This window comes from Gammaproteobacteria bacterium (ex Lamellibrachia satsuma), assembly GCA_019623805.1.
Taxonomy (GTDB): Bacteria; Pseudomonadota; Gammaproteobacteria; order Chromatiales; family Chromatiaceae; genus QGON01.
In genome coordinates this window covers 3,953,735-4,069,077 of the sequence record CP053680.1, presented here as the reverse complement: position 1 = coordinate 4,069,077, position 115,343 = coordinate 3,953,735, and the positions used below count along the sequence as shown (strand labels likewise).

The window sequence follows — 115,343 nt, the reverse complement described above, 5'->3', positions numbered from 1 at the left end:
TTTCACCCATCGCCTCCAAACCCCTCAGAAAAGCCGGATCCTTCCCGTATCCCCCATCTGCACCCACCCAGGCAAAACGCAGGCCAAGCGTCCTCTGATGACGCACCATCTCCAGCGCCAACTCTGACTTGCTTTGATGTTTCCGTTCAACTTCCGGGATACCCGCCTTGCGACAGCGAGCCGGGTTCGATACCCACTCTTTGGGTAGATAGAGACGTTCATCTATCAGCGTGGACAAGTGCCCTTTACCCAGTGCTGCGAATACACCAACCTGGCAGTTATCCACCTTGCCCTGGCGGCCATTCCATTGGCGTTTAACCCCCACTGAATGTTTACCCTTCTTGGCAAGGCCACTCTCATCGAGCAACAGACAGGTATCCGCGGTTCCACCCAGCCATTGATCGGCTTCCAGCGCCACTTGGTCTAACACCGCACGATGATCCCACGGGGACTCGGTGAGCATATGCTGGAGACGCTGATCATCTGCGCCTGCAACCACCTCTTCCATGCGTTCCATGTTCTTTCTCTGCGCTTGCATCAGGCCTTTGAGATAGTGTGTGACCGGTTGAAACACCGACCTCGTCTTGCTTCGAAAATGGGATTCAAAGCGGTACTGGAAACGTTGGAATCGCTCCGCTATGCGATCGATTCTACTTATGCGCGTATCAGGTAATTCAAATGACCTTGGTGCTTGTCATTTGATGCTCTTCCTTACGATGATTGCCAAGAAATTCACAGCATATATTTTATATTATTCAGTGAGTTACTTATAGATCTAATCTGACAAAGTAGAACTAGTCGGAACCCCGACTTTTTCCAAGCACTCATCTGTTGGCAGGCAGTCTGCAAAACCCAGTTGCCCATAGGTATGATAAGGCCTGAGTCTTCGGCAACTTGCAGGAACCGTCCCGGCGGAAGCAGGCCCAATTCAGGATGCTCCCAACGTATCAGAGCCTCTACGCCTGTAATCCGGCCATCGGCAAGTGAGATTTGTGGTTGGTAATAGAGCACCAGATCTTGTGCTTCCATTGCATTTCGCAAACCACCCTCCAGCATAACCCGATCATGTGCGGTCTCTGTCAACTCATGGGTGTAAAACTGGTAATTACGCCGCCCCTGTTCTTTTGCCCGGTACATTGCCGCATCGGCATTAGCGACCAGTTTTTCAGCAGAATCTCCGTCTTGTGGAAACAGGCTGATGCCGATACTTGTCCCGATAAATAGCGCCTGATTCTGGATCTCGAATTTCTCTTCGAGAGTAGACATCAGTTTTTGTGCCAGATGTTCGATCACATTCTGGTTTTCGACCTGTTCCATGACGATGACAAATTCATCGCCACCCAATCGGGAAACCGTATCATCTCCTCTTATACCGATGCGGAGTCGTTCGCCGACCATACGCAATAGCTCGTCCCCTACGGCATGGCCCAAGCTGTCATTTATATTTTTAAAGTTGTCCAGGTCCATGAACAACACAGCCACTTGAGATTCGTTTCTACGTGCTCTTTCGATAGCGTGTTCGAGCCTAGCATCCAACAACAAACGATTGGGAAGATTGGTTAGCGCATCATGATGCGCCAAGTGCGTGAGGTTATATTCAGCCCGTCTGCGCTCCTCAACCTCTTTTTCCAGTGATCTGTTGATCACTACCAACTGATTGGTACGTTCATCCACCTGCTTCTCGAGTTGCTCACCGTGTTCTTTCAGTGCCTGCTGCGCGCTCTTTCGATCCGTAATCTCCCTGTTAAGTTCTGAAATAAGGGCCTGGTTTTTATATTGAAGTATCAGGGATTCTCGCAGGTGTCGGTTGGTATTTATCGCCGTCTGTGCGATTAACGCGGCATAGACAGGCACTGCAACCCCAACGGCAATATTGAACGCTGAACCTTCCAATATAAATGCAACTGCCAGTCCGGCAGCCATCGGAGTGATGTAAGCGTAGAATGCGGGCAGTATGCTGGAGAGAACAGGGACGCTTGCTGCAATTGCACCAATAATCATCATGAAGACCAGGCTTCGCACTACCAGGTCATCAGAAAAATAGAGAAACAGGGATAGACTTGCCCAGAGCATGCTGACAACCAGAGTGCTCTGTACATATCGCCTCACCCAGATTTCCGGGGAAACGGCATTTTCATTATGATTGTAGCGCTTCCATACAAGCAGGCGGACGCCGCAAAAAGACATCATTGAACCCACCCACAGAACAAGCAGTAAGCGGTCAAGGCTATCTTTCATTATCACAGTAAACAGGAGCGCTGCCGCAATCACGGTAAGGTTTGCGACTACAGCATTTCCAAACAGTAGGTGGACCTGTTCCTTGAGAACCCACTCGGGGTGTTTGGTATTTATCTGTTTATATCCTCAATTGTCACCGTCAATGCTGCGCTGAAAAATGTTCACTATTGTAGGCAAATGGTTAATGGGCAATACAATTTATCTCATCCAATAACCTATCGGCGGTTCTCCAAAAAACATTAATTCATACAGATATTACTTCATAATATTAATACAACACATTGTTTTTTATATTATTTATTTCTATGCGCTCCTTTTGTGTAAATAAACAGCGCAACCCTAAACCCAATAAGACTGTCTATACTGGGAAGTACCACAGTAAATTAGGTGGTTATTAATATGAGTATTTTTGTGCAGTGGTTATCCAGAGCGATTTCCGAGTGGCTGGTCAAAGATGGCCCACCACCCAACTCACCATTGTGCGATTTCAAACGTTTAAGCTTTGAGTTACGCCCCGGCGATGTTCTATTGGTGGAAGGGCGCAGCAGGGTCAGTGAGGTGATAAAAATCATCACCCAAAGCTCCTGGACCCACTCGGCGATCTACATCGGCAGGTTGTACGACGTCAGAGATCCAGACCTGCAAGCGCTGGTTGCCGAACATTTTCAGGGAGATCCCAGCGAACAATTGATGGTCGAGTCTCTTCTGCATGAAGGAACCATCGTGGCGCCAGTATCCAAGTACCATATGGATCACCTGCGGATCTGCCGCCCATCAGGACTTGAGCCGGATGACGCTCATGAGGTGATAGGCTATGCAATACGAGGACTTGGAAGCAGCTACGATGTACGCCACCTGCTTGATCTGGCCCGCTTCTTATTCCCTTGGGCGATACTGCCGCGACGCTGGCGATCCAGCGTCTTTGAACATAATGCAGGCGGTCCTACAAGGACGGTTTGCTCCTGCCTGTTGGCTGAGGCGTTTAATCAGGTAAATTTTCCCATCCTGCCATTTATCGATCGCAGCGATGATGGCAGCATCCGGTTCTTTAAACGTAATCCAAGGCTCTTCACGCCCAAGGATTTCGACTATTCCCCCTATTTCAACATCATCAAGTATCCGTTTCTTGGATTGGACGACTTGGGTGTTTATCGGCGTCTGCCCTGGTGTGATGAAGCCATGATGTACAACGACAATGAGTCTGAATTCGCGGAACAGGCGCAGAATTATTGCGAACCCTGCGCCAAGGTGACACATCTGCATGAGGTGAAACCAAATACCGGAGATGAAACGTATCAGCCGTTAGAGAATAAAACCTAAGGAGCCTCTGATTAATTGTCATTTCGAACGTAGTGAGAAATCTCATACCTCGAAACCTGTTAAGCACTCTGTAGTTTGAGATCTCTCCCTACGGTCGAGATGACAATGACCCAGTTTATCAGAGCTTCCCTAATGTAAAGCTGCACAGCAGCGGGAGCGTGAAGATGGCGGCAATTGGCACTCTTCTGATTCTGATCGTCCTGTGGGCTTTGGCCTACAGTTCAGCCAAGGCTATCGTCTGGGTGTTATTACCCCCTGCCCTGCTCGTCTCCCTGCAGCTGGGAGGTCTGATCGGCATATTTGGGGCAACTGTTTCCTGGATTGCCTACGGTACAGGTATGTTTTTCTACCTGCTTCCGGACCTGCGTCTTCGCTTGATCAGCGGACCACTGTTAAGACAATTCCGGCGTGTCATGCCCGCCATGTCATCAACAGAGCGTGAAGCATTGCATGCCGGAAACGTGTGGTGGGATGGTGAACTCTTCAGTGGCCAACCCGTTTGGCAACGGCTGCTGGAACAACCCGAACCCCAATTGACGGAACAGGAGCAGGCTTTCATCGACGGGCCAGTCGAACGACTCTGTAAAATGCTGGACGACTGGCAGATCACTCATCACGACAAGGATCTGCCTGAAGCGGTCTGGTCATTTATCAAACAGTCGGGCCTCTTCGGTATGATCATCCCCCGCGCCTATGGTGGTCTTGAGTTCTCCGCCCTTGCCCACTCCACCATAGTGATGAAGATTTCCAGCCGCAGTATCGCTGCAGCCGTCACAGTGATGGTTCCCAATTCTCTGGGACCGGCAAAACTGCTGCTGCACTATGGGACTCAGACGCAAAAAGATCGCTATCTCAGAAGACTCGCAAAGGGTGAGGAGATCCCCTGTTTTGCTCTTACCGGTCCTGATGCCGGCAGTGATGCAGGTGCAATTCCTGATAGTGGGGTGGTCACCGAGGGCGAGTTTAATGGCCAGCGGATGCTCGGTATTCGTCTCAATTGGGAGAAACGCTATATCACGCTGGGTCCAGTGGCCACGCTCATTGGACTGGCCTTTAAACTTTACGATCCTGATCACCTGCTGGGTAGTGATACCTCACTGGGAATCACTGTTGCATTGATTCCCAGTGAAACGAAAGGCGTTGAAATCGGGCAACGTCACATGCCACTGAACATCCCGTTCCAGAACGGCCCCATCCGGGGCAAAGATGTCTTTATTCCCCTCGACTGGGTGATCGGCGAGCAGTCCGGTATCGGCCAGGGGTGGCAGATGTTGGTTGAAAGTCTCTCCGAAGGACGCGGTATCTCACTACCGGCACTGGCAACAGGGGCCGGCAAGGCCGCCAGCCGCTACACCGGCACCTACGCTGCGGTCCGCCGTCAGTTCGGACAACCCATCGGCAACTTTGAAGGTGTCGAGGAGGCACTTGCCAGAATCGCCGGTATCACCTACCAGATGGATGCCGCCCGATTGCTGACTGTTAGTGCGCTCGACAGTGGTGAAAAACCGTCGGTGATCTCCGCCATCGTGAAATACCACCTCACAGAACGCTATCGCCAGGTGGTCAACGATGCGATGGACATCCAGGGCGGCAGCGGTATCTGCCTGGGACCACGCAACCTCATCGGCCGGGTCTATCAGGCAATTCCGATCGCTATCACTGTGGAAGGAGCGAATATCCTGACCCGCAGCATGATCATCTTTGGTCAGGGTGCAATTCGCTGCCACCCTTATATCCTGCAGGAGTTTTCCGCCGCTCAAGAGAAGGAGTGGAAGCATGCGCTGAGTACCTTCGACAAAGCGATCTTCGGACACATTGGTTTCCTCGTCACCAATCTGGCGCGTACTTTTTGGCTCGGAATCACTCGTGGACATCTCTCCGAGCGTCCCGTAAAGGGTGTGGCCGGGCACTATTTTCAGCAGCTCAACTGGATGAGCGCTGCCTTCGCACTATCGGCGGATCTCGCCCTGATGACCCTGGGCGGTGCACTCAAACGCAAAGAGCGCCTCTCTGCGCGGCTGGGTGACTTGCTGAGCGAACTTTACATTGCCAGTGCCACCCTCAAGCACTTTATCGACGGGCATCAGCGCTTTACCGATATTCCACTGCTGCAGTGGGCAATGGAGGACTCTCTCTATCGCATGCAGGAAGCCTTCATCGGAATTTTTCGCAATCTGCCGTTTCGCCCGTTGGCATGGATAGTGAGACTGCTCACCTTCCCCACAGGACTGCCTTACCACAAACCATCAGACCGCCTAGACTACGCCGTAGCAGGCGCCATCCTGCAGCCGGGTGAGGCCAGAACACGGCTTACCGCCGGGATATTTCTCAACAGCGATCTCAACGAACCTGTGGCGCGACTCGACCAGGCGTTAGCGGCCGCAGTGGCATCAGCCCCAATCGAGAAGACACTGCGACAGGCAAGACGGGCAGGACAAATTCACCCCGGCACAAACGAAGTGATGGTCGCCGAAGCTGTGGAGATCGGCATCCTTACGGAGAGCGATGCCCAGCTCGTGCTGGAGACGCAGAAGTTAAGAGACCAAGTCATACAGGTTGACGCCTTCGATAGCCTGTTACCTATGAACAACGGGAAAAGAAAACAGGGTGGCTCATCGATCAGGCATCTTGGTGCCGCGTAGGCCCGATCAAGCTTGCGGATCCGGCCTACAAATTAAAACATCAGGAGCGGAGAGGAATAATGGAAGAGAAGAGACCCGTCTATATCGTGGATGGCAGCCGCACACCGTTCATAAAGATGAAGGGCCGTCCCGGCCCCTTCCGGGCATCTGATCTTGCAGTTGCCGCAGGACGGCCACTGCTGGCCCGGCACAATTTCAGTCCGTCTCAACTGGATGAAGTCATCCTCGGATGTGTCTCATCCGGTCCGGATGAGGTCAATATCGCACGGGTTTCCGCGCTGCGTATCGGCTGCGGCGACAAGGTGCCTGCCTGGACTGTACAGCGTAACTGCGCCTCGGGATTACAGGCGCTGGACAGTGCCGCACAAAACATCGCCACTGGGCGAAGTGATCTGGTTCTGGCCGGCGGTACCGAGGCGATGAGTCGCCACCCGGTACTGATCAACGACCGCATGCTCAACTGGCTCGGCCAATGGAACCGGGCCAAGAGTTTCACCGCCCGCAGCCGTCAGCTTGCCGCCCTGCGTCCCCACCATTTTCAGCTGATCATCGCTCTGCTGCGAGGTCTGACTGATCCGATCGTCGGCCTCTCCATGGGACAGACTGCGGAAAAACTTGCATGGCGATTCAACATCAGTCGTGAGGCGATGGATGCCTTTGCCCTCTTGAGTCATCAGCATCTCGCACAGGCCACCAACGAAAAACGTCTGGATGAGATCGAACCGATCTTCGACAACAAAGGTAATCTCTATGAGACGGATGAGGGACTACGCAAAGACAGCGACATGGAAAAGCTGGCCCGTCTACGACCGGTTTTCGACCGCCCGGTCGGCAAGGTTACTGCCGGCAACAGCGCCCAGGTGACTGATGGCGCCGCCCTTTTGTTACTCGCTTCCGAAAGTGCCGTCGAGCAACACCATCTGCCGTTACTTGGCCGCATAATCGATACCGAATGGAGTGCGCTCGATCCCAGTCAGATGGGACTGGGCCCGGTGCATGCCATGGCCAGGTTGTTGCAGCGCCGAAACATGGAGAGTGAAGCCATCGACTATTGGGAGATCAATGAAGCATTCGCAGCCCAGGTACTCGCCTGCCTCACTGCCTGGAAGGATGCCGATTACATGCAGAATACAGTGGGTATTGACGAAACTCTCGCACCTATCCCCAGAGATCGGTTGAATGTGGATGGCGGCGCCATCAGCATCGGCCATCCTGTCGGCGCAAGCGGCGCGCGGTTGGTACTGCATCTCGTAAAGACCCTGCATCAAAATAATGCGCAGACCGGTGTGGCGAGTCTCTGTATCGGTGGCGGCCAGGGCGGCGCAATGTTGGTGGAGGCGGTAAAATGAAGAAACACTGGAAATTGGAACGAACCCCTGACGGCATAAGTTGGCTCCATTTCGATCATGCCGACTCACCGGTCAACATTCTCTCTACAGATGCCTTTGAGCAGTTCGATGGCATACTGGCGGAGATCGAGGCCGATCCCCCCAAGGGATTGATCATCCTCTCCGACAAAAAGTCTGGATTCATCGCCGGCGCAGATGTCAAAAACTTCCGCAAGGCCCAGCAACCTGACCAGGTTGAGGCGCATATCCACCATGTTCACAGAATCTTCCAACGTCTGGAGGATCTGGCCTGTCCCACCCTGGCACTGATTCATGGCTTCTGCCTCGGCGGCGGTCTCGAACTTGCCCTTGCCTGCGACTATCGCATAACACAGGATGACGAGGGAACCCGCCTCTCCTTCCCCGAAGTCCGGCTCGGCATCTTTCCAGGCTATGGGGGAAGTGTGCGTAGTGTCCGCTTGCTGGGCCCAATTCCGGCAATGAAATTCATGCTGGGTGGACGCAGTATCAGTGGACGCAGCGCAAAACGGTTGGGGTTGGTGGATCAAACGGCACCGGAGCGCCAACTGAAACATACCGCATCGCAATTGATAACCTCGGCGCCGCCACCCCATCAACCGGTAGGCTGGCAAAAACTGCTGAACATCACCCCCGCGCGACAATTGCTCGCGCCGATACTGCACAGAGTCACGGCCAAAAAAGTGCGCAAAGCCCACTACCCCGCCCCTTTCGCATTGATCGATCACTGGCGTGATACCGGGGGAAACGAGCAGCTCATGTTTGCCAGTGAGGCGACAAATCTGGGCCAGCTGATCACCGGTCCAACGGCGCAAAATCTGATTCGGGTCTTCTTCCTGCAGGAGCGACTCAAATCGGTTGCGGCTGGTATCGACTTCAAATCCCGCCAGGTGCATGTCATCGGCGGCGGCATCATGGGGGGAGACATCGCTGCATGGTGCGCACTGAAAGGTCAGCGCGTCACACTGCAGGATCGGGAGGCGAAATTCCTCACCCAAGCGGTAAACCGCGCCCACAAACTGTTTCAACGCAAACTGAAGTCCAAACGGTTGGTTCAGGCTGCCATGGACCGATTGATGCCTGACCCCAGAGGCTATGGGGTAAAGCACTCGGATGTGGTCATCGAGGCGATATATGAGGATCTGGAGGCCAAACAGACCCTGTTCCGCGACCTTGAATCAAAAGTGGGGCCGGACACCCTGCTCGCCACCAATACCTCCAGCATTCCACTGGAGAGTATCAGTGAAGTGCTCGAAAACCCTGAACGCCTGATCGGACTGCACTTCTTCAACCCGGTGGCGAAGATGCAACTGATAGAAGTGGTTTCCGGCAGAGAGACCGATCCCCTGTTAATGCAAAAAGGCGCCGCCTTCTCCCGCAGCATCGATCGCCTTCCCCTGCCGGTCAGAAGCAGTCCCGGATTTCTGGTCAATCGCATCCTGATGCCCTATCTGCTGGAAGCGATAGAATTGCTGGAGGAAGGGGTTCCCGGCCCGCTGATCGACAATGCCGCCACCCGCTTTGGCATGCCGATGGGACCTGTGGAACTGGCAGACCGGGTGGGACTCGATATCTGTCTTGCCGTGGCGAACAAGCTGGCGCCTGTCTTCGATCTTGAGGTACCTGAACAACTGCATGTGATGGTCGATCAGAAACAGTTGGGGGTAAAAACCGGTGCGGGCTTCTATCGCTACGAGAAGGGCAAGGCCATCAAGGAGAACCTGGATAGCCAGTTTCACGCGCCAAATGATCTGGCTGACCGAATGATCTTTCGTCTGCTCAATGAAGCAGTGGCCTGCTTGCGTGAACATGTGGTCGATGATGAGGATCTGCTAGACGCCGGCATCATATTCGGCACCGGCTTTGCCCCTTTCCGCGGCGGCCCGATGCACTACATTCACAGCGGTGGATTAACACGTATGCGCCAACGCCTGAATGAGCTGGAACAGCTGCACGGCGACCAGTTTCATCCGGACTCCGGCTGGACTAACTTGAGTGGTGCCTGACATGCTATTCTTTGATACAACCCATGCAGAAACATCGGCTTCCAAACCGGTGCGAGATAACAGCAATCACAATCACGGAATAGATGAGATGAGGGAACAGAAGACCGACTATATTCTGCTCAAGGCTGCAGATACCTTGGGCGCGCTTTTTCAGGAACGGGTTCGCCGTACACCTGATACTGTCGCTTATACTCAATTCGATCCGGCATCGGAGCGCTGGCAGGATACGACCTGGCATGAGATGGGACGTGAAGTCGCCCGCTGGCAGGCTGCCTTCCAACGGGAGAAGCTGAAACCCGGCGAACGAGTTGCCCTGATACTGCGCAACTGCCGCGAGTGGGCCATGTTCGACCTTGCCGCCCAGGGACTCGGGCTGGTCACCGTCCCCATCTACACCAACGACCGGCCGGAGAATATCGGTTACATTCTGCAGGATGCAGGCGTACGTCTGTTACTGCTGGAAGGGGATGAGCAGTGGCAGAATCTGCAACAGATCCGTCACCAGCTGGCTGGACTCAACCGTATCCTGACCATTGAACCCGTCGATCCCATGGGACTGCAGCCGCGCCTGGTCTCCCTGGCCGACTGGCTGCCTGCAGAAGCGGGTGAATATGAGGCGGCGGATATTGCATCCGATGCCCTTGCCTCTCTCGTTTATACCTCAGGAACAACCGGGCGTTCGAAAGGCGTCATGCTCAGTCACCGCAATATCCTCTGGAACATCGAGGCTGGGTTGAAGCTGATTACCATCTATCCCACCGACCGTTTTCTCTCCTTCCTGCCACTCTCCCACACCCTGGAACGCACCGTCGGCTACTACATGCCGATCGCGGTGGGCGCCAATGTCGCCTACGCAAGATCCATCCCGCAATTGGGAGAGGATCTGCTGGAGATAAAACCGACGATTATGATCTCGGTGCCGCGTATCTTTGAACGTGTCTACGCCAAGATACAGGCAAAGCTGGCGGACGATTCCGCCGTTGCCCGCAAGCTTTTCAATGCGGCGGTCGAGACAGGCTGGCTGCGATTTGAACATGATCAGGGCCGGGCGCCATGGAGTGCAAAACTGGCACTCTGGCCGCTCTATAAAAAACTGGTGGCCAGTAAGATTCAGGCCAAACTCGGTGGACGGTTGCGTATCGCCGTTTCCGGTGGCGCGGCTTTGACCCCGGAGATCGCCAAGCTCTTCATCGGACTGGGTGTGCCGATCCTGCAGGGATATGGCCTGACAGAGACCAGCCCGATCATCACCGCAAATCCGCTGGAGGATAATGTGCCCGCCAGTGTCGGCAGAGTACTGCCGGGTATTGAGGTCAAGATCGGCGACAATGACGAACTGCTCTCCCGCAGTCCAAGCGTGATGCTGGGCTATTGGAATAATCAGGAGGCGACTTCAGACGTCATCGACAGTGAAGGCTGGCTGCATACCGGCGACAAGGTCAGAATCGAGAATGAGCATATTTTCATCACAGGACGCATCAAAGAGATCATCGTCCTTGCCAATGGTGAAAAAGTCCCGCCTGCCGATATGGAAATGTGCATTGACCTCGATGCAATCTTTGAACAGGCCATGGTCATCGGTGAGGCAAAACCCTTTCTCACCGCGCTCATCGTACTCAATAAGGAGGCCTGCGAAGCAGAGTCGATCGATCCATCCGATACCAGCGAACAGCAACTCGAACTGTTGACGGCGCGCGTCGCTAGTCATCTGGGCAGTTTTCCCGGCTACGCCAGGATTCATCGTATCGCACTCGTCCAGGAGCCTTGGACCCCTGAGAACGGGCTGATCACACCAACCTTGAAACTGCGTCGCAGCCGTATCCTTGAGCAGCATTCCGCCGAGGTCGAGACGCTCTATTCCGGGCATTGATAGCGTTACACAGGCGTGCCCGCAGGGCGATTTTATCCTCGTGGCAACCCCCGCCGCCCATTCACGGCGGGGTGCTCCTGTACAGTTCCACCACTACTGCACTTTGAACTGGGCAACCAAACCCTGAAGATCTGATGCAAGGCGTGTCAAATCACCGCTGGCAACCGCGGTCTGTTGTGCCCCTGCTGAAGTCTGTTCAGTCATACTGTTAATCTGGTCAATGTTCTTGTTGACCTCATCCGCCACGGCACTCTGCTCTTTTGCGGCCCCCGCAATATGTGCACTCATATCATTGATGCGGCCAATAGCTTCTGCGATGGTTGACAGGGCATCTCCGGTTTTCGATGCCTGTTCAGTTGCACTATGTGCTTTCTCCTGGCTCTGTCCCATGGCGGCTACCGCTTGGCGTGAGCCATTTTGGAGCTTATCGATCATCTGGTTGATCTCCTCGGTAGACTCCTGAGTCTTGCTGGCCAGATTGCGCACCTCATCGGCAACCACGGCAAAACCACGGCCCTGCTCGCCAGCTCTTGCCGCCTCAATAGCGGCATTCAGTGCCAGCAGGTTGGTCTGCTCCGCAATGCTTTTGATCACATCGATGACAGAGCCAATCTCCTCACTCTGCCGTTCCAGTTGTTGGATGACGCCAGCGGCACTCTCCACATTCCCGGCAAGCTGTTGAATCTGTGAGATGGTCTCTTGCATCGCCTGTAACCCGGCTGAAGCTTGTTCATTCACATCGGTGGCGGCATGGGCTGTATCGGTAACATTTGAAGCCACCTCGCGAACCGTTGCATTCATCTCTGTCATGGCAGTGGCTAAGTGGGTGGTTTCAGACAACTGATGCTCAATAGCATGGGTAGTCTGCCCTGTAATCACCGAGGTCTCCTCTGCCGTGGTCGCCAGCTGCGAGGTTGCACCAGAGACCTGATTCATACTCGATTGAAACTTGTTCAGCATGGCGTTAAAGGCGCTTGCGGTTCGACCAATCTCATCTTCAGATGAGAGTTCTATACGGCGTGTCAGGTCAGACTCAAATGGCACTTACTTAAGCTTCTTGGGATGTCCATTTATCCTGACTTCCTCCCTCGCTGCATGCCTGGGTTTGACAAGTAGAGGAAAGGATTTCGCTCGTCGCTTGAGTGCCCTCGGTTCAATGCGTCCTGGTCGCTTCCCGACTTGCTGTTGTGCAATTAGGATGAACAAGCGGCCAAGTTTTTCATCATCGTAATTTCCAGGATCGCCCCGCCTCCAGGAAAGCCACAACTGCAAGGTGTGCTTGAAGCTGAGTTGGCGGGGTATCAGGTCGGCCAACAGAGCTGCCTGAGCCATCAAAAGTCTGATTAGGTTATAGGCCAACAGATAGATCCAGATCTCTTTTTCCGCCATAGCCGGAGTGCGACAACTCAATATCTCCATACCCAGGGTGGTCTTGATGTTACGCAGATCCAACTCGATCTGCCAGCGATCATGATAGAGTGTTTTCAGGGCTGTTTTGCTTGTTTGCTTCGAACAAAGCAGCGTTGTCACTAAAGTTTTTCCGCCGATATGCAGCTCCCGCACGTTCAGTGTGTCTGGTGCCTGGTCGTACGCTTCCCGGCTCATCCAGTCGGGCTTTTTCTTTGGCTTATGCAGTTCTATCAAGTGGTCACGCTGCCCCAGTCGCTGACCACGGCGAAAATCCGTACTACGTCTCCGTGCACCATGTTGTTCGAAAACACCATCCATGCCTTTTTCCTGCAATGCACACAACAGGAAATAGGTTGCGAAAAAGGCATCCCCTAATAGGATGTCACCCGCTTCCAGGGTATCCAGCATTGATCTAAGCAATGACTGCTCATCGCTTCCCTTTCCCCGGCAAGGTCCCATGGCTGTATCAAGTACTGCACCACTGGCAAGGCAAATGATGCTGACAAAGCGGCAAAGAGGAAAACCCAAACCAGGTTTTTGACTACGTGGCTGAGGATAGGCTTCCTGATTGTCCGTTGTATCAGGCAATGCAACGGTTGCCCCATCCACTAACCTGACAGGCCGTCCTCGCCAGTGCCAAGTCTCCGGGGTGGACTCGGTCATCATGCGTCCAGTGTAACGAGCCAATGTAGAAACCATTTCCATTGGTAGCCGTTTCCGTGCCCTGCAGTATGCACCCGTATGGGTGCTACAGGCTGAGAGTCCCCCCATCAATCGTTTGATTGCTGCATCATCTACCACGCTCTGACAAGAGCGATCGGCACTCATTGCCTGTGCCAGAAACATCGATAGCGTCTCAGTTGGGGGAAACAGGCGTTCCCGGTGGTCAGGTAGTAATGATTCCACTTTATCCAGGAATTCCGGGGCGGTCAGCAGGTTGAAGAACTCATAGGAGTCGCTGTTTGCAGCGTGGGCACTGATACGTTTTTGTTGATGTATACGGACGCGTTGGCTAGGATGCATTAAGGCTGGTTCCTGAATTGATTGGTGTGGGTTTGGCGATTTGCATCTTATCACCTGAACCAGCCTTTTTTTATTGTTATATCAATATGTTAGTTCTTAAGTAAGTGCCATTCAGGTCAGACTCCGCTTCTATGGCATGAATAGTTGCGCGCAGGTGATCTATGGGCCCCAAAATACTGCGTATGAGCAGGAAAGCGGCAACACTGGCAAAAATTACCGCTACGGCCATCAGTAACATCAGCATCATTTGGGTATCGTTGGTGGTCTTCACCGCTTTATTAAAGAACCCCTCGCCCTTTACCGCCGCATAATCCACCAATGCATCCATCTTGGTACTAATCATGTCAACATGTTTGGCGCCTCTACCCTTAGTGATAGCTGCAGCTTCGCCGCGTTTGCCGCTTTCCATCAGGGTAATCACCTCATCACGAATGGGCTTCCAATCACGGAACACCTGAATGGTCTCAGCGATGAGTTGCTCACCCTCCTTGCCGAGAATGCGATCCTCCACAATGGTGTATTGGTCATAGACCTCCTTTTCGTATCCAGAGACCTTGGCCTTGGCACTCGCAATTCCTGCTTCGTCTTTGGCAAGGGCAACATCTTTCATACTGCGATGCATCTTGATGATGCCCACGTTGGCCCGCAAGGCCGCTCTTGTCACCGCCAGCGGGTGTTTGTACATCTTCACGGTCTGATCGCCGAGCACACCATCCTGAATAAACGAGTAACCTCCAACGATAAGAATCAAGCCGATGAGAATCGTATAGCCGATAATCAGCCGGTTTTTTACTGTAAATATGCTTATGGGATCCATGATTTTTCTCCGTGGCCGTCTTACGGGAACCGATTTTTGTGGGTCATGCTGACCTTAGCGTCTCCGGTTCAATATCCTTGAGGTTCATAATGTGGGTTTACCTACACATACAGCACGATTGAATAGACCCACCGCGTAGCATATATAAGCACCTTCTGATATACTGCGCGGCTTTTGTCCAAACGCCTCAGAGGTATCCGATGTTTCAACTGACCTGTCCAGGCAGTAAGTGCGTCAAGAATGACCTTCTTTCCGGCTTAACCGTCTCCCTGGCTTTGGTTCCGGAGGCCGTAGCTTTTGCCTTCGTTGCCGGCGTTGAACCTCTGGTTGGCCTCTATGCCGCCTTTATGATGGGTATCATCACCTCGGTTATCGGTGGCCGGCCCGGCATGATCTCCGGTGCTACCGGTGCAATGGCAGTAGTGATGGTCGCGCTGGTGGCCCAGCACGGCGTGGAATACCTGTTTGCCGCCGTTGTCCTTGCCGGTGTGATTCAGATCGCCGCCGGAGTATTGCACCTGGGTAAATTCATCCGCATGGTGCCGTACCCGGTCATGCTGGGTTTTGTGAATGGTCTGGCGATCGTGATCTTCCTGGCACAGTTGCAGCAGTTCCAGGTCCCCGGTGATGAGGGTGGCATGGCATGGATGACCGGCACACCACTTTGGACCATGCTCGGCCTCGTGGCACTGACCATGGCAATCATCCATTTTCTACCCAAATTAACATCTGCGGTTCCCGCCTCGCTGGCAGCCATCATCATCGTCACCCTGCTAGCTATCACACTGGGGCTCGACGCCCGTACCGTGCAGGGAGTACTGCAGGATATGAGCGGTGACCCCGCTGCCAGCATTGCTGGTGGCCTGCCGGCATTCCATATTCCCACTATTCCCCTGACGTTCGAGAGCCTGCGCATCATCCTGCCCTACGCCTTTATCCTGGCCGCCGTGGGTTTGATCGAATCCCTGCTCACCATGAGTCTGATCGATGAAATCACCGAGACGCGCGGCCGCGGTAACAAGGAGTGCATCGGCCAGGGCGTGGCCAATTCGGTGAACGGTTTCTTTGGCGGCATGGGCGGATGCGCCATGATCGGTCAGAGCATGATCAACATCAATTCCGGTGGCCGGGGCCGCCTGTCGGGAATTTCCGCCGCCCTCTTCCTGCTCGGTTTTATCCTGTTTGCCTCCGGCCTGATCGAGATAATCCCTGTGGCGGCACTGGTTGGCGTCATGTTCATGGTGGTGTTGGGTACATTCGAATGGGCCAGCTTCCGGCTGCTTGGGCGTATTCCCCTTGCGGATACCTTCGTCGGCATCCTGGTAGCCGTGGTCACCGTTTTGACCGACCTGGCGATCGCGGTCGTCGTGGGTGTTATCGTCTCCGCCCTGGTTTTTGCCTGGGAGCATGCCAAGCAGATGCGCGCCGAGACCCATACCGACAAGTACGGTATCAAGTATTACAGTTTGCACGGCCCGCTCTTTTTTGGTTCGATCCAGACCTTCGCCGACATCTTTGAGCCCAAAAACGATCCCCAGGAGGTCATCGTAGATTTTGCCAATACCCGGGTCTACGACCACTCCGGGCTGGAGGCGATCGACTCCCTCGCGGAGCGCTACATGCGGGCGGGTAAAACCCTGCATATCCGGCATCTGAATCAGGAGTGCCAGAACCTGCTGGTAAAGGCCGGCGATCTGGTTGAAGTCAATATGATGGAGGATCCGAACTACCACGTGGCTGATGACCGTATCGCTTGATACTCCTTCCAAGCGATCCGGTATAATGGCGACATTATTGAAGAATAGGTCTTGAAATATGAGACAGGAAACCCTTAACGTCGACCACGCCGAGATCAGCAAGTTCGAGGAACTTGCCTCCCGCTGGTGGGATCCACACAGTGAGTTCAAACCACTGCACGAGATCAATCCGCTGCGCCTCGGTTACATTGACGACATCGCCTCACTGTCAGGGAAACGTGTGCTCGACGTCGGTTGCGGCGGTGGAATCCTCTCTGAAAGCATGGCGGCCAAAGGGGCTGGCGTCACCGGTATCGATATGGGCGAAGCCCCGCTGCAGGTTGCCCGATTGCATCTGCTGGAATCGGGACTGGAGGTCAACTACGAACGTATTCCAGTAGAGCGCCTGGCAGCTGAACAGCCCGCATCCTTCGATGTGGTGACCTGCATGGAGATGCTGGAACACGTACCCGACCCTGCTTCCGTGATCAACGCCTGCGCCACGCTGGTAAAACCTGGCGGCCATGTCTTCTTCTCGACACTGAATCGAAATCCAAAATCCTATCTGTTCGCCATCGTCGGGGCAGAGTACCTGTTGCGTCTGCTGCCACGAGGCACTCACGACTTCAACAAATTTATCCGACCGTCCGAACTGGATCGCTGGATTCGCGATGCAGAGCTTGAGACAAAGGATATGACCGGGCTGGTATACAACCCGTTGAGCCGTAGTTACAAGCTCGGCCCGGACGTGGATGTCAACTACATGGTGCATACCCGGAAAGATGGATAGGGGGCTGGCCCCCAAGGTTGAATGTGTCCTGTTCGATCTGGATGGGACATTCGCAGATACAGCACCCGATCTTCACTTCGCCCTGGACCAGGTTCTTCTCAGCCGTGGCGAACTACCCATGCCCTTCGAACAGGTAAGACCGGCAGTCTCCCACGGCAGTCAGGCGATGATCAAAGTCGGATTTGACCTGCAGCCCGGCGACACCGATTTCGAGACTCTGCGCAAAGAATTTCTGCGCATCTATCGTGAAAATATTGCCAGGAAGACAAAACTCTTCGAGGGCATGGAGAGGCTGCTGGAAGAGCTGGAGCAGCGCAACATTCCCTGGGGCATAGTCACCAACAAACCCGCCTGGCTCACCGACCCCCTGATGGAAGCGCTCGGCTATCATAGGCGCGCCGCCTGCATTGTCAGCGGTGATACCGCAGAGCATCCGAAACCTCATCCTGCCCCAATGTTATATGCCTGTCGAATGGCAGGCGTGGAGCCGACGCACTGTCTCTATGTGGGCGATGCCAAACGAGACATCGAAGCCGGGCAAAACGCCGGCACCCGGACGCTGGTGGCCCTCTTTGGCTACCTGGCGGAAGATGACAAACCCGACGACTGGCATGCTTCAGGCACCGTTGAACATCCGCTGGAAATTCTGCAGTGGCTGGACTGAGCCGGGAGCACATTGAGAGAGCGGTCCCCCTCGGCTCCAGCAGCTACTATATAATCCGCTTCTCCCCCGCACCTTACCGCAGCGATCTGACACACCTTTTTGCCTGGCAGCACGAGCTCACCAATATCCCCCTGGAGTGCAGTGACCCAGGCGTGGCTAAAACCCGGCTGCAGTGGTGGCGTGAAGAGATAAAAAAATCCGTCAATGGGAACGCCCAACATCCTGTTGCAATCGCCTTGAGCGAAACCATCAATACACGCAAGTTACCAGAACCTTTGTTTCAGAAAATCGCGGACAATATCGAAAACGACATCGAAAAGGCGTCTATGTCCGAGTGGGAAGATCTCCATCTCTATTGTCTCAGCCATGGCGGTAACTTTGCTGAATTGCTTTCTCATACAACCGGCTGCAGCGAAATGTTTAAAACAACAATCAGACAGATAGGCGCTTATGTCACACTGATCAATCTACTGCGCAACCTGGGTGCAGACCTGCGTCGAGGACACTGTCTACTGCCCGATTCACTGTTACGACAACATCAGTTGAGACCGGAACAGCTGCTGCAATCACAGTCACGGGCGAGAACCCAGAAGATGCTGCAGACGCTATCCGATACCGCAACCCGGTGGCGAATCAAAGCACTGGAATCTCTGCCGACAACACAACCCCCAACAAGTTGGCGCCCGGTACTCAACCAGCTTGCTCTGGCTCAACGGCTCCATGCTGTGCTTGAGACAGACGGTTTCAATGTTATTGATGGGCGCACCCACCTGACGCCTTTGCAGAAACTCTGGACAGTATGGCGGGCAGTGACAGGTGACAGGTGACAGGTGACAGGTGACAGGTGACAGGTGACAGGTGACAGGTGACAGGTGACAGCAGGATTGTTGCCTGGCCGTGTTCGGTGTCAAGAAAAATCTCTTTACTTTCTGCCACTCACTCCCCCCCTCCCTATCGGGGAGGGAAGCCAAACAATCCTGCAACCTAAAACCTGTTACCTGTTACCTGTTGTATACTACGAGCAAGTTTCAATCCTCAGGATCTATCGATGCGCGACGACTACACCCCCTCCCCCGACCTGCTCAAGGATCGCGTCATTCTTGTCACTGGTGCCGGCAGTGGCATTGGACAAGCGGCGGCCAAGACATTTGCTGCTCATGGCGCCACTGTCGTCCTGCTGGGCCGCACCCTGAGTAAACTGGAAGAGACCTACGACGCCATCGAAAAGGAAGGACATCCCCAACCTGCAATTATTCCTCTCAACCTGGAGAGCGCTCCGCAACAGGACTATTTTGCTCTTGGCGAAACACTCCACCGTGAGTTCGGCAAACTGGATGGACTACTGCATAACGCGGCTCAACTTGCGCTCTTGAGCCGTATCGATGATTACGACCTGGAGAGCTGGAACAAAGTCATTCAGGTTAACCTGACCGCTCCTTTCATGCTGACTCAGGCCTGCCTGCCTCTATTGCGACTCTCCGGGGATGGCTCAATTCTTTTTACCTCTGATCGCATGGGACGTAAGGGAAAGGCCTACTGGGGCGCCTATGGCGTTTCAAAATTCGGCATCGAAGGGCTGATGCAGACCCTGGCGGATGAGACGGAAGAGAGCCAAATCAGGGTCAACAGTATCTGCCCCGTTCCTACCCGAACCAATATGCGGGCCTGGGCATATCCAGGAGAGGACCCGGCAACGCTGCCACTGCCGGAAGAGATCATGAGAACCTATCTCTATCTGATGGGACCGGATAGCAAAGGCGTTACCGGGCAGGCATTCGACGCCACTCCCACAGAATAAACAATCTGCATGAGGAGAATCAGGGAAATCGAAGGCTTGAGGGCCTTTCTGGCGCTCTGGGTGTTGATCAGCCATGTATTGGGCGCGGCCGGTTACACCTCCGAGATAGTGGAAGGTTTACCACAGTTACTGATTTTGGGTAATTACGCGGTGGATATCTTCATTATCATCAGCGGCTTCGTCATCTTTCTGCTTATCGATCAGGTTCGCGGAAATTATTCCGCTTACATCACGCAGAGATTTTTCCGTCTCTATCCCTTACTGTTCGTACTCTTTTTGAGCGCAGTGGTATTAGCCCCGTTAGCGATGCAAAACGTAACCCAGAGCGGTGCCTATCACACAGAAAAATACATCGAAAATCTTACCTATAAACTTGCTACCCACAATGATTGGCTTGGATTCAATATCCTTACTCATCTCACCATGCTGCACGGCATGGTTCCCGAGAAGTGGGTACCCTTTGTTCCCGGTGCCTTTCTTGACCCCGCCTGGAGCATCTCGCTCGAGTGGCAATTCTATCTTGTTGCACCATTGCTATTCAGCCTGGCGGCAACTCGTGGACGATTTGCCCGGTTGGGGGTGATTGTTGCCTGTCTGGCGACCTACATCATGGCCCGAAAAATACTGCCCCGTGTGGAATATGGCGCTTTTCTACCTTTTCATATCGAGTTTTTTTTCTTCGGCGCCTGTAGCTACTTCATTTACAGACACTTGCACAACAGTGTGATCAAACCCGATTTCCTATTTCCAACAGCGGTGGCGGCCGTTTTCATGATCTATTTCACCGCCGGACACGACTTCAGGCTTTTTCCCATTGCCTTATGGCTGGTTTTTTTTGCACTCATGCTGGAGCCGAAGGAATCGTTGAGTCACCGTTTGATTGCCCCGCTTTTTCTCAACCGGATCTCTCTTTGGATGGGCAAGGTCTCCTACAGTATCTATCTGCTCCACACCCTCGTCATCACGCTGATCTCAAGCGTTCTCCTGAGCTACTTTGATCTGGCGCGGGGAGACTACTTTTCTATTTTGTTCGTCAGCACCCTGATTTTGACGATGATATTTTCCTGGCTAACCTATCGATACATAGAGAAGCCCGGAATCATCCTGGGAAAAAAACTTTCATCCCGATTTGACAAAGAACGCTCAAAATGACTGCTTCAAATCAGCCCTGAAGCTTGTTATCCAGATCCGCAAAAATCCGGTTCCACTTTTTTGCAACTTCTCCAACTTCACACTGATCGGCCACAACCTTTGCTTTCGTCCCAAAAGTCGCCAATTTATCCGGATCATCCAACAGACCCGAAATTGCAGACGCATATGCGTCAATATCCTGGTTCTGTATCAGGTATCCATTTCGATCATTTTCAACCAACTCACTGAGATCCCCCACGTCCGAAACTACGGCAGGAAGCCCCATCATCATCGCTTGTATCATCGATTGGGAGAGTCCTTCGGAATCGGAGGTCAGAATAAATACACGCGCCTGCCGGTACCAGTCCCCCACCTCTGTCTGCCAACCAACAAAGTCAACATTCTCACTGATACCCAGGGAGGCAGCCATCTGCTCCATCTCTTCACGATCCGGACCATCACCGACTATCAACGCCTTAATTACAGGGTGCTCGGGTTTCAGTTTTGCAACGATCTGTAGAAGAATATCCACCCGTTTGATATTGGAGATTCTTCCGACAAAGATCAGGTCAGCACACTTCTCTTCTTCACCAGGGTAGTAACTTGCAGCATCAATCCCGCCGGACATGATATAGATATCATCACCCTTGACACCCCGCTCTTCGAAAAAGTGCTTGGCATCGGCTCCCCGTACCACGACACTGTCAAAATGGGAGACAGCGTTGATCAGCGCCCTTTCCACCACTGCATCGTGCTTGCCAAGTTGTTTGAATATCTTATTTTCGGTGAGGTAACCGCCGCCGAGCACCTCCAAGGGACCACCGCCACAAAGGTAGACCGAATGACAATCATATTTTTTCCCAAGCAGCACAACCAGCAGCCCGTTGAGCAACAGATGAAATCCGGCGATCACATCGGGACGTTTCTCTTTTGTAACCTTTGACATGGTTATCAGGCGGGCAATCGTTCCACCCACAATTTTTTGTAATCTGGCATTCGGATAGATCGGCGTGACCTTGTCAATCTCTGGCAACTCCGTCGTGGCTACCATATAGATCTGGCGGACCCGGTTAGACTCAGACATCGGCCGTAGATGGGAGATGATCCACTGGTCGGAATAGAAGGTTCCAGTAATCAGAATATCATATCGATCTTTCCTCTCCCTTGAAGTGGTATTGTTGCGCTCCGCAACCCTATTCAGCTTGTTTGTGTAGACCCACATGGCAAAACGCAGGATATACCCAATAGTCTTCTCCATAGCCTTCCTGTTAATGGTTTATTTATTAGGGAACCCCTGATTAATTGAGTCACTGTCTTCTCGACTGCAGGGAGAGAACGTAAGGTGCGCTGTGCGCACGGCGCACCCTACCGGAGGAATTAAACGTTGCCCCTTGTCTGATTAGATTGAAAACTATTCCATCAGGTCTACAGTGATTCCCTGTGCTTCCATCTCTGCCGCCCTGGATTGCACATATCGTTGGAAATTAGGTTGGCTAAGATAGGCGCCAGTGGAAACATAATCCATCGCTGCATGGGTGTGAAAGGTTTTCAAAAACGCCTCCGCACGAAACACCTCTTTTCCCGTCGGATCGAAAAAGAGCATGCTGGGCACATACTGGATGCCGAGTTCTTTCGTCCACTCACTCACCGTCCGTTGCACGCCTCCAGGTGTTATCAAAGTCTCTCCACTCCAGACATCGACAAGAGCAATGTCGAATGCATCCAGCGTTTTTCTGACTGCCGGTTTCCACATGATTTTACCGTGTAATTCATCGCAAGCGGAACAGGCTTTCTGCTCCATCAATACCAATAAGGGCTTATTGCGCGCTCTGGCCTTGGCACGCAAGTCCAACGGCAGTGGTAGAAAACCAACCTCCCGATGCAATTTCCCACTCACCGCCTGTGGCTGAACACTGGCCAGATAGTCACGATAGGGTTGCTTGCGCTCAAGATGTCCAGCCACATAGTCTAGCGCCGCCTCGAATTTATGCGGCGGGTAGTAGCCATTGATCCGCAAAGCCTGTCTTCCCCCCTCATCCAGAAAGACCAGGGTCGGGGTGTACATCACCTTGAAGGATTCAGAAAAGCGCTTCTCGGTGGTTTCTGTCCCCCGCAAATCGGTCACTTCCTGGTCACCCCAAATATTGATTGCGATGACTTCAAAGTTTTCTTGGGTCTTTTCAACAAGCGGCCTGAGAGACCAGTTTTCTTTCAGCAGTTTCGCACAGTAGGGACAGCCATCCTGATGAAAAAAAAGCAAAATACGTTTACCGGAATCCGCAGCCTCTTCGACATCCTCCCGCAGATCGAGAAAAGAGTGGCGGAACCAGTCAGGCTTTTCATGAAAACCAGGATTGATCAGCCCGGCGGTTAACGTCACATTCTCATTTTCTGCAGCAAATGTCAGGGTACTTACGAGCAAAAAGCAACCCAGTAATTTAATCATCAGAGAGAGATTCACGATCTGTACCTTCATTTATTGTCGTAGGCCAGGCTGCCTGCTGCGATAGATTATGCGCACAAGATCAAAAAGCCGGACCCAATTGTAAACCGCATCCATGACGGGTCAATTGGTTTGATAGCGCGTCATGTATCACCTATAAAAGTAATTATAGTCCCAATACGAGCACCCTATTCGCGGCACTTTTTTGACATTGGCAAGAGACATATATCATATACTATTGTTTTTATTAGAAATAATTTTTTTGGCATGCTAATCGCTACAGACAATACAAATCACAAAAACGCAGGTCAGAAAAATGACGGGTTACATCCAAAGCTTAGAAAGCAACTCTCCTTCAGGTGCTTCTCTTCTACCCGAGGGCATTGCACGGAATAGCGAGGATGGACAGCAGATTGCTCAGGTGGTGGAACTCACGACCAGACTACAGACCACGCTTGAACTGGAGAACCTGATTGAGCTTTTCTTTGACGTCATCAAATCCCATTTCAAATATGACGGCGCAACATTCCAACTACCGGATGAAGCATTAGCCATCACCACGGGAGAACAATGTCGTCATAACGTTAACTATAGTCTTAAGGTCCTGGATCAGCCACTCGGAGATATTGGTTTCAGCCGCAGCAGGCGATTTAAAGACACGGAAACCAAGATGCTGGAGAATTTTCTGACTACCCTGCTCTATCCACTACGCAACGCCCTGCTCTATCGAGAAGCGATTCAATCCGCCTTTGTTGATTCATTGACTGGCGTAAAAAACCGGACAGCCTTCGACAGCAATTTCCACCGGGAGGTAGAACTGGGCCATCGCAACGGATCTGAACTCTCCCTCATCGTTCTTGATATCGATTTTTTCAAAAAGGTCAACGACCAGTATGGTCACTCCATTGGAGACTATGTGCTGAAGTGCGTGGCCCAGGCAGTCGAAGCCACTATTCGCAGCAGCGACGCACTCTACCGCTATGGCGGCGAGGAGTTTACGGTTGTATTGAGTGGAACTGACCAGGCGGGCGCGCTTCTTCTTGCCGAACGCATAAGACAGAATATCGAAGCATTGGTCTTTGCCAGTTCAAAGGGGCTGAGCATCACAATGAGTCTTGGCGTCGCCACACTCAATTCCAACGAAGAGAGTAAGCATCTTTTCATCAGGGCCGACGAAGCACTCTACCAAGCCAAGGAGAAGGGCCGTAATCAGGTTGCAGTCGCAGAATGAACCCAATAGTTCGTAGGCCTTATCAGGCACAGCGGATCAGGCAATAAATCTACAACCCTTGTTTGCCGGTTCCACTACGCTTGAACCGGCCTACCAATCTTTCCACCCACAAGAACGACGTAAGCAACAGATCTCACATAACGGCTTGGTCCGGCAGGCCTCTTTCGCATGACGGACGATCAATGCGTGGTATTCATTATACAGCTCGACATCCGGACCCAGCGTTTGCTCGAACTCTGATCGCAGTACCTCATAACTTTCATCACCCGATACCAGCCCAAATCGAAAAAAGAGTCTGCGGGTGTAGGCATCGATCACAAAAAACGGACGTTCAAAAGCATAGAGCAGGATATCGTCAGCGGTCTCCGGGCCGATGCCATTGATATCGAGCAACCACTTCCGGAGCACCTCATCGGACATCGAATCCAGTGCTTCTGCTGTGATCAAAGCATTGCAGAGATTCTGCAACCGTTTTACTTTGATATTGAAATACCCGGACGGGCGAATCAGCTGTGCCAGGAGAGGCGGATCGGCTTTCGCCATTTTTTGGCCGTCGAGAAACCCGGCCTCCTTGAGATTGCAGATTGCCCGTTCCACATTCGACCAGGCGGTGTTCTGGGTCAACACCGCCCCTACCATCACCTCAAAGGGTGTCTCTCCAGGCCACCAGTGCTGCTGCCCGTATGCCGACAACAGGGCATCGAAGATTTGGGTGAGTGATTGTTTTGACAGTCTCAACGCTAGCGTTTTTTACGTCCCCAGGGATCAGAGGTTCCCTCACGACGTTTGGTAGGTGCGGATTTCTTTCCAGGTTTACGTTTCCATGGGCCGCTTTCGCCATCGCTTCGCCGTGGCGACTTGGATTTTTCACTGTCACGACCTTCCCAGGGGCGTTTCGGACCATCCTCGCGACGCTGGCGCGCCCCGTCTTTGGATGTTCTCCCACTATACCGGTCATCGCCACCCGAGCGCGGTGTACGCTGGCGCTTTTCCGGCTCCAGCCCCATTGCTTCCAGTAGTTCATTTAATTCCGGTGTGTTCAGATAGCGCCAACGTCCCACTTTCAGTGCACTGTCTAGCATCACACTACCGTAACGTACGCGCTTCAGGCGATTGACCTGCGCCCCAACCGCTTCCCACATGCGGCGCACTTCCCGTTGGCGCCCCTCCATGATTACGACGTGATACCAGCGGTTGATCCCATCACCACCCGATTCCACGATCTCTTCGAATCGCGCGGGTCCGTCTTCAAGCTCGACTCCATGCGTCAACTGTTTTAGCTGATCCTCGGTGACCTGCCCCATGACGCGCACAGCATACTCCCGCTCCACCTGGCGGCTTGGATGCATCAGCCGGTTGGCCAGTTCGCCATCGGTGGTCAGCAACAACAGACCGGAGGAGTTGAGATCGAGGCGACCCACCGGAATCCAGCGGCCATGTTTGAGTCGCGGCAGATGTTCAAAAACCGTGCGGCGTCCCTCCGGATCCTTGCGGGTAACCAGCTCCCCTTCTGGTTTGTTGTAGACCATCACTTCACGTTCGGGAGCAGCCATGCGTTTGCTGGAGACCGGACGTCCATCCACTTTGATACGGTCACTTGGTTGCACCCGCTGCCCAAGCTGTGCTGTCTCACCATTGACCTCGATCCGGCCTGCACTGATCCAGCCTTCGATCTCTCGTCGGGATCCCATGCCGGCATTGGCCAGCACTTTTTGCAGGCGCTCACCTGAATTTATCTTTTTATCACTCATCTAAACGACCGGTCTCAGCCTGATCAATCTGATCAGCCTCTAATTCATCTTTTTCGGCATCGACACTGGTATCTTGTGTCTCCGATACCGTTGCATGCTCGCTCTTTTGGCCAGACTCATCTTCCGGGATTTCATTCCCGTCCAATTGATCTGTTTCCACCACCGGTTGGGCATCCATGACTTCGTCTGGCGTCTGCTCAGACTCGGTCGGTTCCTCATCCAGTTTATCAGGGTCTTTCAATTCCAGTTCGCGATTGATGGAATCGAGGTCTCGAATCTCCGCCAGCGTCGGCAATTCACTCAGCCCTTTCAGGTTGAAGTAATCGAGAAACTCTTTGGTGGTGGCGTATAGCGCCGGTTTACCCGGCACATCGCGATGGCCCACCACTCGCACCCACTCCCGCTCCGTAAGGGTCTTGACGATGTTGGTGCTGACACTGACGCCACGAATATCCTCGATCTCTCCACGGGTGATCGGTTGACGGTAGGCGATCAGCGCCAGGGTCTCAAGCAGTGCGCGAGAGTACTTTGGCGGCCGCTCATCCCAGAGTTTGGAGACCCAGGGAGAGAATTCGCTGCGCACCTGGATGCGGTAACCATTGCCGACCTCTCTGATTTCGATCCCGCGCCCCAGGTAGTCTTCCGTCAGTTCAACGAGTATCTCCCGCAGGCACTTCTTTTCCGGCTCATCTTCTTTCTCGAACAGGGCCTGCAACTGATCCAGGCTCAAGGGTCTGCCTGCCGCCAGCAGCGCAGCTTCAATGATCTGCTTCAGTGTTTCATTAGACGACATGATGGTTCATTTCCTCAGGATGTCGCCGCTTTTATGTGAATTGGAGCAAAGGACTCCGACTGCACCAATTCAACCAGCGAATCCTTGATCAACTCAAGAACTGCCAGAAAAGTGACCACTACGCCTAGCCTGCCCTCGGTTAAATCAAACAGATCGGTAAATTCAGTAAAACTTTCGCCGTTGATCCCTTCCAGCACCAGAGACATCTTCTCCCTGACAGAGAGCGCCTCTTTTTCAACCCGGTGGCTGGTAAACATGTCCGCCCGGTGCAACACATCACGAAAGGCCAACAGTACCTCTTTCAGATCCACATCAGGATCCCTCGCCTCAACATGGCGATCGACCAGTTCGGCATGCCCCTGAAAATTATCGCGGGTCATATGCTCCAGGCCGTCAAGATCCTCGGCGGCCTGCTTGTAGCGTTCGTACTCCTGCAGGCGGCGCACCAGTTCCGCCCGAGGGTCTTCACCTTCGTCGTCCTCACTGACCGGACGCGGCAGCAGCATACGGGATTTGATCTCTGCCAGCATCGCTGCCATCACCAGATATTCTGCGGCCAGTTCAAGCCGCAGATCCTCCATCATCTCGATGTACTGGACATACTGCAGGGTAATATCGGCGATAGGAATATCGAGGATATCCAGGTTCTGCCGTTTGATCAGATAGAGCAGCAGATCCAATGGTCCCTCGAAGGCATCGAGAAACACTTCCAGCGCATCCGGCGGGATATAGAGATCCGTCGGCGGTGTTGCCAAAGGCTCACCCTGAACCACGGCGAAGGGCATCTCCTCCTGCTCAGGATGGTGGTGAGGATGTGTTGCTGTGGGCTCCATTTTTGAATGCCGGTTCAGAAGCGATCCAGAGACATTACCTGGCGTACCTCTGCCATGGTCTCTTTCGCCACTTCCCGTGCCCTTTCACAACCTGCAGCGATAATGTCGTCCACCAATTCCGGCTGTGCCTCGAACGCCTCCGCCCTCGCCTGCATCGGTCTGAGTTCCGCCAGCACCGATTCGATCACCGGCACCTTGCAATCGAGACAACCGATTCCAGCAGAGCGGCACCCCCCCTGCACCCAATTCTTTATCTCAGCATTGGAGTAGACCTCGTGAAACTGCCAGACCGGGCATTTGGCCGGATCGCCCGGATCGGTACGCCGCACCCGGTTGGTGTCGGTGGGCATGCGCTTGAGTATGGTCTCCAGAGCCTCCGGGCTCTCCCGCAGGGAGATGGTATTGCCGTAGGACTTGGACATCTTCTGGCCGTCCAGTCCCGGCATCTTTGAGGCCTTGGTCAACAGTGGCTGGGGCTCCACCAGGATGATCCTGCCACCCCCTTCGAGAAAACCGAACAGCCGTTCCCGGTCGCTGTCGGTGATGTTTTGTTGGGATTCGAGTAGGTCGCGGGCCGAGGTCAACGCCTCCAGATCACCCTGCTCCTGATAGGCGCGACGGTATCGATCGAACGCCTTGGCGTTCTTTTTGCCCATCTTCTTCTTCGCCTGCTCTGCCTTCTCTTCGAAGTCGGCCTCACGCCCATAGATATGGTTGAAGCGGCGCGCCACTTCACGGGTCAGTTCCACATGCGCCACCTGATCCTCGCCCACCGGAACATATCCGGCCTTGTAGATCAGAATATCCGCTGACTGCAGCAGTGGATAACCGAGAAAGCCATAGGTAGCCAGATCCTTCTCTTTCAGCTTTTCCTGCTGATCCTTGTAACTGGGTACCCGCTCCAGCCAGCCCAGCGGGGTAATCATGGAGAGCAGCAGATGCAACTCCGCATGTTCCGGCACATGGGACTGCACGAACAGGGTCGCCTTCTCGGTATCGACACCGGCTGCCAGCCAGTCGATCACCATATCGCGCACACTCGCCGGAACCACAGAGGGGTCATCGTAGTGGGTGGTCAATGCATGCCAGTCGGCAACGAAGAAAAAACACTCGTGCTCGTATTGGAGTTCCACCCAGTTTTTCAGCACGCCGTGATAGTGGCCCAGATGGAGACGTCCGGTAGGGCGCATGCCGGAGAGCACGCGCGAGTGCTGTGCGGAAACAGAATTCAAGATCAACTCCTTGCGGGACTGAGAATGACGGGGATCAGTTGAGTCACAATGTCCGTTGCCGGCAGGATCGAAATGGTCAAACCAACCAGGGGCCAGAGAATCATCCCCAGCAGACCTGTCGCCAACAACAGGACAACAATAAACAGACCATAGGGTTCAAGACGGGAGTAGACCTGTGCCATCTTCGGCGGCAACAGTGAATAGACAACGCGACCACCATCCAGAGGCGGCACCGGTAGCAGGTTCAGCGCCATTAGAATAGCGTTGAAAAGAACACCGGCCACACCCATGTAGATCAATGGACGCGCAACCCATTCAAGTGAATTAATAATCCATAATCCCAGATAGATCAGCAGCGCCCAGATCAGGGCCATCAGGAAATTTGCACCCGGCCCGGCCAGGGACACCAGTGCCACATCCCGCCGGGTATTGCGCAGATTATTCCAGTTGACCGGCACCGGTTTAGCCCAGCCAAATATAAATCCGCTGAGCAGATAAACTGCAATCGGCACCACCACTGTACCGACAGGATCGATGTGCCGGAGAGGGTTCAGCGTCACCCGCCCAAGCATACGCGCGGTGCCGTCTCCCAGCTTCTCCGCCATCCAGCCGTGGGCGGCTTCATGCACGGTGACGGCAAACAGCAGGGGCAGTGCAAAAATGGAAAGCTTGTATAAGATTTCGTCCATCGGCGGATTATACCTCGAACAGGGAGACATCGCCCTTGCCGGCCCTGGCGATTTCCGGCGTCTCTTCCGTCATCACCACCACAGAGGTGGGTTCGAATCCGCAATAACCCCCATCGATGATCAGGTCCACCTCATGATCCAGAATCTGGCGCATCTCATAGGGATCGGTGAGCGGCATTTCGTCACCCGGCAGAATCAGAGTGGTGCTCATGATCGGCTCTCCCAGCTCTTCGAGCATATCCCTGACGATCTGGTTGTCGGGCACGCGTATGCCGATGGTTTTTCTCTTGGCATGCCGCAGCCGGCGGGGTACCAGCTTTGTAGCCTGATGGATAAAAGTGTAGGGGCCGGGTGTCAGGGTCTTCAGCAGCCTGAACTCCTGATTGCCCACCTTGGCATAGTTGGAGATTTCAGTGAGATCCCTGCACACAAGCGTAAAGTTGTGGCTCTCATCCAACTTGCGAATCCGTCGAATCTTCTCCATCGCCCCCTTATCTCCGATCTGACAGCCCAAGGCATAACTGGAGTCTGTCGGATAGATCACCAAGCCGCCCTGACGGATGATATTTACCACCTGGCGGATCAAACGCGGCTGAGGGTTATCCGGGTGTATCTGAAAAAACTGCGCCATATCTCTCGTCCGTCAAACTGACATTGCCCGAATTGGGCTCTCTAACGCGAGGCCCCAATCCTGCCAAACAGGGGCACAGCCATCGGGAAGCAGTGGTAAGCGTCCCAACGCAATCCAGGGATTTTCCGGTGTGTGGAAATCTGAGCCAGCCGATGCCAGCAGACCAAAATCCTCAGCGTGCCGGGCCATGGTAAAGGCCTCATCCTTGCTATGGCTGCCGGAGACAACCTCCAGACCCACGCCCCCAACCCCGACAAAATCCGCCAGCAGACGCCGCAGTTTGGTGCGCGTCATCCTGTATCGAGCCGGATGCGCCACTACGGCCTGCCCACCAGCCTCCCTGATCCAGCCAACCGCCTCACCCAGGGAGGCCCACTGGCCCGCAACATGCCCGGGCTTGCCATTGACCAGAAAATGCTTGAAAACAGCCCGCTCGTCAGAAGCTGCGCCAATCTTTGCCAGATAACGTGCAAAGTGAGTACGGCTGATCAGTCTGCCGTTAGAAAAACTTCGTGCCCCCTCGAGTGCATCGGGAATTCCGCTCTTCTCCAGCCGCCGCGATATCTCCTCGGCACGTCGATCCCGTCGCTGGCGTAAACCTTTCAGACCTTCTTGCAGCACGCCGCAATCGATGTCGAGATTCAGCGCCACGATGTGGATCGTCTGCCGCTGCCAGGTCACGGAGATTTCAGCCCCCGCAATCAGATGGATATCGAGTCGTGCAGCTGCCTCCACCGCCTCTGGAACACCTTCAGTGCTATCATGATCGGTCAATGCCAACACGCGCACACCGGCATCTGCCGCCATTTGCACCAGGTTGGCAGGCGCCAGAGTACCGTCTGAGGCAGTGGAATGGTTGTGAAGATCGTATTCGCAAAACATGGGGGCGAATTGTACCCTATGGACAACAAAATAATATCCGGAATATCCAAGTCGCCCATGAAGGCATCTGAAGAACAGAGCACCAACACAACACTGGTCAGCGCCGCCACACTGCTGGCCCAGGCCGTCATTGCCAAGGGTATCGATCTGGATGCATTTCTCGCACAGCTGGGTATCAGGCCCAATGAATACAAGGACCCGAATGGGCGAATCCCAGTCCCCTTGATGCAGCGTGCATGGCGACTGGCTGTGGAATGGTCCGGGGACGAGTGTTTCGGATTGGGACTGGCAGATGTGGTACAACCTGCCGCACTACATGGGATTGGGCTCTCCATGATCTCGAGCAACAGCCTGCGCGAAGCGATCGAACGGGTCGTCTGTTATCAGCGTTTCCTCTCCACTGTATTCAAGATCAGCCTGAATTCAGAGGGTGATCATTATAAAATCGACTTCTCCACAGAACGTTTCCGGGCCACGCCGGATCCCGCCTCCATCGATGGTACTCTGGCTGTGTTTGTGGAGATGTCCCGCATCACGGCCGGTTCCACAGTGCGTCCTATTCACGTCTATCTGCAAAGAAAACCCCCAGCCACATGTGCCGCCCGCTACCGACACTATTTTGGCTGCCCCGTCACGTTTTCCAGCGTTAGCAACCAGATCCTGTTTGATCGGGAAACATTCGACCGTCCACTGCCCACCGCCAACCCTGATTTGGCAAGAATAAACGATCAGGTCGTCATCGAATACCTGGAACGCTTTGACCCACAGACGCTTTCCGCACGGCTCAGGACACAAATCATCGACGTCCTGCCCGGCGGGACCATCAGTGAAGAGTTGATTGTACAGCGACTCAATATGAGTCTGCGGAGCCTCCAGCGGCAGCTGAAAAATGAACGGACAAGTTACAAAGAGATACTGGCAGGGACACGTCGGCAACTGGCACAGGAGTACCTGGTAAACAGTGAGCGCCAGATTATCGAAATCGGCTATATGCTGGGCTTCAGTGAACCGAGCAATTTCTCCCGCGCCTTTAAACGCTGGACCGGCCAGAGCCCACAGCAGTTCAGGGAAACGTCCAGAGAACGGACCCAAATAATATGATCGGGTGGCGCCTTCAGACACCTGATTGGCGGTAAGGGACCAGCTCAGTTAAACCATCTCCTTTAGTGTTGAGCATGACACTAGGAGATGTGCCATGAACAATCATATCCAATATCAGAAAACCCTTCGGGAACCCATCAGTTTCGTGGGTATCGGCTTGCATAGCGGCAAAAGAGCCAAGATCACACTTAAACCGAGCACGGACAGCAGTGGGATCTACTTTTTGCGCAAAGATGTTGAGCCAGGCACAGGATTGATCCCTGCCCGCTGGTACAACGTGCATGCCACAGCCATGTCAACGACACTGATGAATAAGCAGGGTACAACCGTCGATACGGTAGAACATCTGATGGCCGCCCTCTTCGGCTGCGGTGTGGATAACGCTTTGGTTGAAGTGGATGGTCCGGAAGTCCCAATCATGGACGGCAGTGCGGCACCCTTTGCTACCACCATCAAGCGCATTGGTACCCGGAAACAGAGTGCGCCCCGGCATGCAATATGGGTACAGCGGCCGATTGAGGTGCGCGAGGGTGACAAGTTCGCCATCCTGATGCCGCATCCCACGCCCAGGATTACGATTGCCATCGATTTCCCAGGTACCGCGGTCGGCGCCCAAACATTCTCCGTGGAGTTGGTGAATGAGGCTTTCAGAAACGATATCGCAAGAGCTAGGACTTTTGGCTTCGCTCAGCAATTGAATGCGCTGCGGAATCGTGGACTTGCCCTGGGAGGATCGTTGAATAATGCAGTGCTTGTGGATGGGGAACGCATCGTCAATGAAGGTGGACTGCGCTATGACAATGAGTTTGTACGCCACAAGGTGCTCGACGCTTTTGGTGACCTTGCGCTTGCGGGCGTACCGATATTTGGCCACTACTACGCCTACAAACCTGGTCATTCGCTCAATCGTGCCTTGATGAAGCAGTTATTCAGTGACCGCTCAGCCTGGTCCTATATTGCAGTTGATGAATTTCAACAGCTTTTTGGAGAGCCGATTCAAGCAGAACGGGAAAGTGAGGAGGTGTTGTTGAAACAGGCAGATATTCGACAGGTTCTATAGTTTTTACCACGAAGCGCACGAAGGTAAATAATTGATATAACAATATATTTTCTTTGTGTCCTTCGTGTTCTTTGTGGTTGAATATGGGATGCTGCACGGGTACTGGTTAATGATGGCAAGGCAATCCCTGGTAGACAGCCTGGCTAATTTGGTGCATTTAAGTAAGAAATAGAGCAACGAGCGCCAAAACCGCCGGTAACGCCTGAAACAACAGTATCTTTTGACTTGCTGTTATTCCACCGAAGACCCCAGCGATCACGACGCAACTCAAAAAAAAGATCTTGATTGAATTCCCTGCCGAACCCAGGCAAAGACCCCACACAAGTCCAGCTGCCAGGAACCCGTTATAGAGTCCCTGATTCATTGCGAGGGTCTTTGATACTCCGGCAAATTCCTTCGTATGTCCAAATGTCCGTAGACCAAATGGTTTATCCCAAAGGAACATTTCAAGAACAAGGAAACAAACATGAAGAAAGGCGACAAACCCTACCAGAATATTTGCTATGATCATCAAGCTATGTCAACTATGCCAGTTATCATTAACCAATCACTATTTTCGACAATGTACAAAACATCCATTAAACAACGCAACAAATCTATATTCGTCAATTTACTCAATCATCACCTGCAGGGCGAGTAGTATTTGATTACCGTACCAATTTGATGGGATACGCATGATCACCGAGTCGGAAATCAAAGCCGGGCAGATTCTGGTAGTTGATGACGAACCGCTGAATCTCCTCGTGGTGGAGGAGATATTTGATAGCGCCGGCTACCCAAACGTCCAATCCACTACAGACCCAAAAGAGGCCGTAGCGCTTTTTAAGCAGCACCGGTTCGATCTGGTACTGTTGGACCTCAACATGCCGGGTATGGACGGATTCGAGGTAATGTCGCATTTCAGCGAGCATAAGTACGAACCCCCACCGCCGGTGCTGGTGCTCACTGCGATAGGTGATAGGGAGACGCGCTTGCGGGCCTTGCGGGGAGGCGCCAAGGATTTCCTGGTCAAACCTTTCGACAGCGAAGAGGTATTGAGCCGCGCCTACAATCTGCTTGAAGTCTCTCTCGCCCACAAACTGGTCACTCACTACAGTTCGACCCTGGAACATGCGGTCAGAGCAAAAACCAGAGAGCTATTGGAAACCCAGGCGGAGATCGTCAAACGCCTGGGATATGCCGCAGAGTTCCGTGATACCGAAACGGGAGAACACACTGTTCGTGTCGGACACTACTCCAGGCTTCTTGCCATACAGATCGGGCTAAGCACGGATGAGGCGGAGCGAATACTCTATGCAGCGCCAATGCATGATATCGGCAAGATTGGTATTCCAGACAAAATTCTGCTGAAGCCGGGAAAGCTGGATGCTGATGAGTGGGAGATAATGAAGACACATACCACCATCGGCGCCAAAATTCTCCGGGGTGGATCCAACCCGCTCATCGAATGTGCCCGTACTATCGCCCTGACACACCATGAAAAATGGGATGGCGGCGGGTATCCAAAGGGTCTGAAAGGTCATCAAATTTCGATAAAAGGCCGTATCGTTGCTGTTGCCGACGTTTTCGATGCTCTGACCATGTCTCGTCCCTACAAGTCTGCCTGGGCGATTGAGGACGCGATGAAACTGATCAATGAGCAGTCCGGTGTCCACTTTGATCCTGCCCTGGTCACCGCATTCAACACCGTTCTGGATCAGCTGATCGAGGTACGCGAGAAGCATGCCGATCCATAAAAGCAAGCGTGTCGGCAACAATAACCAGTATCTGGTGCGCACAGCGCACCCTACGTCCGTTACATGTAGGCTGCTACTTAAGTTTCGGAGTTCAATTGATCTGGTAGGGTGCGCCGTGCGCACCATGATTGCTTGAGTTATCTATCAGTTTCACTATTTTCCTTCAGGGAGGATTTGAGGCGGAGCATGATATTTCCGAACTGTTCATCCAGCGCCTGTCCGGCTTCGTAGAGAGCATCGGTCTTTGCCTCTGTTTCAGTGATCATCTCCACAAGAGCCTCCTCCTGCTCTCCTGAGAGACCCAGATGCATGAACGATTTCTCGATATCAGTTCCCATGTCGGAAAGTATCTGGGCATTCTCTATGCGTTGCTGCTTATGTTGACTGTCGATTCCGGCAAGGCTCTGCCTGGCCATTTCAATGACCTCGGAAAGATCCTGTTGGCGTCTGTAGAGTTTCTGCTCTGTCTCTATGCCCTTGATTCTTGCATCCACACCCTCAATCAATACCGCCAGAGTGTCCTTCAGACGCCCCACCTTTTCTCCATCATCATGAGGCATGCTGCGAATCAGCAGTGATGCCCTCTCACCATTGAAGACGGCTCGGCTGCCAAACTCAAAAATGCGCTGCCCGCCGACCAGGCTTTCCAGCACTGATTGCTCCAAAGGGCGATCCAGCCCGTCTTTCGTGATGAAAAGGGTCTCCTGCTGCTGTTTCATTATCAAACTTCCTGATAACCCATATTCATCCAGAACAGAAAAGACTTGCTGCCCAAGTTCGGTGAAATCCTTACTGGAAAAACTATTCTGGAAAAACCTTAAAATCACCCCAAATTCTGCGGCACTGGTCATGGCGGCCATCGCCATCTGCATGGCATCCTGAGATGAGTGGCGCAGATTTTTCTTCTGTTCGTTGTTTTTTAGTGCGATGACGATTTTGGCTTTAATTCTACTTTGTCAGATTCCATCACCCGGCAACCGACTGTTCCAGCGTCTGTTTTCGATATTGGGAGTCGATAGCCGCTTGTCGTTTACGATGCCGTTTCGTCATTTGCCGTAGTATTTCATCGCGTTCAATATCTCGCCGTGGCAGGAAGGCACGCAATAGCGATTCGATGTCTGAACAACTGAGTAAGGGGTGATCATCTTTTTGCACAATTCGCTCTTCGAGCATGAATAACATCGCCATCATGACCAAGGCCATATGGTGATGCCAGGATTTCCATTTACGGGCCTGATAATCAGCAAGACCTGATTCACTCTTACCATCCTGGAACGAACGCTCAACCCAGAACCGCTGCGCCTGCATCTTTGCAAGACAATGGGATGGCGTTTCTTCCGGTGCATTCGACAAGGTGTATTTAATCGTCTCCGGTGAATTGACCTCTCGTCGTACAATCAGGTGCCATTGATGTGCCTGGGCTTCTTTTCCATCCCAAAGCCAAACCCGATGATGCAGGATCTCGACGCGCAGTTTGCCCTTGCTGCTATCCCGTAATACCACTTGCTGCCACTCGCTGTCCCGTTGCTCATTGAGCCACTGGTCAACGCGCAGACGGGCTGCCTGGGCTTGCAGACGACTTCGACGACGACCGCGCGTTGTCGTGCTCTCCGGTATGAACGGCTGTGGATCTTCCAGGTAGACCTGTTGGTCTTTGTGGATGTCCACCACAAAGGTTTCACCCATCGCCTCCAAACCCCTCAGAAAAGCCGGATCCTTCCCGTATCCCCCATCTGCACCCACCCAGGCAAAACGCAGGCCAAGCGTCCTCTGATGACGCACCATCTCCAGCGCCAACTCTGACTTGCTTTGATGTTTCCGTTCAACTTCCGGGATACCCACCTTGCGACAGCGAGCCGGGTTCGATACCCACTCTTTGGGTAGATAGAGACGTTCATCTATCAGCGTGGACAAGTGCCCTTTACCCAGTGCTGCGAATACACCAACCTGGCAGTTATCCACCTTGCCCTGGCGGCCATTCCATTGGCGTTTAACCCCCACTGAATGTTTACCCTTCTTGGCAAGGCCACTCTCATCGAGCAACAGACAGGTATCCGCGGTTCCACCCAGCCATTGATCGGCTTCCAGCGCCACTTGGTCTAACACCGCACGATGATCCCACGGGGACTCGGTGAGCATATGCTGGAGACGCTGATCATCTGCGCCTGCAACCACCTCTTCCATGCGTTCCATGTTCTTTCTCTGCGCTTGCATCAGGCCTTTGAGATAGTGTGTGACCGGTTGAAACACCGACCTCGTCTTGCTTCGAAAATGGGATTCAAAGCGGTACTGGAAACGTTGGAATCGCTCCGCTATGCGATCGATTCTACTTATGCGCGTATCAGGTAATTCAAATGACCTTGGTGCTTGTCATTTGATGCTCTTCCTTACGATGATTGCCAAGAAATTCACAGCATATATTTTATATTATTCAGTGAGTTACTTATAGATCTAATCTGACAAAGTAGAATTAAGCTCACTTTCATCAAATGGCTTTGTGATGTAGTCATCAGCGCCTGCTTCGTACCCTGCCAGGCGCTCTTCGGCTGATGCCAGAGCCGATACAAAAATGATCGGGAGTTCACCATAGTCAGGGTCTTGACGGAGCCGGCGGCAGGTTTCCAACCCGTTCAGTACCGGCATATTGACATCCATGATGATCAGGTCAGGCCTGCGGGTCGCCACGCTTTCGATGCAAGCCTGGCCATTTTCAGCGGAAATCAGTTCAAATTCATTGGACAGAAGCTCTTCGAGGATGATCTGGTTAAGCGGTTCATCGTCAACACCAAGAATCAGGGGTTGAGTCTTTATCTGCTCTTCCATTCTTATATTCCTAATAATTATTGGAGCCTCTGATTAATTGTCATCTCCATCCATAGATTCGTAAACACTACAACCGTTTACTCACCATCGTAACCTATTGATAGCAATGTAGTTTTAAATCTCATCCCAGGATCGAGATGACAGTGACTCAATTAATCAGGGGTTCCTTTGTTTTAATTTCTGAATGCTCGGATTATCGGCATCTCACGGTTTTTCTTTAATCAGTTCCCGGATTGTTACCGGCAGGTATCAGAAACTGGAAAATGGCCCCTTTACCTGGAGCCTGCTCTGCCCATATACGGCCTCTGTGGGCATCTATGATCTCTTTACAAATGGCAAGCCCCAGACCTGTACCTACGGTTCCTGCCTCAATCTTGCTGCTCTGGGTGAATTTTTTGAAGACCTTCTTCAGTTCGACCTTTGGAATACCTATGCCCTGATCCTGAATCTTGAAATGTAGAGCGGGGATTGTCTGCTTGTCATGCGTCATAGTGCCTGTCTGGACAGTCAGGTGAATATGCCCCCCGGACGGAGTGAACTTGACAGCATTGGAGAGTAAATTACGAATGACCTGGCCTATCCGCAGGGCGTCGAACTCACCGTACACGCTTTTTTCCTGGGATGTAAATTCACAGTGCAGTCCTTGATCCTGAATGTAACGCCCCAGTTCAGCAACCGCCTCCTCGGCGGCCTCCATGAGATCGTTGTGCTTAATCGTCATCTCCATACGGCCTGATTCAAGTTTCGCCAGGTCGAGAATACCATTGAGCAGTATCAACAGGCGTTCACCACTTGCATGAACATGGGAGAAATAGTCGATCAGCTTTTTTCGTTCTGCAGTTTCACCCTTTTTCAGGCCAAAGGATGAAAAACTCAAAATTGCGTGCATTGGAGTACGCAATTCATGAGACATATTGGCAAGGAACCGGGATTTTGCCTGATTGGCCTCTTCAGCCTGCTCCTTGGCCAATACCAGATCTTTTGTCTGTTCATCTACCAGGTCTTGCAGATTGTTCTGGTGCTCCATCAATTCCTGTTGAGCAGAGGTCAGATGTTCATTGGCAGTGACCAATTGTCCGGTTTTATGTTCAAGTTCGACCACCATGCACTGACTGCACCAATACTCTTTCGCCAACCGATTACCCAATCGGTAGATAAATAGGGCATAGATAGCGATGAGGATACCGAACAGGAGCACAGAACTGTCTCCTTGTATGCCCAGATATAAACAGGCCAGCACAGTTGGGGACCAGAACAGCAAGAGAAAAAAGACCCAGGGCAGTTGATAGAGATTCATTGTAGCCAGGGCGCCAGCACATATTCCCAGGCCGATCACAATCGCAGTCATACCCTCCAGCGAGAGTTCGGTAACGATCACAATCAGGCAGAGCATCATACCAATCAGCAGTATCGTTCCCAGAGTCCAGAAAACGTATCGAAGCCTTAGCCCATCGATGCTTTCATCAGTGGCCTGAGCGAGCTGGCGACCATAGATAAACCTGACCAGACTGACCAGAAGCAGGCTGAAAATCACCAAGCTTAAAAGATCCATTTTGGCGTATAGATCAATGTTGCCCAAGACAAAAATGCCGAGAAGCACTGGATAGGCCAACGCGATGACACCTGAGCGCCGCCCGAGATCAATACTGCCCGCCTGATCAACCTGTCGCTGCTGTTCAGTGCTCAGAGAGATCAATTCAGAGTGAGGCTGAAATAGCCGCATGCTCAATGTGCTCTGTTTTCCGCTGCGGGCTGAATAAAGGGAGTGACCGGGATCAGAAAGTGGAACTGCGCCCCTTGTTCCAAATTATTTTCTGCCCAGATCCGTCCTGTATGCGCCTCGATGATCTCTTTGCTGATCGCCAGCCCCAAGCCGGTGCCTCCAGCCCCGGTGCGAGTCTTGCTGCTCTGGATGAATTTATCGAAAATAGTATCCAGTTCCGCTTCCGGGATCCCAACGCCCTGATCAAGAACGCTCAGTTGCAACCCAGGCATCTCATGGCCGTCAATCTCCAGTCTCTCCTGACAGATAGAGATCTGGATATGTCCCCCCGTGGCTGTAAACTTGATGGCATTGGAGAGCAGGTTGGTTATCACCTGACCGATGCGCAGGGCGTCGAACTCACCTATGGTATCTGTTTCCGGGGGGAGGAGATCACACAACACGCCTTGATCTGCAATGTGTCCCCGCAGTTCGTGAATGGCGCTTTCCGCCACACACTTCAAATCGTTGGGCTGGTATTCCAATGCCATGCGCCCAGCTTCCAGCTTGGACAGATCCAACAGGTCGTTGAGTAGTATCAGTAGCCGGTTGCCACTTGTCTGAATATGGGTAAAGTACTCGATCAGTTTTTGCCGCTCTGCGGTTTCTCCGTTTTCCAGTCCGAATGAAGAGAAGCTGAGAATGGCGTGCATCGGAGTGCGCAGTTCGTGGGACATATTCGCCAGAAAGACAGACTTGGCCTGATTGGCTTGCTCCGCCGTATTCTTAGCTTCAGTAAGCACTTGCTCCATTGTTTTTCGGTTGGTTATATCCAGGACAACGCCATCGATACCCAGCCAGTTTCCCTGTTGATTGAAAATCGAAGTTTTGTAGTCAGCCACCCAGCAAACATGTCCGTTTTTCTTGATGATTCGATACTCCTGACAAATGGTCATGGGTCCAGTTGGAAGGAGTTCACTATCAGCAAGAACCCTCTCTTTGTCGTCGGGATGGATAAGCATAAACCAATTTAATTTTCCGGAATCGAACTCCTGCTGTTCATAGCCTGATATTTCTTCAATTCCTGAAACCAATTCAGCAGTCCAGTCAGATATTGTCCTGTACACCATTCCGGGGATGTTATTGGTCAAGGTTCTGTATTTTTTCTCGCTTTCCTTGATTTCCTCCATCTTTTTTTCTGTGGCGGCCCGCACCGCATGATCAGCTGCATACTCTTTTTCCTGTGCCATATACTGGCCCAAATCACAGGTCATGCTGTTAAAGGAACCTGCCAATCTCTCAAGTTCATCACCTGTATCGATTGAAACACGGCCGCCAACAAAATCGCCCGAGGCTACTTTTTTCGTTGCGGCTTCAAGTTTTTTCAGAGGCGCAGTAATGGCGCGGGAGAGAACAAATGCAATAAATACGGATAGGGCGATAGCAAAACAAGAGATTAAGATTGCCTTATTCCTCAAGTCGTGCGGAGCTGAGACAAACTCTTCGTGGGGAAACGTAACAACTACGGACAAATTGGTCTTTATTAGTGGAAATGTAGCGACCATCGCATCCAGATCAAATATCCCGGCTCGGGTATAAGAGGGTTGTATCGATTGAATGGCATCGATAACCTGTCTCCCACCTCTATCCACGGCTATGATTTTCTGCCCTGTCACGCTATCAAGCGGAGAGACAAGAATCCTTGCATCATGATTACTTATAGAGAGGAAACCTGTTTTCCCAATTGTTTCTTCCACCAGCTCCCCGATGATTTGCGCAAGAGGGACAACCCCGTAGAGGAGTACATCAACCTCTTCTTCAAAATAGCCTTTTCGAAAGATTGCCAGCTCAAGAGCAGGTTCCCCAAGATCTGGTTGTTTAGCAGTCACTGATAAGACCACTCTCCCCTCATTTTTACGGGCCCTCTGAATCAAAGAAGCAAGATTCACTTCTCCTTCGCTCACGGTAATATGGCCTTTGTTTACTTTAAGAAGCTCATCCCCATTTTCGTCAACAAGAAGAATAATGGGAAATACTTCCTGCAGTTGAGTCAATTGACGAACTAATAATTTTTCCTGAAAGTTTTTTACAAAGCGTTCAAATTCTCTGCTGTTAGCTATTTTGAGAAATTCATGTGCTCGCATTTCAAAACGATCATCAAGATGGGCTGCCTGTTCTTTGGCAAAGGATTTCATCATCTTCTGCTGTTGGATTTCAACGTGATCGAGAAAAATCCGGTACCCGGAATAGCCGGCTATGGCCATCGTCAACACGACAGGCAGAAGTGTAAAGATTAATATCTTTCCCTGAAGTGACTTTACGAGACTCATAAGATTTTATTCACTTTGAGTCACCGCAATAGCCCCATATTCAAGCATGATTGCTTGAGCTGCCGGCGTTTTGAGGTATTCCAAGAATGTTTTAACAACGCCCTGTGGCTCTCTCTTCCAGGCAAGGCCAAAGGGGGTAACAAGTTTATAGGCGCCTGATCGTACATTGGCGGTTGTCGGGATAATACCATCCACTGACAATAGTGGCAGGTTACTTGTCAGTGCCAAGGATAAAGGTATATATGCGATGGTTTGCCGGTGGCTTTTTATTCCCTCCAGCGCTTCATGAGTCGTATAGAATACTCTACCGGAAAATCTCTCAATGTCGGAAAATCCGGGAAGGTTCTTTTCCAGAATATGACGTGATGAGTCTCCCTCCTCTCTGTTGATAACATATATTTTTCCTTTATCGCCGCCTGCCTGATCCCATCTCTCCAGGTTGCCGCTGTATATTCCGTTGATCTGCTTTCCGGTAAGGTTCCGAGGTCGCTCCATGCTGGGATGAAGAACAAAGGCAATAGGGGATCTGGCAAACAGCCAGTAGGTCAGCTTAAAGTGTTTTTCTCTCTCCTGTAGGGGACGGGCAACACGTGCAAGATCGCATCTTCCTTTTACCACTGCTCTGATACCGCCGCCACTGCCAACACTGTCTGGAACGTTGATAGTGATATCTGGATGGTCTGCTTCAAACTTTTTCCCAAGCACCCGTAGCAGCAGTTGCGAATCCCCTGTGCCGCAGATACTCACCTGTTCTGCTGCAATGCAGGATTCAGAACTAAAAAAAGTGGTGAGCATAAGCAGGGGAAGAAGATATTTTTTTAGCTTTCGCATCACTGTTCAACACTCCACTCAAGATACAAGATCAGTCGCCGACTCCTGTGCAATCGGGACTTCAAAAATGAACTCCGCACCTCCCTGTAGGTGATTTTGCGCCCAGATTCTACCGCCATGGGCCTCTATGATCTCTTTACTGATCGCCAGTCCAAGGCCTGTCCCCCCGCCTTCACTGCGTGTCTTACTGCTCTGAATAAACTTGTCGAATACAGCCTCCAACTCATCCTCTGGAATACCTATGCCTTCATCACGCAGACTCAGTCGCAGTGAGATGCACTGGTTTTGATCCTCTTTACGGCGTCCACTGAAGAGTGTGCCGTTACTGAAGGAGATGAAGATCCGCCGGCCTACCGGCGTGAATTTAATCGCATTACCCAACAGGTTGCCGATGACCTGGCCAATGCGTTGCGAATCGAAACAGCCCCTGGTTTCACAGGCTGGCGGGACGATCTCCAGCGTCAGCGCCCGTTCCTCCAATCTGGCCATCTGCTCGGTTGCACACTGATTGACGATTTCCTGAAGATCAGCGGCTGTGTATGCCATCGACATCCGATCAGACTCCAGCTTTGCCAGGTCCAGCAAGCTGTTGAGCAGAAGCAACAGCCGGTCACCACTCTCATTGATGTAGGTGAAGTAGGTCCCCAGTTTTTCCAGAGTTGCCTGGTTCAGACGCTGCATACCCAAGCTGGAAAAGCTTAGAATGGCGTGCATCGGTGTACGCAGCTCATGGGACATATTGGCCAGAAAGCGGGACTTCGCCAAGTTGGCTTCCTCGGCCTTTGCGGCGGCCTTGGCCAGTTCCCTCGTACGTTCACTCACTGTCTCTTCCAACTGCAGGCTGTGTTGATGAAGTTTTTCCTCAACATGCAAGCGCTTGAGTGCACCAGCGAGGATATCCGCCACTGCGCTGAGATAGTCGACATCCATCGGGTCATATTCGGTCCCGGGTTCGAGATAGAGGTTGATCACGCCCAGTACCCGCCCGTCTCCGACCACCGGAATAACATAATGGCCGTGGGGTTTCATCTCCGTGATCTGGACCTCGTGCCTGTGATCGTCACTGCAGAGAGAGTGAACAAGTTTGCCCTGCATCGCCGCCCGGCCGCAGAGACAATGACCAAAGGGCACGCTGGCACAGCGGTTGGTAAGGCTTTTCCCCAGATTGTGCTCCACAGTGAGAACTAGTCGATCCCCTGCTTCGTTAGTCAGAAAGATGGCACCCTTATCCCGGACTTTCATCAGCGGCTGATCCAGCAGTTCTGCAAGAAATCTCTGTAACAACACCTGCTGCCCAAGACCCTTCAGTGAGATCTCCAGTAGCCTGGAGAGACTGGTTCGGCGCTGCATCTCTTGCCTGAGCGCATTGTCCGATCGCTTCTGCTCAGTGATATCACGCCAGACCGATTGATTGAACTGCTTGCCATCGATCTCGATCAGCTGACAGATCACCTCCACATTTCGTATCCGGCCATCCCTTGTGCGGTGTTGGCTTTCAAAAACGTCATGACCCTCTTGTTTGATCTTCTGTAGATGTTGTTGCACCTCTTCGGGGGATTCGATTATATCGATATCCGTGATCTTCAATCTTTCGAACTCCTGCCGGGTATAACCGAGATTTTCATGGACAAAACGATTGAACTGGACAAACCTACCATCCTCCAAATCAATCGTTGCTATGGCGTTTGGCGCCAGTTCGAAAAGGGTGCGGTAGCGAATCTCGGACTCCTGAAGTCGGCGTTCCTGAGCCTTGCGTTCCGAGATGTCATGCGCCGATCCGATCAGCCCGACAGGTGCCCCTTCATCATCCCGTAACAGGGTGACAGTCATCCAGGTGGGGAAGACCTCACCATTTTGCCTGACATGCCCCACTTCTCCGCTGTGCCCCCCCAGGGCAACGACCTCCTGATTAAAGGGCTCCACATCCCGTTCCATCTGCTCAGGTGTGTGAAAAAGGCTAAGGTGTCTACCGGTGAGCTCGTCTGCCGAATAGCCGTGCATTCTTGCCCAGGCTTCGTTGGTAGTACGGATGATCCCGTCCATTCCAGCTATGGCGATACCATCGGGCGACTGCTTGAAGGCAGTCTCCAGGAGTTGATGTTGCTGTCGGGCAGCTTTCTCTTCGGTCAGATCACGCCAGGTGACATGGAGGAGAGTTTCGTCACCAACATGGAGTGTGGTGAGTGTTACTTCACAGGGGAATTCCTCACCATCAACGCGCCGGTGCCACCATTCGAAGCGGTGGAAGTGCGCTTCCAACGCCGTGATGATCATTTCTGTCGCTTTTTCGCTGGAAATGCGACCATCAGGTTGTCGCTCCGGTGAAAGGTCGGCCGGGTGTGAGTTCAGTACTTCCGATTTGTCCGCAGCGTGCAGCATCCTGACTGCCGCCGGATTACAGTCGATAAATGTCTCACCTTGCAGCAGCAGGATTGCGTCTTCCGAGCGATTGAATGCCTCCTGGTGGATGTGGTTGTTATCAAGCTGCAGTCTGCTGTCAGAGGGTGTCATCTTTGAGTCACCAGCATTCATTCTTCGGTCTGGGCGGGTGCTGGAGCATTGATGACAGCGAGCACCCGGTTGCCTTTTCCCAGGTACTCCAGCCGCTTGAAGCTGATCAGCCGCGCCAGAGCGATGCCCCGGCCATGGTTATCGCTCCCCCTCTTCGCTGATATCTCCAGATAGGGGGTAGAATCAAAACCCTCACCCTGGTCTGTGATATGAACATGGATCTCTCCATTACAGCGCTCGAACGTCACCTCCACCTGTTTGCTACGCATTTCCGGCAGCCCAAGGCGTCTGTTGACCTCCTTCTCCCAGTTACCCGTTTCGTTAAGCAAACCCTTCTCATCATAGCCAATCCCGAGGTTTCCGTGTTCCACCGCATTGATCATCAATTCATTGAACCCGGTGATAGCGGTTTCAGGATCTGGGCAGGCCTGCGCCAGTAAGGTAGAGAGGTCACGCGCTTCGTTCAGCGACCGGAATTGAAAGCGGCACGATTGCAACAGACCAAGAGTAAATCTGTTCCTGTCCAATGCTCTCCTGATGTTCAGGTAACGTAGCTGGTCGTTAACCGCCGTCCGTACAATTGAGACCAGCGCCTCTTCCTTGAACGGTTTGGTGAGGTAATAGTACGCGCCGGCCTTGATGCCCTCCTCGATATCTTCTTTGGAAGCACAGGCGGTTTGCATGATGACCGGAACCTCTTTCAGGACCGGATGGCCGTTGATGCGTGAGAGAACATCCATACCATCCATGCGAGGCATCATGCGGTCGAGCAGGATTGCGGCATATTGATGCGGTGCCTGCTCCAGCATCTTCCAAGCAGTTGCGCCATCCTCCGCCGTCTTCCACTGATATCCAGCTTCGGCGAATTCCAGATATTCGCAGATAATCGTCAGATTGAGAGGCTCGTCATCGACCACGAGGATAATTTTCTGATCTTGGTTCATATTTTCTTCTCTAGCCGGCACGCCGCCAATGCCAATGCGCCGATTTCTTGACGGCTTGTATGTTTTCGGTTATCGCGCTACCAACGCCGATGAGAAGGCCCTGACTGAGCGCTGGCTCAGTGCATGGGCAGCCAACTAAAGTGTAATACCTCTCATATATGCGGCAACCTGATGAAAAACTTTAGCCTGAACTCCGGGGTTCCGCTATGAAAACAGCGAGTTGCTTCACACCCCCAGCCTGTTGGTATAGGGTCATCTTTGTTCGAGGATATTTATCTCACCAACAGGTCACTGCCGTGAAAAAAATCGCTATTTTCGTCGATGTGCAAAACATCTACTACACCACGCGACAGGTCTACGGCCGTCAATTTAATTATCGAAATCTTTGGCAGCGAATAGACGCTGGAGGAGAGATTGTTTCCGCAGTCGCTTATGCCGTTCATCGAGGTGACGACAAACAGCTGAAATTTCAAAATGCGCTCAGGAAAATTGGCTTCACAGTAAAGCTCAAACCCTATATTCAGCGGAGTGACGGCTCTGCCAAAGGTGATTGGGACGTTGGTATTACCATCGATGTGATGGAATCAGCCCGAGACGTTGACACCGTGGTACTGCTGTCTGGTGACGGAGACTTTGATCTGCTGCTGAAAAAGATCAATGAGGATTATGGCGTCACTACTGAAGTCTATGGCGTACCGGCGCTTACAGCCAACTCGCTCATCGCAGCTGCGAGTCTCTATCACCGCATTGACGAAGACTTATTGCTCTAACCATCCTACCGCTGTTTCATCACTCAGCAAACTCAAGCCGCTCTTCAACCGACTCAAGCCCCTTGATTGCACAGACCTCATCTTTTTCTCCGCCAGGCGCTCCGCTGACTCCCACTGCACCAAGTCTGCTTCCCGCTGCGTTGATTGGGACACCTCCCACCATCATCAATATTCCACGAACATGGTTCATTTCTGGCCGGATATCCTGCCGGTTCTCCCGGAATTCCCCTGATTTAAGCCCGGACATCACCACCGCATTTGCCTTCTCCTCGGCGATCTGCAGGGTAAACCTGGATGCGAGATCATCCCGTAAAGCAGCACGGATATCCCCATTGCGATCGACCACAACTGCGCTGACCTGATATCCCTTGGCGCGGCAGGCCAAAACTGCCGCATCTGCAATATCACGCGCCAACTCCATGCCAATGATCTTGACACTGATAGTGTCGTCCGCCACCCCCTGTGTTGAGAAACAGAGTGAAATGAGTAGAAAACAACCAGCAAATGAGAGGTTTTTGTACTGTTTCAGCATATCTGCGGACCTGATTGGCATAGATTTTGAAACATCCTACAGGTCTCACCAGGATGTCAGAAGGGCAGAAGACGAAGTCACCACTGCCTGCTACAATCCGGGCATGCAACTCCCGCTTGTAGATATCAACTCAATTGCCGACAGTTTCCACGACCTCGCCAATGACGTGACCGAGGCTTATGAAGATATCGGCCAGCCATCCTCTGGAGAGATCCAGCCACCGGATCTCATCATGCAGGCTATGCACAAGCTTTTTGACCTGCTCAGAGCACTCGACAACTGCCGTATCGATTGTGCCCCAATCCCCGAGCAAAGCCGGGAAGATCAGTCGGTGATAGCAAATCATGACATACATGAACTTGGGGACTACGGCATCAATCTGCTGATTGATATCTCCATCTGCGCCAAAAACCTGAAAATGGAGAGACACAGCCGTGAGCTGGAAAATCTCACCTTCCCCCTCGCCATTTGGATAGCCCGCCAAAGCGGTGAATTGAGCACCCTGGAACCCGTGGTAAATGCACTGGCGATTCTGGCCAACACGGTCGGGGAACCTTTATACCTTGAACAACTCTATCTTCTCACCGGGGAGATTCAGGATGCGGTGTCACCGCTGTTGCAGAGCGACCGGGACAGGAGCAACCCCAACCGCCCCTGGCGCGTACTTCTGCTCAACCGTGCGATTATCGCCACTCGCAGCCACCGCAGCGAGCTGATGGAAGAGGCATATGGAAATCTCGTGGAAAAACTGCCTGAGGATGCGGCCGGTTTTTTCAGGCAGGGAATGGAGCAGATGGAGGCGCTGAACTACCCGGATCATGTGCGTGATATTGTATTGCGTTACTTTCACAAATGGAGCGCCCAGCGCACGTTACACTAGGGAGCCTCTTAATAAATCTGGATGAGCAGCCACGATTCATTCAGAGACTTCCCGAAGGACTCGATACAGGAATGAAGTTTCTAGCCGATTTTTTCCCGGTCATACTTTTCTTTGTCGCATACAAACTGTATGGGATTTACGCAGCCACCGCTGTGGCTATTGCGGCGTCTTTCGTCCAGGTGGGATATGGCTGGCTGCGCCATCGCCATGTTGAGAATATGCATCTCATCACATTGGGGATCCTGGTTATCTTCGGCGGCCTGACCCTCGTTCTGCAGGATCGCACCTTCATAATGTGGAAGCCCTCGGTCATCAATTGGCTTTTCGGCGGGGTATTTCTCGCCAGTCTGTTTATCGGGGAAAAACCCCTGCTGGAACGAATGATGGGTGGCAGCATCAACGTCCCGTCACTCATCTGGCGAAAGCTGAATACCACATGGGGTCTCTTCTTCATCCTGCTTGGTTTTCTCAACCTCTACGTGGCCAACGACTTTTTTATTGCCGAACAGGCCCTGATCCATCAAACAGGCGTTACAGAAATCGATTTCGACCAGTGCAGCACCCTGTTTCAATCAAATGAGTTGAAAATGTGCCTTAATGCAAAGTCTCTTGAAGAGAGTTGGGTAAATTTCAAACTTTTCGGCATGATGGGCCTGACAATGGTCTTCATTATTCTGCAGGCGTTCTACCTGGCACGTCATATGCGGGATACTGAGGAAGCGCCTGAGGAGAATTGAAACATGTTTTACGCCATCATCGCAGAAGATCATGAAGAGAGTCTTGAGCAAAGGCTGAAGGTTCGCCCTGATCATCTGCAGCGACTGGAAAAACTGCAGCAGGAGGGACGGCTGTTGCTGGCTGGCCCACACCCGGCCATCGATTCGGAAGATCCTGGACCGGCAGGTTTCAGTGGCAGCCTTGTAGTGGCGGAATTCCCCAACCTGGTAGACGCCCGCGAATGGGCCAATAGCGACCCCTATGTAACGGCCGGCGTCTATAATCGAGTGACGGTGAAACCTTTCAAGAAGGTTCTGCCGGGCTAAATGATGAGCTTCGCAGCTCCTACGAGCACTAACTAGAATTCAAACCAAATTTTATCTACCAAAGGTCCGACAATGAAGAAACAACTTCTCGTAACTACACTCTGCGGCGCAGCACTCCTTTTTGGCTGTAGCCAAGAAGCCGACAGCAGCGACAATCAGAAAACTGCCGCGCCGGCCAGTGAAGAGAAACGCTCTGCGATCCTGCCGCCGACCCATCCCCGCAACGATACGGTGCTGACTCCGGACGTGCTGCTCACCGTGAACGGACAGCCGGTCACCAAACCCATGTACGGCATCTACTTCCAGGACCGTGCCAGCCGCATCCCCGGTGCCGACCAATCCCAGGAGATGCAGATGACTGTGCTCAACGAACTGGCCAATGTGCTGATCGTCGCCCAGGATGCGGAAGCGAAAAATATTGATAAACGTCCAGAAGTCGCCGCCACACTGGCGCTGTTACGCGCCAAGCTGCTGACCCAGACCGCGATTCAGGAATACGTCAAAGCCAACCTGCCCAGCGATGCGGATCAGCAGAAGCTTTACGATGAAAAATACGCGGGAAAATCGTCTGTTGAGTATAAAGCACGGCACATCCTTGTCAAAGAGGAGGAGCAAGCCAAGTCACTCATTACCGAACTGGAGCAGGATGCTGATTTTGCTGAACTGGCCAAAACTCACTCTACCGGACCTACGGGTAAAAACGGCGGAGACCTGGGTTGGTTTGATGGGGATCAGATGGTCAAACCCTTCTCCGATACCGTCAAGACGATGGAAACCGGCAGTTATACCAAAGTACCTGTGAAGACCCAGTTCGGATGGCATGTCATTCTGTTGGAAGAGACAAGGGAACAGCCTGCCCCAGCGATTGAGTCAGTCCGCAAGGAGCTAATGACTGAACTGCAGCAAAAGGTGCTCAGCGAGTACATTCAGGGTCTACGGGCAAAAAGTAAACTCGAATTCAATGAGCAGGCGGGCCTGAAAAAGAGAGAGGAAGGCTGATCCAGGTAATCGGCAGATCTTTGATCTGTCGGTATAAAAAACCGGACGGTCTACGACCTCCGGTTTTTTATACCTTCAATGTAGGCCAGTTCAAGCGCAGCGGAAACTGCCCGATCCGCTACGCTTGATCGAGCCTACGACTCGTCCTTACTATTCACCCTGCCGATACCTGTCATGGGCACTACTGTGGACTGCTGCTGTTCATCCGCATAATAGGGACGCTCCTGAACGGTGCGCCCGGCCGCATCTGCCAGCTCCTTTTCCCTCGCTGTAATCAATGCCAGGCAGTGACGAATATCCTGAATGGTGTTCTCCGTCAGGGGATGCTGCAGGCTCCGGTGTTCCGGAGTGGTGTCTCGGATGATGGAAGTCAGCACTTTACGCATGACCATCATGACATCCCGCTCTTTGGATGACTCTTCGCTCATAACCCTTACCCTGTAAATCTCTGCTCTCATCCGGAAAACGGTTCCGAATGCTCAATAATGTTGCCAAGCTTACCGGAACTGAAACCCCGATTACCACCGGTGAATCGGGAAAGCGACTCCTGTCGTTGTAGGAGCGGCGCCTCGCCGCGAGGGCGCGGCTCCTACGTAAGCTATGTCTTCATTCACCTTGGGCGAGCAACTTTTCCAATTCTGTCTCATCCAGAACCTGAACACCCAACTTCTCCGCCTTGGCCAGTTTCGATCCCGCTTCAGCACCCGCCACCAGATAATCCGTCTTTTTCGAGACACTGCCGGTCACCTTGGCGCCAAATGCCTGTAACTCAGCTTTGATCTCGCCTCGGGGACGGCTGAGTGAGCCGGTCAGCACAATCGTCTTCCCTTCAAGGGGTTGGGCATGGGTGGGTTCCGGCACCCCCTCTTCCCATTCGATGCCCGCAGCACGCAGACGGTCGATCACCTCCCGATTGTGCAGCTGCTGGAAAAACGTGACGATGTGGCTGGCCACGATCGGTCCCACATCGGGGGTCTCCTGCAACATCTCCTCATCAGCCACCTCAATGGCATCCAGACTGCCGAAGTGGCGGGCAAGTCCCAAAGCCGTCGCTTCTCCCACCTCACGGATACCGAGAGAATAGAGAAACCGGGCCAGGGTCGTCCGGCGGCTCTTGGCCAATGCGCCAAGCAGGTTCCGGGCGGATTTTTCCGCCATGCGTTCCAGACCACTGATCTGCTCCAGTGTCAGCCCGAAGAGATCAGCAGGGTCATGAACCCGCTCTGCTTCAACCAGTTGTTCCACCAGCTTATCGCCCAACCCTTCGATATCCATCGCCTTACGAGAGGCAAAATGTTTCAACGCCTCTTTGCACTGTGCAGGACAATAGAGCCCACCACTGCAGCGAGCCACCGCCTCACCCTCCGACTTGACCACGTCCGATCCGCAGACCGGGCAATTTGCAGGCAGTTCAACCTTACTGGTAGCTGCCGGGCGCCGCTCGGTGAGAACACGCGCGACTTCGGGAATCACATCCCCGGCCCGGCGCACGAATACGGTATCGCCCACCCGCACATCCTTGCGTTCGACCTCATCCATGTTATGCAACGTGGCATTGCTGACCGTCACGCCACCGACAAAAACCGGCTTCAGGCGGGCCACCGGGGTAACTGCGCCGGTACGCCCCACCTGAAACTCGATCGCCTCGACCTCCGTCAACGCTTCCTGGGCAGGAAATTTGTAGGCAATGGCCCAACGCGGTGCACGGGAAACAAAACCCAGGGACTTCTGCCGGGAAAGGTGGTCCACCTTATAGACCACGCCATCGATATCGTATTCAAGATCGTCCCGGCGTGCGGCAATCGTTTCATAGTAATCGATACAGCCTTGGGCGCCCTGCACTACCTGCAATTCCGGCGAAACCGGCAATCCCCAGTGCCGTAATCGCAGAATACTGTCGCTATGGGTCTCGCCGATAGGCGCCGGATCGATCTCGCCAAATCCGTAGCAGTAGAAGGCCAGTGGACGCGTGGCCGTAATCCTGGGGTCGAGCTGTCTCAGGCTGCCAGCAGCGGCATTACGCGGGTTAACGAAGGTTTTCTCATCCGCCTTGCGCGCTTTTTCATTGAGCGCCTCGAAACCTGCCTTCGGTATGAATATCTCTCCCCTCACCTCCAGTAGAGCTGGATAGTCGATCCCCAGCAGACGCAGAGGAATGGAGGGAATGGTGCGCACATTGCTCGTCACATCCTCACCGCTGGCACCATCACCCCGGGTAGCTGCCAGCACCAATCTTCCCTGTTCATATCTCAGGTTGACGGCCAGGCCATCCAGCTTGGGTTCGGCGACATAGGCAATCGACTCATCATCTGCCAGTTCGAGACGATCACGAACCCGGCGATCGAAATCCTCCATTTCGGCGGCATCGAAGGCGTTATCAAGCGAAAGCATGGGGACACGATGTTTGACCGTATCAAAACCTTCCAGCGGCGCGCCGCCAACCCGTTGCGTGGGTGATTCAGGGGTAATCAGGTCGGGAAAGTCTGTCTCCAGGGACTGGAGTTCCCGCATCAGGCGGTCATATTCGCTATCGGGAATTTGGGGGTCATCGAAGACGTAGTAATGTTGGTTGTGGAGGTTGATTTCGTCCCGTAGCTTGTCGATTCGGCTGGCCGCTTCTTTAACAGATATCACCCACGGCTCCTGGCAAGCCGGATCAGACGCCGATGTTCCAAAATCTGACTGCGCATGTTTTCGATGGTCTGTTTGGTCAATGAACTATGAGTTTCATCCTGCAACTCGCCACCCAGGGTCTCTTTCAGACACTCTGCAGTGAACAACATATCGGAGAAGACCGCCAGCCCATCTTCAGGCCCAGGCAATTGTGCAAACAGCATCAGACCCGGCGTGGTGAAATCGTCCATCTTTTCGATGGGGAAGATACCGGGCTCCACCATGCTCACCACATTAAACAGAGTCTTCTGGCTACCATCCTTCGTATAGCGATGAAATATCTTCATCTCACTCACAGCCAGACCACTGGCTTTTGCCGCTTCCATGATCGCAGGTCCGGAAAAATCATCCCGCTTGGCGGCAAGATTGATCTGCAAAATCTTTATCGGGACATCCACAGGAGAGGCTTCATCCGCACTGAAGCTGAAGAGCTCCTGTTGCTCTACGAAAGGCAGATTAGTTTTAATGAACGACGTCTCCCCGGCAGATCCATCCGGCAGTTCCCTGTCATCAGTGACTATCGTGTCGAGGTGCTCCAGCTCCTGTTCGATATTCTCCGAATCACGCGACTCCAGATCCCACGGGGTATCCTCAGAATCCTGGTCGTCGGAAACTATGTCCATCTCCGGCGTGATACGCGGCTTTGCCTGGATGCTGTCCCGATTACGCCGGGTGCGATCCCAAAGATAGATGCCTACCAGGAAGGCAATACCCAAAAAAAGAAGAATCAGTCGCAGTAGTCCGCTTTCCATCGTCCTAAAGGGCAGCCAGTTGAGCCGCCTCCTCCACATCAACAGTAACCAGTCGGGAGACACCCGGTTCGTGCATGGTGACGCCAGAGAGCTGATTGGCGATCTCCATGGTGATCTTGTTATGGGTGATGAAGATAAACTGCACCCTGTCAGCCATCGACTTCACCATCTGGCAGAAGCGGCCTACGTTGGCATCATCCAGTGGGGCATCCACCTCATCGAGCATACAGAAAGGTGCCGGATTGAGCTGAAATATGGCAAAGACCAAAGCCACCGCTGTGAGGGCCTTTTCACCGCCGGAGAGGAGATGGATAGTGGAGTTTCGCTTGCCCGGCGGACGCGCCATTACGGTAACGCCAGTGTCCAGCAGATCCTCGCCGGTGAGCTCAAGATAGGCGTGACCTCCGCCAAAGAGGCGCGGAAACAGCTCCTTGATGCCGGAGTTTACCTGGTCGAAGGTCTCCTTGAATCGGGTCCGGGTCTCCCTGTCGATCTTGCGGATGGCGTTCTCCAGCGTCTCCAGGGACTGGGTGATATCCGCATGCTGCTCATCCAGATATTTGATGCGTTCCGACTGCTCCTGAAACTCATCGATAGCCGCCAGATTGATCGGTCCCAGACGCTGAATTCTCGTGGCCAACCTTTCCATCCGCTGCTGCCAAGCCTGTTCTGTGGCATCTTCCTGTATCTCGCGAAAGAGCGCCTCTGCCTCCATGCCGGTCTCCCGCAGCTGCTCTTCCAGCGTCTTGCAGCGTACCAGAACCTCCTGACGTTGCAGACGGCTCTGGTCGAGATGGCCGCGCCGTTCCAGCACCTGCTGTTCGGCTTTGTGGCGTTCCTGCTCAAGGGAACGAAGTTGCGCGTCCACCCCTTCAAGTCCACTACGCACATCGGCAAGCGCCTTCTCCACGATAACACGCTGCGCCAGCTTCTCTTCCAGTTCAGCAATTTGCAACTGCAACGGCTCATCACCTGCAGCAAGCAGCGATTTGAGTTCATTCCGGCGTTCGGCCAGATGGCTCAGCTGGCTGCGCATGCGGTCCAGATTCTGCACCAGAGAGCGCTGTGCGGTGCGCATCGATTCAATCTGCAGTGCCGCCTGATGAGTCTGGCTGCGCTGCTGATTGACACGCTCTCTAACCTGAGTGAGCTGATCCCGCAAGGTATTCCTTCGCTGCACCAGCGCCTCACGCCGCTTGCCCAGGGTCTCCATCGCCTCCAGAGCCGCGTGCAGATGTTGCCGCGTCTGCTCCATCAGCTCACGATCCGATTCGGTCTGTTCTCGAATCTCAAGCTGCTCCTGTTGAAGCTGCTCCCGGCGCTGGCGCAAATGATCAGCACGGGTGCGCTTGCCGCTGAGATTCGCCCTGATCTCGGAGAGTTTGCGATTGACATCGTTATAAGCGGACTGTGCCTGCTCTCTCGCCAGTTCAATCTGCTGCAGCGCAGCTCTGCCGTTTTCCACCGACGCCACCAGACTCTCAGTCATCACCTCCTGTTCCGCCAGCTCTGCCTGCAACCTTCGCAGATCTTCTTCCCTGGCCAACACACCGGCACTTTCATCGGACTCTCGGGTGATACGCAGCCAGTTGGAACCTAACCAATGGCCTTCCGGTGTGATGATTGAAGCACCGGCGGGAAGGGTGCGGCGCATCATCAACGCAGTGTCCAGATCTTCAGCAATGCGCACACTGCCCAGTAGGCTCTCCATGGGATAGGACGATTCGACCTGTGCCAGCAGACTCTTGTTGCCAACCTCCCGGGAAGAAGATGCGGTCGACCTTTCGACCAGAGTCAAGGCGCCTTTCTGCAACTCTTCCAGATGTTCTTTCAAATCATCAAGTGTATCGACACAAACCGCCTGCAGATGAAAACCCAATACGATCTCGACCGCACGCTGCCAGCGAGGCGTCACCTTGAGACTCTGGGCCAGCCTTGCCGCCTGCTGCAGATCACTCTGTTCCAGCCACTGCGCAACCTCGTCGCCCTGCTTGCCAAGCGCAGCCTGCTGCAAGGCTTCCAGGGAGGCCTGCCGCCCTTTTCCCGATTGTAGTTCAGCCCTTGCCTGATCAAGCCGGCGGGCCGACTGGCTGTTGGCCTCACGCTGGGCATTGATCTCCTCAACTTTGCCGGCAAGCTGCTCCTGCAGGGTTTCGACCCGCGCCTCCTGCTCCTGCTCCAGCGCCTCGAGTTCGTCGATCTCCGCCAGCAGCCGGGTATCGTCGAGACGCCCCAGCTCTTCATCCAGCCGCTGCAGACGGCGCTGCAGATTATCGCCCTGCTGCTCCAGGTGGTTGATGCGGGTTCGCTCGACCTGCGCGGTCTGCGCCGGTTCCGCTGCATGTTGATTAAACTGATCCCACTCTGCCTGCCAGGTCTGCATCGCCTGCTCAGCCTGGAGCAACGCCTCAGTCGCCTCGCTCTCCAGCGCCCGCGCCTCTTCCAGGCGGGGCTCCTCCAGCATCAGGTCGCCGTTAAGTTCCTCCAGTCGTGCCTCATCCTGGGAGCGGTGGGCATCCGACTCCTGCCAGGTCTGCTCGACCTGTTCCAGATCCAACTCCTGCTGTTTCTTGGTATCGCGGGCAAACTGGATCGACTGCTCCAGTCCGGAGATCTCTGCACCCAGGGCGTAGAACTGGCCTTGCACCTCATTGAAGCGGTCATTGGCTTCCGTATGTTTTTCCCGATCCGACTCGATGTCGGCCTCTAACTTGCGCTGACCGGCGAGTGCGGCTTCCAGCAGATTCTCCAATTCGGCCAATTTGCGTTCACGCTGCTGCAGATCCTCATCCAGGGTGCGCCAGCGCAGCGCCAGCAACTCCGCCTTGACCTGCCGCTCCTCCTGCTTGAGATGTTGGTATTTCTCTGCGGTGGCAGCCTGTCGTTGCAGGTGTTGCAGCTGTTTCGCAACTTCGTCCCGCAGGTCGGTAAGGCGCTCGAGGTTTTCCCGGGTATGGCGGATGCGATTCTCCGTCTCCCGGCGGCGCTCCTTATATTTGGAGATGCCCGCCGCCTCTTCCAGAAAGACACGCAGATCTTCCGGGCGCGCCTCAATGAGACGGGAGATCATGCCCTGCTCGATAATCGAATAACTGCGTGGCCCGAGTCCAGTTCCAAGAAAGAGGTCAGTGATATCCCGGCGGCGGCAGCGTATGCCATTCAAAGAGTAGAGCGACTGACCGTCCCGGGAGACCTGCCGCTTGACTGAGATCTGGTTGTACTGGGCGTACTGCCCACCCGCCCGACCTTCGCTGTTGTCAAAAATCAGTTCGACAGCTGCGGTACCTACCGGCTTGCGGGCACTGGAGCCGTTGAAGATGACGTCGGCCATCGATTCGCCACGCAGCATTTTGGCGGAGCTCTCCCCCATCACCCAACGCACAGCGTCGATGACATTGGATTTTCCACAGCCGTTCGGGCCAACGACACCCACCAGATTGCTGGGCATCGGAACCGTTGTCGGATCGACAAACGATTTGAATCCGGCGAGTTTGATTTTCTCCAGTCGCATGGGCCGCTAAGATACACGAAAATTCGCCGTTGATACAGGGTGAATTATAGAATAATTAACTTTAATAGTTTAATTTAACTCATTGTTTTTTATTGTAATTAAGCCGTCTCTTCTGAGTGAAGAGATACTCCCGTATAATCACCGGCAAATCAATCTATCCTGTGACGAAAAAAGCATGCCCAGTCAGCCCAGCAAAGAATTGGAAACCTTCGATAATCCACGCCCGGAGCGGGACTACACCATCCGCATCAGCATCCCCGAATTCACCTGTCTCTGCCCCAAAACAGGACAGCCGGATTTCGCCGAGATGAGCCTAGAATATGTACCTGATAAACAGTGCGTTGAACTCAAGGCGCTCAAGATGTACATCTGGTCGTTCCGTGGCGAGGGAGCCTTTCACGAGGCAGTCACCAACGAGATCCTGAACGATCTGGTAGCCGCCACTCAACCTCGCTACATGCGCCTGACCGCAGAATTTAATGTGCGTGGCGGCATCTACACCACGGTGGTGGCCGACCACAAGGCCGACGACTGGACAGCCCCGAACCCCGTCACCCTGCCCTAACCCATGAACTGCTACATTGGCATCGATCTCGGCACCTCGGGCGTCCGGGCAATTGCCATTGATTGTGAAAAATCGATCGTTGCAGAGGCCATTGTCGACCTTCCGCCTCCCGAACGGGGGGGTGGAGGCAGCAGCGAACAACGCCCGGAATACTGGTGGGATGCTGTGTTGGAAGTGCTGTTATCGGTCGCCCAACAGCTCAAAGGGGTAGACGTACAGGCCATCGCAGTCGACGGGACATCCTCCACCCTGTTGTGCTGCGACCCGCAGGGTTCGCCGCTCACCACCGCCCTGATGTATAACGACAGCCGCAGCAAGGCTCTCCTGCCCGAACTGGCTCAAGCAGCCCCTGCAAGCACTCCGGTCAACAGCGCATCCTCCAGCCTTGCCAAACTGCTCTATCTGCGGCGGCAGATCGATACCGAAAATTTCCTGGCACTGCATCAGGCAGATTGGATACTCGGCAGGCTCAGTGGCCATTTTGGTCCCAGTGACGAGAACAACTGCCTGAAACTGGGATATGACCCGGTGCAACGCCGCTGGCCCTCCTGGATGGAATCCCTGGCGTTGCCGTCAGGCTGCCTGCCCGACGTGCGACCGCCTGGGACGGTCATCGGCAGGTTAATTCTACTTTGTCAGATTCCATCACCCGGCAACCGACTGTTCCAGCGTCTGTTTTCGATATTGGGAGTCGATAGCCGCTTGTCGTTTACGATGCCGTTTCGTCATTTGCCGTAGTATTTCATCGCGTTCAATATCTCGCCGTGGCAGGAAGGCACGCAATAGCGATTCGATGTCTGAACAACTGAGTAAGGGGTGATCATCTTTTTGCACAATTCGCTCTTCGAGCATGAATAACATCGCCATCATGACCAAGGCCATATGGTGATGCCAGGATTTCCATTTACGGGCCTGATAATCAGCAAGACCTGATTCACTCTTACCATCCTGGAACGAACGCTCAACCCAGAACCGCTGCGCCTGCATCTTTGCAAGACAATGGGATGGCGTTTCTTCCGGTGCATTCGACAAGGTGTATTTAATCGTCTCCGGTGAATTGACCTCTCGTCGTACAATCAGGTGCCATTGATGTGCCTGGGCTTCTTTTCCATCCCAAAGCCAAACCCGATGATGCAGGATCTCGACGCGCAGTTTGCCCTTGCTGCTATCCCGTAATACCACTTGCTGCCACTCGCTGTCCCGTTGCTCATTGAGCCACTGGTCAACGCGCAGACGGGCTGCCTGGGCTTGCAGACGACTTCGACGACGACCGCGCGTTGTCGTGCTCTCCGGTATGAACGGCTGTGGATCTTCCAGGTAGACCTGTTGGTCTTTGTGGATGTCCACCACAAAGGTTTCACCCATCGCCTCCAAACCCCTCAGAAAAGCCGGATCCTTCCCGTATCCCCCATCTGCACCCACCCAGGCAAAACGCAGGCCAAGCGTCCTCTGATGACGCACCATCTCCAGCGCCAACTCTGACTTGCTTTGATGTTTCCGTTCAACTTCCGGGATACCCGCCTTGCGACAGCGAGCCGGGTTCGATACCCACTCTTTGGGTAGATAGAGACGTTCATCTATCAGCGTGGACAAGTGCCCTTTACCCAGTGCTGCGAATACACCAACCTGGCAGTTATCCACCTTGCCCTGGCGGCCATTCCATTGGCGTTTAACCCCCACTGAATGTTTACCCTTCTTGGCAAGGCCACTCTCATCGAGCAACAGACAGGTATCCGCGGTTCCACCCAGCCATTGATCGGCTTCCAGCGCCACTTGGTCTAACACCGCACGATGATCCCACGGGGACTCGGTGAGCATATGCTGGAGACGCTGATCATCTGCGCCTGCAACCACCTCTTCCATGCGTTCCATGTTCTTTCTCTGCGCTTGCATCAGGCCTTTGAGATAGTGTGTGACCGGTTGAAACACCGACCTCGTCTTGCTTCGAAAATGGGATTCAAAGCGGTACTGGAAACGTTGGAATCGCTCCGCTATGCGATCGATTCTACTTATGCGCGTATCAGGTAATTCAAATGACCTTGGTGCTTGTCATTTGATGCTCTTCCTTACGATGATTGCCAAGAAATTCACAGCATATATTTTATATTATTCAGTGAGTTACTTATAGATCTAATCTGACAAAGTAGAATTAAGCGATGCGGTGGCAAATGCAACAGGGCTACCCACCAGCGTACGCATTGTCACAGGTACCACCGACAGCAATGCCGCGACACTCGCGACCGGCGCAGCGGAGATCGGAGACGCCGTCACCTCCCTGGGCAGTACACTGGTGTTGAAGATCCTCTCTGACCAGCCGGTATTTGCAGCGGAATTTGGCATCTACAGCCACCGGCTTGGAGAGCATTGGCTGGTTGGCGGCGCTTCCAACAGTGGCGGCGCCATCTGCGCGGATCTATTCAGTCGGGAAGAGATGGCCACTTTGACACAGCAGATAGAGCCGGAAAATCCGACCGGACTCGACTACTACCCGCTGTTACAACCTGGTGAGCGTTTCCCGCTCAATGATCCCGGTTTTACACCCCGCCTCGAACCCCGTCCAGAAGACGATGCGCGCTATTTTCAGGGCATTCTTGAGGGTATCGCCAACATCGAGCGGGAGGGTTACGCGCTTCTGCAACGCTTGGGGGCACCCGCACCCAGACGGGTTATCTCGATAGGAGGCGGTGCGGGCAATGAACCCTGGCGCCGGATTCGGCAGAGGTTATTGGGTGTTCCGGTGGAGCGGGCAGTGCAGCAACAGGCAGCCTATGGAACCGCCCTGTTGGCGCTGGCGGCGGTCAGTTGATTCCGTTGGAATTGCCTGATCCGCTGCGCTTGATCAGGCCTACACAGGCCCTAGCGTTTGAGCGTAGGCTGGCTCATCTCGCGCCCTTGGCCAGCAGCACGACTTCCACCGTTTCGAGCAGGATGATCAGGTCCAGAAAAAGACCGGTATTTTTTACATAATAGAGATCATACTCCAGCTTCTTACGAGTATCCTCCCGGTTGGCGGCATATGCGTACATCAGCTGAGCCCAACCGGTCATCCCCGGTTTTACCCGGTGGCGCTCCGAATAGAATGGAATCTCCTGGCTCAGGCGCTGCACGAACTCAGGACGTTCAGGCCGGGGACCGACCAGGCTCATATCACCCTTGAGTACATTATAAAGTTGGGGCAGTTCATCGAGCCGCGCAAAGCGCAGGAATCCGCCCAAACGGGTCACGCGGGTATCGTTCCTGCTCGCCCAGCGGGCGCCATCCGTCTCGGCGTTCACTTTCATACTGCGGAATTTATGGATACGAAACAGCTTGCCATCCTTACCGACTCGGGTCTGATGATAAAACACAGGATGGCGTCCGGCTGAACTGATCAGACTGGTGATTGCGATAAGCAACATTACCGGCAAAAACAAGATCAACAATATGAGACTGGAGACTATATCCATGCCCCGTTTCAGATGGATTGATAATGCACCGCTGTAGAAACCGGTTGAGAAGAAGATCCAGCTGGGATGCAACAGGTCGATCTTGATAATTGCATCTTCCTTTTCAAAAAAGGTCAACAGGTCCAGTATCTCCACTCCTCGCATTTTGCAATCAAGCAACTCATTGACGGGCAAGCCCTTTCGGCGGTCGTCCACGGCAACCACAATCTCATCCACCGCCATGCGAATCGCAATGTCGTAGAGATCCTGCTCCTTGGGAATCTGCCGGTAGTCATCAATGAGACTGATGCTGTCCCCCAGGTTTACAAAACCGACGACAACAAATCCCAGGGTCGGGTTTTGAATATAGAGTTCTTCTATTCTGTCGGCATTGATGCCGGTTCCCAGAACCAATACACGCCGTTTTCGGGAATCAGCCCCTGTTACCCGGACAAAAATCGACCTCAAAATCAGCACGCCCGCCATGGAGATCAACAGACTGAGGCCAAACTCTTTTCGTGGAATCGAAATCTCGGGCCAGATATAGAAAATAAGACTCATCAGGACCGCGCCGATACCAAAGACGATCAGCAGCCGCAACACGAACCCTGACGCACGTTCCAGGACCCCGCGCTGGTATAATCCCAGAGCAATCATGGAACTCATCATCACCAACGCATAAACACTGGCAGACGGCAGCATCTCTTCGGGTAGTCCACCCATGTTTTGGGAGGAGAAAAAGTGTTGGAGATAGAGGGCCAGCCAGACTGATCCTCCAAAGACAAGGATCTCAATCTCCCCCAAAATAAGAAACGACTTTGAAATGAAGTAGCCGAACAACCTGATCATCGGACAGTCAATTCACTCCAAAATAATAGATCAGCGAGTCTTAGACACCCGTATTCAGAGCTGACTCTCAAAAAACCTGCAGGCAAAACTTTTATTGTTTCCCAAGCTTTGGAGGATTATACACGATTCCATGGCCATTCCACCGGAAGGCACTGCCTGTAAACCCGGTTCTTTGGCTTGGTTGAGATTCATTCTCAATTTCCACTCTACGCCAGCCCCACCTCCTCTACATATCGGGCAAATTCTTCTGCAGGCACAGGCCGCTGGTAAAGAAAACCCTGCACTTGCTGACAACCCATCTGTTGCAGGCACTGTTTCTGCGACTCCGTTTCCACGCCTTCGGCAATGACTACCAGGCCCAATGCTTTGGCCATCGCAACTATGGCCTCAGCAATAGCTTGATCGTCAGTATTCTCCGCTACATCCCACACGAAGATGCGATCAATTTTCAGTTTCGTAATCGGCAAACTTTTCAGCTGCCCCATGGACGAGTATCCCGTGCCGAAATCATCAATCGAAACCCCAACACCAAGATCACGCAGCTTGTCCAGCATCTGGATGGATCGTTGGGGATTCGCCATGATCTGGCTCTCGGTGATCTCAAACTCGACCCTCTGCGCCGGGCAGCCCGTTTCCTGGAGTATGCCGGTCACTGTCTCCAGCAGATTCAATGCCCTGAACTGTTTGGCTGAAAGATTGATCGCCATGCATCCCAACTCGATACCTGCGTCCTGCCACGCTTTCAGCTGCCGACAGGCCGTTCGTGTCACCCACTCTCCGATCGGCAGAATCAAACCTGTTTCCTCAGCCAACGGGATAAACTTGGCGGGAGAAACAAGCCCCATATCCGGGTGCTCCCAACGCAATAAAGCTTCGGCACCAATGATTCTGCCGTTCTCAAGACTGATCTGCGGCTGATAGTAGAGCCGCAATTGACCCTCTTCCAAAGCACCACGAAGACTGGTCTCCATCAGCACATGCTCAAAGGCCTGGGCTGTCATATCGTCCTCATAGAACTGAAAACTGTTTATGCCTTCGCCCTTGGCCTGAAACATTGCCGTATTGGCATCACGCAACAGGTCATCAGCATCCGTACCATCTTGTGGATAGATACTGATACCGACACTCGCGGTCAGATAGAGCTGATGCTGCGCAACCTCAAACGGCTGGTCAAAACTGCGAAGAAGTTTCTGCGCCAGAACAGCGCTGTGTTCCGGCTGTTTCAGATAGCCGGTAATCACGACGAACTCATCCCCACTGAACCTGGAAAGCGTATCGTCCTCCCGCAATGTACCCCGAAGGCGTTTCGCCACATCGAGCAGTAACTGATCACCAATTTCATGGCCAAAGCTCTCATTGATCTGCTTGAAACGATCAATATCGATGTAGACCACTGCCAGAGGGTGGTTTTCACGATGGGCCGCACTGATCCCCAAACGCAGACGATCCATGAACAGCAGACGATTAGGAAGTTGGGTCAATTGATCCAGGTAGGTCAACTGCTCGAGGTGACTCTCTTTCTCAAGCAGACTCTGTTCCATCCCCAGGCGATCAGTGATATCCCGGCTCGTCTCAATGACACCCTGTAACTCCCCTCCCAGCGTACGCAGAGGACTGAATGAGAGTTCATAGGTTCTCATCTTACCGCTATTGTCAGCCAGCGTTTCGGTGATAACCATCGGTTTGCCGGTAAAAAATACCGTTTTCATGGGACAGGGATGATCATAGAGCGGATCTTCGAGTTCATCACAGGGACGCTCCAGTCCATGTCCCGCCTGATAGCACTTCAGACACTGCTTGCTGTCGACCTGTTTGAAAGTAGCGGCTTTGGCGGCACTGTTCATGAGCAGGACATTGTATTCTTGATCGATCACGCGCACCGGATCGGTAATACCATCGATAGTATTCTGCAGGAAGATACGTTGCTGTTCCGCTTTTTCTTCAGCCTCTTTCAGGTTGGTGATATCGAGAACCACGCCTAACATCTTGAGCGGATATCCCTCCTCATCTCTTTCCAGTTCCGCCTCTTCATGGACCCAACGGACGTTTCCATCACCAAGGACGATTCGATGATCGATGCTATAGGGTTCATCGCTTTCGAGTGCCGCATTAACCGCATCCTTGAGTAGCTGGCGATCTTCAGCATGCACAGTATTCAGAAAAGCCTCATAGGTCTCCTGCACGCCTCCAGGCTCCTGCCCAAAGATACGGAAGATCTCATCAGACCAGGTCAGTCTGTTACTGACAATATCCCAATCCCAGTGGCCAAGCTGGCCGATAGCCTCAGCCAGGGAAAGCCTGGCATCGTTGATGCGTAAATCGTTGAGGATTTGGTCAAGCGCCGTGATATCCCTCGATATACCGAGCACCCCGTAGATTTTGCCATTCGTGCCGAATAGGGGCATCTTATGTGTATCAAAGACGTGAAGAGAGCCATCCGCAAACGTTGCAGGATCATGGGGATTATGGATGTGCTCCCCCTGTAAAACATCTCTATCATCGTGGCGGAATCCCCTAATCCCCCTCTCTTCATCGCCCTGGATCAGTTCCGTTGAAAAACCCAACTCCTCGTCAGTTTTACCGTGCATCGATTCAACCTGTGTTCCAATTGCACGGGCATAACTCTCATTGGCAAAAAGATAACGATACTGGTGATCCTTGATAAAGATCCAGTCCGGCGTTGCATCAACAATAGTACTTAAGATTCGCTCTGAGTCCGCCAGTTTTTGTTCTGCGGTTTTCTTTTCGGTGACATCCTCATAAATAGCGACAACTTCTCCAGATTCGAGTTTGTAAATGTAGTTGTCCCGCCACCCAGAGATACGATCATCCCGGTAAAAGGCCATGGGAAAATGTTCCGGCTCTCCTGTTTTCCATACCCGCTGCAGTACATCAAAAAGACCAAATACCTTAACCTCAGGAAATACTTTCGACACACGCTGGCCGATCAAGTCGGCTTTCACAATCTGTTCAGCACGTTCCCCCGCCTGATTGAAATCACTGAATATGAAATCTTCACCATCATCAACTGCCTGATAGACGGCAACACAGTTAGCCATGTTGTCCAGCAGGTTGCGATAGCGTGCATCAGAGGATTCCAGGTTGCTGATTATCGGCCGCGTGACCCTATGGACCAGTATCGATCCCAGCAAAACCAACAATACTGAAACCACTGCAACTAGAATGCCTGCACGGAGATAGGGCGCCCTGACATCCGCCACATCCGTCTTGATGACGAGACCTATCCCGAGTTCTTTCACCGGTGCAAATGCGGCCATCACTTCCGCACCCCGATAGTCACGCAACACCATGGTACCCTGTTTACCGGTCAGAGCCTGACGCATGGGAGAACCTACCTCACCGGGCTTTCCGGCCCAAGGAAGTGCTTTCGGGGGGTCTGCCGCCACAAAACTTTTTGTTCGGCTGATGACTTTTATGGTGTCACCCGAACGCCGACCCACAATAAATTCTTCAGACCCTTTCAGGGACGATTGGGATCGCAAGGCATCATCAATCTGAGACAGTGTGGCATCGGCCGCATCCTGCTCGTAATAATCGGCATGTTTCCGATCAAAGCGGGCCACAGCGCCAATCAGCTGGGCCTGTTGATTGACGTTTATTGCAAGATGGTGAAGATGCTGGCTGAATGCAGCCCTATAGAGCAGGATAAAGGTCGCAGCAGCCACCAGGGCTGCAATCAACATTATAATCACGACAAGGAAAATAGTCGGTTTTCGACTCTTCAGATCTTTCTGCATCTCAGATTACGCCGGATTCAGCGTCTCTGCTTCGGCCGAGCGCAAACCAATATGGATTTTTATTAGTAATCATGAAGTTCCCGCAATAGTCAATAAATCCGATTTTTTGACTCTTTTCCATTACAAAGAATAGCGGCCAGCAATATTTATTCTTAAATCCACAGAACGTAGGATGCGCCGTGCGCACCACGATTGCTTAAATCAACTAGGAGCAGCCTCTCAAGCAACAGCACGCCTGGAAAAAGCATAAGCGCCATAACCCACCACCTGATCCCTCGATCCAGCCGTATCGCCGGAGTTTCGCAGATCGACGAGCTCTCCATCCAGTCCCTGCAATCGGACCTGATGTAACAGCCCTTTGACAGGAATACGGCCACAGGCATCTTCATAACCGATCTCATCAGGGTGTATGGCCACAATCGCCTCTGAGGTCGCTTTGTCCATCTTCTGCGCCGTCAGATAGTCATGATAGTGACTGAGATCCGAACTGATAACGATAAGCGTTTCCTCGCCACCCCAGAGCCGGGACAGCACTTCTCCGACCTCTTTGGCCGTCGCATCACCCACGACCAGTGGGATCAGACTGAACTGATCGAGCATCAACTGTAGAAACGGTAATTGAACCTCAAGTGAGTGTTCCTGCACATGCGCAGCATCGAGCTGTTTGACTTGGGGCAGGTCGGCAATTAACTGCATGGCTTCTCGGTCCAGCGGAATATCCCCAAGCGGGGTGCGAAAGGCTTCTGCCGAACTCATTGCCAAACCGTAAAACGGCACCCGATGTGAGGGACCCAGCACCACCACCCGGCGGACGCCTTCTCTGCCTGAAGCAAGCCTGGCATAGACACTGGCCGCGACAGGGCCGGAATAGATATAACCCGCATGGGGCGCAATGATGGCCTTTGGCAGTGTACCTTCTGCATCGGCACTATCCAGATAATCCTGGACCATGTCACGCAGCGTCCGGGCATCATCCGGGTAGAAAAGTCCCGCCACAGCGGGCAATCTGATATTGCTCATAATCTCCTCCTCCAATCCCCATCAACGTTTATAGTCAGCCAGCCGCACAGGCTGACGTTTGGGACCCCAATCCCCCGGACCGGCTTCGATAACCCCGGCACAGACAGCACCACACGCTTTGCATTTGCCCTCAGGAGTCAGATTCCAATCACTGAGCTGGTACCAGTCCCGACCGATCAGCAGCTCGCCGCACTGATGGCACCAAGTACTATCCCCTTTTGGATCATGCACGTTGCCGACATAGGCGTATCGCACACCGTTTTTCATGGCGATACCGCGAGCCAGGGTCAGAGTCGCCAAAGGGGTCGATGGGGTGTCCATCATCTTCCAACTGGGGTGAAAAGCCGAGAAATGCATCGGCACATCCGGCCCCAGCTTGTCGACTACCCACTGAGTCATCTCCTCAAGTTCCGACTCGGAATCGTTTTCACCGGGGATCAGCAGGGTGGTGAGTTCAAACCAGACACTGGTCTCATGCTTGAGATATTGCAGCGTCTCCAGCACCGGCTGCAGATGGGAACCGGTGAGCTTATGATAAAACGATTCGGTAAAAGCCTTAAGATCGATATTGGCCGCATCCATGTGATGATAGAACGCCTCACGCGGTTCAGGACAGACATAACCCGCGGTCACCGCGACCGACTGAACCCCAACTTCATGGCAGGCTTGAGCCACGTCGATGGCATATTCGTGGAAGATAACCGGATCGTTGTAAGTATAGGCGACACTACGGCAGCCGAGATCCAGGGCAACCCTGGCAATCGTCTCCGGCGAGGCCTCATCCGCTAGGGTGTGGGTCTCCCTGGACTTGCTGATATCCCAGTTCTGGCAGAACTTACAGGCCAGATTACAACCGGCAGTGCCAAATGATAGGACCGGAGTGCCTGGCAGGTAGTGGTTCAACGGTTTTTTTTCAATGGGATCTACGCAGAAGCCGCTGGAACGACCATAGGTGGTGAGAACCACCTCTCCCCCCCGGTTCTCCCGCACGAAACAGAACCCCTGTCGGCCCTTCTTGATATGACAGAAACGGGGGCAGAGATCGCACTGAACCCGGCCATCCTCCAGCGCATGCCAGTATTTTGTGGGAACGACAGTTTTCATGACGCACTCTCAAATCCATCTGCATCTACTAACAATCTAGCAGGCTTCTGCGCTTGATGTGGCGGGCCGCACCTATGACTGCCTGACCGAGGGAGAGACCACCATCATTTGCCGGTACCTGGCGATGGCTCAAGACCTGTAAATCGGCCCGTTTCAGCCCGGCCATCACAGCCTCGAAAAGTGTGCGATTCTGGAATACCCCGCCGGACAGCGCCACCGTCGACACACCTTCTTCAAGAGCAAGCGAAGTGGCCATCGCAACCACCGCATCAGCCAAACCACGGTGAAAGCGTGTTGCGATCTTGCCTTGGGACACACCCTGAGTCAGATCTTCCAGCAGTGCCTGCCACATCGGCGTGGCATCGAGCATGCCTGCAGTGGACTCGAATGGGTAACCGCCAGATTGCGCCATCTCAGCCGGATCGATTAACGCCTCCAGTTCGATTGCCGCCTGCCCTTCATAACTCACCTCTTCCCGGCATATATTCAAAATGGCGGCCACTGCATCAAACAGCCTGCCGCAAGAACTGGTCAAGGGCGTGTTGACCCCTTTTTCCATCATGCCCTGGAGCACAGTCAAAGGTCTTGTTTGCAAGTCGAGTATCGCTTCCAGCCTCCCCCACTCCTGCAGGCATTTATCCCATTCAAAACTGCTGCAAAGCTGGGCAAAGGCAGAACGCCAAGGCTGCTCGATTGCCTTTGTCCCACCAGGCAGGGGCACCGGTTTGAAGAAACCGGCCCTTCTGTAGTCCAGATAGTCGGCGATGAGAAACTCCCCGCCCCAGACTGTGCCATCATCGCCGTAACCGGATCCATCCAGCGCGATACCCAGCACCTGTCCCCCATCCAGCGGCCATCCATAATCGGCCAGCACACTGGCGATGTGGGCGTGGTGATGCTGCACCTGTTGCAGAGGGATCGATTCACGTTCTCCATACTGGCGGCCAAACCGGGTTGTGCGATAACCGGGGTGCAGATCCGCCACCAGGGATTTCGGCTGAAAATCGAAGAGATGGCGATAGAGGTCAAGTGTTTTTTCGTAATCCCTGAATGTCAGGAGATCCTCCAGATCCCCAAGATGCTGGGAGAGAATCGCCTGGCCGTCCTGCAACAGGCAGAAGGTACTCTTCAACTCCCCTCCCAATGCCAAAACCGGTGGGGCGTTTTTGAAACCTGCCGGCAAGACAAACGGGCTGGGCGCATAACCCCGTGCCCGTCGCAACAGCCGGGGTTTTCCATTCATAAAACGCGCCACCGAGTCATCCACCCGATTGACGATGGGACGATTATGCTGGAGATAGGCATCCGCCAATCCATGCAGACGTGATGCCGCATCCGCATTATCGGTACACTGAGGTTCATCGCTGAGGTTGCCACTGGTCATTACCAGCGGAACCTCCCAACCGGCCAGCAGCAGATGGTGCAACGGGGTGTAGGGCAGCATGAAACCCAGGGTGCTCTGTCCCGGCGCCAACGCTTCCGGCAGGGTCAGGCCAGGCCTCTTATCCAATAAGAGAATCGGCGCGGCTGGACTGCCCAGCACCCCGGATTCATCTTCATCCACCAGGGCATATTTGCGAATAACCGTTATATCCCTGGCCATCATCGCAAAGGGTTTGTGAAAACGCCCCTTGCGTTGTCGCAGCCTGGCTACTGCTGCACCGTTGGTGGCGTCACAGGCGAGGTGAAATCCTCCCACCCCCTTGATCGCAACGATCTCTCCATTCTCCAGGCGCTGACTGACCGCTTCGATTGGATCCGGACTCTCCATCGAGGCAACTTCAATCTTCTGCCCGTCATACGTCTCAATCCAGACCGCAGGACCACAGACCGGACAGGCATTCGGCTGGGCATGAAACCGCCGGTTTGCCGGATCGGCATATTCAACCTCGCAGACGGGACACATAGGAAAGTGCCGCATGCTGGTATTTTTCCGGTCGTAAGGGATACCCTCGACAATGGTCAGACGAGGGCCGCAATGGGTGCAGTTGGTGAAGGGATAACGATAACGGCGATCAACCGGATCAAAGATCTCTGAACGGCAGGCGGGACAGGTGGCGGCATCGGGCACTATGCCGGTACGGATCTCACCCTCCCGGCTCTCGGTGATAGTAAAACCTGTCGGTCCATTGTCAGTGGCCGACGGCTCCCTCTCCAGGCTGTCGATCCGCGCCAATGGCGGAGACTCTTCCAGCAACTGGCGGCAGAAGCGGTCACAAGTGCTCTGCTCCCCCCAAATCCGGATCAGAACACCCTCGCTATCGTTATAAACGTAACCCGATAATCCGCACTCATTGGCAACGCGCCAGACTGTAGGACGAAACCCCACACCCTGGACCAATCCTCTTACACGGATCTTTTCAGCAGAGATAACTTGCTCCTTTGGCACTGTCGACCTAAAACTAGCAGTCACACCACAATCCTGTCGATAGACTTCTGACTATAATAGTGGCCTGTTTAACTGGAATCACCCTCAACGATGCCTGAGCCTGCACACCCAGATCCTGATGAACTTATATCACTGGCATCCAGGTTTCTTGCAAACCGGCGTCTCTCCTCCCACCGGGGCATGCTGTTGCTCTCCGGTAAACCTCAATGGAGCCGCACGGTTGCCGCTGAACTGTTAAAAAGACTCACCTTCAATCGTTCGTTATGGATCGGCCTGGACAGTCCCCCGGAGATCGACAGCATCCCCGCAAGCAAGGCGACCACCCTGCTCGGGCAGGAGATCGATGCACTGGTGTTCGATGCCTTCAGTGGACTCGATGTTGATGCTTTAGGCGCATCCAGTGGCACGATCCGGGCCGGGGGAGTACTGCTGACGCTCTCTCCCCCACTGAGTGAGTGGCCTGGATACGACGATCCGGAATATGCCCGTATCACCGTGGCAGGTTATGAATCCCATGATATAAGCGGCCGTTTTCTCTCCCGTTTCGCCCACCTGCTTACGGATGATGCAACGATCCTGCAGATCGAACAGGATAAGCCCTTGCCCCCGCTTCCGGCAGTTCAACCGGCATACACCCCGTCCCCCGCTGAGGATCCGGATTGCCTGACAGCTGACCAGCTCACTGCGGTGGAAGCAGTGATCAAAGTCGTCACAGGACACCGTCGACGCCCGGTAGCATTGATCTCCGACCGGGGACGCGGCAAGTCAGCGGCTATGGGCATTGCCGCGGCCAGGCTTCTGCAACAGAGCGTGTTAAAGATTCTCGTCACCGCACCCAGACTGGCAGCGGTCGAACCGCTGTTCCAAAGTGCTTGCAGCCTGCTGCCGGAAGCAGAATGCAGCAGGGGCGCCATCCACCTCGGAGAGGCACAACTGCGTTTTGTCGCACCGGATGAACTGATCCACTCCCCGCTTCCCGGCGACCTGTTGTTGGTGGACGAGGCAGCTGCCATCCCCTCCCCCATGCTTGAGCGACTGCTGGATCACTATCCCCGCATCGCCTTTGCCTCCACCATTCACGGTTACGAAGGTACCGGCCGGGGTTTTACAGTGCGCTTCCGCAAGATACTCGACCAGCGCCGTCCGCAGTGGCGGCAGATTTTCCTGGAGACCCCGATCCGCTGGGCCACCGGTGATCCGCTGGAGAGATTCATCTTTCGCGCCCTTGCACTTGACGCCTCGCCTGTACCTGACGATGAACTGCAGCAAGCAGATCCAGCAGAGATAGTCCTGGAAAGCCTGAACCGGGATCAGCTTGCCGCCAATGAAAACGATCTCTCCGATCTATTTGGCCTGTTAGTGCTCGCCCACTACCGCACCACCCCCCTCGATCTGCGCCAACTTCTGGATGGCCCAAACCTAAGTATCACAGTGCTGCGCCACCAGGGGCGCATCGTTGCCACGGCACTGGTCGCCCGCGAAGGGGGATTCACCCCGGCCACCGCCGAAGCCATCTGGGCCGGACACCGCCGCCCCCGGGGACATCTGCTCGCCCAGTCACTAAGCGCCCATCTTGGACTGGAAACCGCCGCCTGCCTGCTGGGCGCGCGCATCATGCGCATCGCGGTGCACCCTGCACTCCAGCAGCAGGGATTGGGCAGCCGCATGGTGGCTGCGATACGACAGCAGGCAGAAGCGGAAGGATTGGATTATATCGGTGCGAGTTTCGGCGCCACCCAGGAGTTGATGCAGTTCTGGCGGGCAGGCGGACTGCTGCCCATCCGGGTCGGCATACGTCGCGGCGCCAGCAGTGGCGCCCACTCCATAATCGTGCTGCGTCCAACTTCCGCTGCTGGCAAGAAGATGTTTCAACAGGCCCGGACACGCTTCCTCAGTCATTTCCCGATATTGCTGGGAGATTCCCTGCAAGTGATGGAGCCGTCACTGGCACTCACACTGCTGCTGCAGAAGAAAGAACCCTCACTCCCAATCCTGGAACCGCAGGACTGGCTCGACCTTATCGCCTTCAGCTTTGCCAATCGCGGATTTGAGATCACCCTGCCCCCAATCACCACTCTCTGCCTTCGGTTCTTTGCCAATGCCGGGCACTCCTCATTGCTCACCACCAGTGAACAGCGGTTACTGATGATGAAGGTACTTCAACGCCATGACTGGCAATATCTGGCCAGAGCGTTGGATATGCCAGGCCGGACAGCAGTAGAGCAAGCGATAAAAAACGCAGTAGGAAAACTCGTTACAGAAATGGGGGATCGGCAGGTCAAAGAGAGAATCGAACAGCTTGGCTTCAGAACAAGCAAGTTCCAATCCGCCTCTACCAAAGCAAAGGAAGAATAACCGTCTCCCCTTACAGTGTGGATTCTGGCGCTATTTGTCGAGTGGACTAAGGACTCCCCAAAAAAACCCTCCACCCCGCAAGGGGGTGAAGGGTTTCTCGTCTTAATAGACCGTCGTTCGTCGAACGTTACTTAGTGCTTAACTTTGTAACGGTTCTTGAACTCTGCCTGACGGGCCTTACGCTTTGCAGCTTCAGCTTTGCTCATCTTGCCGAGGAACCACTTGTGTGAATCGGAATTCAGCACCGCAGTCAGAACCCTTTGAAGGTTCTTTGCAGCCTTCACGTCAGCGTCGCTACCATGCATGCCGTGTTCGATCAGCTCTTTCAGCTCAGGAACCAACTCGGTATAGAAGTTCTTACCCAGATCGTAAGTACCTTCCCAGTGAGTGATATCCGGACCCATCATGGAAGCCGCCATACGTGCGCGACGTCCCTCATGGTGCCAAAGTTCGAACCAGATAAAGTCGATCTTGTTGGAGAACTTGGGACCTTTGATCAAAGGCTTGGCCGCCTTCATCAACTTCAGACCAGGCTTACCATACTTACGGTTGTAGAGTTCAACCAGACCGTCATACTGAACATAGAAGTTCTCAGTCCAACCCTCTTCATGACAAGAGTTACAGACATCTTTCATCTTGTCACGACGATCTTCCCAGCCTACGGTGCCTTCTATCCAGCCCTGCTTCTTGGAGACAGGAGGACGGTTGTTCCAGCTGATACGGTCACCTACGTTATGGGTGATGCCCTGCTTACGGGTTTCACTCATGTGACAGGTGGCGCAAGTTGGAGCAGCGTAGTAGTCTTCCCCGGGGATCCACTTGGGGTTATCCATGTTCATCTTCTCACGGTTGGCTCGATAAGCGATGCCGTGTTTGGACTCGTCATAGATCTCCTTTTGAGGATGGTCAGGACCCATGTGACACTTGGAGCAGTTCTCAGGCTGACGCGCTTGCGCTACTGAAAACGAGTGACGTGAGTGACAGGCTGCACAAGTACCTTTGGAACCATCAGGATTGATTCGGCCGATACCCGTGTTAGGCCAGGTCGCCGGATCCAGTGCACCGTCTTTGAGTACCTTCACGTGGGAACCGTGACACTGCCAGCAACCAACGACTGCGGCTGCAGATACACCATCAGGGAAACCTTCGGTAACCATGCCCATATCACCCTCAACAACCTCTGCGAGCAGGTTATCCAGAGAACCCATGATCTTACCTGCTTCCGCATGGTGAGACGCTGTCATCTCTTTCTCTTCGTTTTCGTGACAGTTTGCACAGTCTTTCGGAGAAACGATGATTGAGATATGTTTCTTTACTTTCTTGTCATCGTGAATGAAAGCATCCACATCTTTGGCATCCGCTTGATGACACTCGTAACAACCAACATTGGCGCCATAGTGCTTGCTTGAACCCCACATCTGAACCAACCCGGGGTTGTTTTTCTTATGGCACTTAACGCACTCTTTGGTCTCTTCTGACATTTGTTTTGGTGGAGCTTTGACCGCGGCCGTTGCAAACCCTTGGGTTAACAACAGTGCGGCGCCAATCCCCATTAGCCACCATTTTCGCATTTGTAGTCTCCTTCAATTGCGGTATTAAAGTTCCGACTCCGGTAGCCGGAAACCTGATCAGGAATGCGAAAGAATCAGAACTAAAAAAACAGCGTGATATCCCAACTCTTTGAGAGAGGGAACTGCTATCCAAAAACATAGTCAGAGGTAATTGGACACACCTCATAACCGGTCAACCGTGAATTTTTAGAATAATAAGGCAGGGAGAACTGCCACCCCATCCAACCCTTTGTGATACTGCAGTCAAGGGACTACATGGTTTCGCATGCTGCGCGAAATCCGTATTTTTTTCTTATCTTTGTCGCAAGAACGATATTCACATTGATGCCTGTATATATCATTGACGTAAATCAAGTATTCCTCCATATCCTAAGGGTTTACCGTAATAGCGGCAGAAAAAACTTCCCCTGCCCCATCCTCCCGGGTATGAGATAATTTCACTTTTATCAAATCCTGCCAGATGTCCATAACACAAGACAATAACCATGCCCTCTTTAATCCCACGCTGCCGGCCAAGCTAGGTGAACAGCTGCAGTGGGGACAGCTCTATGGTGGCAGTTCTGCGCTCGCCATCGCCAACGCCGCACGGGCTTTTAATGGTGTCGTACTGGTCGCCGTGGATACGGTGCAAAGGGCAGCACAACTTGAAGCGGAACTCGTTTTTTTCCTCGGAGACGATAAACTGCCCGTGCTCAGTTTCCCCGATTGGGAAACACTGCCCTATGATCTCTTCTCCCCACTCCCGGAGTTGATCTCGCAGCGACTGCTCTCCCTCTCGCGTTTGCCACAGATGGAGCGATGCATCCTGCTGGTGCCAATCGCCACGCTGATGCAACGTCTCTGCCCGAAGGCATTTCTCGACCACCACTCCCTGATCGTGGACCTGGGACAACAACTCAATCTGGATAGGACACGCCAGCGCCTGGAGAGAAGTGGTTATCAATGTGTCTCTCAGGTACTCGCCCATGGCGAGTTTGCAGTTCGCGGTTCCCTGCTGGATGTATTTCCCATGGGCAACCTCGTGCCCTTCAGGATCGACCTGTTCGATGACGAAGTGGACAGCATCCGCACCTTTGATCCGGAGACCCAACGTTCACTGGAAAAGATTAATCAGATCAGAATGTTACCGGCCCGGGAGTTTCCTCTGGATGAAGCGGGCATTGCTCTCTTTCGCCGCAACTACCGCAATCAGTTTGAAGGTGATCTGCAACGCAGCCTGATCTACAGCGACGTCTCGGAAGGGCAGGTTCCCAGTGGTCTAGAATACTATCTTCCCCTCTTTTTCGAGACCACAAACACGCTCTTCGATTACCTGCCTGAGAATCATCTACTCATCCAGACCGAGGACATCCGGGAGCAGGCGGACAGTTTTTTTGAGCAGGTCCAAGGCCGCTACGATGAGAGAAAACACGATCTGGAACGCCCACTGCTGCCACCGGGAAAGATCTACCTCTCCACGGATGAACTAATCTCCCGCATGAAGTCTCCGGCAGGAGTTTCGGTGCAGAGACACGAAATCTCCAGCCGCCGGAAAGGTTATGCCGGATTCGCCAACTTCGCCACCCAACTCCCCCCTCCCCTGGGCATACAGGCTCGGGCTCAACGTCCGGCTGCGCTGCTGCAGGACTTCCTCTCTTCCAACGATGGCCACACGCTCTTCGTGGCAGAGAGTGCGGGAAGACGGGAAATGTTATTGGGTACGTTGCGGGATTTCGGTATCAAACCCATAGTGGTTGATAGTTGGCAGTCATTTATTGATGAAAAGCCCCCTATCGCCCTGACGGTTGCTCCCATTGAACAGGGGCTTTGGTTGCAGGAGAGCGGTATCACCCTGATCACCGAGACTCAACTCTACGGTGAGCAGGTGCGGCAGACACGACGGCGGCAGAAGGCGACCCGTGACCCGGACCAGATCGTACGCAACCTGACGGAACTCCACATCGGCGCACCTGTGGTGCATGAGGATCACGGTGTCGGCCGCTATCAGGGACTGCAGACCATCGAGGTCGGCGGTCTCGCGACCGAGTTTCTGACCCTGGAGTACGCCAAGGGCGACAAGCTCTATGTACCGGTCGCTTCACTTCACCTGATCAGCCGATATGCGGGCGCATCACCCGACAATGCTCCCCTCCACCGCCTCGGCGGAGAGCAGTGGGAGAAGACCAAGCGCAAGGCCGCCAAACAGGTTCGGGATGTCGCTGCAGAGTTGCTGGAGATCTATGCCCGCCGTGCCGCCCGGCGCGGCGTTGCCTTTCCTGAACCTGCAGACGAATATCAGAGCTTCAGCGCCACCTTTGAGTTCGAGACGACACCGGACCAACAGCAGACCATCGACTCGGTGCTGGAAGATATGGCTTCGCCTCAACCCATGGACCGTGTCGTCTGCGGGGATGTGGGCTTCGGCAAGACAGAGGTTGCCATGCGCGCCGCCTTCATGGCCACCCAAGGCAACAAGCAGGTGGTGGTGCTGGTACCCACCACCCTGCTCGCCCAGCAGCACTATCAGAACTTTGCCGACCGCTTTGCCGACTGGCCGGTCAAGGTCGAGAGCCTCTCCCGCTTCCGCACTGGAAAACAGCAACAGAAGGTCATCGACGGACTGGCCGACGGCACACTCGATATCGTTGTCGGCACCCACAAACTGCTCTCCGAGGGCATTAAGTTCAAAGACCTCGGACTGGTGATCATCGACGAGGAGCACCGCTTCGGCGTACGCCACAAGGAGAAGCTCAAAGCCCTTCGCAGTGAGGTGGACCTGCTGACACTGACTGCCACCCCGATCCCCCGAACCCTCAACATGGCGATGGCGGGGATGCGCGATCTCTCGATCATCGCTACCCCTCCGGCACTGCGCCATCCCATCAAGACCTTCGTCAGTCAGTGGAACGACACATTGATTGCCGAGGCCTGTCAGCGCGAGCTGAAGCGCGGCGGTCAGATCTACTTCCTGCACAACGAGGTCAGCACCATCGAAAATATGGCGGAGCGGCTTGAGGGACTACTGCCCGGCGTCCGCCTGCAGGTGGCTCACGGCCAGATGCGTGAGCGCGAACTGGAAGGCATCATGCGGGACTTCTATCACCAGCGATTCAACCTGCTGGTCTGCACCACCATCGTGGAGAGCGGCATCGACGTCCCCACCGCCAACACCATGATCATCAACCGTGCGGACAAACTCGGCCTGGCCCAGCTGCACCAGATTCGCGGCCGGGTCGGTCGATCCCACCACCGTGCCTACGCCTATCTGCTGACTCCACCCAGCGGGGTGATGACCGCCGATGCAAAGAAACGGCTGGAAGCAATCGAATCCCTGGAGGACCTGGGAGCCGGCTTCACCCTATCCACCCATGACATGGAGATCCGCGGCGCCGGAGAGCTGCTCGGCGACGAACAGAGCGGTCAGATCAACGAGATCGGCTTCACCCTCTATTCCGAACTTCTGGAGCGGGCGGTGAAAGCTCTCAAGGCGGGGGAGCAGCCGACACTCGACCGCCCCCTGGACCACGGCACCGAGATTGAGCTGGGCATTGCGGCGCTGCTGCCGGAAGACTATCTGCCGGATGTGCACAGCCGGTTGGTGCTCTATAAGAGGATCGCCAGCGCTGCGACCCATGACGAACTGCGCGAACTACAGGTCGAGATGATCGACCGCTTCGGTCTGTTGCCCCAAACAGCCAAGAATCTTTTTGCGATCACCGAACTCAAACTACGGGCCCACCCTCTGGGGATCCGCAAGATCGAAGGGGGATCCAAAGGGGCGCGTATGCTATTTGATTCAGACCCCAAAATCGATCCGGCAAACCTGATCCGCCTGATCCAAACCCGTCCCCAGATGTATAAAATGGATGGTGGCGATAAACTCAGGTATATCCAGGATATGCCCGACCCAATCGAACGCGTGAACGAAATAGATGTCCTGATCGATAGACTGATAGACTAGGGAATCTCTGATTAATTCGGTCTCTGTCATCTCGACCGCAGGGAGAGATCTCAAACTACGGAGCTATCAAAAGCTTACGTGGGTTGAGATTTCTCGCTATGCTCGAAATGACAATTATTCCCTAGGCTGGCAAGTCTTAAGAAAACAATATGAGTTGGAACGTGCAGAAAAAACACAAATATTGGTTACCTTTTACGCTCGTTCTGAGCCTGGCCGGAACGCTTGCTACCGCTGAAGAACAGCCGGAAGAGGAAGCACCACCCTGGTACCAGTTTGAGATTCTGATATTTGAACGTATCAGCGCCGGTGCCGGCACCACTGAATTCTGGCCGGATGACCCAGGTACGCCATCACGGCTGAATGCCATACCACTAACCGAGGACCGGGCTCGCGAAATCGGGCTGCAGGAACCGATCGAAACAGCAGCGCCACCAGCTCCTGAACCTGAACCTGAACCTTTTAGACCACTTGCCAAGTCTGAATGGCAACTCAGTGAACAGCATCAGCACCTCTCCAGATCCCGAAATTACAAACCACTGCTGCATGTCGCCTGGCGTCAGCAGGTTATCGATCCTGACCAGTCCCAACAACTATTCCTGGAGTTGCCTAAGTCTTCAAACCCACAATCTGCCATTGATGAGCCCCTAATGCTGGAGGGCACGATCAGAGTCGGCGTCAAACGCTATCTACATCTTGATACTGATCTGCTACTGCGGCGGTGGGAGACGGAAGATGGAATGACGGGTAACAGCTTAGAGTTCCGCCCCGCTTTTCGCACCTTTCGAATGCAGTCACAGCGCAGAATGCGCAGTGGAGAGATCCACTATCTCGACCATCCCATCATCGGGGTACTTTTTCTGGCCAGTCGTTACGAACTCCCCACTGAACCTGAGCCTGTCGAAGACGGGACACCTGTCGATGGAGAGGTCGAATCCCAACCGAAGCAAGAACCTGTGAGCACGTCGAGCTAACAGTATCCGATTATTGCTCGTAGGGGCGGGAGCCAGACTGGCTGGGGTTTAGATAGAAGTCAGTAGATTGACTACCAGCGTTCATCACGGCAATCCGATCTTACAGCTGCTTTCTCAGCAACGCTTCAAGTCGTCTGGAGAGCTTCTCCAGTGCGCGACTCCCTGCCGCAACAATGGCCTCGGGTTCCGCTCCCTTGATCGGCTCAGAAATTGTTACCTGTCGTGTATCGAGTACCTTGCCCTTTGCCCTATCCAACAGCATCCAGCGCGCTTGCAGGATCACCTGCAAACCGTCCACCGCATCGAATCGGCTAAAATAGAAGGAGATGTCATAATCGGGCTTTAGGGAGCCGTGCCATGGGTAGGCAACCACCCGATTCTCTCCTAACGAAGCGGAGAGGTAGTCAACCAGAACCTGGATGATATTTTCCTGTAAGGTTCCTGCCCATTGATCGAACTCGTTCAACTGCAATCGGTATAATCCCGCCCGATTGACGATCTGTGGACGATCGAGATAGCTGGAGAGATGAACCGGGCCCAGCCCAACTTCGGGTAACCGCGCCTGAGCGCTTTCAGCTGGAGCCGGTAAATCGACCGCCGCATTCAAACGATAGAACCGGGTTGGCTGAGATGGGCTGGCACAACCGGCCAGGTGAAGCATCGAAGCAATAGTCAGCAACGCCACTGCGTATTTCCATAGGGGTTTCATCACTGCTTTCCTCTGATCAATGCCTCGGGGTGGCGTTCAAGATACTCCGCCATGATGCGGATCGAACGCGTGGCAGCCGCCAGTTCTCGCAGCGCAACGCTGACATCCTGCATGACGGGCGAATCCTCGGCCACTATCGATTCAGCGGATGACATGGTCTTGCTGAACTGGGAGAAGGCCTGCTCCCCACTGAGAAGTGTCTCGTCCCAACTCTCCACCGCATGGTCAACTTTTTTGTCCATCCTATCGATCATGGTTCGGGAATCTCGGGCCACGCGAATCCACTCTGCAATAAGAGGTCCAAACTGTGTCTGCAACTGTTCCACCAGTTTGCGGGCCTCATCGATCATGATCGCAGATCGACTGGTCAGGTCCGGGGCAGAGGTTTCGAGTTTCCGGGCGAGACTATCGAATCTTTTTATGGCCGAAGCAAGATGGACAAGCATCTCCGGCAAATCCGGATCATTAACAAGCTTATCGATTCCAGCCAAGATCTCTTCGGTTCGTTTGGCGATTCGTTCGAGCGGAAGATCCTCCAGGACCCTGGCAATCTTCTCCATATTTGAGGGTATAGTCGGTATCTCGGGATACACGCTGCTCAAACCTCGTCTTTTTGCCTCGCTATTGGGATGAAATCCCAATTCGACCTCCAGTTTTCCGGTCACCAGGCTCTGCATATTCAAGCGAGCCCTCAGGCCCTGCTCGATCAGACGATCCAGCAGCAAACCATCTTTTTCACTCTCCATTCCTTTTTCAAAGCCCAGCTTGGACCGTGTGACACTGATAATAACGGGTATATCGAATGAGAGGTCTTTGCTGTCGAAAACAACAGCAATATCCTCCACCTGGCCGATCCGGACTCCCCGCAAAGTCACAGGCGAACCTACATCGAGCCCTTTGACATCCCCCTCAAAAAACAGAATAAGCCGGGGCTTCTCTTCATTCAGGCCAGCATCGCCAAGATAGAAAATAGCAAGAATGCCCAATGCCAGCGCACTGAGCACAAACATCCCGATAATCGATGGATTGGCTTTTGCGGTCATTGGCGGCACTTCCTATGTCCAAACTCGTTTCGATATAGAGCATCGGCTTTTCTCACTGAAAATTCACTCATGGATATCCCTCTTCGCCACGGGTAAGAAATTTCCTCACGACAGGATTATCCGTCTCCACCAGTAATCGCTTGGGATCCCCCTCCGCAATCATTGTTTTGCTCGCCGCATCCAGAAAGACCGAGTTATTACCAACGGCAAAGATACTGGCCAGCTCGTGAGTCACGATCACGATGGTTGCGCCCAGACTATCCCGCAATTCAAGAATGAGATCGTCGAGCAGGCGCGCGCTGACAGGATCCAGACCGGCTGATGGCTCATCGAAAAAAAGGGTCTCGGGATCCAGTGCCATCGCCCTGGCAAGGGCCGCCCGCTTCTGCATACCACCGCTGATCTCGGAAGGATAGTAGTCTTCAAAGCCTTTCAGCCCTACCAGAGAAAGTTTGTATGAAACAAGCTCATTGACCTCCGCGGGCGTGAGCGACGTGTACTCTTCCAGTGGCAAAGCGATATTTTCAGCCAGTGTCATGGCGGTCCACAAGGCCCCGCCCTGATAGAGCACACCCATCTTTCGCATTAACGCATTCCGCTTATTCGGCGCCAATTGCCAGAATGAGTTTCCCTGATAGAGCACCTCCCCGGCGGCGGGGGGATGCAGGCCGACCAAATGGCGCAGAAGCGTACTTTTCCCGCAGCCACTGCCACCCATAATAATAAATATATCTCCCTGATTTATCGTGAAATCCAGATCTTTCTGAATCAGAAAATCACCATATGCCATGGTCATTCCCCGCACTTCGATATGCTCTAATCCCGAGCGGTTTGCTATCTCAACCTGGGCACCTTTCTCCATGATTCATATCCCCAGACGGTTGAAAATAATGGTTGTAAGCGCGTCCCAGATGACGATCAGAAGAATTGCCGTAACCATGGCAGAGGTGGTCGCATTGCCCACAGCTGCTGAATTACGTCCGCTCTGTAACCCTCGCAGGCATCCTGCCAGAGAGACTACAACAGCAAAAATCAGGCTTTTTATGAGCCCGGTGGCGATATCAGAGAGGCTGATAGCCTCTTTGGTCTGCTGTAAATACTCCAGCAATGCGATATCCAATATCGAGACACCTACCAGCAATCCACCCAGGATACCCAGAGCATCTGACCAGAGGCAGAGCAGCGGCAACATCAAAATCAGCGCCAGGGTGCGGGGCAATACCAGAAAATCCATCGGTGAGATCCCCATGGTACGCAGTGCGTCTATCTCCTCATTCACCTGCATGGTGCCCAACTGGGCCGCGTAGGCCGATCCGGTGCGGCCAGCCATGATGATAGCCGTCATCATCGCCCCCATCTCTCTTACGACACCAAGTCCCACAAGGTCGGCAACGTAGATCTGAGCCCCAAACATCTGCAATTGAACGGCCCCGACAAACCCAAGGACAGCACCCACCAGTAGGCTGATTACGCCAACGATAGGCAGTGCACCAGCACCGGCAGACTGAAGAAAACGGTTGAAATCAACCCATCTAAAGCTCGCCCTGCCGGTAAAGAATCTGCCGATCGAAAGCAGCCACTCACCCAGAAATGTGGCCAAACCGGTAAGCTCTTCAACCCCACCCATTGCCCATGTTCCCAGGCGATACACCAATGATCTGGTCCTTGTCCGTTTGCGGGCACCGCTTCTCTCAGGCACCTCCGTGGCCAGGCGCAAGAGTCCTTTCGCCCCATCCGGCAGACCGTCCCAATTGACGGGTATATGCCGAGACTGAGCATAAGCATCTAATTTAACCAGGAACAGCAGCAGTTTGCTGTCCCAATTCTCAAGGTCAGAACTGACAAAATCTATTTTCTCGGGCGGCTCTGAATACTGCTCAAACAGCGCCTGGAATGACTGCCACGTTACGACTTCACAAGTCAGGCACCAGTCGCCTAACAATGATATTTCTACTGAATTATCAGCAAGATAAGATATTGTTAAAGACTTGCTTTGCATCTGAATCTCAGGTCGCCCAGCAACTTATGATGACAGAATCATCCTGTTCAAATAGTTTTCCGTCAAGGATTAAGTTTCCCTTTACGCTGCCGCTACAGTTTTGTGAACAACCACAACACTACAAATTGGCAGATTCCAAAAAACCATGTCAGCAACACAAACAAACCTTCGGACAAGCAAAGCCATCGGCCGGGCCTTAATCGCGGACGATGAACTATCCAATAGGGTAATTCTGAAGGCTTTGCTGAAGAAACTCGGCTACGAAGTATCTATGGCTGAGAATGGGGCAGAGGCCGTTGAGCTTTTCGAGAGAGAGTCAATCGACATTGTGTTCATGGATATCATGATGCCGGTTATGGACGGCTATATCGCCACCGAAAAGATTAAAGAGTCTGCTGGTGAAAAGTTCATTCCGGTAATATTCCTTACTGCCATGACGGACGAATCAGCACTCTCGCGTTGTATCGAGGTCGGGGGGGATGATTTTCTGACAAAACCGTTCAGCCATATAGTACTCGCTGCCAAAATCAAAGCCATGGAGCGGATTCAAGAGCTTCATCACGACGTCATCACTCTTTACAGCCGAATGCATCGGGATGAAGAGATTGCCGAAGAGGTCTTCAGCGGTGCTGTTATTGCCGGAAACGTAGCACTCGACCACATACGTCAACTCGTACGCCCAGCAAGCATTTTCAGTGGTGATATCCTGCTGACTGCCTATGCCCCATCCCATGACCTGCACGTACTCATGGGCGATTTTACTGGCCATGGTCTGGCCGCTGCCCTTGGCGCACTGCCAGCATCGGAAGTTTTCCGATCGATGACGGCAAAAGGTTTTTCTCCACAACAAATTCTTCAAGGCATTAACAATAAACTCAACTCTCTTCTGCCGACAGGAATGTTTCTGGCTGCCCAGTTCGTCAAAATAAGCAATACCCTGGACCATATCACCGCCTTCAATTGCGGCATGCCGGATTTTTTTCTACTCGACGGAAAGACCAGGGTTATCAAACATCGCATTTCCTCGCGTAGCCTTCCACTCGGGATCACATCCGAAATCGATTTTCACGATGCAGCGGTGCACATAAGAACCCAACACAATGACCATGTGCTTTTGGCAACTGACGGCGTTTCAGAGGCAAGAAATCCTGGTGGTGAATATTTTGGAATAGAAAGACTGGAAAATTCCATTACCCATAGTTATGACGACGACTACATTCTAAATACCGTTTCCCGCATCCTGGAAGATTTTTGTCTGGATGCTCCCCAGGATGACGACATAAGCCTTGCCGAGATACCTCTTATACCGGAACTACTTCCTGCATGGGATCTCGACAGTCTACATAACGACAATATAAAACAGACGTCAGACAACCCTTCTCAGGAACATGAATCAGACAGCGTGGAATTTCATATCACGCTTCGTGGTAGCCAACTGAGGCAGGCAGACCCAGTCCCAATGCTTATCAACTACATACAAGAGATGGTTGGTCTTCATGAGCATAGACGCCCACTCTTCACTATCCTGACAGAGCTTTTTGTCAATGCCCTGGACCATGGCGTGCTTGGCCTGGACTCGAACATAAAAACCGGGCCAGAAGGATTTACCCGCTACTTCGAAGAGAGAGAGCGACTTTTAAACGAACTCAAAGACGGTTTCATCAGAATAGGTTTGCACATTCACCCGTTTGAACAGGGTGGAAAGATGGTAATACAAATTGAAGATAGCGGTATTGGTTTCAACTTTTTAAACAAGCAGTCAACAGATGAGTCTGCATCATTAAAACTCAGTGGCCGGGGAATCCAGCTTGTTCAAGGCCTCTGCGAATCAATCAAATATGAAAAACCTGGAAACAAAGCTGAAGTCATCTATGTATGGCAAGAATGAATGAACAATACAAAGCCCTATAAACATGAGCCTGAATCTGCTGAAAACAGAGATCTGATCGCGCAAGAGCAATTAAAGATCCTCTTTGAGAGTCTGCCTAATTCATTGCTTGCGACTATTGTCGCCACTATTCTAACAGCCTTTCTTTTATGGGATTTCAGCAATAGAACGACGGTAGTAGCGTGGGTATGTTCGATGAACATCATCGTACTCACCAGGTGGCTGATCTACAAGAGGTATTTCAAATCCCTGCCAATTTCCGGAAACCTGAAAACCTGGAGGTTTCGTTATGCTGCAAGCACTTTGATGGCAGCATTTACATGGGGAAGCATTGCAATATTTCTATTTCCTGAAGATAACTTTGCCTATCAAACCATGATAGGTTTTCTTCTTATCGGGATTGCAGCAGTCGGTATATCATCGCAATCTGCAATAAATACAATCGCAAGTGGATTCCTATTCCTGACTCTCGCGCCGATTAGTTTCCGTTTTATTATAAATGCCGAACAAACTGGTTGGTCACCTGGCTTACTGGTCGGGTTATTGTTGATTCTTCTTCTCAGTCTCTCCAAGCACATTAATAAAGTTATCCTACAAAATATTACACTTAGATTTGAAAGTTCAAGCAGAGAGGAAAGATGGAAAAGATCTGAGCAAAAACTATCCCATCACATTCATGAAACGCCGCTTGCCGCCATTGAGTGGACGCAGGACGGGGTTATAACGCAGTGGAATCCCAGTGCTGAATCACTGTTTGGCTACACGAAAGACGAGGCAATTAACAAACATATCAAGGATCTTTTTCCATCTGCTGAATCTGTTGAAGGAGACTCCACAAACGACTGGAATAGCCTATTTGAATCAAATCAGTCTAGCTATGACACACTTGAAATTAAGAGGAAAGATGGTAAGAAGCGCATCTGCGAATGGTATAATACGCCTCTTTTGGGATTAAACAATATCAGAACAGGCGTCTCCTCATTTTTGATGGATATTACTGAGAGACTGCATGCCGAAGAGGATCAAAAGCGACTCACGGAAATTATTCAGAACTCAACAGATTTTATTGCGGTGTTCACGTTGGAAGGCAACATTCTTTTCATGAATGCAGCTGGACGTCAAATCATGGGCTACGGAATTACGGAAAGCCTGGAAGATAAAAGTCTTGCAGGAATGTTTCCCGCTTCGGAAATCGATCGTGTGCTCAACGAGGGTGTGCCAACTGCTTTTATGAGTAGAACCTGGACCGGCGAGACCAGCCTGATATCAATAGATGGAGAAATTATCACAGTCTCACAGCTGATCATTCTGCACGATGAGTCAAAAAGTGGAACCCAGTACTATTCCATGGTTATGAGAGACATTTCAGATAGAAAACGGGCAGAAGAAGAATTAATCAAAGCAAAAAACATTGCGGAAGATGCTGCCATGGCAAAATCGGAGTTTCTGGCTATGATGAGCCATGAAATCCGCACACCCATGAATGGTGTACTCGGCATGACCGAGTTACTAAAAGACACTGCTTTGGACAATGAACAGCAAGAGTTTCTCGGGATCATCCATCAATCCGGAAACTCACTGCTAAAAATAATTAACGATATTCTCGACTATTCCAAGGCCGAGGCTGGAAAGATTGAGTTTGAATTGATCTCTTTCGATTTGGAGAGAGCGATACATGACGTGGTTCGCCTGCTCAGTACAACTGCATCCAGCAAGGGGATAGAGCTGATAATTGATTATCCCATCGATATTCCCAGGCAGGTTACAGGGGATGCAGGCAGAATCAGACAAATCATCACAAATCTTACCGGCAATGCTATTAAATTCACATCCTCTGGGCACGTAGCCATTTCAGTAAGATTCATACAGACCGACACTGAACATGAACATTTTCGTATAATGATCGAAGACACCGGTATCGGCATCAGTGAAAATCAGCAAAGAAAACTGTTCAAGTCATTTACCCAGGCAGACAGCTCAACTACCAGAAAATATGGTGGAACAGGGCTTGGATTGTCCATCTGCAAACAGCTTGTTGAATTGATGGGTGGCAGCATTGGCCTTGAGAGCACACCCGGAAAAGGATCTACATTTTGGTTTGACCTATCACTTCCAGCATCTCAACCCCCTGAAATATTGCCTCATGCTGATTTGCATGGCACACGCGCCCTGGTTGTTGATGAGAACAGGCTTAACCTTAGAGTCTACCATGACCAAATCATTCGCTATGGCATAAATATCGATACAGCTTCGTCTCGGGAAGAGGCACTAAATCTCATCGATAAATCACTGACCAATAATCGACACTACCATATTATTTTACTCGACAGTAACTTCGAAAAAACCAGTGAAGAGTCACTCGCAGCAGATATTAGTGGACTGGATGAATATTTGAAAACACCGCTTGTTCTATTAACATCGTCCGGCACCAGGGGAGACGCAAAGTTTTTTGAAAATAAGGGTTTTGCTGCTTATCTGGTAAAGCCCGCCCATTCTAACCTATTAAAAGAGACTCTCGAGAGCGTCCTGGCCCTTTCATTGGACAAATCAAACGCTTCAATTATCACACGCCATAATATTGAAGAGAGTCATCCAAACACGGTATCCAAAGAGGTACGATTTAACGCAAAAGTACTGCTCGTCGAAGATGTCATTGCGAATCAAAAGGTCGCTAGTATCGTAATGCGCAAGTTTGGACTTGAGGTGGACATTGCCGACAATGGACTCACCGCACTGGAACGTATTTCTGAATCAAATTATGATCTTGTATTCATGGACTGCCAAATGCCAAAACTCGATGGTTATGAAACCACCATCGAGCTTCGAAAACGGGAGAAAAACGTCAACCATCGACTGCCCATCATTGCACTCACCGCAAACCAGATAGAAACTGAAAAACAACGCTGTATCGCTTCTGGAATGGATGACTTTCTCGGAAAACCCTTTGAGTGGGCAGAATTGGTTGCAATCCTTGATAAATGGCTTAACAAGCCCTCATCACAGCCATCCGACATATTGGACTCCCAACCCCTTGCACCCGTTGACCTCAGTCCACGAACAATCATTGATGAAGCCCGCCTCTCCTCCATGAAGGAACTCATGGGCGATGACTACATAGAACTGTTCCCTGCTTTTTTCGATAGTTTTTCAAGTTTGAGGGCTATCCTCCCCAGTGCACTTGAAAATAAAAATCACGCAGAGGTGAGACGTATCATGCATAGTCTAAAATCAGCCAGTAATAATGTAGGTGCGGTGGGGCTTGCCAAGATTGCCCAGGATATGGAACAGGACGCTGCTGAGGAAAAGCTCACCAAGACCCAAGACCGCTTGCCGCAACTGGACGCCGAGGCTCAAAAAGTTAAAGAGAGATTGAATGAGATCATCAGCGCCTACTGACCCAATATTCGTATCAGGCCTGGTCTAAGTTATAATCTTGCAGTTACGTGTAAAGAATAAATAAGAGGGATGCCGGCAACACATGGCAAAAGTCATCATCATCGATTCATCTGAAGGCACCAGAATTCCTTTTCTCAGAGGCATTCTCACACGTTCGTTAAGTGAGGCAGGATTGACCTTCGAACAGGCCTATAAACTTGCATCCAATGTTAGAGATGATATCTCCAACGAGTCTGAGGTCACTACTTTATCTCTTCGCCAGCGAGTCAGCAAGCTACTGAAAAAAATGGGGTTTTCAGAGGTACTGGAGAACTATGAAAATTCAGACCGGGGACGCGTAACCATACAGGTCAGAGACCATCAGGGACAGACTAATCCGTTTTCTATCTCGGACCACCAACGCTGCCTGGAATCGACCGGCCTCTCTGCCGAAAAATCCGCATCCATCTCTCAAGAGATCTACCAGCAATTGATTGACGACGGTAGATATAAGATCGACTCAAGCGAGTTGGGCATGCTGACCTATAGTGAGCTGAAAAACAATTTTGGTACCGAAGCGGCCAGGCGTTATATGGTTTGGGTAGACTACACACATAGCGGGCGCCCTCTGATTCTTCTGTTGGGCGGTACAACTGGATGTGGGAAAAGCACCATTGCTACCGAGGTAGCTCACAGACTTGGCATCGTTCGCACGCAGTCGACGGATATGTTACGGGAGGTAATGCGGATGATGATTCCCGAACGCCTGCTCCCCATACTGCACACTTCATCTTTTAATGCCTGGCGACTCCTGCCCGGACAAAACGAGCAAACAGAAGGTAACGAAAGTCTGATGATTTCTGGATATCTCAACCAGACTGAATTGTTATCGGTCCCATGCGAAGCTGTCATTCAACGCGCTTTGCGTGAACGGGTTTCACTTATCCTTGAGGGGATTCATGTACATCCAGCGCTGGTAGGGAAAATTTCTGATAATAGCAATGCAGTCATTGTCCCCATCATGCTCGCCGTTATTAAGCCGGATCAACTGAAGCGACAACTGAGTGGTAGAGGGATATCAGCGCCTGCCCGCGGCAGTCAGAAATATCTCTCAGAATTTGATTCAATCTGGTCGCTTCAGTCATTCCTGCTCTCAGAATCTGATCTATCAGGAACACCCATCATCAATAATGATGATAAAGATAAAGCAACCAACCGGATCATGCGAACGATCATCGATGCTTTGTCAGAAAATTGCGATGCAAGCGTAAAAAGCGTTTTCGCTCAACGATCCGATAAAACGGTGTAAACGTGCGGCAATACAAAGGTTTGATGATCATACTGGACGGCGTTGGTGACCGCCCTATTCCCGCCTTCGGCAACCATACGCCGCTGGAGCAGTCTGCTACCCCCAATATGGACCAGCTACTTGCGTCCGGTCAATGCAGCCTGGTCGACCCGCTTTTACCTGGCTTGCCGGTCGGCACTCATACCGGCACAAGTCTGTTGCTCGGTCTGCCCGTCGCAGAAGCCATAAGACTCTCACGCGGACCGGTAGAGGCGGCCGGCATAGGTTTATCCAGTCAGCCAGGCGACCTGCTGCTGCGGTGTAACTTCGCCACGCTTTCCAGGCATTCCGGTGGCTTTGATATTCTGGACCGCCGCGCTGGCCGTATTCAATCAGGGACTGATGAACTTGCCGCCGCACTGGGTAACCTTGACCTGGGCAATGGAATCACCGCCATTTTACATCCGGCAACCCAGCATCGGGCTGTACTGAAACTTACCGGACAGATCTTCTCTTCCCGGATTTCCGACACTGATTCCGGCCACCGCTATGAGTCTCTCGGACTCCGCCACTGCGAAGCCCTTGATCCAACGGATAGCGTTGCTGTCATCACAGCCGGAGCGATCAACCGCTTTACTGAGCAGGCATTCGAGATCCTCGACAACCACCCGGTCAACAATCAGCGCCGTGAAGAGAACAAACCGGTGGCCAACGGCATCATCTGCAGAAGCCCGGGTACCGTTTCCGCCCTGCCATCGCTGGTCAAGCATTTGGGCCTTAATGCGGCAGTAATTGCGGGTGAAGAGACCATTCTGGGATTGGCCAACCTACTGGGGTACCAGACGTTACGTGATGACCGTTTCTCCTCGCTCCCGGATACCGACATAGACGCCAAGGTGGAGTGCACGCTGAAAGCGCTAAGAGAGTACGACTTGGTATTTCTACATATCAAGGGGCCTGACATCTGCTCTCATGACCTGGATCCCGTTGGAAAAATGAAGATGATCGAGCGTGTCGACAGATCTCTTTCCCCGCTGTTGGATGAAGAGATCGTGATTGGAATTACCGGCGATCACTCAACTGACAGTAACAGTGGCAGGCACACAGGTGACCCACTACCGGCACTGATAAGCTCGTCTCATGGGCGAGTCGATGGTGTGACCCGATTTGGAGAGAGGGAATGCGCGCAAGGCGGGCTGGGCAGGATCACGGCTACCGCCTTTCTGGCCACCCTCCTCGACCAGATGAATGTCATGCACAATCTCCGTTCAAACGAAGTCCGTTTCTATTTCTGACCCGTCTGCCATTTCGCAGCGTTTTTGCTTTCTCCACGACCACTGACTTGAAGCTATACTAGCGGGTAGCTGATTAATCAAACATACCATTGCACGCACCCGATATGTCTCAAATCAAACAGCATCTTCTTCAGGCGATTTCCGCTGACAATGACGCCGCAGCGACTATCGACGACGCCAATCTCGACCAGCCAGGGCTCTATCTGAACCGGGAGTTGACCTGGCTTTCATTCAACCGCCGGGTGCTTCACGAAGCCGACGATCCACGCACCCCGCTGTTGGAGCGGGTCAAATTTCTTGCCATCGTCAGCAGCAACCTTGATGAGTTTTTCATGAAACGTGTCGGCGGTCTGAAACAACAGATTGCAGCAGGTGTCACCAAACCCAGCGTGGACGGCAGAGCGCCTGCCGAACAACTGAATGAGTGCCTGGAAGTCATCCGGGAGATGCAGGTTGAGCGGCAGCGCATGTATATTGAAGTCAACGGCCTGCTAGCCGAAAACAATATTCTGATCACCACCTATAAGGCGCTCGACAGCTCACAACAGGCGAAGCTGCGGGAGCATTTTCGGCAGAATATTTTTCCCATGCTGACCCCGTTGGCGATGGATCCAAGCCACCCTTTCCCTTTTATCTCCAACCTCACCCTCAACCTTCTGGTAACACTGCGTTTTCCCGGCGGACATGAACTCTATATGGCACGTATCAAAGTGCCGGTGGGTAAAAAGGTATCACCGCGAATGATTCAGGTTGATGAACAACACACTTTCATAACCCTGGACGATCTGGTAGCGAACAACCTCGACATGCTGTTTCCGGGGATGGAGATCGAGTCTTGTGAATCTTTCCGTATCACCCGCAACGCCAATGTAGAGCGGGATGAAGAGGTTGCCAGCGATCTGCTGGAGATGATCGAGATAGAGCTGCGAGAACGCCATTTTGCCCCCATTGTTCGCCTCGAAGTCTCCAAGGGCATGAACCCGACCCATAGGGGAATGCTGGCCGCAGAACTGGGGCTGGACGAGGAGCAGGACGTCTTTGAGATCGACAGTATGATTGCCACCCGGGATCTCTTTGAGCTGGCATCGCTAAACATCCCCGATCTAAGGGATCCTCCACACCACGTGGTGGATCATCCACAGCTTGCCCATGACCGGCGAAACATCTTTCACATCATTCGTGACCAGGGGCCGTTACTGCTGCAACACCCCTACGAATCATTCAACACTACAGTTGAGCGGTTCCTGAGGAATGCAGCAGAAGACCCCAAGGTCCTGGCGATCAAAATGACCCTCTACCGCACCTCTGGAGAGGGAAACATTCTCAACTCCTTGATTCAGGCCGCCCGCAACGGTAAACAGGTGGCTGTACTGGTCGAGCTCATGGCCCGCTTCGATGAGGCTGCCAATATCCGCTGGGCCCGTCGGCTTGAGCAGGCAGGCATTCACGTCACCTACGGCGTCATCGGTCTGAAGACCCACAGTAAATTGATCCTGGTTGTGCGGCGTGACTACGCAAAACTGCGCCGCTACTACCACGTTGGCACCGGCAACTACCATGCCGGCACTGCGCGCCTCTATACCGATCTGGGTGTTCTTGGCTGCGACAAGGATGTAGGCCAGGACCTCACGGAACTTTTCAACTACCTTACTGGTTACTCCCCACCTCCGAGTTACCGCAAGATCCTCGCCGCCCCCTACTCCCTGAAAAAGATGTTGTTGAAAAAGATCGACCGGGAAACCAGCCTGCACTCGGCAGAGCAGCCGGGGCTGATCCAGATGAAGATGAATGCCCTGGAGGACGCCGACATCGTCAAAGCCCTCTATAAAGCAACCACAACGGGTGTAAGGGTTGACCTCATTGTACGCAACACTTGCAGACTGAGGCCCGGTATTCCGGGACTGAGCGAATCAGCCAAAGTGATCAGCATAGTGGGACGTTTTCTGGAACATTCACGAATCACCTATTTCCAAAATGGCGGCAACGAAGAGTACTTCATCGGCTCTGCAGATCTCATGCACCGTAATCTTGAGAGTCGGGTGGAGGTACTGATTCCCGTTGAGGCCTCCGCCCTGCGACAGGAGTTAAGGCTGATCCTTGATGTGCAGCTCAGTGACCAGCGTTCCGCCTGGGACATGCTGGCCGACGGCAACTATGTACAGCGCAAGCCTGCCGACAACGAAAAATCACTCAATGCTCAGGAAACCCTTATCGGAGTTGCCAAACGCCGCCTTGCGGCAGCAAAGAGACACAAAGAGAAACGGATGCGTGAAAAACTTGTGAATCATTTTCAGTATCGACTGAAAAACAGTTAACCTCATGGCTGAATCACAGGACAAAATGCGACAGAATGTTCTGGTCGCCATCGACTTCTCTCCCCACGCAATGGCCGCCTTGAAATATGCGGCGAATATGTCTAAGTGCATCGGTACCAATCTCACCATCCTGCATGTGGTACACGATTTGGCAAGCTCTCCTGGCTACTATGCACCCAAGAAGATCAAGGGAGGGAAAAAGATCCTCAAGCGCCTGGAAGAGATTGCTGAAGAGATGATGGATGAGTTCCTGGCCAAACTCATTAAAGAGAACCCGGAACTCAAAAGCACGATCAAAAAAGCTGATGTCATGTTGGTATCCGGCCTGACAGTCACCAAGATTCTTCAGGTGGTCGAAAAGCTTCAACCTCAACTGCTGGTCATGGGAAACAAAGGCCGCAGTGGGCTCAAAAACATTCTCATGGGCTCAAAGGCCGAACAGGTCATTAAACTCTGTCCTATCCCGGTCACAATCGTCAAAGAATGAAATTTACCAGACCCCTTTCCAGTTGGCTGTTTGAACCAAACAGCATCCAACAACTCGGGGTGGGACTGCTGCTCCTGATCCTCTTTATACCGGCTTTTGCCGCCAATGATCTCCTCACCGAACCGAACTGGTGGGACATGTCCATCCGTCTGCTAGGTGGGCTTGCACTCTTTCTGTTTGGCATGGAACAGATGGCCGGATCACTGAAATTGGTTGCTGGTGAACGTATGAAGGTCGTACTCGCCCGGCTGACCACAAATCGATTCATGGGTGCTCTGACAGGTGCGTTCGTTACCGCAATAATCCAATCATCCTCAGTAACAACCGTGCTGGTGGTGGGCTTTATCTCGGCCGGACTGATGTCGATGGCCCAGTCGATCGGTGTCATCATGGGCGCCAATGTCGGCACTACTATCACCGCCCAGATCGTCGCCTTCAAGGTTACCAAATACGCGCTGTTGATGGTTGCCTTTGGTTTTGGCGCGTGGTTCTTCTCCAAACAGGACAAGATCCGCCACTACGGCAATATGCTGCTGGGGTTGGGCCTCATCTTTTTCGGCATGAGCCTGATGAGCGACGCAATGTTCCCCCTGCGCAGTTATCAACCTTTTCTCGATCTTATGGCAACGATGGCAAACCCGCTGATTGGCATTCTGATTGCAGCCGTCTTCACCGCACTGATCCAGTCTTCTTCAGCCACAACGGGTATCGTCATCGTGATGGCAAGTCAGGGATTCATCACTCTGCCTGCAGGCATTGCACTGGCCTTTGGAGCCAACATCGGTACCTGTGTTACAGCCATGCTTGCATCAATCGGCAAGAAACGCGAAGCAATACGCGCAGCTCTGGTACATGTCATCTTCAACATTGCGGGCGTCCTGCTCTGGGTTGCATTCATCGACTATCTGGCCGACCTGGTTCTGCTTATCTCCCCCACTTCCAACGAACTGACAGGCACGGCAAAACTGGCTGCTGATACACCTCGCCAAATCGCAAACGCCCACACCATCTTTAATATTGCCAACACGCTTATCTTTATCGGTTTCATCGGCGCGTTTGGCCGCCTTGTGGAGAGACTCGTACCAGACAGACCTTTGGAAGAGGAGCGGATCACACGTCCCCGTTTTCTCGATGATGAACTTCTGGAAACACCAACGCTGGCGTTGGATATGGCCAGGCTGGAGATCGGCCGTGCAGGACAGCAGGTCAGGGAAATGCTGAATCAGATCATGCCGGCCCTGCTTGGCGGAGACCGCAAACTGCTCGCAGAGATAGGCGAAATGGACGACAAGGTCGACGTACTTCACGAACAAATAGTGGGTTATCTGGGTAAATTAAGCGGAGAAAGACTCAACCAACAACAGACAGAAACCGTCTTGAACCTGATGTCCACCATCAACAACCTGGAAAATCTCGCTGACCTCATCGAAACCGATTTAGTGGGCTTAGGCTACAAACGTCTCGAGGAAAATCTACAGATAAGTCCGGAAACCCAACGCATGCTGAATCATCTTCACACACAGGTATCTCGGGCTGTCGAACTTGCGCTGCAAGCCGTTAAACTACAGGACACGAATCGAGCTGACCAGGTCACCGGGATGAAGACAACTGTACAGCAGTTGTTTGATGCGGCGACCAATCATCAAGCCACTCGACTGGTGGCAGATGAACCCAATCGCCTACAAGCCTATACCCTTGAAGTCGAGATCATCGAGAAACTCAGGCGCATCTACTATTTCGCCAAGCGAATAGCAAAACTTGTCGAGGAGAGCGTCGCCGATCCATTGATCGTCGAGACTGAGTGATCTGTAGGCAGATCCAGGCTTACAGAAGCGGTGGAACGCCGTTTGCTGTGCCGAGTATGTTGCCTGATCCGCTACCGCTTCACGCCTACGAACCCAACCTGTTATCAGCCTTATTTGCCTGGCAGGTGAATTAGGAGGCTTTTTTTTCCGTTTGCAGTTTTTGTATAGCCAACTGGTGAATACGCCGCGACGAACCAGCCTGCACCACTACCTCCAAGCCGTCCAACTCGAATCGCTCCTCGACATCAGGAATGCGTTCAGTATGGTCCAGCAGCCAGCGGTTGGCCGTGTCTGTCGGCTTTCCGGGCAGCTCCATTCCGAAGTACCCTTCGATCACACGTAACTCGGTAGTACCATCAACCAGTACCCGCCCGTCGTTGATTTCCGTCAGTTCGTCAGGCTGCTCGTCGGACTCGTCGTAAATCTCACCAACCAGCTCCTCCAGCAGATCCTCCAGACTCACAACGCCGATCATGGTGCCGTGTTCATCAACCACTACGGCCTGATGACGGGACTTGCCTCGTAGCGTCAGGATCAGTTCATCCAGTTGAATATTCGCCGGCGTAAACAGGGGCTCATGGGCAATTTCCTTGATCGTCATGTCCAGTTTGCCGGCTGCCAGCGCCTCAAAAAGTTCGCGCAACATCACCAGGCCGACAATCTCATCCGGGTCATCCTCAAAAAGCGGGATACGGGAGTAAGTATTCTTCAGGATCTCCGGAAGAACATCCTTCAGGGTACGCCCTGCATATAGACGAAAGACCTGCTGCCTGGGTGTCATGACATCCTCAGCCTTCAGGTCATTAAAATTGAAGACCCGCTCGATCATCTCCCGTTCATCCTTCTCGATGACACCCTCCTCCTCTCCATGTCCCACCATGGTGATGACTTCAGACTCGGTGACGAGAGGATCCTCACTCGCCCTGGTACTGGCTTGAATCACATTGGTCAACTGGAGGAAGGTCCAGACAAGCGGGTAGATCAGCCGCATGAAACCGACCATCAGTGGGGCAACAATCAGCGAGATCGTCTCTGAGTAGCGGGTAGCGATGCTTTTTGGCGTGATCTCACCAAAAATCAGAATCAGGACCGTCAAAACACCCACAGCAATACCGGGCCCAGTATGACCGAACAGGTCGGTGGCAATCACTGTGGCCATGGCGGAAGCAGCAATATTGACTACATTGTTGCCGATCAGGATGGTGATCAGCATTCTGCTGGGGTCTGTTTTCAGAATATAGAGGGCGTGGGCACCACGTCTTCCCTCATTGTATAAGGCCTCGGCTCGCGCCATCGAGAGTGAGACCAAAGCCGTTTCCGAGCCCGAAAATACGCCTGAAAGCACCAGAAGTGCCGACAGCATTAGAAAATCGTTCACAAAATTCCTATTGATACCCGTCCCAGACGGGACCCTCGGGCAATTATCTGTTCTAAGACCGTGAAAAACAACCAAATTCAATATTTTTTTTGCATTCAACCGCAGATTAGTTTCTCACTGTCATATTACGGTAACAATTATTTCATATAGTGTCCGGGCAATAAGGAACCTCTGAACGAATGCGGGATGGCAGTCTTGTGGCCCGAATTCATTTGGAAGTTTCTCAAATATCGATACCAGAGGATTGATGATGAAAAAGAGAAACCTGTTCACCCTGGCATTTGCCGCCACCTCCCTGCTGGCGAGCCTGCCCGCTGCAGCCGATCGGACCGTGATTCAGAATAAGGGTTCTGACACCCTGGTCAACGTGGCTCAGGCCTGGGCCGAGCACTACCGCGAGGTCAAACCCGATGTGGCGCTCGCGGTCTCCGGCGGCGGTTCCGGCACCGGCATCGCTGCCATGATCAACGGCACCGTGGATATCGCCAACGCCAGCCGCAAGATGAAATCAAAGGAAGTGAAGGCAGCCGAGAAAAAGGGGCAGCATCCGGTGGAGCATGTGGTTGGCTACGACGCCCTGGCCGTCTATATCCATCATGACAATCCCGCCAAATCACTCTCCTTCGAGCAGTTGAAGCGCGTATACGGCCGTGGTGGAGATGCCATCAAATGGTCTGACCTCGGCCTGAAAGTCCCTGGTTGCAAGAGCGACAAGATCGTAGTGGTCAGCCGCCAGAACAATTCCGGCACCTACGCCTATTTCAAGAAGGCGGTTCTGGGTAAGAAGGGTAAGTTCCGTCAGGGCACCCTGGACATGCACGGTTCCAAGGACGTGGTGGATCTGGTCGAAAAGACCCCCTGTGCCATCGGCTACAGCGGTCTGGCTTACGCCACCGATCACATAAAGATGGCCTGCATCTCCAAGAAAGCTGGCGATGACTGTGTCAACCCCAGCGTCGCAACCGCCAGCGACCGCAGCTACCCGGTTGCACGCCCCCTGTTCATGTACACCAACGGCGAACCTACGGGTGAAATCGGAACCTATCTCGATTGGGTCAAGAGTGATAAAGGCCAGTGCATTCTCCTGAAGAAGGGTTATGCGCCGATCCGCAACGTAAGCTGCAACTAAGCAGGCTGATCTGAAGGAGTGGGGCCTTGTGCCCCGCTTGCCGTCATACAGCAAACAACAGAGTGTAGGATGCTGGTGAGCTTGCGAACCGCATCAGGCGAGTCGGGGAATCACGCGAACGATGCGGTTCGCAGGCTCACCACATCCTACATGCTCAATTTTTCTCCTCCAGCGCGGAGTATCGGCAAATGTCCCATCTTGAAGAACGTTTGGAAAATGACCTCAATAAAATCCGCAACCGCGTGGAGAAGCAGGCAGAACTGGTCGAGGCTGCGGTAACCAACGCAGTACACGCCCTGCAGACCGGCAATGCAAAACTGGCTTATGCCACCGTCCTGAACGATCTCCCGATCAACAGGACCATGCGCGAAATAGACCAGATCTGTCATAAGTTTATCGCAATCCATCTTCCCAGCGGAGGCCATCTGCGCCTGCTCTCCTCGGTCATCCGGGTCAATATGGAACTGGAACGCATCGGTGACTATGCAGTGACCATCGCCCGCGAGGCCGCCCAGTTGTCCAAGCCGCCCGAGGGCAACATGGCGAGGGAACTTGAACGGATGGCCAGCGAGACCCAACTGATGTTGCGACAGTCCATCCGCGCCTTCAACGATCTCAACGCGGAGATGGGCAGAAGCACCAAGCTGTTGGCCGACCAGATGGAAAACAATCTGGACAGCATCTATACCGAAATGATGGCCAACCAGGATCGCAGCAAGGTAAAGGATATTCTGGCCGTTTTCGTGGTTTTTACCCAGTTGAAAAGGGTCGCGGACCAGGCCAAAAACCTGTGCGAGGATGCGATTTTCGCCAGCACGGGGGAACAGAAGGCGCCCAAGGTCTACAAGGTGCTGTTCCTCGACGAGGACAACGGCGGCAAAAGCCAGATGGCCGAAGCCATCGCTCGCAGGAACTACCCCGACAGCGGTGAATATCTGAGCGCGGGCCGCCAACCCGCCGCCAGTCTGAATCCCAGCCTGGTCTCCTTCCTGGAAAACCGGGGGCAAAACCTGAGCGGCGTACAGCCATCCTCGCTGGCAGACCTGACAGAGCGCACGATATCGGACCAATACGTCATCGTCAGCCTGGAAGGCGATGTGTCATCCTATCTGCCCGAGATCCCCTTCCACTGCACAGCCCTTGAATGGGATATGGGTTCGGTGCCTGAGGCCGGTGACGAACAGGGTTTCGAAAATCTTTACCGTGCAATCTCGCTGCAGGTCAAGGATCTGATGGAACTTCTGCGCGGCGAAGGGGCCTCCTGACATGTCTGCAGTCAATCCGGTAGAACAAACAACAGCAGCGGAATTCGACAGCCGCAATCTCGACTGGTATTTCGATAAACTGGTCCAGGTAGTGGTCTTTATCGCAGGCATCTCCGCCATTATCTTTGTCCTTGGCATCTTCACCTTCATCACCATGGAAGGCTTCGGTTTTCTGCTGGAGGATTTCACCTTCAGCGAGTTCTTCTTCTCGGAATTCTGGGAACCCAGCGATGAGGATGCCCCGGAGTACGGCATCCTGGCACTGGCAGCGGGTACCGCCAGCGTCACCGGGCTGGCAATGATCGTGGCCATCCCGTTTTCACTCGGAGCCGCTATTTATATCGGCGAATTCGCCACCGGCAAGACCCGTGAGTACCTCAAGATCCTGGTCGAGCTGCTGGCGGCTATTCCTTCCGTAGTCTGGGGTTTCATCGGGCTCTCCATCATGAATCCTTTGATCATCGATGTGTTCGATGTCCCGGTAGGACTCAACGTGCTCAACGCAGGAATCATCCTGGGACTGATGGCAGCACCCATCATGACCTCCATAGCAGAGGATGCGCTCAAGGCAGTGCCCGACCGTTACCGCGAGGCCGCGGAGGCGCTTGGGGCCACTCGCTGGCAGGTGATCTTCAAGACCGTCCTGCCGGCAGCCAAGAATGGCCTGCTCGGCGCAGTGCTGCTCGGCGTGGGCCGGGGCTTCGGCGAAACCATGGCAGTACTCATGGCGACCGGCCACGCAGTGAATATCCCGGGTAGCCTGTTCGACTCGGTTCGCGCCCTGACAGCCACCATCGCCGCCGAACTGGGAGAAACCGCCGTTGGATCGCCACACTACAAGGTGCTGTTCACCATTGGTATCTTCCTGTTTGTCGTTACCTTCCTGATCAACCTGACCGCAGACCTGGTCGTCCGCGGCGTGCGCAAAGGGTAAATCAAGATGTTTGCAGAATCCGAACTCAACAAAAGAAACAAAAAGGTCCAGAGCCTCTACAAGACCCTGTTCATACTGATGACCATCATCCTGATCGTACCGGTGGCCATCATCCTGGCCACCCTGGTCTACAAAGGTGGGGGCGTCATTTCCATCGACTTCCTGTTCACCGACCCCACCAACGGCATGACCGAAGGCGGTCTTTTCCCAGCCCTGCTGGGCACTATCTGGATCGTCGCCGTCGCGCTGATTGCCTCCGTGCCTCTGGGGGTGGCGGCAGCCATCTATCTGAATGAATATGCGCCGGATAATGCTTTTACCCGTATCATTCAGCTGGCTATCATCAACCTGGCAGGCGTACCCTCTATCGTGCATGCCCTGTTCGGGGTGGGAGCCTTCGTGATTTTCTTCGGCTTTGGCACCAGTATCCTGGCTGCCAGCCTGACCCTGGCCGTGATGACCCTACCAATAATAATCGTATCCACCAGGGAATCCCTGCGATCAGTCCCCCATGCCTTCCGGGAGGCTTGCTGGAATATGGGCGCCACCCGCTGGCAGACCATCCGCCGGGTGGTTCTGCCCAACGCCATAAGCGGCGTCCTGACCGGTATCATCCTCGAGGTCTCACGCACTGCGGGGGAGACGGCGCCGATCATGTTTACTGGAGCCGTGTTCTTCATGCCCTTCCTGCCCCAGAGCGTCTTCGATCAGACCATGGCCATGTCCCTGCACTTGTTCGTGGTCGCCACTCAGGTCCCCGGCGTCCCTGATGAACTCCCCTACGGCGTGGCCCTGGTGCTCATCGCCATGGTGTTGATTATGAACAGTGTTTCAATCGCCTTCCGTATGCATTTGAGAGGCAAAAAGAAATGGTAAGCGCAACCCAGCAAACCCTGAGCGAATCCGCCTCCACAGTGGAAAACCCGGCCAAAGCCTCAATCAAGATGGAAGTCCGGGATCTTACCATCAGCTACGGCGACGTACCGGCCCTGAGTAACGTCTCGCTGGATGTGCGGGAACACGAGATCTTCGGCATCATCGGTCCCGCCAATGCAGGCAAGACCTCGTTTCTGAAGGTTCTGAACCGCATGAACACCTTCGACTCAAATATGGGCGTCGAGGGCGATGTCCTGTTCAACGGGCTGGATACCTGCAAACTGAAAAATGTCTATGCCCTGCGCAGCCGTATCGGCGTTGTCTTTCCGCTCCCCGTAGGACTGCCCTTGACCATCTACGAAAATGTGGCGCTCTCACCCCGTCTGCGCGGTATCAATAATAAGGCGGAGCTTGATGTGATCGTAGAACGCTGCCTGACCCGTGCCGCCCTCTGGGACGAGGTCAAGGACCGTCTGGACTCCCTCGGCAGCCTGCTCTCCGGTGGCCAGCAGCAGCGTCTGACCATCTCCCGCGCCCTCTCCCAGGAACCTGAGGTGTTGATGCTGGATGAGTTCTCCATCGCCGTGGATCCGGTCACCACCATGCGCATCGAGGATGTATTGAAAGAGTTGAAGTCAGAGATGACCATCATCCTGGTGACCAACCTGGTACAGCAGGCCCGGCGTCTGGCCGACCGCACTGCCTTTTTCCTGGAAGGCCAGTGCGTGGAGATCGGCGATACCGAGGACCTGTTCACTGGAGAGGTGAAAGACCAGAGGACCCAGGATTACATTGAAGGCAAGTTTGGGTAAATATCCAGACATGACTTTATCGGACCCCTCACTCCAGCTCAGTTTCGAGAACAAGCTATGAACACTGCCACCGCCGAAGTAATAAACGACTCATCCGCCGAATATGCCATCCATACCGATAATCTCAATCTCTGGTATGGCACCTTTCAAGCGCTGTTCGACGTCAATCTCAATATCCGCAAGGGCCTGATCACCTCCATGATCGGCCCTTCCGGTTGCGGAAAGTCCACCTTTCTGCGCAGCGTCAACCGGATCAACGAGCGCTTGGGATACGTCCGCACCGAGGGCACAATAGAGGTGATGGAGCAAAACATCTATGATCCGGGGGTCGAACTGATCCAGGTGCGCAAGCAGATCGGCATGGTCTTCCAGCGTCCGAACCCGCTGCCGATCTCGATTCGGGAAAACATCCTGTTCGGACACAAGATCCATAACAAGGGCAAGAAGTCTTCCAGTGCTGATCATGATGAAATCATCGAGGGCGCTCTGAAGCAGGTCCTGCTCTGGGACAAGGTAAAGGATCGTCTGGATATCAAGGCCACGGAGCTTTCCCTTGAGGAGCAGCAAAAACTCTGCATCGCCCGTCTGCTCCCGGTAAAGCCCAGCGTCTTGTTGATGGATGAGCCCTGTTCCGCACTCGACCCAAAAGGCACTGCTGCTGTGGAGGAGTTGATCTGGGAACTGCGCGGCGAATACACTATCCTCATGGTCACTCACAACATGGCCCAGGCACGGCGTGCGAGTGAAGAGTGCATCTTTATGTTGATGGGGAAAGTGGTCGAACATACGGCAACTGAAGATTTATTCGTCACGCCAAGTCACAAAGAAACTGCAGACTATATTGAAGGCCGCTACGGCTGATACGATAAAAAGCCATGCCCAGAATATTGATCGTAGAGGACGAAGCGGAAATTCGGGAGATGATTCGCTTCGGACTGGAAGTGGCGAATTACGAGGTGGATGAGGCCGGGCATGCCCAGGAGGCCAGGCAGTCGCTCACCCATTCGCTGCCGGATCTGATATTGATGGACTGGATGCTGCCCGGACGTTCCGGTCTTGAACTGACCCGGGAACTGAAACAGAAACCGGAAACCCGCGACATCCCCCTCATCATTCTTACTGCCCGTGCCGATGAATCGGACAAGGTGGATGGACTCGAAGCCGGGGCGGACGACTACGTCACCAAGCCTTTTTCCCCCCGTGAACTGATCGCAAGAATCAAGGCAGTACTGCGCCGTTTCAACAAAGGTGGTGATGAAAAACCGTTGGAGAGCAATGGATTGCGTATCGACCCGGCCAAACACCAGGTTACCGTGCAAAACAAACCTCTGGAACTCTCTCCCGCAGAGTATAAACTGCTGCTATTTTTCATGTCCCATCAGGATCGGGCCTACAGCCGCTCAAGGATTCTTGATCATGTCTGGGACGACCAAACCTACGTGGAGGAGCGAACCGTGGACGTCCATATCCGCCGCCTCAGAAAGGCGCTTTCCCCTTCAGGCCATGACACCATGCTGCAGACCGTGCGGAGTGTGGGTTATCGATTCTCCTCGATGCCCGATTGACCCTAGTGTTCTATCAACGAGATAATCGCGTAATTATCACATTGATAGAACACAACCTCCTCCCGGTAAGCACTTGATTCAGCCAATCCTCTACGAAATCCGCCTGCTGGGGTTATTACTGTTTTTCAGCGGCATCATCGGCTACATTTTCAACGCCCTGACACCTGCTCTAGTCGTTGGCGCCGCTCTCTATCTGCTGAGAAACCTCTATCAACTGCTGTTTCTGTTCCACTACGTCGTCACCCGAAAACGTACACCTTCTCTCACACCGATAGGTTTTTGGGAGCCGATCTACGACGAATTGGAGCGGTTGCATACCCGCAGCCGGAAACGCAAACGCACGCTCCATCGCTTCACATCACGCTTTCGAGAGGTCTCATCCGTCATACCGGATGCACTGGTTCTGCTCAATGCTGCTGAAGAGGTTGAATGGGCCAATCCCGCCGCACGCCATCTCCTGGGTATCAGCTGGCCAAGAGATGTAGGGGCGGCACTGACAGAACTCGTCCACTACCCCGACCTGGACGAATACCTCGCAAACGCGGATTACAGTCAGCCGCTGGAGTTTCCCTCTCCCACCAACAAGACGGTGGTGCTCTCGATGCGCTTCACACCTTTCGGAGGAAAAAAACGCCAGCGACTGATCGTGGCCCGGGATATCACCAAGGTGTTCCATCTCAATTTGATACGGCGGGATTTCGTTTCCAATGTCTCCCATGAATTGCGCACACCCTTGACGGTAATCACCGGCTTTCTTGAAAACCTCAGTGACCATGAACTACTGCCGTTTCAGGAACGCCCTTTCGAGCTGATGAACCTACAGGCAGCGCGGATGAACATCATCATCAGCGACCTGCTGACACTCTCCAGGCTAGAGATGGAAAACAGAATTACCCAGCAGGCTCCTGTTCCTGTTCCGGAGCTGTTAACCACGATTATTGAACAGGCCAAAGCGCTTGCGAATCAGAAGGGAGGTTATCAACTGGAGTTCGAAGTGGATGAGAATCTCTGGCTCGTGGGCACCGAAAACGAACTGCAGAGCGCCTTATCAAACCTCGTATTCAATGCCATCGTGCATACACCACCAAAAACAAAAATCACCATCAGCTGGAAACGGGATGCCGATAATAATGCCTGCTTTACCGTTACAGACACAGGCTCCGGTATTCCACAACGGCACATTCCACGCCTGACTGAACGTTTCTACCGGGTGGACAAAGCACGTTCCCGTCAATCAGGGGGAACCGGTCTCGGGTTGGCCATCGTGAAACATAGTATTAATCGACACGAAGGCAACCTCAGCATCATCAGTAAAGAGGGTTTCGGCAGCTGTTTCAGCTGCTGTTTTCCTGATGACATGACCCTGGATGCAAGTCAGCTCAATCCGGCAAAACAAAAGAAATAACACCCGTTACCTGACAGCTTCAGGAAAACATCGGTAGAAATTTTCCGTCGTCTGATCTGCCAGGGCGTCCACCGAAATACCCCGTAGTTCCGCCATGCATTCCGCGACCCTGGCAACATAGAGCGGCTGGTTCGACTTGCCCCGGTGAGGTACAGGTGCAAGGTAGGGAGAATCGGTCTCGACCAACAGGCGATCCAGTGGCACCTTCGAGGCGACATCCCGAAGATCCGTTGCATTCCTGAAGGTGATAATGCCGGAGAAGGAGATGTAAAAACCCATCTCCAGGGCCTGTTCGGCCATCTCCAGGTCTTCTGTAAAACAGTGCATCACGCCGCCCGCCTGATCGGCACCCTCCTCCTGCATGATCCGAATGGTATCCGCCTTTGCCGCACGGGTATGGATAATGAGCGGCTTGCCACACGCCTTGGAAGCCTGGATGTGGTTACGAAAACGGGTCTGCTGCCACGTCAGATCCCCTTCGCTTCGAAAGTAGTCCAGCCCTGTCTCTCCGATGGCCACTACCCGGGAAGTTTGTGCCAGTCTCACCAACTCATCCACCGTCGGCTCATGCCGGTCCTTGTCATTCGGATGCACTCCGACCGAGAGGGATATTTCAGGATAGGGCTCAACCAGCGAGACCATATCCGGCCAGGATTCCAGATCGATGGAGACGCAGAGCATATGCTCAACCCCACTATCCAGGGTTGTCTGCACCAGTCGTTTGAAATCGTTGTCGTAGGCCTCCAGATCGACGCGATCCAGATGACAGTGGGAATCCACAAGCATGCGTTATTGTCCTTAAAAATAAATGTGGGAGCGGCGCCTCGCCGCGGTTACTCTGTAGGCGGGGAAATCGCGGCGGGGGCGCCACTCCTACGAAAAGAGATCAAAGCGTATGTGTGGGGCGATCAGACTTGAGCGCACCGGCAAGGTAGGTCTCTATCTTGTTGCGGGCGGCACCCCCATCCTGATCGCTGAACTGGACGCCGATACCGGCAGCCCGGTTTCCCTCGGCACCAACCGGGGTCACCCAGATGATCTTTCCGGCCACGGGTATGCGCTCCGCCTCTTCCATAAGAGTCAGCAACATAAAAACCTCATCACCCAACCTGTACTTCTTTGTAGTGGGAATGAATAAACCACCATTCTTCACAAACTGCATGTAAGCGGCATAGAGGGCGTTTTTATCCTTGATCGTCAGAGAGAGGATGCCTTGTCTGGGTCCACCAGCCATAACTTAACCTGTCGTTGTCTCAGTGGCCTGCTTGTCGCAGGCAGCTAGCCCATTGAATCAGCAGTCTCTCCAGCACAAGCTGGGGATTGAGGTTCGTCTCACCAAGGTTCCGTGCCTCGTAGACCTGCCTCAAAAACCGCTGCAATAAACTAGAGTTTAGCCGCTCGGCAATGCCCTGCAAAGGCTGAACACTATCCCGATTGAAAAGCGATGGAGGTTCGCCACCCGTCTGCAGCCTCAAGATATCGATCACCCAGCCGGAAAGCCAGTCCATAAGCAGTGGGATATCAGACTTCGCCCAGCGCTCGGCCAACTTTACCGGATCGTTTTTTGCCTGCCCCAAAGCCAGGAAATCCCCCAGCATATCCTGCCGTTTTGACAATAATTCCGTATCATCCAACAGCAGCGCCTGTAAGGGAGCACCACCTGCCAGAGAGAGCAAAATTTCCGGATCGCCATGAGCGACCCGCGGGCTCAACCACTCGATGGCATCTTTTGTATCGGGTTGCGCGAAGAGGATCTGCTGACAACGGCTGCGAATGGTCGGTAACAATCGGGAAGGACTGTCGGTCAACAGTAGCAGCACCGTAGCGGTGGTCGGCTCCTCCAGCGTTTTTAGCAGACTGTTGGCTGCCGCGCTATTCATCCTGTCTGCAGGACGAATAAAAATAACCTTATGGCCACCAGACTGGGCCGTCAGACCTGCACTGGCTGTCAGCGCACGGATAGCATCGACCTTGATCTCACCGCTTTTACTCTCCTGCTCCGGTTCGATCCGCTGAAAATCGGGATGACTGCCGGTCTGCACCAAGTGGCAGTGCCTGCATACACCACAGGGTTCACCCTGTTCATTCGGTGTTTCACAGAGCAGTGATAACGCAAAGGCCAAGGCAAAATTGGATTTACCCACACCTTTGGCGCCGGCAAACAGAAGGGCGTGCGGGAGGCGCTGCTGAGTACGGGCGCTCTGTAACTGTTCCCACTGACTCTGCTGCCAGGGGAGGTGGTTGAAGAGCGTTTCAGCCATCATCTGCCTCCAGAAAATCTGCAATGACTCGTTCAATCTGAGACTGCACATCGTCAAGACTCTGAGCGGCATCGATGACCCTGACCCGCTCCGGTTCACGCGTCGCTATCTCCAGATAACCCTGCCTCACCGCTTCAAAAAAACGGTTCTGCTCGCGCTCGAAGCGATCGGGTTCCGAACGCGCGCCCGCTCTGGCCAATCCAATCTCTACCGGCAGGTCGAGCAGAAGCGTCAGATCCGGTCGCAGATCCCCCTGCACGAACGCCTCAAGTGCCGCAATGCGCTCCCGCCCCAAACCGCGGCCAGCGCCCTGATAGGCATAAGAGGCATCGGTAAAACGATCACACAAGACCCAAGCCCCTTCAGACAACGCCGGGAGAATCTTCTGATGGATATGTTCCGCTCTGGCAGCAAACATCAGCAACAGCTCGGTATCGTTCGCCATGCCGGTGTGTTGGTGGCCCAGCAGCAGTTCCCGAATCTCCTCCCCCAACGGCGTGCCGCCAGGTTCACGGGTAAACAGCACGGTTTTACCCGCCGCCTCCAACACTCCCTGAATGAAAGAGAGGTTGCTGCTCTTACCTGCACCTTCACCGCCTTCCACGGTGATAAATCTGCCACTGCTCCGGTTCATCGTTTCAACTGATACTTCCGTACCGCCTTGTTGTGCTCTTCCAACGTGGCGGAAAAGTAGTGACCACCATCACCTGTGGCGACAAAATAGAGCGATTTTCCCTCCGTCGGATGCAGCGCGGCATGAATCGCTTCGCCACTGGGCATGGCAATCGGGGTCGGAGTCAGTCCGGCATGTACATAGGTATTGTAGGGCGTGTCCGCTTTCAGATCACGGCGGCGGATATTACCGTCATAGGCGTCACCCATCCCGTAGATAACTGTCGGATCGGTCTGCAGACGCATGCCTTTTTGCAGGCGCCTGACAAACACGCCTGCAATGAGAGGACGCTCTGACGGCAGACCGGTTTCACGCTCGACAATAGAGGCGAGTATCAGGCTCTCATAGGGGGATTTCAGGGGCAATCCACTCTCTTTACCCTCCCACTCACGCGCCAGCACCTTCTCCATCTGCCGGTAGGCCCGTTTAAGGAAGGCCACATCGGTGGTACCCCTGGGAAAATGGTAGGTATCGGGGTAGAAGCGCCCTTCCGGATGTTGCTCAGGATGGCCGATGCGACGCATGATCTCACCATCCGGCAGTTCCGTCAGGGTCTGTTTGATCGCTTCATGACGATTCAGTGCCGCCATCATCTGCTTGAAGGTCCATCCCTCCACCACGGTCAACGCGTACTGAACCACCTTGCCTGAAGTGAGAATCCTGAGTACCCCTTCGGGTCTTGTGCCTTCAGGAATGTGGTACTCCCCCACTTTCAACTGATCTGCCTGGTGGCTCCAGCGGGCAAGCAGGCGCAGAAACAGTGGTCGCTCAAGGAGACCCTGTTGCGCCAGTTCCGCCGACAACCGACGCATGGTAGTGCCGGGCTCAAGGTTATAACGCACACCCTCGGCCGGTAGGTGGAGCGGTTTCTCCATGAAATCCACATACTCCATCCAGCCCCAGGCGCACAGGATACTGAGGACGAAGATCAGAATGCCGAATAGTTTCTGCAACATGACGGGGATTCTACTCGAAACCAAAGCCATGAATCATTAGCTAGTTACCATCAAGAAACAGAGAAGGCGGGACTCAAGCCTTGCCGAATGCCTGTTTTTGAACGCTCAATACCAGCCTTTCAGGAATCGATTCCACTGCGAAGCGCCTCTCTTCCAGATCAGAGACAGGACAGATCCCCATAATCGAATTGGTGATGAACAGGGCGTCCCCCGCCTTGCACTCCTGAAGCGTCAGTTTTTTGATTACGGTTTCGATTCCCAGCTGATTAGCCAGCTCAAGCACCAACCGCCGCATCACGCCGGCAACCCCGCAATCGGTGAGGTCCGGTGTCAACAGACACCCTTCAGACAACATAAAAAGATTCGATTGAGTGCCCTCGACTACCAAGTCGTTCTCATCGAGCATCACACCCTCTGCAATCTCCGGATCATCCCACTCATTCCGGGCCAATACCTGCTCCAGACGATTGAGGTGTTTTAGCCCGGCCAGGGCGCGACTTCGTCCAATTCGTGTTTCACAGACACGCAGCCTGATGCCTGCCGTAAACCAAGAGTCCGGATAGTCGGGCCAGGGGTGCAGCGTCAGCATGCGGCGGGGGGTTACATCATGAGGGGCGCGATAACCACGGCCACCACTGCCACGGGTAAGAAGCAACTTCAACACACCACGCTGGGTGTCGGAGAGCAACTCCCTCGTCTCTGCCAACAGCAGCGACTTATCCTGAAGGGGAAAACCAAGACGAGCTTCACCTTGGGTAAGACGTTCCATGTGCGCTTCCCAGAGACGAGGCTCTCCATCCGTCACAGCAATGGTTTCAAACAGCCCATCACCATACTGCAGGCCACGATCTGATACCGGAATCCGGTCTGCGGGTTGTCCGTCGATCAACAAAGGCTTCTGCCCGAAAATGGGCAGGAAACGAGATGTACGCAGCCCCCCGGACGGGGAACTGCGTAGTACAGATGTATCGAATCAGTCAACCTTGCGGAACGCGAGTGTACCGTTGGTACCACCAAAGCCGAAAGAGTTGGAGATAACCACATCCAGCTTCATCTCACGCGTAGCATTGGGCACAAAATCCAGATCACACTCAGGGTCCTGATTCTCCAGGTTGATCGTGGGCGGGGCCACCTGATCGCGCAGAGCGAGAACGGTAAAGACCGCTTCGGCACCCCCTGCTGCACCCAGCATGTGGCCAGTCATCGATTTCGTCGAGCTGACGCAGAGCTTGTAGGCGTGATCCCCAAAGGCCAGTTTGACCGCTTTGGTCTCGGCCACGTCACCTGCCGGGGTGGAGGTGCCATGGGCGTTGATGTAATCCACCTCTTCCAGATTGACACCGGCATCTTTCAGCGCCAGCTTCATACAGCCGGCAGCACCGGAACCGTCCTTCGAGGGCGAAGTCATATGGAACGCATCGGAGTTCATGCCCACGCCGGCCAGCTCGGCATAGATCTTCGCCCCACGGGCCTTGGCATGTTCGTACTCTTCGAGGACCATCACACCGGCCCCGTCGCTGAGCACGAAACCATCACGATCACGATCCCATGGACGGCTGGCACCCTGCGGATCGTCATTGCGGCGCGACAGCGCTCTGGCGGCGGCAAATCCACCGAGGCCGACCGGCGACGTCGCCATCTCCGCCCCACCAGCGACCATGACATCGGTGCGGCCATGACGAATCATCATCGCAGCCTCACCGATGCTGTGAGCACCACTGCTGCAGGCAGAGACGATCGAATAGTTGGGCCCTTTCAATCCATATTTGATTGAGAGGTTCCCGGAGACCATATTGATGATATTGGCCGGGACAAAAAATGGCGAGATCTTACGGGGACCGCCATCTTTATAAGCTTGGTAGCTATTTTCGATGCCCGTAATGCCGCCAATACCGGAACCGATCAGCACACCGATTCGATCGGCATTCTCATCAGTCACTTCTAACCCGGAATCCTCGATTGCCTGACATCCCGCAGCGACACCGTAGTGGATGAACTTGTCCATCTTCTTGGCGTCTTTTTTCGGGACATAGTCAGTTATCTCGAACCCGTAGATCGGTCCGCCGAAACGGGTAGTGAAGGGCTCGATATCGAAATGAGTGATCGGTTGGATACCACTCTTGCCGGCCAGGATACTCTCCCATGATGACGGCACGTCCAATCCAACAGGCGCGACCATTCCGAGCCCGGTAACGACAACCCTTCTTGCAGTCATGTAAGACTACCCCCTGATCTGGTTAGGCTTGCAAAAAGCAAAAGGCCGCGTCCCAGTGACTGGGAACAGCGCGGCCAGAACAATTAGCCGATAGCTATCAGCTGTGCGAGTTGATGTAGTCAACAGCCAACTGAACAGTGGTGATCTTTTCAGCCTCCTCATCAGGAATTTCGGTTTCGAATTCCTCCTCGAGTGCCATCACCAGTTCAACAGTGTCGAGAGAGTCGGCACCGAGATCATCGACGAAGGAAGCTTCGGTAGTCACTTCGTCCTCTTTGACACCCAGTTGTTCCACGACAATTTTACGAACTCTTTCTACAACATCAGTCATGTTCTCAATTTCCTCTGGATTAAGCTTCGGCCACGAATGCGGCGGATGCGATATTGTATTAATAAACCTTGCATGAGAAAAGCGTAAACCGCCGTAGTATATCACACAAGAAATATCAGTAATTCCTATTATTTATCAAAGGCATAAGTGACTTTTCTCGAAAGAGTGTTGCTATTGACAAAAAGAAAGTCGCTACTCAGCACTGGCAATATGGGCTTGTAGCTGAATAGTTACCCCATATACATGCCGCCATTGACGTGAATCGTCTCGCCGGTAATATAGCCGCCACTCTCCGAAGCAAGGAACAGCACCGCATTGGCAATATCCTCCGGCTGTCCAAGTTTCTGCAGTGGGATACCATTGATGAGCATCTTGCGTTGCTCTTCCGGCAATTCATTGGTCATGTCAGTTTCGATAAAGCCGGGGGCAATCGCATTGACCGTAATATTCCGGGATCCCACCTCCCGCGCCATGGAACGGGTAAAACCAAAGATTCCGGCCTTGGCCGCCGCGTAGTTGGTCTGCCCGGGATTACCCATGGCTCCGACAACGGAAGAGATATTGATAACCCGGCCTTTACGCGCCTTCATCATGCCGCGCAGCAACGCCTTGCTGAGGCGGAAGATAGAGGTCAGGTTGGTATCGATAATGCTTTCCCACTCATCTTCCTTCATGCGCATCAACAGATTGTCGCGGGTAATACCGGCATTATTGACCAGAATAGTGGGTACGCCGAACTGATCATTGATCGCCTTGACCACCCCATCTACCGATGCCTGGTCGGTCACATTCAGCACCATCCCCTGCCCTTTGAAACCCGCTTCTGCAAAACGCGCTGAGATGGCATCCGCGCCACCCTGTGAGGTAGCAGTACCGACAATGGTAACGCCCGCCTTTGCCAGCGTATCTGCGATAGCCGCACCAATGCCCCGGCTGGCGCCGGTCACCAGTGCAATTTCATTTTCTAGCATCATTTCAGCGCCTCCAGAGCAGCATTCATGGTATCGCTATCGAGGACGGCAAACCCGGTCAGCTTGCGGTCGATGCGTTTGTTCAAGCCAGTCAGTACCTTACCCGGTCCAGACTCGACGATCTTATCGATGCCTCTCTCCGATATGCTCTGGATCGTCTCCTCCCAGCGCACCGGATTATGTAGCTGTTCCGCAAGCCGGGCTCTGATGGCCCCGGCATCAGCCGCAACCGCCACGTCAACATTGTGTAATACGGGGATCGAGGGCATCTCAATCGCAATATCCTGCAGCTGTTCAGCAAGTCTTTCGGCTGCGGGCTTCATCAATGCGCAGTGGGAGGGCACACTGACCGGAAGGGGCAACGCGCGCTTGGCGCCCGCCTCTTTCGCAAGTCCACAGGCGCGCTCCACCGCAGCCTTGCTACCAGCGATCACCACCTGCCCCGGAGAGTTGAAGTTAACGGCCTCCACCACTTGTGACTCTGCAGCGGCGGCACAGACGCCCCGCACCTTGTCATCATCAAGTCCCAGGATCGCAGCCATGGCGCCGGTACCTTCCGGCACCGCCTCCTGCATGAACATACCGCGCTTGGCCACCAGTGAGACCGCATCGAAAAAATCCATCGCACCGGCGCAGACCAGTGCAGAGTATTCACCCAGGCTGTGACCGGCCATGATTGACGGAGCCGCACCTCCCTGTGCCTGCCAGACGCGCCACACGGCGACACCGGCCGCAAGCATCGCAGGCTGAGTATTCTGGGTCTGGTTCAGTGTCTCTTTCGGACCTTCCAGCACAAGCTTCCAGAGATCAAAGTCCAAGGCGTCAGAGGCTTCTATAAAAGTATCGCCCACCAAAGAAAAATCGTCGGCCAATGCTTTCAGCATACCCACAGATTGGGAACCCTGACCGGGAAATACAATACTAAATGCAGTGTCACTCATAATTTAGATAATCAAAAAAATCTATGGATCAGAATTTGGCGAGGACGGAGCCCCAGGTGAATCCACCACCAAAGGCTTCCATCAAAAGCGTTTCGCCACGCTTGATGCGTCCATCTCGAACTGCGGTATCCAGCGCCAGTGGCACCGAAGCCGCCGATGTATTGCCATGTTCATGCACGGTAACGACCACATGATCCATGGAGGTACGCAGCTTCTTGGCAGTAGCGTTGATAATGCGAATATTTGCCTGATGCGGGATCAGCCAGTCCACATCCGATCTATCCATATCGTTGGCCTTGAGGGTTTCATCGACGATACGGCCCAGCGTGGTGACCGCCATCTTGAAGACCTCGTTGCCCCGCATCTCCATATAGGCGACACCCTCTTGCAGCGCTCCATAGTTGCGGGAGACACCGCTGGGTACACGCAAAAGCCCTTCGAAGGCGCCATCGGCATGCAGATGTGTGGAGATGATGCCCTGTTTTTCACTCGCCTCAAGCACAACCGCACCCGCGCCGTCGCCGAACAGAACACAGGTATTGCGATCGTTCCAATCGACAATTCGGGAGAGAGTCTCGGCACCGATTACCAGGGCGCATTTGGCACTGCCGGTTTTGATGAACTTATCCGCCACTCCAACCGCGTAGACAAACCCGGTACAAACGGCCTGAACGTCGAAAGCCGCAGGTCCGTGGATACCGAGCCGGGCCTGCAACAGGCAGGCGGTGCTGGGGAAAATCTGATCCGGCGTAGTGGTGGCCACCACGATCAGATCGATATCTTTAGGCTCGACCCCAGCCATCTCCATGGCATTCCGGGCGGCCTTTTCAGCCAAGTCACAGGTGTACTCATCGTCAGCGGCGATATGGCGCTTCTTGATACCGGTTCGATCCACTATCCACTGATCAGTGGTATCCACTATCTTTTCCAGATCCTGATTCGTCAGGGCCTTTTCAGGAAGATAACTGCCGGTACCGGTTATACGGGAGTAGATCACTCGCTTTCCCCTCTCAAATGCGCTTCGACCTGGGTCTTGATGCGGGATGGAACATCGGTGAGCGCCTCTTTGCGCGCTCTACTGATCGCATTGGCAAACGCCAACTCATCCGCGCCACCATGGCTTTTGATGACAATGCCCCGCAGGCCCAGCAGACTGGCGCCATTATAACGGCGTGGGTCGATGCGGCGGCGAAGCGACCGGAGCACCGGCAAGGCAATCAATCCGGCAAGCTTGGTCAGCCAGTTCCTGCTGAAGCCCTCCTTCATGAAGTGGCTGATCATCTTGGCCACGCCTTCACTGCTCTTGAGTGCAACATTGCCGACAAAACCATCGGAGACGACAACATCCGCACCGCCTTTGTAGACATCATCCCCTTCCACATAACCCACAAAATTCAGCGAGCTTGCCGCCAGCAGTTCATGGGCACTCTTTACCTGCTCATTACCCTTGATCTCTTCCTGTCCGATGTTGAGCAGGCCGATACGGGGATTGGGAATATCCGCCACCGCCGAGACCAACTCGCTGCCCATCACCGCAAACTGAAAAAGATGGTCGGCAGTACAATCCACATTTGCACCCAGATCGAGCATGTAGGTCTGGCCTTCGATACAAGGCAGCGCCGAGATGATCGCAGGACGATCTATATTCGGCAACATCTTCAGTACAAAACGGGAAGTCGCCATCAACGCACCGGTATTGCCGGCACTGACACAGGCATCGGCAACGCCCTCCTTCACCAGATTTATGGCGACGCGCATGGAGGAGTCCTTTTTCCCCCGCAGCGCCTTGGATGGCAGCTCATCCATCGCGACTTCCTGGGAAGCGTGATGAATCTTCAGACGATCACCAAATCCATGACTGCCGATCCTCTCCTTGAGCAGCGCCTCCTGCCCTACCAGGATAAGGGAGGTCTCTTTATCATGTTTCAGGTAGTCCAGAGCGGCAGGGATAACGACATCAATGCCGTCGTCGCCACCCATCGCGT

94 protein-coding genes (2 of these 94 running past the window's edge) are annotated in these 115,343 nt (G+C 53.3%); 41 read left to right on the top strand and 53 right to left on the bottom strand.

The window, feature by feature from the left end:
• Both HPY30_17495 and HPY30_17490 read right to left on the bottom strand, forming a co-directional pair.
• Window positions 1-538, bottom strand: partial view of an IS701 family transposase gene (locus tag HPY30_17495; protein ID QYZ67621.1) — the 5' portion only. The gene continues 710 nt to the left of window position 1, outside the view; the window shows 538 of its 1,248 coding nt (coding positions 1-538); the start codon lies at window positions 536-538; its stop codon lies off the left edge, out of view.
• Between the two features lie 194 nt (window positions 539-732).
• On the bottom strand, window positions 733-2,004 hold the full coding sequence (locus HPY30_17490; GenBank protein QYZ67620.1) for a diguanylate cyclase: 1,272 nt from the start codon (window positions 2,002-2,004) through the stop codon (window positions 733-735).
• 645 nt (window positions 2,005-2,649) lie between these two features.
• Here HPY30_17490 and HPY30_17485 point away from each other — a divergent pair.
• From HPY30_17485 to HPY30_17465, 5 genes are all read left to right on the top strand, one after another.
• Window positions 2,650-3,558 (top strand): hypothetical protein, encoded by a 909-nt coding sequence (locus HPY30_17485; GenBank protein ID QYZ68113.1) that lies wholly within the window; start codon window positions 2,650-2,652, stop codon window positions 3,556-3,558.
• Window positions 3,559-3,722: 164 nt separating this feature from the next.
• On the top strand, window positions 3,723-6,200 hold the full coding sequence (locus HPY30_17480; GenBank protein QYZ67619.1) for an acyl-CoA dehydrogenase: 2,478 nt from the start codon (window positions 3,723-3,725) through the stop codon (window positions 6,198-6,200).
• A 59-nt stretch (window positions 6,201-6,259) separates the two neighbouring features.
• Window positions 6,260-7,549: an acetyl-CoA C-acetyltransferase gene (locus HPY30_17475; GenBank protein ID QYZ67618.1), complete on the top strand. Its 1,290-nt coding sequence runs from the start codon at window positions 6,260-6,262 to the stop codon at window positions 7,547-7,549.
• A complete protein-coding gene (locus HPY30_17470; protein QYZ67617.1) occupies window positions 7,546-9,573 on the top strand; it encodes a crotonase in 2,028 nt (675 codons plus the stop codon). Before HPY30_17475 ends, HPY30_17470 begins: the two co-directional genes overlap by 4 nt.
• Before the next feature lie 88 nt (window positions 9,574-9,661).
• Entirely contained in the window at window positions 9,662-11,443 is a 1,782-nt protein-coding gene (locus HPY30_17465) for a long-chain fatty acid--CoA ligase (protein QYZ67616.1), read from the top strand.
• Between the two features lie 93 nt (window positions 11,444-11,536).
• On the opposite strand, the gene HPY30_17460 is transcribed toward HPY30_17465, so the two are convergent.
• The 3 genes from HPY30_17460 to HPY30_17450 all read right to left on the bottom strand — a co-directional run bounded on the left by HPY30_17460 (window position 11,537) and on the right by HPY30_17450 (window position 14,693).
• The gene (locus HPY30_17460) at window positions 11,537-12,487 is read right to left on the bottom strand and encodes a methyl-accepting chemotaxis protein (GenBank protein ID QYZ67615.1); all 951 of its coding nucleotides are present in this window, start codon (window positions 12,485-12,487) and stop codon (window positions 11,537-11,539) included.
• Window positions 12,488-13,876 (bottom strand): IS4 family transposase, encoded by a 1,389-nt coding sequence (locus HPY30_17455; GenBank protein QYZ67614.1) that lies wholly within the window; start codon window positions 13,874-13,876, stop codon window positions 12,488-12,490.
• Window positions 13,877-13,952: 76 nt separating this feature from the next.
• Window positions 13,953-14,693, bottom strand: a complete 741-nt coding sequence (locus HPY30_17450) for a hypothetical protein (GenBank protein QYZ67613.1) — start codon at window positions 14,691-14,693, stop codon at window positions 13,953-13,955.
• Between the two features lie 200 nt (window positions 14,694-14,893).
• Between HPY30_17450 and HPY30_17445 the strand changes: the two genes are divergently transcribed.
• From HPY30_17445 to HPY30_17420, 6 genes are all read left to right on the top strand, one after another.
• Window positions 14,894-16,450 (top strand): SulP family inorganic anion transporter, encoded by a 1,557-nt coding sequence (locus HPY30_17445; GenBank protein ID QYZ67612.1) that lies wholly within the window; start codon window positions 14,894-14,896, stop codon window positions 16,448-16,450.
• A gap of 58 nt (window positions 16,451-16,508) precedes the next feature.
• The gene (gene ubiG, locus HPY30_17440; protein QYZ67611.1) at window positions 16,509-17,219 is read left to right on the top strand and encodes a bifunctional 2-polyprenyl-6-hydroxyphenol methylase/3-demethylubiquinol 3-O-methyltransferase UbiG; all 711 of its coding nucleotides are present in this window, start codon (window positions 16,509-16,511) and stop codon (window positions 17,217-17,219) included.
• Window positions 17,212-17,883 carry an HAD-IA family hydrolase gene (locus HPY30_17435; GenBank protein QYZ67610.1) on the top strand — a complete coding sequence of 224 codons (672 nt, stop codon included), beginning with the start codon at window positions 17,212-17,214 and terminating at the stop codon, window positions 17,881-17,883. The genes ubiG and HPY30_17435 overlap by 8 nt, the downstream gene beginning before the upstream one ends.
• Complete coding sequence (locus HPY30_17430) at window positions 17,871-18,710, top strand: squalene/phytoene synthase family protein (GenBank protein QYZ67609.1); 840 nt, start codon at window positions 17,871-17,873, stop codon at window positions 18,708-18,710. Before HPY30_17435 ends, HPY30_17430 begins: the two co-directional genes overlap by 13 nt.
• Window positions 18,711-18,931: 221 nt before the next feature.
• Window positions 18,932-19,681 carry a YciK family oxidoreductase gene (locus HPY30_17425; GenBank protein QYZ67608.1) on the top strand — a complete coding sequence of 250 codons (750 nt, stop codon included), beginning with the start codon at window positions 18,932-18,934 and terminating at the stop codon, window positions 19,679-19,681.
• 9 nt (window positions 19,682-19,690) lie between these two features.
• Window positions 19,691-20,833 (top strand): acyltransferase, encoded by a 1,143-nt coding sequence (locus tag HPY30_17420; protein QYZ67607.1) that lies wholly within the window; start codon window positions 19,691-19,693, stop codon window positions 20,831-20,833.
• Window positions 20,834-20,843: 10 nt separating this feature from the next.
• Here HPY30_17420 and HPY30_17415 read toward each other — a convergent pair whose 3' ends face one another.
• Both HPY30_17415 and HPY30_17410 read right to left on the bottom strand, forming a co-directional pair.
• Complete coding sequence (locus tag HPY30_17415; protein ID QYZ67606.1) at window positions 20,844-22,070, bottom strand: glycosyltransferase family 4 protein; 1,227 nt, start codon at window positions 22,068-22,070, stop codon at window positions 20,844-20,846.
• A gap of 153 nt (window positions 22,071-22,223) precedes the next feature.
• On the bottom strand, window positions 22,224-23,288 hold the full coding sequence (locus tag HPY30_17410; protein QYZ67605.1) for a thioredoxin fold domain-containing protein: 1,065 nt from the start codon (window positions 23,286-23,288) through the stop codon (window positions 22,224-22,226).
• A gap of 283 nt (window positions 23,289-23,571) precedes the next feature.
• On the opposite strand from HPY30_17410, the gene HPY30_17405 reads away from it, so the two are divergent.
• Window positions 23,572-24,486 carry a GGDEF domain-containing protein gene (locus HPY30_17405; GenBank protein ID QYZ67604.1) on the top strand — a complete coding sequence of 305 codons (915 nt, stop codon included), beginning with the start codon at window positions 23,572-23,574 and terminating at the stop codon, window positions 24,484-24,486.
• Window positions 24,487-24,576: 90 nt separating this feature from the next.
• On the opposite strand, the gene HPY30_17400 is transcribed toward HPY30_17405, so the two are convergent.
• The 8 genes from HPY30_17400 to HPY30_17365 form a co-directional block, all read right to left on the bottom strand.
• Window positions 24,577-25,125: an endonuclease gene (locus HPY30_17400; GenBank protein ID QYZ68112.1), complete on the bottom strand. Its 549-nt coding sequence runs from the start codon at window positions 25,123-25,125 to the stop codon at window positions 24,577-24,579.
• Window positions 25,126-25,226: 101 nt separating this feature from the next.
• Window positions 25,227-26,237, bottom strand: coding sequence for a pseudouridine synthase (locus tag HPY30_17395; GenBank protein QYZ67603.1), 1,011 nt, complete (start codon window positions 26,235-26,237; stop codon window positions 25,227-25,229).
• Window positions 26,230-27,030 carry an SMC-Scp complex subunit ScpB gene (gene scpB, locus HPY30_17390; protein QYZ67602.1) on the bottom strand — a complete coding sequence of 267 codons (801 nt, stop codon included), beginning with the start codon at window positions 27,028-27,030 and terminating at the stop codon, window positions 26,230-26,232. Before scpB ends, HPY30_17395 begins: the two co-directional genes overlap by 8 nt.
• 14 nt (window positions 27,031-27,044) lie before the next feature.
• Window positions 27,045-27,863, bottom strand: a complete 819-nt coding sequence (locus HPY30_17385) for a segregation/condensation protein A (protein QYZ67601.1) — start codon at window positions 27,861-27,863, stop codon at window positions 27,045-27,047.
• A 14-nt stretch (window positions 27,864-27,877) separates the two neighbouring features.
• The gene (locus tag HPY30_17380; GenBank protein QYZ67600.1) at window positions 27,878-29,095 is read right to left on the bottom strand and encodes a tryptophan--tRNA ligase; all 1,218 of its coding nucleotides are present in this window, start codon (window positions 29,093-29,095) and stop codon (window positions 27,878-27,880) included.
• Between the two features lie 2 nt (window positions 29,096-29,097).
• Window positions 29,098-29,784: a site-2 protease family protein gene (locus HPY30_17375; GenBank protein ID QYZ67599.1), complete on the bottom strand. Its 687-nt coding sequence runs from the start codon at window positions 29,782-29,784 to the stop codon at window positions 29,098-29,100.
• Between the two features lie 7 nt (window positions 29,785-29,791).
• A complete protein-coding gene (locus tag HPY30_17370; GenBank protein ID QYZ67598.1) occupies window positions 29,792-30,415 on the bottom strand; it encodes a threonylcarbamoyl-AMP synthase in 624 nt (207 codons plus the stop codon).
• A 12-nt stretch (window positions 30,416-30,427) separates the two neighbouring features.
• Window positions 30,428-31,297 (bottom strand): PHP domain-containing protein, encoded by an 870-nt coding sequence (locus tag HPY30_17365; GenBank protein ID QYZ67597.1) that lies wholly within the window; start codon window positions 31,295-31,297, stop codon window positions 30,428-30,430.
• Window positions 31,298-31,354: 57 nt separating this feature from the next.
• On the opposite strand from HPY30_17365, the gene HPY30_17360 reads away from it, so the two are divergent.
• Both HPY30_17360 and HPY30_17355 read left to right on the top strand, forming a co-directional pair.
• Window positions 31,355-32,398 carry an AraC family transcriptional regulator gene (locus tag HPY30_17360; GenBank protein QYZ67596.1) on the top strand — a complete coding sequence of 348 codons (1,044 nt, stop codon included), beginning with the start codon at window positions 31,355-31,357 and terminating at the stop codon, window positions 32,396-32,398.
• 106 nt (window positions 32,399-32,504) lie between these two features.
• Window positions 32,505-33,458 (top strand): UDP-3-O-acyl-N-acetylglucosamine deacetylase, encoded by a 954-nt coding sequence (locus HPY30_17355; protein QYZ68111.1) that lies wholly within the window; start codon window positions 32,505-32,507, stop codon window positions 33,456-33,458.
• Window positions 33,459-33,615: 157 nt separating this feature from the next.
• Here the strand turns inward: HPY30_17355 and HPY30_17350 are convergent, their stop codons facing one another.
• Window positions 33,616-33,972 carry a DUF1304 domain-containing protein gene (locus HPY30_17350; protein ID QYZ67595.1) on the bottom strand — a complete coding sequence of 119 codons (357 nt, stop codon included), beginning with the start codon at window positions 33,970-33,972 and terminating at the stop codon, window positions 33,616-33,618.
• Between the two features lie 160 nt (window positions 33,973-34,132).
• Here HPY30_17350 and HPY30_17345 point away from each other — a divergent pair, with 160 nt between their 5' ends.
• Window positions 34,133-35,194 carry a response regulator gene (locus HPY30_17345; GenBank protein ID QYZ67594.1) on the top strand — a complete coding sequence of 354 codons (1,062 nt, stop codon included), beginning with the start codon at window positions 34,133-34,135 and terminating at the stop codon, window positions 35,192-35,194.
• Between the two features lie 137 nt (window positions 35,195-35,331).
• Here the strand turns inward: HPY30_17345 and HPY30_17340 are convergent, their stop codons facing one another.
• The 8 genes from HPY30_17340 to HPY30_17305 form a co-directional block, all read right to left on the bottom strand.
• The gene (locus HPY30_17340; GenBank protein QYZ67593.1) at window positions 35,332-35,913 is read right to left on the bottom strand and encodes a hypothetical protein; all 582 of its coding nucleotides are present in this window, start codon (window positions 35,911-35,913) and stop codon (window positions 35,332-35,334) included.
• A 247-nt stretch (window positions 35,914-36,160) separates the two neighbouring features.
• Entirely contained in the window at window positions 36,161-37,408 is a 1,248-nt protein-coding gene (locus HPY30_17335; protein ID QYZ67592.1) for an IS701 family transposase, read from the bottom strand.
• A 237-nt stretch (window positions 37,409-37,645) separates the two neighbouring features.
• The gene (locus tag HPY30_17330; GenBank protein QYZ67591.1) at window positions 37,646-38,017 is read right to left on the bottom strand and encodes a response regulator; all 372 of its coding nucleotides are present in this window, start codon (window positions 38,015-38,017) and stop codon (window positions 37,646-37,648) included.
• Window positions 38,018-38,234: 217 nt separating this feature from the next.
• Window positions 38,235-39,740 carry a hypothetical protein gene (locus HPY30_17325; protein ID QYZ67590.1) on the bottom strand — a complete coding sequence of 502 codons (1,506 nt, stop codon included), beginning with the start codon at window positions 39,738-39,740 and terminating at the stop codon, window positions 38,235-38,237.
• A gap of 2 nt (window positions 39,741-39,742) precedes the next feature.
• A complete protein-coding gene (locus HPY30_17320) occupies window positions 39,743-42,049 on the bottom strand; it encodes a PAS domain-containing protein (GenBank protein ID QYZ67589.1) in 2,307 nt (768 codons plus the stop codon).
• A 6-nt stretch (window positions 42,050-42,055) separates the two neighbouring features.
• Window positions 42,056-42,880 carry a hypothetical protein gene (locus tag HPY30_17315; protein ID QYZ67588.1) on the bottom strand — a complete coding sequence of 275 codons (825 nt, stop codon included), beginning with the start codon at window positions 42,878-42,880 and terminating at the stop codon, window positions 42,056-42,058.
• Between the two features lie 18 nt (window positions 42,881-42,898).
• Window positions 42,899-45,391 carry a PAS domain S-box protein gene (locus HPY30_17310; protein QYZ67587.1) on the bottom strand — a complete coding sequence of 831 codons (2,493 nt, stop codon included), beginning with the start codon at window positions 45,389-45,391 and terminating at the stop codon, window positions 42,899-42,901.
• A 17-nt stretch (window positions 45,392-45,408) separates the two neighbouring features.
• The gene (locus tag HPY30_17305; GenBank protein ID QYZ67586.1) at window positions 45,409-46,335 is read right to left on the bottom strand and encodes a response regulator; all 927 of its coding nucleotides are present in this window, start codon (window positions 46,333-46,335) and stop codon (window positions 45,409-45,411) included.
• 206 nt (window positions 46,336-46,541) lie between these two features.
• On the opposite strand from HPY30_17305, the gene HPY30_17300 reads away from it, so the two are divergent.
• The gene (locus HPY30_17300; protein ID QYZ67585.1) at window positions 46,542-47,105 is read left to right on the top strand and encodes an NYN domain-containing protein; all 564 of its coding nucleotides are present in this window, start codon (window positions 46,542-46,544) and stop codon (window positions 47,103-47,105) included.
• 19 nt (window positions 47,106-47,124) lie between these two features.
• Here the strand turns inward: HPY30_17300 and HPY30_17295 are convergent, their stop codons facing one another.
• On the bottom strand, window positions 47,125-47,637 hold the full coding sequence (locus tag HPY30_17295) for a heme-binding protein (protein ID QYZ68110.1): 513 nt from the start codon (window positions 47,635-47,637) through the stop codon (window positions 47,125-47,127).
• A 103-nt stretch (window positions 47,638-47,740) separates the two neighbouring features.
• Here HPY30_17295 and HPY30_17290 point away from each other — a divergent pair, with 103 nt between their 5' ends.
• The 4 genes from HPY30_17290 to HPY30_17275 all read left to right on the top strand — a co-directional run bounded on the left by HPY30_17290 (window position 47,741) and on the right by HPY30_17275 (window position 50,559).
• On the top strand, window positions 47,741-48,517 hold the full coding sequence (locus tag HPY30_17290; GenBank protein QYZ67584.1) for a hypothetical protein: 777 nt from the start codon (window positions 47,741-47,743) through the stop codon (window positions 48,515-48,517).
• 71 nt (window positions 48,518-48,588) lie between these two features.
• Window positions 48,589-49,254, top strand: a complete 666-nt coding sequence (locus HPY30_17285) for a septation protein A (protein ID QYZ67583.1) — start codon at window positions 48,589-48,591, stop codon at window positions 49,252-49,254.
• 3 nt (window positions 49,255-49,257) lie between these two features.
• Entirely contained in the window at window positions 49,258-49,560 is a 303-nt protein-coding gene (locus tag HPY30_17280) for a YciI family protein (GenBank protein QYZ67582.1), read from the top strand.
• A 72-nt stretch (window positions 49,561-49,632) separates the two neighbouring features.
• The gene (locus tag HPY30_17275) at window positions 49,633-50,559 is read left to right on the top strand and encodes a diguanylate cyclase (GenBank protein QYZ67581.1); all 927 of its coding nucleotides are present in this window, start codon (window positions 49,633-49,635) and stop codon (window positions 50,557-50,559) included.
• A 134-nt stretch (window positions 50,560-50,693) separates the two neighbouring features.
• Here HPY30_17275 and HPY30_17270 read toward each other — a convergent pair whose 3' ends face one another.
• The 4 genes from HPY30_17270 to smc all read right to left on the bottom strand — a co-directional run bounded on the left by HPY30_17270 (window position 50,694) and on the right by smc (window position 57,495).
• Window positions 50,694-50,987, bottom strand: coding sequence for a segregation and condensation protein A (locus HPY30_17270; GenBank protein QYZ67580.1), 294 nt, complete (start codon window positions 50,985-50,987; stop codon window positions 50,694-50,696).
• A 178-nt stretch (window positions 50,988-51,165) separates the two neighbouring features.
• The gene (gene ligA, locus HPY30_17265) at window positions 51,166-53,190 is read right to left on the bottom strand and encodes an NAD-dependent DNA ligase LigA (GenBank protein QYZ68109.1); all 2,025 of its coding nucleotides are present in this window, start codon (window positions 53,188-53,190) and stop codon (window positions 51,166-51,168) included.
• Complete coding sequence (locus HPY30_17260; GenBank protein ID QYZ67579.1) at window positions 53,190-53,984, bottom strand: cell division protein ZipA; 795 nt, start codon at window positions 53,982-53,984, stop codon at window positions 53,190-53,192. The genes ligA and HPY30_17260 overlap by 1 nt, the downstream gene beginning before the upstream one ends.
• Before the next feature lie 4 nt (window positions 53,985-53,988).
• On the bottom strand, window positions 53,989-57,495 hold the full coding sequence (smc, locus tag HPY30_17255; GenBank protein ID QYZ67578.1) for a chromosome segregation protein SMC: 3,507 nt from the start codon (window positions 57,493-57,495) through the stop codon (window positions 53,989-53,991).
• 175 nt (window positions 57,496-57,670) lie between these two features.
• Between smc and queF the strand changes: the two genes are divergently transcribed.
• Together queF and HPY30_17245 are read left to right on the top strand one after the other, a co-directional pair.
• Window positions 57,671-58,060 carry an NADPH-dependent 7-cyano-7-deazaguanine reductase QueF gene (queF, locus tag HPY30_17250; protein QYZ67577.1) on the top strand — a complete coding sequence of 130 codons (390 nt, stop codon included), beginning with the start codon at window positions 57,671-57,673 and terminating at the stop codon, window positions 58,058-58,060.
• Window positions 58,061-58,063: 3 nt separating this feature from the next.
• Window positions 58,064-58,798, top strand: a complete 735-nt coding sequence (locus HPY30_17245) for a hypothetical protein (GenBank protein QYZ67576.1) — start codon at window positions 58,064-58,066, stop codon at window positions 58,796-58,798.
• Here HPY30_17245 and HPY30_17240 read toward each other — a convergent pair.
• A complete protein-coding gene (locus tag HPY30_17240; GenBank protein QYZ67575.1) occupies window positions 58,706-59,953 on the bottom strand; it encodes an IS701 family transposase in 1,248 nt (415 codons plus the stop codon). The genes HPY30_17245 and HPY30_17240 overlap by 93 nt on opposite strands.
• A gap of 268 nt (window positions 59,954-60,221) precedes the next feature.
• Here HPY30_17240 and HPY30_17235 point away from each other — a divergent pair, with 268 nt between their 5' ends.
• Window positions 60,222-60,866: a hypothetical protein gene (locus HPY30_17235; GenBank protein QYZ67574.1), complete on the top strand. Its 645-nt coding sequence runs from the start codon at window positions 60,222-60,224 to the stop codon at window positions 60,864-60,866.
• Between the two features lie 73 nt (window positions 60,867-60,939).
• Here the strand turns inward: HPY30_17235 and HPY30_17230 are convergent, their stop codons facing one another.
• The 5 genes from HPY30_17230 to hypF form a co-directional block, all read right to left on the bottom strand.
• Window positions 60,940-62,334, bottom strand: coding sequence for a TIGR03013 family PEP-CTERM/XrtA system glycosyltransferase (locus HPY30_17230; protein QYZ67573.1), 1,395 nt, complete (start codon window positions 62,332-62,334; stop codon window positions 60,940-60,942).
• A 206-nt stretch (window positions 62,335-62,540) separates the two neighbouring features.
• Window positions 62,541-66,038 carry an EAL domain-containing protein gene (locus HPY30_17225; protein QYZ67572.1) on the bottom strand — a complete coding sequence of 1,166 codons (3,498 nt, stop codon included), beginning with the start codon at window positions 66,036-66,038 and terminating at the stop codon, window positions 62,541-62,543.
• A 273-nt stretch (window positions 66,039-66,311) separates the two neighbouring features.
• A complete protein-coding gene (amrB, locus tag HPY30_17220) occupies window positions 66,312-67,112 on the bottom strand; it encodes an AmmeMemoRadiSam system protein B (protein ID QYZ67571.1) in 801 nt (266 codons plus the stop codon).
• Between the two features lie 21 nt (window positions 67,113-67,133).
• Window positions 67,134-68,216 carry an AmmeMemoRadiSam system radical SAM enzyme gene (gene amrS, locus HPY30_17215; GenBank protein QYZ67570.1) on the bottom strand — a complete coding sequence of 361 codons (1,083 nt, stop codon included), beginning with the start codon at window positions 68,214-68,216 and terminating at the stop codon, window positions 67,134-67,136.
• Between the two features lie 28 nt (window positions 68,217-68,244).
• Window positions 68,245-70,587, bottom strand: coding sequence for a carbamoyltransferase HypF (gene hypF, locus HPY30_17210; GenBank protein QYZ68108.1), 2,343 nt, complete (start codon window positions 70,585-70,587; stop codon window positions 68,245-68,247).
• Between the two features lie 108 nt (window positions 70,588-70,695).
• On the opposite strand from hypF, the gene HPY30_17205 reads away from it, so the two are divergent.
• Complete coding sequence (locus tag HPY30_17205; GenBank protein QYZ67569.1) at window positions 70,696-72,960, top strand: tRNA(Met) cytidine acetyltransferase; 2,265 nt, start codon at window positions 70,696-70,698, stop codon at window positions 72,958-72,960.
• 131 nt (window positions 72,961-73,091) lie between these two features.
• On the opposite strand, the gene HPY30_17200 is transcribed toward HPY30_17205, so the two are convergent.
• Window positions 73,092-74,531 carry a hydroxylamine oxidoreductase gene (locus HPY30_17200; protein ID QYZ67568.1) on the bottom strand — a complete coding sequence of 480 codons (1,440 nt, stop codon included), beginning with the start codon at window positions 74,529-74,531 and terminating at the stop codon, window positions 73,092-73,094.
• A gap of 460 nt (window positions 74,532-74,991) precedes the next feature.
• Here HPY30_17200 and mfd point away from each other — a divergent pair, with 460 nt between their 5' ends.
• Both mfd and HPY30_17190 read left to right on the top strand, forming a co-directional pair.
• Entirely contained in the window at window positions 74,992-78,471 is a 3,480-nt protein-coding gene (gene mfd, locus HPY30_17195) for a transcription-repair coupling factor (GenBank protein QYZ67567.1), read from the top strand.
• A 149-nt stretch (window positions 78,472-78,620) separates the two neighbouring features.
• Window positions 78,621-79,442, top strand: coding sequence for a hypothetical protein (locus tag HPY30_17190; protein ID QYZ67566.1), 822 nt, complete (start codon window positions 78,621-78,623; stop codon window positions 79,440-79,442).
• Between the two features lie 100 nt (window positions 79,443-79,542).
• On the opposite strand, the gene HPY30_17185 is transcribed toward HPY30_17190, so the two are convergent.
• From HPY30_17185 to HPY30_17170, 4 genes are all read right to left on the bottom strand, one after another.
• Complete coding sequence (locus HPY30_17185; protein ID QYZ67565.1) at window positions 79,543-80,151, bottom strand: membrane integrity-associated transporter subunit PqiC; 609 nt, start codon at window positions 80,149-80,151, stop codon at window positions 79,543-79,545.
• The gene (locus HPY30_17180; protein QYZ67564.1) at window positions 80,151-81,194 is read right to left on the bottom strand and encodes an MCE family protein; all 1,044 of its coding nucleotides are present in this window, start codon (window positions 81,192-81,194) and stop codon (window positions 80,151-80,153) included. Before HPY30_17180 ends, HPY30_17185 begins: the two co-directional genes overlap by 1 nt.
• A gap of 67 nt (window positions 81,195-81,261) precedes the next feature.
• The gene (locus HPY30_17175) at window positions 81,262-81,984 is read right to left on the bottom strand and encodes an ATP-binding cassette domain-containing protein (protein QYZ68107.1); all 723 of its coding nucleotides are present in this window, start codon (window positions 81,982-81,984) and stop codon (window positions 81,262-81,264) included.
• A 75-nt stretch (window positions 81,985-82,059) separates the two neighbouring features.
• The gene (locus tag HPY30_17170) at window positions 82,060-83,193 is read right to left on the bottom strand and encodes an ABC transporter permease (protein QYZ67563.1); all 1,134 of its coding nucleotides are present in this window, start codon (window positions 83,191-83,193) and stop codon (window positions 82,060-82,062) included.
• 145 nt (window positions 83,194-83,338) lie between these two features.
• On the opposite strand from HPY30_17170, the gene HPY30_17165 reads away from it, so the two are divergent.
• The 7 genes from HPY30_17165 (at window position 83,339) to HPY30_17135 (ending at window position 95,646) form a co-directional block, all read left to right on the top strand.
• Window positions 83,339-85,081 carry a fused response regulator/phosphatase gene (locus HPY30_17165; GenBank protein QYZ67562.1) on the top strand — a complete coding sequence of 581 codons (1,743 nt, stop codon included), beginning with the start codon at window positions 83,339-83,341 and terminating at the stop codon, window positions 85,079-85,081.
• Window positions 85,082-88,477 (top strand): PAS domain S-box protein, encoded by a 3,396-nt coding sequence (locus HPY30_17160; protein ID QYZ67561.1) that lies wholly within the window; start codon window positions 85,082-85,084, stop codon window positions 88,475-88,477.
• An 82-nt stretch (window positions 88,478-88,559) separates the two neighbouring features.
• Window positions 88,560-89,765, top strand: a complete 1,206-nt coding sequence (locus HPY30_17155; GenBank protein QYZ67560.1) for a hypothetical protein — start codon at window positions 88,560-88,562, stop codon at window positions 89,763-89,765.
• A gap of 2 nt (window positions 89,766-89,767) precedes the next feature.
• A complete protein-coding gene (gene apgM / locus HPY30_17150) occupies window positions 89,768-91,039 on the top strand; it encodes a 2,3-bisphosphoglycerate-independent phosphoglycerate mutase (protein QYZ67559.1) in 1,272 nt (423 codons plus the stop codon).
• A 104-nt stretch (window positions 91,040-91,143) separates the two neighbouring features.
• The gene (gene ppk1 / locus HPY30_17145; GenBank protein ID QYZ67558.1) at window positions 91,144-93,354 is read left to right on the top strand and encodes a polyphosphate kinase 1; all 2,211 of its coding nucleotides are present in this window, start codon (window positions 91,144-91,146) and stop codon (window positions 93,352-93,354) included.
• A 4-nt stretch (window positions 93,355-93,358) separates the two neighbouring features.
• Entirely contained in the window at window positions 93,359-93,841 is a 483-nt protein-coding gene (locus tag HPY30_17140) for a universal stress protein (GenBank protein QYZ67557.1), read from the top strand.
• A complete protein-coding gene (locus HPY30_17135; protein QYZ67556.1) occupies window positions 93,838-95,646 on the top strand; it encodes a Na/Pi cotransporter family protein in 1,809 nt (602 codons plus the stop codon). The genes HPY30_17140 and HPY30_17135 overlap by 4 nt, the downstream gene beginning before the upstream one ends.
• Window positions 95,647-95,776: 130 nt before the next feature.
• Here the strand turns inward: HPY30_17135 and HPY30_17130 are convergent, their stop codons facing one another.
• Window positions 95,777-97,024 carry an HlyC/CorC family transporter gene (locus HPY30_17130; GenBank protein ID QYZ67555.1) on the bottom strand — a complete coding sequence of 416 codons (1,248 nt, stop codon included), beginning with the start codon at window positions 97,022-97,024 and terminating at the stop codon, window positions 95,777-95,779.
• 247 nt (window positions 97,025-97,271) lie between these two features.
• Between HPY30_17130 and HPY30_17125 the strand changes: the two genes are divergently transcribed.
• From HPY30_17125 to phoR, 8 genes are all read left to right on the top strand, one after another.
• A complete protein-coding gene (locus HPY30_17125) occupies window positions 97,272-98,153 on the top strand; it encodes a phosphate ABC transporter substrate-binding protein (GenBank protein ID QYZ67554.1) in 882 nt (293 codons plus the stop codon).
• Between the two features lie 188 nt (window positions 98,154-98,341).
• On the top strand, window positions 98,342-99,418 hold the full coding sequence (locus HPY30_17120) for a hypothetical protein (GenBank protein ID QYZ67553.1): 1,077 nt from the start codon (window positions 98,342-98,344) through the stop codon (window positions 99,416-99,418).
• 1 nt (window position 99,419) lies between these two features.
• Window positions 99,420-100,352, top strand: coding sequence for a phosphate ABC transporter permease subunit PstC (pstC, locus tag HPY30_17115; protein ID QYZ67552.1), 933 nt, complete (start codon window positions 99,420-99,422; stop codon window positions 100,350-100,352).
• Between the two features lie 6 nt (window positions 100,353-100,358).
• Window positions 100,359-101,228 (top strand): phosphate ABC transporter permease PstA, encoded by an 870-nt coding sequence (gene pstA, locus HPY30_17110; GenBank protein QYZ67551.1) that lies wholly within the window; start codon window positions 100,359-100,361, stop codon window positions 101,226-101,228.
• Complete coding sequence (locus HPY30_17105) at window positions 101,222-102,040, top strand: phosphate ABC transporter ATP-binding protein (protein ID QYZ67550.1); 819 nt, start codon at window positions 101,222-101,224, stop codon at window positions 102,038-102,040. The genes pstA and HPY30_17105 overlap by 7 nt, the downstream gene beginning before the upstream one ends.
• A gap of 57 nt (window positions 102,041-102,097) precedes the next feature.
• Window positions 102,098-102,901 (top strand): phosphate ABC transporter ATP-binding protein, encoded by an 804-nt coding sequence (locus HPY30_17100; protein ID QYZ67549.1) that lies wholly within the window; start codon window positions 102,098-102,100, stop codon window positions 102,899-102,901.
• Between the two features lie 14 nt (window positions 102,902-102,915).
• Window positions 102,916-103,605 carry a phosphate regulon transcriptional regulator PhoB gene (gene phoB, locus HPY30_17095; GenBank protein QYZ67548.1) on the top strand — a complete coding sequence of 230 codons (690 nt, stop codon included), beginning with the start codon at window positions 102,916-102,918 and terminating at the stop codon, window positions 103,603-103,605.
• Window positions 103,606-103,678: 73 nt separating this feature from the next.
• Complete coding sequence (phoR, locus tag HPY30_17090; protein ID QYZ67547.1) at window positions 103,679-105,010, top strand: phosphate regulon sensor histidine kinase PhoR; 1,332 nt, start codon at window positions 103,679-103,681, stop codon at window positions 105,008-105,010.
• Window positions 105,011-105,016: 6 nt separating this feature from the next.
• On the opposite strand, the gene HPY30_17085 is transcribed toward phoR, so the two are convergent.
• The 12 genes from HPY30_17085 to plsX all read right to left on the bottom strand — a co-directional run.
• Window positions 105,017-105,796 (bottom strand): TatD family hydrolase, encoded by a 780-nt coding sequence (locus tag HPY30_17085; protein QYZ67546.1) that lies wholly within the window; start codon window positions 105,794-105,796, stop codon window positions 105,017-105,019.
• Window positions 105,797-105,896: 100 nt separating this feature from the next.
• Window positions 105,897-106,244: a pilus assembly protein PilZ gene (locus HPY30_17080; protein QYZ67545.1), complete on the bottom strand. Its 348-nt coding sequence runs from the start codon at window positions 106,242-106,244 to the stop codon at window positions 105,897-105,899.
• 19 nt (window positions 106,245-106,263) lie between these two features.
• Window positions 106,264-107,271: a DNA polymerase III subunit delta' gene (locus tag HPY30_17075; GenBank protein QYZ68106.1), complete on the bottom strand. Its 1,008-nt coding sequence runs from the start codon at window positions 107,269-107,271 to the stop codon at window positions 106,264-106,266.
• Complete coding sequence (locus HPY30_17070; GenBank protein QYZ67544.1) at window positions 107,264-107,905, bottom strand: dTMP kinase; 642 nt, start codon at window positions 107,903-107,905, stop codon at window positions 107,264-107,266. Before HPY30_17070 ends, HPY30_17075 begins: the two co-directional genes overlap by 8 nt.
• Window positions 107,902-108,900, bottom strand: coding sequence for an endolytic transglycosylase MltG (gene mltG, locus HPY30_17065; protein QYZ67543.1), 999 nt, complete (start codon window positions 108,898-108,900; stop codon window positions 107,902-107,904). Before mltG ends, HPY30_17070 begins: the two co-directional genes overlap by 4 nt.
• Window positions 108,901-108,973: 73 nt before the next feature.
• Entirely contained in the window at window positions 108,974-109,792 is an 819-nt protein-coding gene (pabC, locus tag HPY30_17060; protein ID QYZ67542.1) for an aminodeoxychorismate lyase, read from the bottom strand.
• Window positions 109,793-109,873: 81 nt separating this feature from the next.
• On the bottom strand, window positions 109,874-111,115 hold the full coding sequence (gene fabF / locus HPY30_17055; GenBank protein QYZ67541.1) for a beta-ketoacyl-ACP synthase II: 1,242 nt from the start codon (window positions 111,113-111,115) through the stop codon (window positions 109,874-109,876).
• Between the two features lie 97 nt (window positions 111,116-111,212).
• Window positions 111,213-111,446, bottom strand: coding sequence for an acyl carrier protein (gene acpP / locus HPY30_17050; GenBank protein QYZ67540.1), 234 nt, complete (start codon window positions 111,444-111,446; stop codon window positions 111,213-111,215).
• A 230-nt stretch (window positions 111,447-111,676) separates the two neighbouring features.
• The gene (fabG, locus tag HPY30_17045; protein ID QYZ67539.1) at window positions 111,677-112,420 is read right to left on the bottom strand and encodes a 3-oxoacyl-ACP reductase FabG; all 744 of its coding nucleotides are present in this window, start codon (window positions 112,418-112,420) and stop codon (window positions 111,677-111,679) included.
• Window positions 112,417-113,358 (bottom strand): ACP S-malonyltransferase, encoded by a 942-nt coding sequence (gene fabD, locus HPY30_17040; GenBank protein QYZ67538.1) that lies wholly within the window; start codon window positions 113,356-113,358, stop codon window positions 112,417-112,419. Before fabD ends, fabG begins: the two co-directional genes overlap by 4 nt.
• A gap of 28 nt (window positions 113,359-113,386) precedes the next feature.
• A complete protein-coding gene (locus HPY30_17035) occupies window positions 113,387-114,355 on the bottom strand; it encodes a ketoacyl-ACP synthase III (protein ID QYZ67537.1) in 969 nt (322 codons plus the stop codon).
• Window positions 114,352-115,343: the 3' portion of a phosphate acyltransferase PlsX gene (plsX, locus tag HPY30_17030; protein ID QYZ67536.1), read on the bottom strand. It continues 28 nt past the right edge of the window; only the last 992 of its 1,020 coding nucleotides appear in the window; its start codon lies beyond the right edge, outside the window; its stop codon occupies window positions 114,352-114,354. The genes HPY30_17035 and plsX overlap by 4 nt, the downstream gene beginning before the upstream one ends.

What these genes read in the sequence shown, in the direction of transcription:
- HPY30_17490 (QYZ67620.1), bottom strand. Translation starts at nt 2,004, where the DNA reads ATGATGATTATTGGTGCAATTGCAGCAAGCGTCCCTGTTCTCTCCAGC.
- HPY30_17480 (QYZ67619.1), top strand. Translation starts at nt 3,723, where the DNA reads ATGGCGGCAATTGGCACTCTTCTGATTCTGATCGTCCTGTGGGCTTTG.
- HPY30_17475 (QYZ67618.1), top strand. Translation starts at nt 6,260, where the DNA reads ATGGAAGAGAAGAGACCCGTCTATATCGTGGATGGCAGCCGCACACCG.
- HPY30_17470 (QYZ67617.1), top strand. Translation starts at nt 7,546, where the DNA reads ATGAAGAAACACTGGAAATTGGAACGAACCCCTGACGGCATAAGTTGG.
- HPY30_17465 (QYZ67616.1), top strand. Translation starts at nt 9,662, where the DNA reads ATGAGGGAACAGAAGACCGACTATATTCTGCTCAAGGCTGCAGATACC.
- HPY30_17455 (QYZ67614.1), bottom strand. Translation starts at nt 13,876, where the DNA reads ATGCATCCTAGCCAACGCGTCCGTATACATCAACAAAAACGTATCAGT.
- HPY30_17450 (QYZ67613.1), bottom strand. Translation starts at nt 14,693, where the DNA reads ATGGATCCCATAAGCATATTTACAGTAAAAAACCGGCTGATTATCGGC.
- HPY30_17445 (QYZ67612.1), top strand. Translation starts at nt 14,894, where the DNA reads ATGTTTCAACTGACCTGTCCAGGCAGTAAGTGCGTCAAGAATGACCTT.
- ubiG (QYZ67611.1), top strand. Translation starts at nt 16,509, where the DNA reads ATGAGACAGGAAACCCTTAACGTCGACCACGCCGAGATCAGCAAGTTC.
- HPY30_17435 (QYZ67610.1), top strand. Translation starts at nt 17,212, where the DNA reads ATGGATAGGGGGCTGGCCCCCAAGGTTGAATGTGTCCTGTTCGATCTG.
- HPY30_17425 (QYZ67608.1), top strand. Translation starts at nt 18,932, where the DNA reads ATGCGCGACGACTACACCCCCTCCCCCGACCTGCTCAAGGATCGCGTC.
- HPY30_17420 (QYZ67607.1), top strand. Translation starts at nt 19,691, where the DNA reads ATGAGGAGAATCAGGGAAATCGAAGGCTTGAGGGCCTTTCTGGCGCTC.
- HPY30_17415 (QYZ67606.1), bottom strand. Translation starts at nt 22,070, where the DNA reads ATGGAGAAGACTATTGGGTATATCCTGCGTTTTGCCATGTGGGTCTAC.
- HPY30_17410 (QYZ67605.1), bottom strand. Translation starts at nt 23,288, where the DNA reads ATGAAGGTACAGATCGTGAATCTCTCTCTGATGATTAAATTACTGGGT.
- HPY30_17405 (QYZ67604.1), top strand. Translation starts at nt 23,572, where the DNA reads ATGACGGGTTACATCCAAAGCTTAGAAAGCAACTCTCCTTCAGGTGCT.
- HPY30_17400 (QYZ68112.1), bottom strand. Translation starts at nt 25,125, where the DNA reads ATGGTAGGGGCGGTGTTGACCCAGAACACCGCCTGGTCGAATGTGGAA.
- HPY30_17395 (QYZ67603.1), bottom strand. Translation starts at nt 26,237, where the DNA reads ATGAGTGATAAAAAGATAAATTCAGGTGAGCGCCTGCAAAAAGTGCTG.
- scpB (QYZ67602.1), bottom strand. Translation starts at nt 27,030, where the DNA reads ATGTCGTCTAATGAAACACTGAAGCAGATCATTGAAGCTGCGCTGCTG.
- HPY30_17385 (QYZ67601.1), bottom strand. Translation starts at nt 27,863, where the DNA reads ATGGAGCCCACAGCAACACATCCTCACCACCATCCTGAGCAGGAGGAG.
- HPY30_17375 (QYZ67599.1), bottom strand. Translation starts at nt 29,784, where the DNA reads ATGGACGAAATCTTATACAAGCTTTCCATTTTTGCACTGCCCCTGCTG.
- HPY30_17370 (QYZ67598.1), bottom strand. Translation starts at nt 30,415, where the DNA reads ATGGCGCAGTTTTTTCAGATACACCCGGATAACCCTCAGCCGCGTTTG.
- HPY30_17365 (QYZ67597.1), bottom strand. Translation starts at nt 31,297, where the DNA reads ATGTTTTGCGAATACGATCTTCACAACCATTCCACTGCCTCAGACGGT.
- HPY30_17360 (QYZ67596.1), top strand. Translation starts at nt 31,355, where the DNA reads ATGAAGGCATCTGAAGAACAGAGCACCAACACAACACTGGTCAGCGCC.
- HPY30_17345 (QYZ67594.1), top strand. Translation starts at nt 34,133, where the DNA reads ATGATCACCGAGTCGGAAATCAAAGCCGGGCAGATTCTGGTAGTTGAT.
- HPY30_17340 (QYZ67593.1), bottom strand. Translation starts at nt 35,913, where the DNA reads ATGAAACAGCAGCAGGAGACCCTTTTCATCACGAAAGACGGGCTGGAT.
- HPY30_17335 (QYZ67592.1), bottom strand. Translation starts at nt 37,408, where the DNA reads ATGCAAGCGCAGAGAAAGAACATGGAACGCATGGAAGAGGTGGTTGCA.
- HPY30_17330 (QYZ67591.1), bottom strand. Translation starts at nt 38,017, where the DNA reads ATGGAAGAGCAGATAAAGACTCAACCCCTGATTCTTGGTGTTGACGAT.
- HPY30_17325 (QYZ67590.1), bottom strand. Translation starts at nt 39,740, where the DNA reads ATGCGGCTATTTCAGCCTCACTCTGAATTGATCTCTCTGAGCACTGAA.
- HPY30_17320 (QYZ67589.1), bottom strand. Translation starts at nt 42,049, where the DNA reads ATGAGTCTCGTAAAGTCACTTCAGGGAAAGATATTAATCTTTACACTT.
- HPY30_17315 (QYZ67588.1), bottom strand. Translation starts at nt 42,880, where the DNA reads ATGCGAAAGCTAAAAAAATATCTTCTTCCCCTGCTTATGCTCACCACT.
- HPY30_17310 (QYZ67587.1), bottom strand. Translation starts at nt 45,391, where the DNA reads ATGACACCCTCTGACAGCAGACTGCAGCTTGATAACAACCACATCCAC.
- HPY30_17305 (QYZ67586.1), bottom strand. Translation starts at nt 46,335, where the DNA reads ATGAACCAAGATCAGAAAATTATCCTCGTGGTCGATGACGAGCCTCTC.
- HPY30_17300 (QYZ67585.1), top strand. Translation starts at nt 46,542, where the DNA reads ATGAAAACAGCGAGTTGCTTCACACCCCCAGCCTGTTGGTATAGGGTC.
- HPY30_17295 (QYZ68110.1), bottom strand. Translation starts at nt 47,637, where the DNA reads ATGCTGAAACAGTACAAAAACCTCTCATTTGCTGGTTGTTTTCTACTC.
- HPY30_17290 (QYZ67584.1), top strand. Translation starts at nt 47,741, where the DNA reads ATGCAACTCCCGCTTGTAGATATCAACTCAATTGCCGACAGTTTCCAC.
- HPY30_17285 (QYZ67583.1), top strand. Translation starts at nt 48,589, where the DNA reads ATGAAGTTTCTAGCCGATTTTTTCCCGGTCATACTTTTCTTTGTCGCA.
- HPY30_17280 (QYZ67582.1), top strand. Translation starts at nt 49,258, where the DNA reads ATGTTTTACGCCATCATCGCAGAAGATCATGAAGAGAGTCTTGAGCAA.
- HPY30_17275 (QYZ67581.1), top strand. Translation starts at nt 49,633, where the DNA reads ATGAAGAAACAACTTCTCGTAACTACACTCTGCGGCGCAGCACTCCTT.
- HPY30_17270 (QYZ67580.1), bottom strand. Translation starts at nt 50,987, where the DNA reads ATGAGCGAAGAGTCATCCAAAGAGCGGGATGTCATGATGGTCATGCGT.
- HPY30_17260 (QYZ67579.1), bottom strand. Translation starts at nt 53,984, where the DNA reads ATGGAAAGCGGACTACTGCGACTGATTCTTCTTTTTTTGGGTATTGCC.
- smc (QYZ67578.1), bottom strand. Translation starts at nt 57,495, where the DNA reads ATGCGACTGGAGAAAATCAAACTCGCCGGATTCAAATCGTTTGTCGAT.
- queF (QYZ67577.1), top strand. Translation starts at nt 57,671, where the DNA reads ATGCCCAGTCAGCCCAGCAAAGAATTGGAAACCTTCGATAATCCACGC.
- HPY30_17245 (QYZ67576.1), top strand. Translation starts at nt 58,064, where the DNA reads ATGAACTGCTACATTGGCATCGATCTCGGCACCTCGGGCGTCCGGGCA.
- HPY30_17240 (QYZ67575.1), bottom strand. Translation starts at nt 59,953, where the DNA reads ATGCAAGCGCAGAGAAAGAACATGGAACGCATGGAAGAGGTGGTTGCA.
- HPY30_17230 (QYZ67573.1), bottom strand. Translation starts at nt 62,334, where the DNA reads ATGATCAGGTTGTTCGGCTACTTCATTTCAAAGTCGTTTCTTATTTTG.
- HPY30_17225 (QYZ67572.1), bottom strand. Translation starts at nt 66,038, where the DNA reads ATGTTGATTGCAGCCCTGGTGGCTGCTGCGACCTTTATCCTGCTCTAT.
- amrB (QYZ67571.1), bottom strand. Translation starts at nt 67,112, where the DNA reads ATGAGCAATATCAGATTGCCCGCTGTGGCGGGACTTTTCTACCCGGAT.
- amrS (QYZ67570.1), bottom strand. Translation starts at nt 68,216, where the DNA reads ATGAAAACTGTCGTTCCCACAAAATACTGGCATGCGCTGGAGGATGGC.
- HPY30_17205 (QYZ67569.1), top strand. Translation starts at nt 70,696, where the DNA reads ATGCCTGAGCCTGCACACCCAGATCCTGATGAACTTATATCACTGGCA.
- HPY30_17200 (QYZ67568.1), bottom strand. Translation starts at nt 74,531, where the DNA reads ATGCGAAAATGGTGGCTAATGGGGATTGGCGCCGCACTGTTGTTAACC.
- mfd (QYZ67567.1), top strand. Translation starts at nt 74,992, where the DNA reads ATGTCCATAACACAAGACAATAACCATGCCCTCTTTAATCCCACGCTG.
- HPY30_17190 (QYZ67566.1), top strand. Translation starts at nt 78,621, where the DNA reads ATGAGTTGGAACGTGCAGAAAAAACACAAATATTGGTTACCTTTTACG.
- HPY30_17185 (QYZ67565.1), bottom strand. Translation starts at nt 80,151, where the DNA reads ATGAAACCCCTATGGAAATACGCAGTGGCGTTGCTGACTATTGCTTCG.
- HPY30_17180 (QYZ67564.1), bottom strand. Translation starts at nt 81,194, where the DNA reads ATGACCGCAAAAGCCAATCCATCGATTATCGGGATGTTTGTGCTCAGT.
- HPY30_17175 (QYZ68107.1), bottom strand. Translation starts at nt 81,984, where the DNA reads ATGGCATATGGTGATTTTCTGATTCAGAAAGATCTGGATTTCACGATA.
- HPY30_17170 (QYZ67563.1), bottom strand. Translation starts at nt 83,193, where the DNA reads ATGCAAAGCAAGTCTTTAACAATATCTTATCTTGCTGATAATTCAGTA.
- HPY30_17165 (QYZ67562.1), top strand. Translation starts at nt 83,339, where the DNA reads ATGTCAGCAACACAAACAAACCTTCGGACAAGCAAAGCCATCGGCCGG.
- HPY30_17160 (QYZ67561.1), top strand. Translation starts at nt 85,082, where the DNA reads ATGAACAATACAAAGCCCTATAAACATGAGCCTGAATCTGCTGAAAAC.
- HPY30_17155 (QYZ67560.1), top strand. Translation starts at nt 88,560, where the DNA reads ATGGCAAAAGTCATCATCATCGATTCATCTGAAGGCACCAGAATTCCT.
- ppk1 (QYZ67558.1), top strand. Translation starts at nt 91,144, where the DNA reads ATGTCTCAAATCAAACAGCATCTTCTTCAGGCGATTTCCGCTGACAAT.
- HPY30_17140 (QYZ67557.1), top strand. Translation starts at nt 93,359, where the DNA reads ATGGCTGAATCACAGGACAAAATGCGACAGAATGTTCTGGTCGCCATC.
- HPY30_17135 (QYZ67556.1), top strand. Translation starts at nt 93,838, where the DNA reads ATGAAATTTACCAGACCCCTTTCCAGTTGGCTGTTTGAACCAAACAGC.
- HPY30_17125 (QYZ67554.1), top strand. Translation starts at nt 97,272, where the DNA reads ATGATGAAAAAGAGAAACCTGTTCACCCTGGCATTTGCCGCCACCTCC.
- HPY30_17120 (QYZ67553.1), top strand. Translation starts at nt 98,342, where the DNA reads ATGTCCCATCTTGAAGAACGTTTGGAAAATGACCTCAATAAAATCCGC.
- pstC (QYZ67552.1), top strand. Translation starts at nt 99,420, where the DNA reads ATGTCTGCAGTCAATCCGGTAGAACAAACAACAGCAGCGGAATTCGAC.
- pstA (QYZ67551.1), top strand. Translation starts at nt 100,359, where the DNA reads ATGTTTGCAGAATCCGAACTCAACAAAAGAAACAAAAAGGTCCAGAGC.
- HPY30_17105 (QYZ67550.1), top strand. Translation starts at nt 101,222, where the DNA reads ATGGTAAGCGCAACCCAGCAAACCCTGAGCGAATCCGCCTCCACAGTG.
- HPY30_17100 (QYZ67549.1), top strand. Translation starts at nt 102,098, where the DNA reads ATGAACACTGCCACCGCCGAAGTAATAAACGACTCATCCGCCGAATAT.
- phoB (QYZ67548.1), top strand. Translation starts at nt 102,916, where the DNA reads ATGCCCAGAATATTGATCGTAGAGGACGAAGCGGAAATTCGGGAGATG.
- HPY30_17085 (QYZ67546.1), bottom strand. Translation starts at nt 105,796, where the DNA reads ATGCTTGTGGATTCCCACTGTCATCTGGATCGCGTCGATCTGGAGGCC.
- HPY30_17080 (QYZ67545.1), bottom strand. Translation starts at nt 106,244, where the DNA reads ATGGCTGGTGGACCCAGACAAGGCATCCTCTCTCTGACGATCAAGGAT.
- HPY30_17075 (QYZ68106.1), bottom strand. Translation starts at nt 107,271, where the DNA reads ATGGCTGAAACGCTCTTCAACCACCTCCCCTGGCAGCAGAGTCAGTGG.
- HPY30_17070 (QYZ67544.1), bottom strand. Translation starts at nt 107,905, where the DNA reads ATGAACCGGAGCAGTGGCAGATTTATCACCGTGGAAGGCGGTGAAGGT.
- mltG (QYZ67543.1), bottom strand. Translation starts at nt 108,900, where the DNA reads ATGTTGCAGAAACTATTCGGCATTCTGATCTTCGTCCTCAGTATCCTG.
- fabF (QYZ67541.1), bottom strand. Translation starts at nt 111,115, where the DNA reads ATGACTGCAAGAAGGGTTGTCGTTACCGGGCTCGGAATGGTCGCGCCT.
- acpP (QYZ67540.1), bottom strand. Translation starts at nt 111,446, where the DNA reads ATGACTGATGTTGTAGAAAGAGTTCGTAAAATTGTCGTGGAACAACTG.
- fabG (QYZ67539.1), bottom strand. Translation starts at nt 112,420, where the DNA reads ATGATGCTAGAAAATGAAATTGCACTGGTGACCGGCGCCAGCCGGGGC.
- fabD (QYZ67538.1), bottom strand. Translation starts at nt 113,358, where the DNA reads ATGAGTGACACTGCATTTAGTATTGTATTTCCCGGTCAGGGTTCCCAA.